This is a genomic window from Ottowia sp. oral taxon 894, from assembly GCF_001262075.1.
GTDB lineage: Bacteria > Pseudomonadota > Gammaproteobacteria > Burkholderiales > Burkholderiaceae_C > Ottowia > Ottowia massiliensis.
Genome location: NZ_CP012073.1, coordinates 395998 through 508982, shown reverse-complemented (window position 1 = coordinate 508982; position 112985 = coordinate 395998). Strand labels below are relative to the sequence as shown.

At 64.6% G+C, this 112985-nt stretch carries 101 protein-coding genes, 5 tRNA genes, 2 pseudogenes and 1 riboswitch (2 of these 109 only partly in view); of the genes and pseudogenes, 47 read left to right on the top strand and 61 right to left on the bottom strand.

The features are described from left to right. Both acnB and ADJ79_RS02145 read left to right on the top strand, forming a co-directional pair. Positions 1 to 401, top strand: the final stretch of a protein-coding gene (gene acnB / locus ADJ79_RS02150) for a bifunctional aconitate hydratase 2/2-methylisocitrate dehydratase (protein ID WP_050714582.1). 2227 nt of this gene lie to the left of the window's left edge; 401 of the gene's 2628 nt are visible here — the last part of the coding sequence; its start codon lies beyond the left edge, outside the window; the stop codon is at positions 399 to 401. Positions 402 to 829: 428 nt separating this feature from the next. Next, the gene (locus ADJ79_RS02145; protein ID WP_253273850.1) at positions 830 to 2392 is read left to right on the top strand and encodes a GTPase/DUF3482 domain-containing protein; all 1563 of its coding nucleotides are present in this window, start codon (positions 830 to 832) and stop codon (positions 2390 to 2392) included. A 673-nt stretch (positions 2393 to 3065) separates the two neighbouring features. Here the strand turns inward: ADJ79_RS02145 and ADJ79_RS02140 are convergent. The 9 genes and pseudogenes from ADJ79_RS02140 to ADJ79_RS12925 all read right to left on the bottom strand — a co-directional run bounded on the left by ADJ79_RS02140 (position 3066) and on the right by ADJ79_RS12925 (position 9913). Then, positions 3066 to 3668, bottom strand: coding sequence for a UbiX family flavin prenyltransferase (locus tag ADJ79_RS02140; protein ID WP_082202815.1), 603 nt, complete (start codon positions 3666 to 3668; stop codon positions 3066 to 3068). 109 nt (positions 3669 to 3777) lie between these two features. Next, positions 3778 to 4152, bottom strand: a pseudogene (locus ADJ79_RS02135) (putative zinc-binding protein); the annotation flags it as partial. 18 nt (positions 4153 to 4170) lie between these two features. After that, positions 4171 to 4734 (bottom strand): SCP2 domain-containing protein, encoded by a 564-nt coding sequence (locus tag ADJ79_RS02130; protein ID WP_050714580.1) that lies wholly within the window; start codon positions 4732 to 4734, stop codon positions 4171 to 4173. 47 nt (positions 4735 to 4781) lie between these two features. Next, positions 4782 to 5591 carry an SDR family oxidoreductase gene (locus ADJ79_RS02125; protein WP_082202812.1) on the bottom strand — a complete coding sequence of 270 codons (810 nt, stop codon included), beginning with the start codon at positions 5589 to 5591 and terminating at the stop codon, positions 4782 to 4784. Between the two features lie 45 nt (positions 5592 to 5636). Further along, positions 5637 to 6425 carry an SDR family oxidoreductase gene (locus ADJ79_RS02120; RefSeq protein ID WP_050714579.1) on the bottom strand — a complete coding sequence of 263 codons (789 nt, stop codon included), beginning with the start codon at positions 6423 to 6425 and terminating at the stop codon, positions 5637 to 5639. Between the two features lie 268 nt (positions 6426 to 6693). Beyond that, entirely contained in the window at positions 6694 to 7587 is an 894-nt protein-coding gene (locus ADJ79_RS02115; RefSeq protein ID WP_050714578.1) for a U32 family peptidase, read from the bottom strand. A gap of 199 nt (positions 7588 to 7786) precedes the next feature. Further along, positions 7787 to 8257, bottom strand: coding sequence for a VOC family protein (locus ADJ79_RS02110; RefSeq protein ID WP_371256892.1), 471 nt, complete (start codon positions 8255 to 8257; stop codon positions 7787 to 7789). Between the two features lie 16 nt (positions 8258 to 8273). Then, positions 8274 to 9362 carry a peptidase U32 family protein gene (locus ADJ79_RS02105; protein ID WP_172674009.1) on the bottom strand — a complete coding sequence of 363 codons (1089 nt, stop codon included), beginning with the start codon at positions 9360 to 9362 and terminating at the stop codon, positions 8274 to 8276. A gap of 137 nt (positions 9363 to 9499) precedes the next feature. Continuing rightward, entirely contained in the window at positions 9500 to 9913 is a 414-nt protein-coding gene (locus tag ADJ79_RS12925) for a hypothetical protein (protein ID WP_082202809.1), read from the bottom strand. On the opposite strand from ADJ79_RS12925, the gene ADJ79_RS02100 reads away from it, so the two are divergent. Further along, positions 9912 to 11006 (top strand): hypothetical protein, encoded by a 1095-nt coding sequence (locus tag ADJ79_RS02100; protein ID WP_050714577.1) that lies wholly within the window; start codon positions 9912 to 9914, stop codon positions 11004 to 11006. The genes ADJ79_RS12925 and ADJ79_RS02100 overlap by 2 nt on opposite strands. 483 nt (positions 11007 to 11489) lie before the next feature. Continuing rightward, positions 11490 to 12398: a hypothetical protein gene (locus ADJ79_RS02095; protein WP_156303970.1), complete on the top strand. Its 909-nt coding sequence runs from the start codon at positions 11490 to 11492 to the stop codon at positions 12396 to 12398. Between the two features lie 424 nt (positions 12399 to 12822). Here ADJ79_RS02095 and ADJ79_RS02090 read toward each other — a convergent pair whose 3' ends face one another. The 6 genes from ADJ79_RS02090 to ADJ79_RS02065 form a co-directional block, all read right to left on the bottom strand. Beyond that, positions 12823 to 13122 carry a DUF167 domain-containing protein gene (locus ADJ79_RS02090; RefSeq protein ID WP_050714575.1) on the bottom strand — a complete coding sequence of 100 codons (300 nt, stop codon included), beginning with the start codon at positions 13120 to 13122 and terminating at the stop codon, positions 12823 to 12825. 21 nt (positions 13123 to 13143) lie between these two features. Further along, positions 13144 to 13956: a hypothetical protein gene (locus ADJ79_RS02085; RefSeq protein ID WP_050714574.1), complete on the bottom strand. Its 813-nt coding sequence runs from the start codon at positions 13954 to 13956 to the stop codon at positions 13144 to 13146. Between the two features lie 14 nt (positions 13957 to 13970). Continuing rightward, the gene (locus tag ADJ79_RS02080; RefSeq protein WP_050714573.1) at positions 13971 to 14417 is read right to left on the bottom strand and encodes a hypothetical protein; all 447 of its coding nucleotides are present in this window, start codon (positions 14415 to 14417) and stop codon (positions 13971 to 13973) included. Next, complete coding sequence (locus tag ADJ79_RS02075; RefSeq protein WP_050714572.1) at positions 14398 to 14691, bottom strand: toxin-antitoxin system HicB family antitoxin; 294 nt, start codon at positions 14689 to 14691, stop codon at positions 14398 to 14400. Before ADJ79_RS02075 ends, ADJ79_RS02080 begins: the two co-directional genes overlap by 20 nt. Before the next feature lie 500 nt (positions 14692 to 15191). Beyond that, the gene (locus ADJ79_RS02070) at positions 15192 to 16034 is read right to left on the bottom strand and encodes a LytTR family DNA-binding domain-containing protein (RefSeq protein ID WP_082202807.1); all 843 of its coding nucleotides are present in this window, start codon (positions 16032 to 16034) and stop codon (positions 15192 to 15194) included. A gap of 23 nt (positions 16035 to 16057) precedes the next feature. Next, a complete protein-coding gene (locus ADJ79_RS02065; protein WP_050714571.1) occupies positions 16058 to 17167 on the bottom strand; it encodes a sensor histidine kinase in 1110 nt (369 codons plus the stop codon). Between the two features lie 179 nt (positions 17168 to 17346). Here ADJ79_RS02065 and argH point away from each other — a divergent pair, with 179 nt between their 5' ends. Together argH and rodA are read left to right on the top strand one after the other, a co-directional pair. Beyond that, positions 17347 to 18810, top strand: a complete 1464-nt coding sequence (gene argH, locus ADJ79_RS02060) for an argininosuccinate lyase (RefSeq protein WP_050714570.1) — start codon at positions 17347 to 17349, stop codon at positions 18808 to 18810. Between the two features lie 541 nt (positions 18811 to 19351). Further along, on the top strand, positions 19352 to 20536 hold the full coding sequence (gene rodA / locus ADJ79_RS02055; protein WP_050714569.1) for a rod shape-determining protein RodA: 1185 nt from the start codon (positions 19352 to 19354) through the stop codon (positions 20534 to 20536). Between the two features lie 95 nt (positions 20537 to 20631). Here the strand turns inward: rodA and icd are convergent, their stop codons facing one another. Further along, complete coding sequence (gene icd / locus ADJ79_RS02050) at positions 20632 to 21885, bottom strand: NADP-dependent isocitrate dehydrogenase (RefSeq protein WP_050714568.1); 1254 nt, start codon at positions 21883 to 21885, stop codon at positions 20632 to 20634. A gap of 149 nt (positions 21886 to 22034) precedes the next feature. Here icd and ADJ79_RS02045 point away from each other — a divergent pair, with 149 nt between their 5' ends. Continuing rightward, positions 22035 to 22484, top strand: a complete 450-nt coding sequence (locus tag ADJ79_RS02045) for a DUF192 domain-containing protein (protein ID WP_050714567.1) — start codon at positions 22035 to 22037, stop codon at positions 22482 to 22484. A gap of 319 nt (positions 22485 to 22803) precedes the next feature. Here the strand turns inward: ADJ79_RS02045 and ADJ79_RS02040 are convergent, their stop codons facing one another. The 4 genes from ADJ79_RS02040 to ADJ79_RS02025 form a co-directional block, all read right to left on the bottom strand. After that, complete coding sequence (locus ADJ79_RS02040) at positions 22804 to 23940, bottom strand: FAD-dependent oxidoreductase (RefSeq protein WP_050714566.1); 1137 nt, start codon at positions 23938 to 23940, stop codon at positions 22804 to 22806. Positions 23941 to 24171: 231 nt separating this feature from the next. Beyond that, positions 24172 to 25194 carry an adenosylcobinamide-phosphate synthase CbiB gene (cbiB, locus tag ADJ79_RS02035; protein ID WP_371256940.1) on the bottom strand — a complete coding sequence of 341 codons (1023 nt, stop codon included), beginning with the start codon at positions 25192 to 25194 and terminating at the stop codon, positions 24172 to 24174. Positions 25195 to 25547: 353 nt separating this feature from the next. Further along, complete coding sequence (locus tag ADJ79_RS02030; protein ID WP_050714565.1) at positions 25548 to 25913, bottom strand: cell division protein ZapA; 366 nt, start codon at positions 25911 to 25913, stop codon at positions 25548 to 25550. After that, on the bottom strand, positions 25910 to 26125 hold the full coding sequence (locus ADJ79_RS02025; RefSeq protein ID WP_050714564.1) for a hypothetical protein: 216 nt from the start codon (positions 26123 to 26125) through the stop codon (positions 25910 to 25912). The genes ADJ79_RS02030 and ADJ79_RS02025 overlap by 4 nt, the downstream gene beginning before the upstream one ends. 395 nt (positions 26126 to 26520) lie before the next feature. Between ADJ79_RS02025 and ADJ79_RS02020 the strand changes: the two genes are divergently transcribed. Beyond that, positions 26521 to 27270, top strand: a complete 750-nt coding sequence (locus ADJ79_RS02020) for an electron transfer flavoprotein subunit beta/FixA family protein (protein WP_050714563.1) — start codon at positions 26521 to 26523, stop codon at positions 27268 to 27270. Positions 27271 to 27289: 19 nt separating this feature from the next. Then, positions 27290 to 28222: an electron transfer flavoprotein subunit alpha/FixB family protein gene (locus tag ADJ79_RS02015; RefSeq protein ID WP_050714562.1), complete on the top strand. Its 933-nt coding sequence runs from the start codon at positions 27290 to 27292 to the stop codon at positions 28220 to 28222. A gap of 294 nt (positions 28223 to 28516) precedes the next feature. On the opposite strand, the gene ADJ79_RS14925 is transcribed toward ADJ79_RS02015, so the two are convergent. Next, positions 28517 to 28786 carry a hypothetical protein gene (locus ADJ79_RS14925; protein WP_172673982.1) on the bottom strand — a complete coding sequence of 90 codons (270 nt, stop codon included), beginning with the start codon at positions 28784 to 28786 and terminating at the stop codon, positions 28517 to 28519. Between the two features lie 15 nt (positions 28787 to 28801). Here ADJ79_RS14925 and ADJ79_RS15360 point away from each other — a divergent pair, with 15 nt between their 5' ends. From ADJ79_RS15360 to ADJ79_RS02005, 3 genes are all read left to right on the top strand, one after another. Then, positions 28802 to 29035, top strand: coding sequence for a hypothetical protein (locus ADJ79_RS15360; protein ID WP_253273849.1), 234 nt, complete (start codon positions 28802 to 28804; stop codon positions 29033 to 29035). Then, positions 29019 to 31049, top strand: a complete 2031-nt coding sequence (locus ADJ79_RS02010; RefSeq protein ID WP_253273848.1) for a TonB-dependent siderophore receptor — start codon at positions 29019 to 29021, stop codon at positions 31047 to 31049. Before ADJ79_RS15360 ends, ADJ79_RS02010 begins: the two co-directional genes overlap by 17 nt. A gap of 257 nt (positions 31050 to 31306) precedes the next feature. After that, complete coding sequence (locus tag ADJ79_RS02005) at positions 31307 to 32050, top strand: hypothetical protein (RefSeq protein WP_050714561.1); 744 nt, start codon at positions 31307 to 31309, stop codon at positions 32048 to 32050. Positions 32051 to 32825: 775 nt separating this feature from the next. On the opposite strand, the gene ADJ79_RS02000 is transcribed toward ADJ79_RS02005, so the two are convergent. Both ADJ79_RS02000 and ADJ79_RS13825 read right to left on the bottom strand, forming a co-directional pair. After that, a complete protein-coding gene (locus ADJ79_RS02000; RefSeq protein ID WP_050714560.1) occupies positions 32826 to 35129 on the bottom strand; it encodes a TonB-dependent siderophore receptor in 2304 nt (767 codons plus the stop codon). Positions 35130 to 35180: 51 nt separating this feature from the next. Continuing rightward, on the bottom strand, positions 35181 to 35342 hold the full coding sequence (locus ADJ79_RS13825; protein ID WP_156303967.1) for a hypothetical protein: 162 nt from the start codon (positions 35340 to 35342) through the stop codon (positions 35181 to 35183). A gap of 57 nt (positions 35343 to 35399) precedes the next feature. Between ADJ79_RS13825 and ADJ79_RS01995 the strand changes: the two genes are divergently transcribed. After that, positions 35400 to 36710, top strand: a complete 1311-nt coding sequence (locus ADJ79_RS01995) for a hypothetical protein (RefSeq protein WP_050714559.1) — start codon at positions 35400 to 35402, stop codon at positions 36708 to 36710. Beyond that, positions 36687 to 36813, top strand: a riboswitch (ZMP/ZTP riboswitch). Its footprint overlaps the gene before it by 24 nt. 41 nt (positions 36814 to 36854) lie before the next feature. Then, positions 36855 to 38102: a serine hydroxymethyltransferase gene (glyA, locus tag ADJ79_RS01990; protein ID WP_050714558.1), complete on the top strand. Its 1248-nt coding sequence runs from the start codon at positions 36855 to 36857 to the stop codon at positions 38100 to 38102. Positions 38103 to 38513: 411 nt separating this feature from the next. Here the strand turns inward: glyA and ADJ79_RS01985 are convergent, their stop codons facing one another. The 11 genes from ADJ79_RS01985 to ADJ79_RS01935 all read right to left on the bottom strand — a co-directional run bounded on the left by ADJ79_RS01985 (position 38514) and on the right by ADJ79_RS01935 (position 46666). Continuing rightward, positions 38514 to 38990 (bottom strand): hypothetical protein, encoded by a 477-nt coding sequence (locus ADJ79_RS01985; protein WP_050714557.1) that lies wholly within the window; start codon positions 38988 to 38990, stop codon positions 38514 to 38516. A 15-nt stretch (positions 38991 to 39005) separates the two neighbouring features. Continuing rightward, entirely contained in the window at positions 39006 to 39989 is a 984-nt protein-coding gene (locus ADJ79_RS01980) for a PhoH family protein (protein WP_050716341.1), read from the bottom strand. Positions 39990 to 40139: 150 nt separating this feature from the next. Further along, a complete protein-coding gene (locus tag ADJ79_RS01975) occupies positions 40140 to 41627 on the bottom strand; it encodes a hypothetical protein (protein WP_156303966.1) in 1488 nt (495 codons plus the stop codon). A 239-nt stretch (positions 41628 to 41866) separates the two neighbouring features. Continuing rightward, positions 41867 to 41940, bottom strand: a tRNA-Cys gene (locus tag ADJ79_RS01970). Between the two features lie 54 nt (positions 41941 to 41994). Continuing rightward, positions 41995 to 42070: transfer RNA gene (locus ADJ79_RS01965), tRNA-Gly, on the bottom strand. A 52-nt stretch (positions 42071 to 42122) separates the two neighbouring features. After that, positions 42123 to 42198: transfer RNA gene (locus ADJ79_RS01960), tRNA-Gly, on the bottom strand. A gap of 49 nt (positions 42199 to 42247) precedes the next feature. Then, entirely contained in the window at positions 42248 to 43483 is a 1236-nt protein-coding gene (gene fabB, locus ADJ79_RS01955; RefSeq protein WP_050714555.1) for a beta-ketoacyl-ACP synthase I, read from the bottom strand. A gap of 5 nt (positions 43484 to 43488) precedes the next feature. Further along, positions 43489 to 44007: a 3-hydroxyacyl-[acyl-carrier-protein] dehydratase FabA gene (gene fabA, locus ADJ79_RS01950; protein ID WP_050714554.1), complete on the bottom strand. Its 519-nt coding sequence runs from the start codon at positions 44005 to 44007 to the stop codon at positions 43489 to 43491. 458 nt (positions 44008 to 44465) lie between these two features. Continuing rightward, a complete protein-coding gene (locus tag ADJ79_RS01945; protein ID WP_050714553.1) occupies positions 44466 to 45221 on the bottom strand; it encodes a HesA/MoeB/ThiF family protein in 756 nt (251 codons plus the stop codon). Between the two features lie 16 nt (positions 45222 to 45237). Further along, positions 45238 to 46041, bottom strand: coding sequence for an SAM-dependent methyltransferase (locus ADJ79_RS01940; RefSeq protein WP_050714552.1), 804 nt, complete (start codon positions 46039 to 46041; stop codon positions 45238 to 45240). 19 nt (positions 46042 to 46060) lie between these two features. After that, complete coding sequence (locus ADJ79_RS01935) at positions 46061 to 46666, bottom strand: nucleoside triphosphate pyrophosphatase (RefSeq protein ID WP_050714551.1); 606 nt, start codon at positions 46664 to 46666, stop codon at positions 46061 to 46063. Between ADJ79_RS01935 and ADJ79_RS13820 the strand changes: the two genes are divergently transcribed. After that, entirely contained in the window at positions 46665 to 46820 is a 156-nt protein-coding gene (locus tag ADJ79_RS13820) for a hypothetical protein (RefSeq protein ID WP_156303965.1), read from the top strand. The two genes, ADJ79_RS01935 and ADJ79_RS13820, sit on opposite strands and share 2 nt — an antisense overlap. Before the next feature lie 694 nt (positions 46821 to 47514). Here the strand turns inward: ADJ79_RS13820 and gorA are convergent. The 3 genes from gorA to ADJ79_RS01920 all read right to left on the bottom strand — a co-directional run bounded on the left by gorA (position 47515) and on the right by ADJ79_RS01920 (position 51326). Then, the gene (gene gorA, locus ADJ79_RS01930) at positions 47515 to 48942 is read right to left on the bottom strand and encodes a glutathione-disulfide reductase (protein WP_050714550.1); all 1428 of its coding nucleotides are present in this window, start codon (positions 48940 to 48942) and stop codon (positions 47515 to 47517) included. Positions 48943 to 49566: 624 nt separating this feature from the next. Further along, positions 49567 to 50109 (bottom strand): TIGR01841 family phasin, encoded by a 543-nt coding sequence (gene phaP / locus ADJ79_RS01925; RefSeq protein ID WP_050716340.1) that lies wholly within the window; start codon positions 50107 to 50109, stop codon positions 49567 to 49569. Positions 50110 to 50771: 662 nt separating this feature from the next. After that, on the bottom strand, positions 50772 to 51326 hold the full coding sequence (locus tag ADJ79_RS01920; protein WP_050714549.1) for a DUF2062 domain-containing protein: 555 nt from the start codon (positions 51324 to 51326) through the stop codon (positions 50772 to 50774). Between the two features lie 136 nt (positions 51327 to 51462). Here ADJ79_RS01920 and ADJ79_RS01915 point away from each other — a divergent pair, with 136 nt between their 5' ends. Beyond that, a complete protein-coding gene (locus tag ADJ79_RS01915; RefSeq protein ID WP_146006969.1) occupies positions 51463 to 52335 on the top strand; it encodes a polysaccharide deacetylase family protein in 873 nt (290 codons plus the stop codon). Next, positions 52332 to 53156 carry a molybdopterin-binding protein gene (locus ADJ79_RS01910; protein ID WP_050714547.1) on the top strand — a complete coding sequence of 275 codons (825 nt, stop codon included), beginning with the start codon at positions 52332 to 52334 and terminating at the stop codon, positions 53154 to 53156. The genes ADJ79_RS01915 and ADJ79_RS01910 overlap by 4 nt, the downstream gene beginning before the upstream one ends. A 216-nt stretch (positions 53157 to 53372) precedes the next feature. Here ADJ79_RS01910 and ADJ79_RS01905 read toward each other — a convergent pair whose 3' ends face one another. Together ADJ79_RS01905 and ADJ79_RS01900 are read right to left on the bottom strand one after the other, a co-directional pair. Further along, positions 53373 to 55277 (bottom strand): GDYXXLXY domain-containing protein, encoded by a 1905-nt coding sequence (locus tag ADJ79_RS01905; RefSeq protein ID WP_172674008.1) that lies wholly within the window; start codon positions 55275 to 55277, stop codon positions 53373 to 53375. Between the two features lie 30 nt (positions 55278 to 55307). Continuing rightward, positions 55308 to 56309 (bottom strand): DUF2157 domain-containing protein, encoded by a 1002-nt coding sequence (locus tag ADJ79_RS01900; RefSeq protein ID WP_050714545.1) that lies wholly within the window; start codon positions 56307 to 56309, stop codon positions 55308 to 55310. Positions 56310 to 56585: 276 nt separating this feature from the next. On the opposite strand from ADJ79_RS01900, the gene ADJ79_RS01895 reads away from it, so the two are divergent. Continuing rightward, positions 56586 to 57065 (top strand): isoprenylcysteine carboxylmethyltransferase family protein, encoded by a 480-nt coding sequence (locus tag ADJ79_RS01895; protein ID WP_050714544.1) that lies wholly within the window; start codon positions 56586 to 56588, stop codon positions 57063 to 57065. On the opposite strand, the gene ADJ79_RS01890 is transcribed toward ADJ79_RS01895, so the two are convergent. From ADJ79_RS01890 to ADJ79_RS01875, 4 genes are all read right to left on the bottom strand, one after another. Continuing rightward, positions 57035 to 57388: a hypothetical protein gene (locus tag ADJ79_RS01890; protein ID WP_156303964.1), complete on the bottom strand. Its 354-nt coding sequence runs from the start codon at positions 57386 to 57388 to the stop codon at positions 57035 to 57037. The genes ADJ79_RS01895 and ADJ79_RS01890 overlap by 31 nt on opposite strands. Positions 57389 to 57510: 122 nt before the next feature. Next, positions 57511 to 58026, bottom strand: a complete 516-nt coding sequence (locus ADJ79_RS01885; RefSeq protein ID WP_156303963.1) for a DUF4124 domain-containing protein — start codon at positions 58024 to 58026, stop codon at positions 57511 to 57513. 26 nt (positions 58027 to 58052) lie between these two features. After that, entirely contained in the window at positions 58053 to 58724 is a 672-nt protein-coding gene (locus tag ADJ79_RS01880) for a TIGR02281 family clan AA aspartic protease (protein ID WP_050714541.1), read from the bottom strand. A 13-nt stretch (positions 58725 to 58737) separates the two neighbouring features. Continuing rightward, the gene (locus ADJ79_RS01875; RefSeq protein WP_050714540.1) at positions 58738 to 59223 is read right to left on the bottom strand and encodes a YajQ family cyclic di-GMP-binding protein; all 486 of its coding nucleotides are present in this window, start codon (positions 59221 to 59223) and stop codon (positions 58738 to 58740) included. A gap of 41 nt (positions 59224 to 59264) precedes the next feature. On the opposite strand from ADJ79_RS01875, the gene murB reads away from it, so the two are divergent. After that, positions 59265 to 60320: a UDP-N-acetylmuramate dehydrogenase gene (gene murB / locus ADJ79_RS01870; protein WP_050714539.1), complete on the top strand. Its 1056-nt coding sequence runs from the start codon at positions 59265 to 59267 to the stop codon at positions 60318 to 60320. A gap of 58 nt (positions 60321 to 60378) precedes the next feature. Here murB and ADJ79_RS01865 read toward each other — a convergent pair whose 3' ends face one another. The 4 genes from ADJ79_RS01865 to ADJ79_RS01845 all read right to left on the bottom strand — a co-directional run bounded on the left by ADJ79_RS01865 (position 60379) and on the right by ADJ79_RS01845 (position 64372). After that, on the bottom strand, positions 60379 to 61353 hold the full coding sequence (locus ADJ79_RS01865) for an acetyl-CoA carboxylase carboxyltransferase subunit alpha (RefSeq protein ID WP_050714538.1): 975 nt from the start codon (positions 61351 to 61353) through the stop codon (positions 60379 to 60381). A gap of 232 nt (positions 61354 to 61585) precedes the next feature. After that, positions 61586 to 63103 (bottom strand): DUF2868 domain-containing protein, encoded by a 1518-nt coding sequence (locus ADJ79_RS01860; protein WP_050714537.1) that lies wholly within the window; start codon positions 63101 to 63103, stop codon positions 61586 to 61588. A 228-nt stretch (positions 63104 to 63331) separates the two neighbouring features. Continuing rightward, the gene (gene ppa / locus ADJ79_RS01855; RefSeq protein WP_050714536.1) at positions 63332 to 63859 is read right to left on the bottom strand and encodes an inorganic diphosphatase; all 528 of its coding nucleotides are present in this window, start codon (positions 63857 to 63859) and stop codon (positions 63332 to 63334) included. A gap of 439 nt (positions 63860 to 64298) precedes the next feature. Beyond that, positions 64299 to 64372 (bottom strand) — tRNA-Gly (locus ADJ79_RS01845). 115 nt (positions 64373 to 64487) lie between these two features. On the opposite strand from ADJ79_RS01845, the gene ilvD reads away from it, so the two are divergent. Beyond that, positions 64488 to 66212, top strand: a complete 1725-nt coding sequence (gene ilvD / locus ADJ79_RS01840) for a dihydroxy-acid dehydratase (protein ID WP_050714534.1) — start codon at positions 64488 to 64490, stop codon at positions 66210 to 66212. 328 nt (positions 66213 to 66540) lie between these two features. Here the strand turns inward: ilvD and ADJ79_RS01835 are convergent, their stop codons facing one another. Together ADJ79_RS01835 and ADJ79_RS01830 are read right to left on the bottom strand one after the other, a co-directional pair. After that, positions 66541 to 67134, bottom strand: coding sequence for a hypothetical protein (locus ADJ79_RS01835; RefSeq protein WP_156303962.1), 594 nt, complete (start codon positions 67132 to 67134; stop codon positions 66541 to 66543). 9 nt (positions 67135 to 67143) lie between these two features. After that, positions 67144 to 68511, bottom strand: a complete 1368-nt coding sequence (locus ADJ79_RS01830; RefSeq protein ID WP_156303961.1) for a hypothetical protein — start codon at positions 68509 to 68511, stop codon at positions 67144 to 67146. Positions 68512 to 69133: 622 nt separating this feature from the next. Between ADJ79_RS01830 and ADJ79_RS13815 the strand changes: the two genes are divergently transcribed. The 8 genes and pseudogenes from ADJ79_RS13815 (at position 69134) to ADJ79_RS01790 (ending at position 75293) form a co-directional block, all read left to right on the top strand. Continuing rightward, positions 69134 to 69625, top strand: a complete 492-nt coding sequence (locus ADJ79_RS13815; RefSeq protein WP_172674007.1) for an NERD domain-containing protein — start codon at positions 69134 to 69136, stop codon at positions 69623 to 69625. A 203-nt stretch (positions 69626 to 69828) separates the two neighbouring features. Beyond that, entirely contained in the window at positions 69829 to 70338 is a 510-nt protein-coding gene (locus ADJ79_RS01825) for an ABC transporter permease (RefSeq protein ID WP_253273847.1), read from the top strand. Beyond that, entirely contained in the window at positions 70335 to 70565 is a 231-nt protein-coding gene (locus ADJ79_RS13810; protein ID WP_156303959.1) for a hypothetical protein, read from the top strand. Before ADJ79_RS01825 ends, ADJ79_RS13810 begins: the two co-directional genes overlap by 4 nt. Positions 70566 to 71377: 812 nt before the next feature. Next, a pseudogene (locus ADJ79_RS15355) lies at positions 71378 to 71996 on the top strand (SDR family NAD(P)-dependent oxidoreductase); the annotation flags it as partial. 1326 nt (positions 71997 to 73322) lie between these two features. Beyond that, positions 73323 to 74135 (top strand): ThiF family adenylyltransferase, encoded by an 813-nt coding sequence (locus ADJ79_RS01805; RefSeq protein ID WP_050714528.1) that lies wholly within the window; start codon positions 73323 to 73325, stop codon positions 74133 to 74135. 54 nt (positions 74136 to 74189) lie between these two features. Continuing rightward, positions 74190 to 74265: transfer RNA gene (locus ADJ79_RS01800), tRNA-Lys, on the top strand. A 71-nt stretch (positions 74266 to 74336) separates the two neighbouring features. Further along, complete coding sequence (gene thiS / locus ADJ79_RS01795) at positions 74337 to 74555, top strand: sulfur carrier protein ThiS (protein WP_050716339.1); 219 nt, start codon at positions 74337 to 74339, stop codon at positions 74553 to 74555. Positions 74556 to 74963: 408 nt separating this feature from the next. Continuing rightward, entirely contained in the window at positions 74964 to 75293 is a 330-nt protein-coding gene (locus tag ADJ79_RS01790) for a hypothetical protein (protein WP_050714527.1), read from the top strand. A gap of 110 nt (positions 75294 to 75403) precedes the next feature. On the opposite strand, the gene ADJ79_RS01785 is transcribed toward ADJ79_RS01790, so the two are convergent. Beyond that, positions 75404 to 75967, bottom strand: a complete 564-nt coding sequence (locus tag ADJ79_RS01785; RefSeq protein WP_050714526.1) for an FKBP-type peptidyl-prolyl cis-trans isomerase — start codon at positions 75965 to 75967, stop codon at positions 75404 to 75406. Positions 75968 to 76007: 40 nt separating this feature from the next. Between ADJ79_RS01785 and ADJ79_RS01780 the strand changes: the two genes are divergently transcribed. Beyond that, complete coding sequence (locus tag ADJ79_RS01780) at positions 76008 to 76526, top strand: hypothetical protein (RefSeq protein ID WP_050716338.1); 519 nt, start codon at positions 76008 to 76010, stop codon at positions 76524 to 76526. Positions 76527 to 76869: 343 nt separating this feature from the next. Then, positions 76870 to 77373 carry a hypothetical protein gene (locus tag ADJ79_RS01775; RefSeq protein ID WP_156303957.1) on the top strand — a complete coding sequence of 168 codons (504 nt, stop codon included), beginning with the start codon at positions 76870 to 76872 and terminating at the stop codon, positions 77371 to 77373. Positions 77374 to 77469: 96 nt separating this feature from the next. Here ADJ79_RS01775 and ADJ79_RS13805 read toward each other — a convergent pair whose 3' ends face one another. Beyond that, positions 77470 to 77652 carry a hypothetical protein gene (locus ADJ79_RS13805; RefSeq protein WP_156303956.1) on the bottom strand — a complete coding sequence of 61 codons (183 nt, stop codon included), beginning with the start codon at positions 77650 to 77652 and terminating at the stop codon, positions 77470 to 77472. Between ADJ79_RS13805 and ADJ79_RS01770 the strand changes: the two genes are divergently transcribed. Next, on the top strand, positions 77651 to 80023 hold the full coding sequence (locus ADJ79_RS01770) for a Tex family protein (protein WP_050716337.1): 2373 nt from the start codon (positions 77651 to 77653) through the stop codon (positions 80021 to 80023). The two genes, ADJ79_RS13805 and ADJ79_RS01770, sit on opposite strands and share 2 nt — an antisense overlap. Positions 80024 to 80237: 214 nt before the next feature. Here ADJ79_RS01770 and ADJ79_RS01765 read toward each other — a convergent pair whose 3' ends face one another. Further along, positions 80238 to 80744, bottom strand: coding sequence for a CreA family protein (locus ADJ79_RS01765; RefSeq protein ID WP_050714524.1), 507 nt, complete (start codon positions 80742 to 80744; stop codon positions 80238 to 80240). A 149-nt stretch (positions 80745 to 80893) separates the two neighbouring features. On the opposite strand from ADJ79_RS01765, the gene asd reads away from it, so the two are divergent. Together asd and ADJ79_RS13800 are read left to right on the top strand one after the other, a co-directional pair. Further along, positions 80894 to 82024 (top strand): aspartate-semialdehyde dehydrogenase, encoded by a 1131-nt coding sequence (gene asd / locus ADJ79_RS01760; protein ID WP_156304255.1) that lies wholly within the window; start codon positions 80894 to 80896, stop codon positions 82022 to 82024. A gap of 258 nt (positions 82025 to 82282) precedes the next feature. Then, entirely contained in the window at positions 82283 to 83704 is a 1422-nt protein-coding gene (locus tag ADJ79_RS13800) for a FimV family protein (RefSeq protein WP_172674006.1), read from the top strand. 72 nt (positions 83705 to 83776) lie between these two features. Here the strand turns inward: ADJ79_RS13800 and ADJ79_RS14920 are convergent, their stop codons facing one another. Continuing rightward, positions 83777 to 83929 carry a hypothetical protein gene (locus ADJ79_RS14920; protein ID WP_172674005.1) on the bottom strand — a complete coding sequence of 51 codons (153 nt, stop codon included), beginning with the start codon at positions 83927 to 83929 and terminating at the stop codon, positions 83777 to 83779. On the opposite strand from ADJ79_RS14920, the gene ADJ79_RS14915 reads away from it, so the two are divergent. The 8 genes from ADJ79_RS14915 to accD all read left to right on the top strand — a co-directional run bounded on the left by ADJ79_RS14915 (position 83910) and on the right by accD (position 94459). Continuing rightward, positions 83910 to 84797, top strand: coding sequence for a FimV/HubP family polar landmark protein (locus tag ADJ79_RS14915; RefSeq protein WP_172674004.1), 888 nt, complete (start codon positions 83910 to 83912; stop codon positions 84795 to 84797). The genes ADJ79_RS14920 and ADJ79_RS14915 overlap by 20 nt on opposite strands. A 717-nt stretch (positions 84798 to 85514) precedes the next feature. Next, entirely contained in the window at positions 85515 to 86315 is an 801-nt protein-coding gene (gene truA / locus ADJ79_RS01745; RefSeq protein WP_050714520.1) for a tRNA pseudouridine(38-40) synthase TruA, read from the top strand. Between the two features lie 62 nt (positions 86316 to 86377). Further along, complete coding sequence (locus tag ADJ79_RS01740) at positions 86378 to 87211, top strand: phospholipase D family protein (RefSeq protein ID WP_253273846.1); 834 nt, start codon at positions 86378 to 86380, stop codon at positions 87209 to 87211. A 394-nt stretch (positions 87212 to 87605) separates the two neighbouring features. Further along, the gene (locus tag ADJ79_RS01735; protein WP_256381511.1) at positions 87606 to 88364 is read left to right on the top strand and encodes a phosphoribosylanthranilate isomerase; all 759 of its coding nucleotides are present in this window, start codon (positions 87606 to 87608) and stop codon (positions 88362 to 88364) included. Positions 88365 to 88519: 155 nt separating this feature from the next. Next, the gene (gene trpB, locus ADJ79_RS01730) at positions 88520 to 89797 is read left to right on the top strand and encodes a tryptophan synthase subunit beta (protein WP_050714519.1); all 1278 of its coding nucleotides are present in this window, start codon (positions 88520 to 88522) and stop codon (positions 89795 to 89797) included. 4 nt (positions 89798 to 89801) lie between these two features. Next, positions 89802 to 92678 carry a DNA methyltransferase gene (locus ADJ79_RS01725; RefSeq protein WP_050714518.1) on the top strand — a complete coding sequence of 959 codons (2877 nt, stop codon included), beginning with the start codon at positions 89802 to 89804 and terminating at the stop codon, positions 92676 to 92678. Positions 92679 to 92746: 68 nt separating this feature from the next. After that, positions 92747 to 93583 (top strand): tryptophan synthase subunit alpha, encoded by an 837-nt coding sequence (gene trpA, locus ADJ79_RS01720; protein ID WP_050714517.1) that lies wholly within the window; start codon positions 92747 to 92749, stop codon positions 93581 to 93583. Positions 93584 to 93586: 3 nt separating this feature from the next. After that, positions 93587 to 94459 carry an acetyl-CoA carboxylase, carboxyltransferase subunit beta gene (accD, locus tag ADJ79_RS01715; protein ID WP_050714516.1) on the top strand — a complete coding sequence of 291 codons (873 nt, stop codon included), beginning with the start codon at positions 93587 to 93589 and terminating at the stop codon, positions 94457 to 94459. A gap of 705 nt (positions 94460 to 95164) precedes the next feature. Here accD and ADJ79_RS01710 read toward each other — a convergent pair. The 7 genes from ADJ79_RS01710 to aceE form a co-directional block, all read right to left on the bottom strand. Beyond that, complete coding sequence (locus ADJ79_RS01710; protein WP_050714515.1) at positions 95165 to 95671, bottom strand: glycine zipper 2TM domain-containing protein; 507 nt, start codon at positions 95669 to 95671, stop codon at positions 95165 to 95167. Between the two features lie 103 nt (positions 95672 to 95774). Continuing rightward, positions 95775 to 96221: a dUTP diphosphatase gene (dut, locus tag ADJ79_RS01705; protein ID WP_050714514.1), complete on the bottom strand. Its 447-nt coding sequence runs from the start codon at positions 96219 to 96221 to the stop codon at positions 95775 to 95777. Positions 96222 to 96390: 169 nt separating this feature from the next. Continuing rightward, positions 96391 to 98214 carry a dihydrolipoyl dehydrogenase gene (lpdA, locus tag ADJ79_RS01700; RefSeq protein ID WP_050714513.1) on the bottom strand — a complete coding sequence of 608 codons (1824 nt, stop codon included), beginning with the start codon at positions 98212 to 98214 and terminating at the stop codon, positions 96391 to 96393. After that, a complete protein-coding gene (locus ADJ79_RS01695; RefSeq protein WP_050714512.1) occupies positions 98201 to 99208 on the bottom strand; it encodes a glutamate racemase in 1008 nt (335 codons plus the stop codon). The genes lpdA and ADJ79_RS01695 overlap by 14 nt, the downstream gene beginning before the upstream one ends. A 58-nt stretch (positions 99209 to 99266) precedes the next feature. Beyond that, positions 99267 to 99980, bottom strand: a complete 714-nt coding sequence (locus ADJ79_RS01690; protein ID WP_050714511.1) for a DUF4253 domain-containing protein — start codon at positions 99978 to 99980, stop codon at positions 99267 to 99269. Positions 99981 to 100076: 96 nt separating this feature from the next. Then, complete coding sequence (gene aceF / locus ADJ79_RS01685) at positions 100077 to 101441, bottom strand: dihydrolipoyllysine-residue acetyltransferase (protein WP_253273881.1); 1365 nt, start codon at positions 101439 to 101441, stop codon at positions 100077 to 100079. After that, entirely contained in the window at positions 101438 to 104161 is a 2724-nt protein-coding gene (gene aceE, locus ADJ79_RS01680; protein ID WP_050714510.1) for a pyruvate dehydrogenase (acetyl-transferring), homodimeric type, read from the bottom strand. Before aceE ends, aceF begins: the two co-directional genes overlap by 4 nt. 269 nt (positions 104162 to 104430) lie before the next feature. Between aceE and rpoH the strand changes: the two genes are divergently transcribed. From rpoH to purN, 3 genes are all read left to right on the top strand, one after another. Then, positions 104431 to 105375 carry an RNA polymerase sigma factor RpoH gene (rpoH, locus tag ADJ79_RS01675; protein WP_050714509.1) on the top strand — a complete coding sequence of 315 codons (945 nt, stop codon included), beginning with the start codon at positions 104431 to 104433 and terminating at the stop codon, positions 105373 to 105375. A 272-nt stretch (positions 105376 to 105647) separates the two neighbouring features. Beyond that, entirely contained in the window at positions 105648 to 106109 is a 462-nt protein-coding gene (locus tag ADJ79_RS01670) for a tRNA (cytidine(34)-2'-O)-methyltransferase (protein ID WP_050714508.1), read from the top strand. Positions 106110 to 106403: 294 nt separating this feature from the next. After that, on the top strand, positions 106404 to 107015 hold the full coding sequence (gene purN, locus ADJ79_RS01665) for a phosphoribosylglycinamide formyltransferase (RefSeq protein ID WP_050714507.1): 612 nt from the start codon (positions 106404 to 106406) through the stop codon (positions 107013 to 107015). Positions 107016 to 107048: 33 nt separating this feature from the next. On the opposite strand, the gene ADJ79_RS01660 is transcribed toward purN, so the two are convergent. Continuing rightward, positions 107049 to 108761, bottom strand: a complete 1713-nt coding sequence (locus tag ADJ79_RS01660) for a SulP family inorganic anion transporter (protein ID WP_050714506.1) — start codon at positions 108759 to 108761, stop codon at positions 107049 to 107051. A 254-nt stretch (positions 108762 to 109015) separates the two neighbouring features. On the opposite strand from ADJ79_RS01660, the gene ADJ79_RS01655 reads away from it, so the two are divergent. The 3 genes from ADJ79_RS01655 to rpsB all read left to right on the top strand — a co-directional run. Further along, positions 109016 to 110932, top strand: a complete 1917-nt coding sequence (locus ADJ79_RS01655) for a 3'-5' exonuclease (protein WP_050714505.1) — start codon at positions 109016 to 109018, stop codon at positions 110930 to 110932. 319 nt (positions 110933 to 111251) lie between these two features. Then, entirely contained in the window at positions 111252 to 112457 is a 1206-nt protein-coding gene (locus ADJ79_RS01650) for an AI-2E family transporter (protein ID WP_050716334.1), read from the top strand. Positions 112458 to 112643: 186 nt separating this feature from the next. After that, positions 112644 to 112985, top strand: the beginning of a protein-coding gene (gene rpsB, locus ADJ79_RS01645) for a 30S ribosomal protein S2 (RefSeq protein WP_050714504.1). 411 nt of this gene lie beyond the right edge of the window; only the first 342 of its 753 coding nucleotides appear in the window; it begins with the start codon at positions 112644 to 112646; its stop codon lies beyond the right edge, outside the window.

The following is a 112985-nucleotide window of genomic DNA, read 5'->3' as shown; positions in this document are numbered from 1 at the left end:
TGTGGATCGCCCCGCCCACCAAGATGGACCAGAACGAACTCATCAAGGAAGGCCATTACGCCGCCTTCGGCGCCTCCGGCGCGCGCACCGAAATGCCCGGCTGCTCGCTGTGCATGGGCAACCAGGCGCAAGTGCGCGCGGGCGCCACCGTCATCTCCACCAGTACCCGCAACTTCCCCAACCGCCTGGGCAAGAACACCAACGTCTTTCTCGGCTCGGCGGAACTCACGGCCATCGCCTCGCGCCTGGGCAAACTGCCCACCCGCGAGGAATACCTCAAGGAAATGGGCATTGTGGATTCCGACAAGGCCGGCATCTACCGCTACATGAACTTCGACCAGATTCCCGAATACGCGGAAGTGGCCGAAGGCCTGGGCAACGCGCTGGAGCAGCACCCCTGAAGCGCGCCTGCTGACCACGGCGCAGACGCCAAAGCGCCCGCGCCGTGGGAGGCATCAAAAAGAGGAGCGAATTCAGAGGGGGTGAAACACCCTCTCGCGCAATTTCCACTAGGACCTCATGCTATGGATCAAGGAGCGAAATCAAGGGGTGAAATGGCGCGCTTCATCCGCGCCGCTGCGCATGCCGTCGGCATCCGCCCGTCTCCATCCTGCTCTTGCCGCGCTCACGGGCCGGCATGAGCAGGGCGCTGAAGCAGGGCACTGATTCCCCTGGCGATCCAGACCCCGGCAGCCGCTTTGGGCTGCCGGGGTTTTTTCATGTCCGCTTTCATGCCTGCGGCTGCGCCCGGGGCGGGCCTTCGCCCCTGCCTGGCGCCGCCTGCTGATTTCTGCGCCCGGCGCTGCCGCCCCGGCGACAATTCGCGCCCATGACCGCGCCTGCCTCCATGAGCACCCCGCCCGAAGCCCCCGCGCAGGCGTCTGCGTCCGGCTCATCCGCCGCCCCGTCTGCCTTGCGGATTGCCGTGGTGGGCCACACGAACGCGGGCAAAACCTCGCTTTTGCGCACGCTCACGCGGCGGGCGGCGTTTGGCGAAGTCTCTGACCGGCCCGGCGTCACGCGGCACGTCGAGCGCATCGACCTGCTGCTGCAAGGCGAAGTGGCCGTGCGCTTTTTCGACACGCCGGGCCTGGAAGACGCCGTGGCGCTGCTCGACTACCTGCAAGAGCTGCCCGCCCAAAGCCTGCCCGCGCACCCCAGCCGCACCGACCGCGTGCGCGCCTTTTTGAGCGGCCCCGAAGCGCATGCCAGCTTCGAGCAGGAAGCCAAAGTGCTGCGCGCCCTGCTTGAACACGCAGACGCGGCCATGCTCGTCATCGACACGCGCGCACCCGTGCTGCCCAAATACCGCGCCGAAATGGAAGCGCTGGCCTGGTGTGCGCGCCCCATCATGCCCGTGCTCAATTTCGTGCGCGCCGCTGGCAGCCGCCAGGACGGCTGGCGCGCCGCCCTGCGCGATGCGGGCCTGCACGCCTGCGCGGCGTTTGACGCCGTTGCTCCCTTCAACGGGGCCGAAACCGCGCTGTACCGCGACCTGGCCGCGCTGCTGCCCGAGCGCCGCCGCCAGCTTGAAGACATCGCCCGCCAGCTTGAGCAGCAGGCGCAAGACCGCCAGCGCGCCGCGCGCCTGGCCATCGCCAGCGCCCTTGTCAGCGTGGCCGCCATGCGCCGGTCCATCGCCGCAGGCGAATACGCCGATCCGGCGCGGCGCGACGCCTTCATCCACGCCTTCCAGCAAGACTGCGCGGCCCATGCCCGCCGGGCCGCGCAGGCGCTGCTGCGCGCGCACGCCTTCGGGCCGGAAGACGCCGAAGCCGCCAGCCTGCCGCAACTGGCCCAGCGCTGGGAGGACGACCTGTTCAACCCCGCCTTGCTCAAAGAAGCTGGCCGCCGCCTGGGCCTGGGCGCGGCCATTGGCGCGGGCATCGGCGCGGTGGCCGACGTGGCATTGGCGGGCCTGTCGCTGGGCGCCGCCGCCACGCTGGGCGGCGCCATTGGCAGCGCCCTGAGCGGCGGCTGGCAGCCCCTGGCGGGCAAGCTGCGCGGCCGCCTCACCGGCACGCAGGAACTTACGGCGCAAGACGCCGTGCTGGCCCTGCTGGCCGCGCGCCTTCTGGCGCTCAACCAGGCCCTCACGCAGCGCGGGCACGCCGCCCAGCACAAGCTGCGCGCGGCCGAATGGGAAGAGGGCAGCCAGCAAACCGCCCAGGCCCGCCAGCTGACAGCCACGCTGGCGGACGCCCTGCGCCCGGCCCGCGCCCACCCGGACTGGGAAGAGCGCCCCGGCGCGCCGCCCGTTTTTGACCCCGGGCGTGACGCCCTGACGCAGCGCGTGGCCCGCCTGCTGCCCACGGCGGAGCCGGAAACGCCCGCCGCCAGCCCCGGCGCTGCAAGGCAGCCTGAAGCGCCAGCGGCCTGGCCCAGGGAGTGACGCCACTTCGGCCCCAGCCCAACCTTCCCGCCGCCCTAAGCGGCCCCGATCAGCTTCAAGCCAGCCCCAAGCCAGCCGATAGCGCTTTCATGACGCGCGGAAATCCGCTCCTTGATCCATAGCATGAGGTCCTGGCGGAACGTGCGCAAACGGCCTTTTTGCCCGCCGGTATTCGCTCCTCTTTTTGATATGGCCGGATGCTTTTCGCCAGGCTGCCGCGCGCAAGGCGGGCGGTGGAGAAAGGGCAGAGGAAAGACGGCTTGCGCTGATCGGCGCAGGGCGGCCCTTCGCTTTGCGCCAAGAGTCTGTTCAGAGCCTGGCTGTGAGGGGCGAAAGGGGCGAAAGGGGCGGAATCAGGCTGCAAGGCGATAACCGCAAATGGGCCTTCTTGCGGCTGGCGATGCATTTGCAGCGCCCGAGAGTGCCCAAGAGCGCCCGAGGCCGCGCTGTTTGCGCCCGCAGGCAGATTGCGGACAGGCGCTCAGGCGGTGGATCGCCAGCGGGGGCTGCATCAGAAACAGGAGCGAATCCAAAGGGGGGTCAAAAAGGCTTTCGCGCCCGTTCCACTAGGACATAACGCTATGGATTCGGGAGCGAAAAATAACCGCTTCCGCTGGGCCTGCGCCCGGCCTGCCCGAACCGTTCTTTTGGGGGCCGGGCGGCGCACAGGCGCTCAGAAGCCTTCCCACTCGCCGGCCAGGCCCTGGGGCAGGCCCAGCAGGTCGAGCGCGCGGGCCACGCTGTGGTCCACCATTTCGTCGATGCTGGCAGGGCGCTGGTAGAGGGCGGGGATGGGCGGGCAGATGATGGCGCCCGCTTCGGTGGCGGCGGTCATGTTGCGCAGGTGAACGAGGCTCAGGGGCGATTCGCGCGTCATGAGCACGAGGCGGCGGCGCTCTTTGAGCGTGACGTCGGCGGCGCGGGTGAGCAGGTTGTCGCCCAGGCCGTGGGCGATGGCGGCCAGGGTGCGCATGGAGCAGGGGGCGACGATCATGCCCATCGTCTGAAACGAGCCGCTGGCGATGCTGGCGGCCAGGTTGGTGCTGGCGTGCAGGGTGTGGGCCAGTTGCAGCGCCTGGGTGTCGGTGACGCCGGTTTCGTGGCGCAAATTGAGCCAGCCGGCGGGGGTGATGACCAGGTGCACTTGCAGGTCGGTTTCCTTGAGGGCTTGCAGCAGCCGCAGGCCGTAGGTGGCGCCGCTGCTGCCGGAGATGCCCACGATGAGGCGGCGGGCGCAGGCGCGCTCAGGCGGCTGCGGCTTCATGGCGTTCGGCATGCGGCGCGCGGGATGGCTCGGGCGTGCTGGCGGCGCGGGGGGCGGGGCAAGGGCGCGCCGGGCCGCCGCTTTCGGCCTGGGCGGGCGGCGCGGCTTTTTCTTGCGGCGGGCGCAGGGGCTGCGCGGCCAGATCGGCCTCAACCTGGGCGAGCACCTGGGCGGCCTGTTCGGGGTCGTAGTCTTCGTGGGTGCGTTTTTTGACGCCGTATTGCTGGAGCTGGTAGTGGCGGTCGGGCGCGATGCCGTGGCGCGCGAGGCTGCTTTTCACGCACACGAGCGCGCAGCCGTCGAGCGCGACGATGGGGCGGCCCGATTTGGCGATTTTCACGAGGTAGGGCACGTCGCCGCCCACGCCGGCGATGCACGACATTTCAGCCACGCCGCGCCGGTCAAGCTTGACGGCGACGTGGTTGGCAAGCTGCGCGGCGCTGGAGCAGCCGGAGCAGGAATAGACCAGGGGCAGGGATGGGTCGTGGGCGGGCATGGCGCTTGGGTTTTCGTTTCAGGGCTTGCGGATGAAGGGCGGCAGCGGCGGCAGCGGCAGCTTGGGCAGGCGCTGCACGAGGTCTTGCAGGGGCTGCGGCGCGTGGCGGGTGAAGACGGCCTGGGGCGTCCAGTACAGCGGGTCGAGCACGGGCAGCTCCAGCGCGTCGAGCGCGTTTTTCACCACCAGGCCCAGTTCGGTGTCGCCTTCCATGATGAGGCGGCGGTTGAAAAAGAGCGTGTCGGGGTCTTGCTTGCGCTGGGCCAGGAGCACGAAGTCTTGCGCGTTGGCGCTGATGGCCAGGTCTGGCTCGGCGTGCCGCGCGCAGGGGGCGAATTTGCCGCCTTGCCAGGTGAAGTCAAAGTCCAGCCGCGCGTCGCGCACGCGAATGGCCAGGCGCTTGCCTTCGAGCAGGGCCGTGACGTCTTCGGGCAGATGCCTGGCCAGGGCCAGGTTGATGGCGGCCACCAGCAGCATGGAGCCTGGGTAGGCAGGCAGCAGCGACAGGGCCGCGCCCACGGGCGCGGGCAGGGTGTAGGCGGCCGGCGGCGTGGCGGCGGAAGCGGAGATGGCCTGTTGCATGGCGGTTTCCTTGGAAAGTGAAGGGATGGAAAGAAATGGGATAGGGCTTAGCCGCGCGCCACGGAAAGCGGCGCGAAGCTTTGCGCCACGGGCATGACTTCAATGCGGTTCACGTTCACATGCGGGGGCTGCTGCACCAGCCAGAGCACGATGCGGGCGATGTCTTCGGGGCTGATGGCCTGCACGCCCGCATACACGCTGGCGGCGCGTTCATCGTCGCCCTTGAAGCGCACATTGGAAAACTCGGTGCCGCCGCACAGGCCCGGCTCCACGTTGCTGACGCGGATGGCCGTGCCCGCCAGATCGGCGCGCAGGTTCTGGCTGAACTGTTTGACAAACGCCTTGGTGGCCCCATAGACGTTGCCGCCCGGATAGGGCCAGTCGCCCGCGATGGAACCGATGTTGATGACGTAGCCCCGGTTGCGCCGCACCATTTGCGGCAGCAGCAGGCGGGTGAGGGTGGCCAGGCCCCGGATGTTGGTGTCAATCATGCGGTCCCAGTCGTCCAGGCTGGCCTGGTCGGCGCGCTCCAGGCCCAGCGCCAGGCCCGCGTTGTTCACGAGCAGGTCCACGTCTTGCCAGGTGGCGGGCAGGCTGGCCAGGGCGCCCTGGGCGGCGGCGCGGTCGGCCACGTCAAACGCCAGGGGCAAAAAGGCTTCGGGCCACTGCGCCCGCAAGGCTGCAAGCCTGTCTGCGCGGCGGCCCGTGCCAATGACGCGCCAGCCCGCTTGCAGCAGTGCGCGGCTGATGGCCTGGCCGAACCCGGCCGTGGCGCCGGTGACCAGGGCGATGGAAGCGGTCGGCGGGGCGGCAGGGCAGGGCGGGGTGGCGGCGGAAGCGGAGATGGCCTGTTGCATGGCGGTTTCCTTGGAAAGTGAAGGGATGAAGAAATGGGATAGGGCTTAGCCGCGCGCCACGGAAAGCGGCGCGAAGCTTTGCGCCACGGGCATGACTTCAATGCGGTTCACGTTCACATGCGGGGGCTGCTGCACCAGCCAGAGCACGATGCGGGCGATGTCTTCGGGGCTGATGGCCTGCACGCCGGCATACACGCTGGTGGCGCGTTCATCGTCGCCCTTGAAGCGCACATTGGAAAACTCGGTGCCGCCGCACAGGCCCGGCTCCACGTTGCTGACGCGGATGGCCGTGCCCGCCAGATCGGCGCGCAGGTTCTGGCTGAACTGTTTGACAAACGCCTTGGTGGCCCCATAGACGTTGCCGCCCGGATAGGGCCAGTCGCCCGCGATGGAGCCGATGTTGATGACGTAGCCCCGGTTGCGCCGCACCATTTGCGGCAGCAGCAGGCGGGTGAGGGTGGCCAGGCCCCGGATGTTGGTGTCAATCATGCGGTCCCAGTCGTCCAGGCTGGCCTGGTCGGCGCGCTCCAGGCCCAGCGCCAGGCCCGCGTTGTTCACGAGCAGGTCCACGTCTTGCCAGGCGGCGGGCAGGCTGGCCAGGGCGCCCTGGGCGGCGGCGCGGCCGGCCACGTCAAACGCCAGGGGCAAAAAGGCTTCGGGCCACTGCGCCCGCAAGGCTTCAAGCCTGTCTGCGCGGCGGCCCGTGCCAATGACGCGCCAGCCCGCTTGCAGCAGTGCGCGGCTGATGGCCTGGCCGAACCCGGCCGTGGCGCCGGTGACCAGGGCGATGGAAGCGGCCGGCGGAGCGGCAGGGCAGGGCGGTGTGGCGGTCATGGCTTAAATGAAAAGGCGGGCAAGGCAGCGATTGTCTCGCCGCATGGCGGCCTGAAAACCGGCAATGGGCGCTGGCGGGCGTGGTCAGGCATGGTTTGCATCAAAAGAAGGAGCAAATTCAGGCCGTGAAAAAGGGCGTTTGCGCAATCTGCACTAGGACGTATTGCTATGAATGAAGGAGCGAAATGAAGGAGCGAAGTGCGAGCCGGAATTCAAGGGCGGGATTCGCCAGCCTTTGCATCATCACCTGCCGCAGGCTTGCCGCGCTTTACGCTGTCAGCACCAGGTCCATGCCCGGCTTGCCGTGCCAGTAGCCGTTGCAGGGGGCGGCGGGCAGCAGCGGGCGCAGGGCGTCCAGCGCGCCGGGGGCCGCGCGGCCTTCGCGGCGGGCGTGGTCGAAGGCGGCCACCACCTGATCCATGTGCTGCGACTGGGGCGAAAGGCGCAGCACATCCACCCCCAGGGCCAGCAGATCGGGCATGTCGGTCAGCAGGCTGTGGATGCGGGCGGACTGGGTCTGGATGCCGTTGATGGTGAGAAAGGCCTCGCCCTCGCGCGTGTTCAGCGGCAGGCCGTCCGGGTGTTCAATGCAGCGAAAGCCGCAGTCATCCTTGGGCAGGTTGTAGTGCCGCGCCGTGAAGCACCGCGCCGAAAAGGCCAGCGGCAGGCGGCCAAAGGCGAACACCTCGGTTTGCAGCCCCCCGGGCTTGCCTTGCAGCACGGTGGCCAGCTGCTCGCGCGTCATCTCCAGCGGCATCACCCAGCGGGTGGCGCCCAGGCTGGCCATCCACTCCAGCGCGTCGGCGTTGAACAGGTTCAGGTGCGGCCCGGCCACGAAAGGCTGCTTGCCCGCCACGCCGCGCACGGCGCCCATGTCGCTGGCCTCCACCATGAATTCGCCGTTGTTCACCAGCTTTTGCATGTTGCCCACATCCGCCGTGGATTCGAGCAGCACCATGGTGGAGAGGATGGGCGTTTTGCCCGCGTCGCGCAGCATGCGGGCAATGTCCAGCCAGTCAGACAGGCGCAGCTCGTGGCGGCGCGAGCAGACGGACTCGCCCAGATAGACGATGTCCACGGGCCATTCGGCGGCGGCCTGGTAGAAGTCAAACACCGTCAGGCGCGGCCAGTAGTAAAGCAGGGGGCCAAGGGCGAGTTGCATGGTTTTTTCGTGGGGAGGGTTGCGGAAAATTCCTGCGGGGCGCGGCGCGGCTTGATGGACAAGCGGACAGGCGGCGCATCCGGAAACAGCAAAAAAAGAGCAAATTCAGGGCATCAAAAAACGGCATCCCCGCCCAATTGGCGGGGAGATCGTGCGATTGATCGAGGAGCGAAAAATGGCCCGGAACAAGGCCGCGAAATCACGCGGCGGGCAGCCAGGCCATGGCTTCAATCTTGTGCCCGTCCAGATCGCGCACGAAGCAGCCCCAGTACTGCGGGCCGTAGTGCGGGCGCGGGCCGGGCGCGCCGTCATCCGTGCCGCCTGCGGCCAGGGCGGCGGCGTGAAAAGCCTGCACCTGCTGCGGCGAAGCGGCCAGAAAAGCCACGTGCACGCCATTGGCCGCCTGCGCGCGCTGCCCGTCGCAAGGGGCCTGCACCCAGAATTCGGGGAAGGCGCGGCCATAGGCCACGGCGCGCTGCGCGCTCAAGTCCATCACGCGGCCCACGCCCAGCGTGGCCAGCACGCGGTCGTAGAAGGCCACGGCCTCCTCAAAGCGGTTGGTGCCCAGCGAAACGTGAGAGAGGATGGAGGGCGGCGGCGCATCGCTGCTGCCATTGCCGCCACCGTTGCCGCCGCCTGCGGGGGGAAAGTTCGCTGCTTCAGTGCTCATGCCGTTTCCTTTCGCTTCATTTCCATGAACGGTGATAGGCCCCCAGCGTGTGCTGCTGGCCTTCGGCCACCTGATCCAGCGCGGTCAGCCAGATGGTCTTGGGCGTGTACAAATGCCTTTGCGCCATGCAGTGGTCAATGGCCTGCCGCCACACGCGCGTGACCTGCGCCGAATAAGCCGGGCTGCGCTGGCGGCCTTCAATCTTGATGGCGCGCACGCCCATTTGCACCAGCTGGGGCAGCAAATCCAGCGTGTTCAGGCTGGTGGGTTCCTCCAGCGCGTAGTAGCCGTGCTCATCGGCCACGTCAAAGCGGCCCTTGCACAGCGTGGGGTAGCCCGCGTTCTCATTGGGGCCGTAGCGGTCAATCAGCACGCCATTGAGGCGCGACTCCAGCCCCTTGGGCGTCTGCGCCCAGCGCACCGCCTTGGCGGGCGAACACACGCCGTGCGTGTTGGGCGACTCGCCCGTGGCGTAAGACGACAGCGCGCAGCGCCCCTCCACCATCACGCACAGGCTGCCAAAGCCGAACACCTCGATTTCCACCGGCGTGCGCTGCGTCACCTGCCGCACCTGCTCCAGCGACAGCACGCGCGGCAGCACCGCGCGGCGAATGTTGAACTGATCGCGGTAGAGATTGATGGCCTCGTGATTCGTGGCCGAGCTTTGCACCGACAAATGCAGCCGCAAATCAGGATGGCGCTGCACGGCATAGCGCATCAGCCCCGGGTCGGCCAGGATCACCGCGTCTATCCCCCAGGCCGCTGCCTTGTCCAGCGCCGCCTTCCAGGGCGCGGGGTTGCTCGCCTGCGGGTAAGTGTTCAGCGCCATCAGCACCTTGCGCCCGCGCTCGTGCGCGTAAGCCAGGCCCGTGAGAATGGCCTTTTCGTCAAAGTTCAGCCCCGCGAAATTGCGCGCATTGGTCGCATCGCGCAGGCCCAGATAAACGCAATCGGCCCCCTCGTCAATCGCCCCTTTGAGCGCCGGCAGGCTGCCGGCAGGGCACACCAGCTCCGGCGCCTTCAGCTCTGGCACGGCATCGGCATTTTTTGCGGCAGCGTTTTTTGCGGCTTCGGCCTGCGGGCGCGCGGCTTCGGCTGTCTCCATCGTGGTCATCCTCCATCAAGGCTGAAATGAGGGCATACCTTATGGGCGGAGCAATACCCATTTCTTGATTTCAATCAAAGCATTGAAGCTGCGGTTTTGACTTTATTTTGACTTGGGTCAAGTCAAAGACGGCGAATTTAATATTTGTCAATATGAATGAAGCCTCCGGGAACAAGCCTTTGCATATCAATAATGCCGTCGCAGAATCGCGTGCGCATGTTAGAAACGAGATGTTGCAAGCGGCAATGACTTTGCTCCATGCCTGAAACGGCCAATTTGGCGTCCCGGTTTTTGGTTTTTTTTACTCTGATTCGGAGGTGAAAGTTGATGACTGCAAAAACATGGCATTCCGGCAGCGCCCTGATGGCGGCTGTGCTGGCCGCCTGCCTGGCGGCGGGCTGCGGCGGCAGCGATTCAGGGCCTGAAACACCCACGCCAACCCCCACACCAACTCCTACGCCAACTCCGAGTCCTGCGCCGACACCAACTCCGACGCCCACGCCACAGCCAAATGCCCAGCTCAAATTCGAGCTGCTGACAGGCACGGCCATGGCTGATTTGAATCATTGCCAGTCCACAGACGGCCTGGCCAGCGAAGCGCGGTTTTCCTATCTGGAGCGCATCGTTGTTTACAAGGATGCGATTTATCTGGTCGAAACGGGCAATGGCTGCCTGAAAGATGATTTTTCCACGCCCCCTGCGCAGCAGGCGCAGAAAATGCCGCCAAAAATCAGGAAACTGAGCGGTGGAAAAGTGGAAACAGCGCTCTCGCTTTTCAGCCCGGAAGTATTGGAGCGGCAGGGCGCCATGGCAAGGTTTCCCGGCGGTTTTTACCGTGACGAGAAAAGCGGCGCATTCTACGTGGCGGGCTATGCCGCCGCGAGATTCAAATACAACCACATGATGGGCAAAGAAAGGATGGACTGGTATGACAGGGCCGGTGCATGGAATTATTTCGTTCCGGGCATTTTCAAATATGAAGGAAATGCGGCGGGCGAAAACAACTTGCTGGCAGGCATGCCGGGCAAAAGGCCCGAGTTCCTTTTGGATGATCGCGGCTTTGTGGATGGGCGCGGCAAAATGGCGCAGTTTCAGGCGCCGCATGATCTGGAAGTTGATGCTTCCGGCCTGCTTTACGTGATTGACGGCGGCGATTACACGCACATTCGCACCATCAACAGCAGCGGCGAAGTCAAAACGCTGGATGGCTACCGGCAGTGGTATATCCGGGCGCTGGATGCCGACCGCCAGGGCCATATTCATGCGCTGGCGGAAACAAGCTCCAAATCATTTGCATGGCACCGGCTTTCGGATGGCTCGAAAACCGATATCGATTTAAGGCCAGATGAGAGAGCCGAGTTCACTCCCAGGCCGCGAAAGGTAATCGCCTTTACGGTGCTTGACAATGAGATTGTGCTGGCGGATCGATGGGTTGAGCGCGGCGCCAGCGTTTTGTATCGCGTATCCAGCCAGGGGGTGATCAAAAAATTGACGGGAACCCGCACGCCAGCCTCGCTGGACGATTTTGTCAAACACCCTGACCAGTTTGCTTTGCCGCCCGTACAGCACCTGAAATACGGCGTGGACGGCAATCTCTACATCGTGCTGGAACAGGGCGTTTTGATCGCCCGCGATTTCCGCTGATCCAGCAGCCCGGCATTCTTTGCGTGCAATACGCCTTGAATTCCGGGCATTTGTTTTTTCATATTTTTGTGGAGGTTGAAATTTATGGCTACTAAAACATTGCATTCTGTCAGCGCCCTGATGGCGGCTGTGCTGGCCGCCTGCCTGGCGGCGGGCTGCGGCGGCAGCGATTCGGGGCCTGAAACACCCACGCCGACGCCAACTCCTACGCCTACTCCTACGCCTACTCCGACACCCACGCCTACGCCACAGCCAAATGCCCAATTCAAATTCGAGCTGCTGGCGGGCGTGGCGCAGGCTGATTTGAAGCATTGCCAGTCCACAGACGGCCCGGCCAGCGAAGCGCGGTTTTCCTATCTGGAGCGCGTTGTTGTTTACAAGGACGCGATTTACCTGACGGAAACAGGCGGCGCCTGCCCAGAGAGGCGCTATTTCTCCACGCCTGTGCCAGCCGCCATGACGCCCGATCAGGAAGCGCGGCAGGTGGCGCCGAAAATCAGGAAACTGAGCAAGGGAAAGGTGGAAACGGCGCTTTCTTTGTATAACCCGGATTCACCAGCCCGGCAGCGCGCCATGGCAAGGTATCCCGGCGGTTTCCATCGCGATGAAAAAAGCGGCGCGTTTTACGTGGCAGGCTATGCGGCCACACGAATCATCTATAACTATGGGCCAAATAGCGAAATATCAGACTGGTATGACAAGGCCGGTGCATGGAATTATTTCGTTCCGGGCATTTTCAAATATGAAGAAAATGCAGCGGGCGAAAACAACCTGCTGGCAGGCATGCCGGGCAAGAGGCCCGATTCCTTTGTGGATGGGCGCGGCAAAATGGCGCAGTTTCAGGCGCCGCATGATTTGGAAGCGGATGCTTCCGGCCTGCTTTACGTGATTGACGGCGGCGATGACACGCGCATTCGCACCATCAGCAGCAACGGCGAAGTCAAAACGCTGGACGGCTACAGGAAAAATATCCGGGCGCTGGATGCCGACCGCCAGGGCCATATTCATGCGCTGGAGGAAATAGTCAGTGGCTCAAGTTATGTATGGCACCGGCTTTCGGATGGTTCGAAAATTGATTTCAGACTGAGGCCGAATGAAGTGGGCGAGCTTTCTCCCAGACTGCGAACAGTGGATGCCTTTACGGTGGTTGGCGATGGCATTGTGCTGGCGACCCACACGGTGACAGGCGGCCCCAGCACTCTGTATCGCGTCTCCAGCCAGGGCGTGGCCACTCAATTGACGGGTGAGCAGGCTCCTGCCACGCCGCAGGATTTTCTGGAGCATCCGGAAAAATTCCGTCTGCCGCCCGTGCAGCACCTGAAATACGGCGTGGACGGCAATCTCTACATCGTGCTGGAGCAAGGCGTTTTGATCGCCCGCGATTTCCGCTGATTCGCCGGGGTGCGCGCCTGCTCCTCCAACCGCCCGCTCCGGCGCAAGCGGCTGGAGGGGCCGCAAGGCCATCTGTGCCAGAGGCCGCGCTTGGGCGGAATCAGCGTTGCCGTTTGGTTTTGACCGACGGGCAAAGCGGGGCAGGGCGCGGGCAGTGAAGGGACAAGAGCGGCGCAAAAGCGGGCGGGCCAGCCGTGACAAGCGCGTTGATTTGCTTCTAAATCAATAGCATGATGTCCTAGTGGAATCTGCGCGGGATGGCATTTTTGGCCCCTTGAATCTGCTTCTGTTTTTGAGGCTCCCCAAGTCATGCGTTCAGGCCATGCGATCTGGCGGCTGGAAGGCGGGCTGGCATTTCATCCAGCGCGCAGGCTGAGGGCCGGCGCTTTGGGTTTTGCCTGCGGGAAGGTGGGGCGGCAGGCTTTCAGGCGTCTGGCTTCATCCAGGCCGCTACCAGCGCCTGCGCGGCTTGCAGGGCTTTTTCGTCTGCCAGGGTGATGCCCAGGGTTTTTTGCCGGCCCGCCGCGCCGTGCAGCAGTTGCACGCTGGCCTTGGGTACGCCGAAGGCGCGGGCAGCCCAGTCGATGAGCGCGGCGTTGGCCTTGCCGTCCACGGGCGGGGCGGCCAGGCGCACGCGCAGGGCCGCGCCGTGGGCGCCTGCCGCCTCGGTGCGCCGGGCGCCGGGGGTGGCGTGGATGGGCAGTTTGAAAAGCATGGCGCTCATGGCGGGCAGGCCGGGCGCGTTTTATGCGGATGGCGCCGAATGCCTGCCCAGAAAGCGGTGGGCGGCGGCGGCGGCGGCTTGCAGTGAGACGGTGTCGCGCCCCCAGCGGCGATGCGTGGGCAGCGCGCGCAGCCAGGCCAGGCGCTGGCAGGCGTGGGTGAAGCGGGCGCGCGTGGCGGCGGGCGCAGCCTGCATCCAGGCGTCCAGGCAGGCGTCCGCCTCGGCCTGGGGCAGGGGGGCCAGCCACAGGGTGCTGTGCAGGTAGTCCAGCCAGTTGCGCGCTTGCGCGTCGGCCAGGGGCATGACTTGCAGGGGGTCGTCTTCGAAGTCGATCATTCCGGCCAGCGCGCCTGTTTCGCTCACGATCATGTTGCGGGCAAAAGCCTGGCTGAGGCATTGGCCCGCGCAGTGAATGCGTGTGAGCGCTTCGCCGCCTTCGCGCCACAGCGCGGCCGCTTGCGGGTGGCGCTGGCGCAAGGCGGCGGCCAGGTCGCCCGGGCCTAGCCATTGCATGACGAAGTGGTCTGGCGCCACGTGCAGCACCTGCGGCACGCGCACGCCTGCGGCATGCAGGGCGCGCAGGCGGCGCACTTCCAGCGCCTGCCCGGCCGCGCCGCCCAGCAGCGGCGCGGTTTTGAGGTAGGGCGCGCCCAGCAGCCCGGCCAGCGCGCCCAGCAGCCGGTAGCGGGCCGGATGCCGTGGCGCGCGCATGCTTTTGACGACCACGCGGCCCGCATGGGGCGTTTGCACCACCGCCACATTGCCGTCGCGCCACTGGGGGGCGGCGCTGGCGATGGCTTGCAGGTCTTGCGGCGACAGGGCAGGGGCAGTCATGCCGGCGGCAGGCCTCAGAGAATTTCAAACTGCCGCCCGTCCGGCAGGCGGTAGCGGGCGAAGTCAAGGCCGTCCAGCGTCATGATGCGGGTCACGCCCGTTTCCACGGCCAGGCGGTAGAGCGAGGCTTCGGCCAGGTCCATTTCGCTTTCTCCGCCTTTTTGGCCCGCTTCGTCTTTCGGGGGATGGGTGTGGCGCATCATCAGCGCAGAGAAGTCCAGCAGGGCCGTCTGCTCAAAGGGGAAGATGAAGATGGCTTCCTTGCCCAGCCAGTTCAGAAGGGCGAAGCGGCCGGGCGGCGCAATGAGGGCGCAGGCTTTGGCAACGCAGGGCCATGTGGTGGCCAGCGCCCAGTGTTCCAGCGAAGCCAGCGCCAGCAGCTCGTCGTACTTCTGTGTCTGGATCGGGTTGCGCCCGAACAGCGCCGCCAGGGCGCTGGCGTCAATCAGTGCCGAGGCCATGTTTGGCCCTCAGCTTGGCAATCAGGGCGGCGCGGGTGCGGCCTGTGTCGTAAGGGGAGGCCGCCGTGGCGCCGTGGGCTTCGTTCATGGCCTCGCCTTGCAGGGCCTGGTTCATTTCGGCGCGCACTTGCAGCAGCAGCTGATAGGGGTCTTTGCGCCCCAGCGCGTGCTCCACGGCGTCAATGATGAATTGCGATTTGGTAATGCCCTTGCTCTGGGCGGCGAGTTCAAGCTCTTTCTCGAGCTCCGGATTCATGCGTACGGAGACGGCCATTTGATACTGCCTGTGACCTGGGTTGAGAGGAAGTCGAAAACCGCTGGGCCGCTGCATTCAGCCAGAAGCGCTACTTCCGGATGCAGCGCGGCCCAGAGGAGTGAATCCTACTATTGCAAGAGATGCATGACCAGAGGGTAAACGCGGTGCTCCATCGCCCGCATGCAGTCTGCCCCAGCCTGCTGACGGGCTGCCAAAGACGCCGGAAAGCATTGAAAACAGGAGCAAATTCAAGGGGGTTGAAATACCGTTCCGCGCAGTTTCTACTAGGACGTAATGCTATTAATAAAGGAGCTAAATTGACCTGTTTCTAGGAACCTGTTCAGAGCCTGAGCGCAAGGAGCAAAAGAACGGATCGGGCCGGGCTGCAAGGCGGCAGACCGCACGCGGGCCGCAGAGGCGGCCCGGCGTGGCGCTTGCAAGGCCCTGGAGCGCCCCAGTTCACGCTTTTCGCGCCCACGGGCAGGCACCGGGCAGGCTCTGATGCCTTCACCCGCCATTCACTCCTGCCCCAGCGCCTGGCGCACGGCGCTGACCTGGCGGCGGGAGATGGTCAGAAGCTCATCCACGCCAGCCAGGCGCACGGCCCAGCTTTCGCCGTCGATGAAGTCGCGCTGGCGCACGATGGCGCGCATGGCGGCGGGCAGCACGAGAGCGTTGCGGTTTATGCGCAGAAAGCGCCCCGGGTACTTGGCTTCAATCTGGTTGAGGCTGTCGTTCAGCACATAGCTGGCGGCGACGGTGCGGACGGTGACGTATTTCTGCTCCGCCTTGAAATAAAGCACTTCGGCCAGCGGTATGCGCTGGGCGCGGCCCCGCTCGGAAATGAGCACCCATTGCCCGTCCAGCGCGTCGCCCTGGGCGGCGCGCGCCAGGCGGGCGCGCACGGCCTTTTGCAAGGCAGCCTCCAGGCGATCGCAGCGCACGGGTTTGGTGAGGTAATCCACGGCGTCAAGCTCGAAGGCGTCAAGCGCGTGCTCGGCGTAGGCGGTGACGAAGATGAAGGGCGGCGGCGCGGGCAAGGCATTGAGCTGGCGGGCCAGCTGCATGCCGTTGGCGCCGGGCATGTGAATGTCGATCAGGGCCGCGTCAAAGCGCTGGCGCACCAGCAAATCCATCGCATCAGGCGTGTTGGCGGCTTCGGCGGCCAATTCGGCGCGGGGGTTGCGGCAGTCGCCCAGCAGGCTGCGCATGCGCGAGCGCGCCAAGGGTTCGTCATCCACAACGAGAACTTGCAGGGGCTTTTCGGACTGTCCGGTTTCTGGCTCGCCGTTTTCGGGCTTGCCAGCTTTTGGCTTGGCGGCTTCGGGCTTGCCGGCTTTGGGCTGGGCGGTTTTGTTCATGGCAGGTGTCGGCGGTGGCTTTTTCAGTGATGACGGGAAGAAGACGCGGCCTGTGCGGCGCGGATTTGCGCGGCGGTCATGGGCACTTCCAGACGGGCCTGGTAGAGATCGCCGATGAGGGCGGTTTTGAAGCTGCCCTCCATGTCGTGCAGCAGCTTGAGGCGGTCTCGCACATTGCCCAGGGCGATGCCGTGGCCCTTGCGGCCCTGGCCGGCAGGCACGGTGTTGGTGACCTTGATCACGGCGACCTGGCCGCGAAGGCGCGTGGAAACGCGCAGCTGCGCGCCGCTGGGGCTAGGCTCCACGCCGTGCTTGACGGCGTTTTCCACCAGCGGCTGCAAGATCAGCGGCGGCAGGCGTGCGGTCAGCGTGCGCGCATCCAGCGACCACTGCACACGCAGGCGCTCGCCAAAGCGGATCTGCTCAATGTCCAGATAGCGCCGCGCCAGCTCGATTTCCTGCGCCAGCGTGGCGCTGTCGCCCTGCTCGGCAAGAGCGTGGCGGAACAAGTCCGCCAAGTCTTCCAGCACGCGCTCGGCCTTTTCAGGCTCGCCGCGCACCAGGGCGATGGCGGTGTTGAGCGTGTTGAACAGAAAGTGCGGGCGAATGCGCGATTGCAGCTCCGCCAGCCGCGCCGTGGTGGCCGCAGGCGCGCGGCCGCGCACGCGCCACATCAGCGCCGCCGTCAGCACGGCCGCCAGCAGCGCCCCGGCCACGGCGCTGGCCAGCCAGGGCGGCGCGGCGCGCACATCGACCGTCAGCGCCATGAGAATGGCGCAGGCCGCCAGCCCTGCCAGCGCGCCCAGCGCCACGCCCGCCGCCATTTGCGCCTGCACGGGCAGGCGCGCCAGCGGTTTTTTCAAACTGCACCCGGCCACCAGCCACAGCAGCGTGGCCGGCAGCGTGCCGCCCGTGACAAAAGCCAGGCGCAGCAGCCACTCCAGCGCGCCGCCCGGCATGAACAGCAGCGCCGCCGCCTGCGCCGCCTGCACCCCCAGCACGGCGCGCAGCACCACGCCCGCGCGGCAAACGTCAAACACCAGCGGCGTCTCGGCGCGCGCCGCCGCAGCAGCCACGGCGCGCGCGCTGCGCTGGCGGCCTGTGAGGGTCGATAAAATTTGCGAATCTTTCACGGGCTTTGCAACACACAGGAAAGTGTGTCAATTATTTGTGATAACCACAACAAGCGCCAGCCCTGCAAACGCCGCCTTTTTCCGCTTTTGCCATTTTTTTTCGCCGTTTTTCCGGCTTGGGCGCGTTTGTTTTTCAAATCTCTTTTTCAGCCCTTCCCTGCTTTTTTCCCCGAAAGCCCATGAGCAACCAACTCGACAAGAAATCCCAAGCCTGGTCCGCCCTGTTTTCCGAACCCATGAGCGAGCTGGTGCAGCGCTACACCGCCAGCGTCTTTTTTGACAAGCGCCTGGCCGAAGCCGACATCACCGGCAGCCTGGCCCACGCCGGCATGCTGGCCGCGCAAGGCATCATCAGCGCCGCCGATCTGGCCGCCATCCAGCAAGGCATGGCGCAAATCCGCCGCGAAATCGAAACCGGCCAGTTCGAATGGAAGCTGGCGCTGGAAGACGTGCACCTGAACATCGAAGCGCGCCTGACCCAGCTCGTGGGCGACGCCGGCAAGCGCCTGCACACCGGCCGCAGCCGCAACGACCAGGTCGCCACCGACATCCGCCTGTGGCTGCGCGGCGAAATCGACCTCATCAGCCGCCTTCTGCGCGACTTGCAAGCCGCGCTCATCAGCGTGGCCGAGCGCAACGTGAACACCATCCTCCCCGGCTTTACCCACCTGCAAGTGGCCCAGCCCGTCAGCTTTGCCCACCACCTGCTGGCCTACGTCGAAATGTTCGCCCGCGACGAAGCCCGCATGCAAGACGTCAGAAAGCGCGTGAACCAGCTGCCCCTGGGCAGCGCCGCCCTGGCGGGCACAACCTACCCGCTCGACCGCGAAAGCGTCGCCCGCGCGCTGGGCATGGTCGATGAACAAGGCCGACCCTGCGTGTGCCAAAACAGCCTGGACGCCGTCAGCGACCGCGACTTCGCCATTGAATTTGCCGCCGCCGCCTCGCTCGTCATGGTGCACATCAGCCGCCTGAGCGAAGAACTCGTGCTCTGGATGAGCCAGAACTTCGCCTTCATCCGCATCGCCGACCGCTTCACCACCGGCTCATCCATCATGCCGCAGAAGAAAAACCCCGACGTGCCCGAACTCGCGCGCGGCAAAACCGGCCGCGTGGCCGGCCACCTCATGGGCCTCATCACCCTCATGAAAGGCCAGCCCCTGGCCTACAACAAAGACAACCAGGAAGACAAGGAACCCCTCTTCGACACCGTGGACACCGTGCGCGACACCCTGCGCATCTTCACCGACATGATCGGCGGCCAGCCCAACGCGCAAACCAGCGCGCGCGAAGGCGGCATCACCGTCCAGGCCGCCGCCATGCGCCAGGCCGCCAGCCGGGGCTATGCCACCGCCACCGACCTGGCCGACTACCTGGTGAAAAAAGGCCTGCCCTTCCGCGACGCCCACGAAACCGTGGCCCGCGCCGTCAAGGCCGCGCAGCAGCAAGGCGTGGACCTGGCCGAGCTGCCCCTGGAAACCCTGCAAGCCTTCGACCCCCGCATCGAAGCCGACGTCTACGACAAGGCCCTCACCCTCGAAGCCGCCCTGAATGCACGCAACACCCTGGGCGGCACGGCCCCCGCCCAGGTGCAGGCGCAAATCGCGCGCCACAAGGCCCGCCTGTCTGCGGGGCAAAGCTGAAAACCTGCTCACAAAGCCGCCCCGCCAGCCTGATTGCATTCAAAAAGAAGAGCAAATTTGAGGGGGCTGAAATGCCTGCCTGCGCAATCTCCACTAGGACGTCATGCTATGGATAGAGGAGCTAATCGCGGCAGCTTTCCTTCTTTGATCCTGCTTGCAGTCTGGCCATGGGGCGCAAAAGCGCAGGAATCGGGATGCGCTGCAAAACGCAAACGGGGGGTCTTGTAGCCTGCTGAGACTTGCAAGGCCAAGAGTGTTCGAGGCCATGTTTTCGTCTCCACAGACAAACTCCGAGCAGGCCCCCAGAACGGCTGGCGAAAGCCGCCTTGCTGGCGCAGCAACGGCCAGGCAGAACCTGCGCCCTGAAGAAAGCAGAAGAACTTCACTCAATAAAAGGAGCAAATTTGACGAGTGAAAAACGGCTTTCGCGCCATCTCACCAGGACTTTGCGCTATTGAATTAAGAGCGATTCCTGCCGCCTATTTCATAATCAGGCCGCCTGCCGCCGCCGTTTTTCTTTTGCGCTTTCGCTTTTTCATCCATGCAAGCCACTGCTTTTGACACGCCGCCCTGGTGGCAGCGCGTGCTGCCCATGTTCCGGGGGTTTGACGGGCCGCTGCTGGCCGCCGTGCTGCTGCTGGCGGGGCTGGGGCTGACCATCATGTATTCCTCCGGCTTTGACCACGGCACGCGCTTTGTCATGCACGGGCGCAACATGCTGCTGGCGGCGGCCATCATGTTCGTGGTGGCGCAAGCGCCGCCGCAGCGGCTGATGCGGCTGGCCGTGCCGGTTTACACGGCGGGCGTGCTGCTGCTGGTGGCGGTGGCGCTGTTTGGCATCACCAAAAAAGGCGCGCAGCGCTGGCTGAATGTGGGCGTGGTGATTCAGCCCAGCGAGATCATGAAGATTGCCGTGCCGCTCATGCTGGCCTGCTGGTTTCAGTGGCGGCAGGGGCAGGGGCGCAGCCGGGCGGTGGACTTTGCGGGCGCTTTTGCGCTGCTGGCCGTGCCGGTGGCGCTCATCATGAAGCAGCCTGATCTGGGCACGGCGCTGCTGGTCATGGCCAGCGGCCTGGCCGTGATTTTTTTCGCCGGGCTGCCCTGGCGCTGGGTGCTGCCGCCGGTGGCGCTGGCGCTGGCGGGCGTGGCGGGCATCGTGTTTTTTGGCGATGAGCTTTGTGCCGACGGGGTGGACTGGCACGTGCTGCGCGAGTACCAGCGCCAGCGCGTGTGCACGCTGCTGGACCCCATGCGCGACCCGCTGGGCAAGGGCTTTCACATCCTGCAAGCCATGATTGCCATCGGCTCGGGCGGGCTGCACGGCAAGGGCTTCATGCAGGGCACGCAGACGCATCTGGAGTTCATTCCCGAGCGCACCACCGATTTCATCTTTGCCGCCTTTTCCGAAGAATTCGGCCTGGCGGGCAACCTGCTGCTGATTTTTGGCTTCTGGTGCCTGGTGCTGCGCGCGCTGGCCCTTTCCGCTGTGGCGCCCACGCTGTTTTCGCGGCTGCTGGCGGCGGCGGTGAGCACCATCTTCTTTGCCTACGCCTTCGTGAACATCGGCATGGTCAGCGGCGTGCTGCCCGTGGTGGGCGTGCCGCTGCCTTTCATCAGCTACGGCGGCACGGCGATGGTGACGCTGGGCGTGGCGCTGGGCATTCTCATGTCCGTCAGCCGCGCGCGCTGGCTGGCCGAGCAGCAGCGCAAGGCGCTGTTGGCATAGGAAGTGTGAGCAGTTTCTGCCGCACGGCCGAATCAGAAAAGAAAAACCCCGGTCTCTATTCGAGAACGGGGTTTTCCTGGCAACCGGCTGAGTTGTTACATGTTTTCGATCATCACTTGACCAAAACCGGAGCAGCTCACTTGCGTGGCGCCTTCCATTAGGCGGGCGAAGTCGTAGGTGACCTTTTTGCTCAGAATGGATTTTTCCATGCTGCTGATGATGAGATCGGCCGCTTCCGTCCAGCCCATGTGGCGCAGCATCATTTCGGCGCTCAGGATTTCAGAGCCAGGGTTTACATAATCTTTGCCTGCGTATTTTGGAGCCGTGCCGTGCGTGGCCTCAAACATGGCGACTGTGTCTGACAGGTTGGCGCCGGGAGCAATGCCGATGCCGCCTACTTGCGCGGCCAGCGCGTCGGAGATGTAGTCGCCGTTGAGGTTGAGCGTGGCAATGACGCTGTATTCGGCAGGGCGCAGCAGGATTTGTTGCAGGAAGGCGTCGGCAATGCTGTCCTTGATGGTGATTTCCTTGCCTGTTTTTGGGTTGGCAAACTTGCACCACGGGCCGCCGTCAATTTCCACCGCTCCGAATTCACGCTTGGCCAGGGCGTAGCCCCAGTCGCGGAACCCGCCTTCGGTGAATTTCATGATGTTGCCTTTGTGCACCAGCGTCACGCTGGGCTTGTCGTTGTCAATGGCGTATTGAATGGCTTTGCGCACCAGGCGTTCGGTGCCTTCACGCGATACGGGCTTGATACCGATGCCTGATGTTTGAGGAAAGCGGATTTTGGTTACGCCAAAATCGTCCTGCAATATCTTGATGATTTTTTTCGCCTTTTCAGACCCGGCTTCAAATTCAATGCCGGCATAAATATCCTCGCTGTTTTCGCGGAATATCACCATATTGGTTTTCTCCGGCGCTTTCAGAGGCGAGGGGACACCCTTGAAATACTGGATGGGGCGCAGGCACACATACAGATCAAGCTGCTGGCGCAGGGCCACGTTCAGGCTGCGGATGCCGCCTCCCACGGGCGTGGTGAGCGGGCCTTTGATGGAAACTACGTAGTCACGCACGGCTTCAAGGGTTTCGTCAGGCAGCCATACGTCGGGGCCATAGACTTTGGTGGATTTCTCGCCTGCATAGACTTCCATCCAGTGAATCTTGCGCTTGCCGCCGTAGGCTTTGGCCACGGCCGCGTCCACTACTTTCAGCATGACGGGGGTAATGTCCACTCCAGTGCCATCGCCTTCGATATAGGGAATGATGGGCTGGTCCGGCACATTCAGTGACATGTCGGCATTGACCGTGATTTTTTCGCCCTGGGCTGGCACTTTGATGTGCTGGTACATTGAATCATCTCTCCGGTAAAAACAAGGAAAATGGCGCGGGCCTTTGCAATTTCCCGCCTGTTTGCGGCGCGTTTCGCGCCTGCAAGGCCACGCGCGATTTTAGCGGCCAGCTTTGCCTGGAGCCGCTTTGCTTTTTTCGAGTTTCACCCATGAAAACCCTGATTTCCGCCGCTTTGCTCTGCCCCGCTTTGGCCTGCGCCCAAGCCACGCCGCCTGCGCCGCAAATGGATTTGCCCCGCGCGACGCTCACTATCGGCATGCATCACATCGATGTTCAATTGGCGCAAACCGACTGGCAGCGCCAAGTGGGCCTGATGCACCGGCGCAGCATGCCTGAGCACGAAGGCATGTTGTTCGTGTTCGAGCGGCCTGGCGTGCAGTGCTTCTGGATGAAGGACACCCTCATTCCCCTGACTGCCGCCTTTGTGGCGGATGACGGCGTGATCGTCAATCTGGCTGACATGCAGCCGCTGGACGAGAACACGCACTGCTCCAGCCGCCCCGTGCGCTATGTGCTGGAAGTGAATCAAGGCTGGTTCAGCCAGCGCAAGCTACAGGCGGGCATGAAGCTCAAGGGTTTGCCCGTTTCACGCGATTGAGCCGGGCTGCTTGGCCGTGCCAAGCGGCTGCCGGGCGCAGAAGGTCTCTTGAAGCCAGCCCGTCGGGTGGTATCAAAAACAAGAGCGAATTTGATGGGGTCGAAATACCGCCTTGCGCAGTATTGACTAGGACGTATTGCTATGAATAGAGTAGCGAATACGCCGTGTATTTCACGTTGCCAGCATGGCGCGTTGCGCTCCTGGAGCTTATTCGGAGCCTGTCCGTGGGCGCGAAAAGCGCGGATCCGGGCGCTTTGCGGCGTTGCAACCCATCCCGGTCCGCGTTTTGGCCTCTCACGGCCAGGCTCTGAACAGGCTCTTATTTCAGCCAGCCTGTCAGTTGCATGGCCTGCTCGGTCAGCGCGGGGGCCAGCAGCCAGCCGTGGCGGAACAGGCCGTTGATGCGCAGGCAGCGGCCGCGCCATTCGGTGCAGGGGTTGTTGTCGGGCAGCGCGGGGCGCAGGTTCACATCCAGCCGCAGGATGCGCGCTTCGGCCAGGGCGGGCATGGCGCTGTGGGCGGCGGCCAGCAGCTCGACGGTGCTGCGCAGGCTGGCAGGGCTGCGGTCTTCGGTTTCCAGTTCGCTGGCGCCAATCAAGAGCAGATCGGGCGAGCGCGGCACGATGTAGACGCCGTGGCGCGGGTGCAGCAGGCGTGTCAGGCGCGTGAGGCCGTGGGCGGGCGCTTGCAGCCAGATGACTTCGCCGCGCACGCCGCGCACGTCAAAGACGGGCGATGCGCTGGCGCATGCGCCTTGCCGGCTGGCTTGCGCGCCCACGCCGCGCGTGTCGATCACGGCGTCAAACGCGGCCTGGCCGCCGTCTGCAAAGTGCAGCGTGCCGTTTTCTTCCACGCAGCGCACGGGGCGGCTCCAGTGCCATTGCGCGCCGGGGCTGTCGTCGTGCAGGGCCATCATCATGGCCACGGCGTCCAGCTGCCCTTCGCCCGGCAGCAGCCAGGCGTGCGCGGGGCCTTGCAAGGCAGGCTCCAGCTCGCGCAGCCGCGCCAGCTCCAGCGGCTGCACGCCTTCGGGGGGGCTGAGGTTTTGCCAGGCCTGGGTTTCGCAGGCCGTGCGCAGGCGCTCCAGCACGCGCTGCGCCGCGCCCAGGTCTTCGCGGTGGGCCAGCATCAGGCTGCCCTCACTGCGGAACATGGGGCGCTGCGGCAGCGCGGCGGCAATGTCGCGCCACAGGGCGATGGAGCGCCAGCCCAGCGCCGCCACGGCAGGCTCCACCGTATCCAGCTCCGCCAGCGGGCTGAGCATGCCCGCCGCCGTGAAACCTGCCGCCGTGGGCACATCAGAATCGTCCGCCTGGCTGCGGAATACGGGGCCGGGGCCACGGGCCACGTCAAACACGCTCACGCGGTGCCCCGCGCGCGACAGCTGCCACGCCAGCAAGCGCCCCAGCAGGCCCGCGCCCGCAATGCCGATGGAAAGAGATTGGGTTGATGACATGATGAAAGTCGCTCCTATCTTGTTGGGGATGATCCGGCTCTTTGATTCCAGCGCGCGGCGCATGCAAGGCTGATGGCCGCTTTGCGGCCCAGAGCCGGGCGCCGCTTTCGCGCTGCGTCAAAACCGGCGTCGGGCAAAGCCGGGCCGCCATTGTGGCGCTTGGATAACGGCGGTTTCGTCTGACCGGTTCGCCGCCGCCGATTCAAACTCTGAACAAATTTTCAGCCCCTGCTACGCCAGGATGAGCGCCATCAGAGCGAAGCTGCCCAGCAGCGCAGCGCCCAAAATGGCGCGCGAACCCAGGGCGCAGGCGCGCAGCAGATCAGCCGGCTCAGGCGCGCGGCCTGCGGGGTTGAGGGTGTAACTGCCCGGCTTTCCCAGGCGCACGCCCAGCAGCAGCGCCACGGCGGCCATGGGCCAGCCGCTATTGGGCGACGGGGTTTGGCGTGCCTGCTCTGGCAAGGCGGCCAGCGCCCGCCCGCGCCGCAAGGCCAGCCGCCCGGCCGCCAGCCATAGCAGCGCGGCCGTCAGGCGGGCGGGCAGCCAGGAAAGGGCGTCGTCTGCACGGGCGGCCCATTTGCCCGCCCATTCCCACTGGCGCGCCACGCCGCCCAGCTCGCGCGCGGCGCGGTAGCCCCACATGGCATCTGCCGTATTGGCAAAGCGATAGAGCGCCGCGCCTGGCAGGCCCAGCAGCACAAACCACAGCAGCGGGGCAATGACCGAGTCGTTCAGGTTTTCAGCCAGGCTCTCGATGGCGCTTTCACGCACTTCGCTGGATGTGAGCTGCGCCGTGTCGCGGCTCACCAGCCGGGCCAGGCGGGCGCGCCCCGCCGGCAGGCCGCCCTGCAGGGCGGCTTCAACCGCCAGCACCTCGTCATGCAGCATGGCCCAGGCCAGCAAGGTTTTCAGGCACAGCGCCAGCGCCAGCGTGGCCAGCCAGGCGGGCTGGGTGAGCAGCCAGGCTTGCAGCCCCCAGGCCGCCCCTGCAAACAGGCCCGCGCCTGCCAGCCAGGCCGCCGCGCCACGCCAGAAGGCAGGCCAATCCGCGCCTGAAGAAGCCGATGCGGCAGGCGGCGCAATGCGCACGCCCAGCCACAGCAGCGCATGCCCCATCCACGCCACGGGGTGCCAGCGCATGGGCGGCTCACCTGCCACACGGTCCAGGCAAATCGCCAAGGCCGGAATGCAAGCCAGCAGCAGCGGCCAGAAGGCCGCCAGCTCAGACACGGCCGCGCTCACGCGCAGCCACAGCGGCCAGGCGCTGGCCTGTTCAGCAGTGAGGGCGGATTGCCAAAAGCCAGAAGCCAGCACAGAAAAAATACAGAAACAAAACAAGATGACGCGCGATGCGGCCAGGCTCTTCAAGCGCGAAATTCAGGAAGCGTCAGGAAACGGCTGCGCCATCAAACGCAAAAAAACGGCCCTTCTGGCAAATGCGTCGAAACCCGTTCAAAGTCTGGCCCAGGGGAGCGAACCGCGAATGGGCTGGCCTATCAAGGCATTTGCAATGCCGCAAAGCGCCACCTCCGCCGCATCGCTCCTTCAGCCTTTCCGCCGCCCAGACAAATCTGCTTCAGGCAGCCAAAGCAGCGCGGGCCATGCGTTCATTCCTCTGCGCCATCGTCCGCCAGGGCTTCATCCAGCCGCTGCAACAAGGCTGCCAGCGCAGCCTCATCGCTGGCAGGCAGACCCTCGCCTGAAGCAGGCGCTTCAGGCGCAGCGGCAGGCCGCGCCGCCTTGGCTGGCGCAGCCGTATCGCGGTCAAACACCAGATTGAGGGCCGCCAGCACCGCAATACGCTCACGGGCGCGCAGCTTGCCGCTGCTGCGAATCTGGCACATGGCTTCATCCACGCGGGCCACGGCCTCAGCCAGGCGCCTTTCACTGCCCGCCGGGCAGGCCAGCACGTAGCTCTCCCCCATGATTTGCACTTCAGTCTGCGCGGCAGGCGCGGTCACCGGCTGCTTCATCGCGGCGCCTCCTGCCCCAGCCGGGCCAAGTGGCTCAGAAGCTCTTCATTGCGCGACCGCGCCGCTGTCAGGCGTGACTGAAGACTGTCACGCTCCTGCGTGAGCGCCTGCACTTGCAGCTTGAGCAAGGCATTGGCGCTGCGTAACTGGGCGTATCGCGCCAACAGGCGATCCACGCGCTCAACGATCCGGGGCAACAGGGAAGAACTCATGAGGCAATGCAGAGGCGGCAAAAGCGCGAATTCTAGTTTTCTCCCCTGCCGCGCAGCCCGCCATGCGGGCGGCCCTCGCGGGCGAAAGACATGCGAGACGGCATCAGAAAAAGGAGCGAATTTACGGCCTGGAAACAGCCTGATGTCCTAGTGGAAGCTCACGATGGCGCTATCAATCAAGGAGCTGAACCAGACACTGCCCACAGGCTCGCGTTTCGCCGTCTGGCGGCTGAAAACACCGCCTGAAGCCCGCCGCCGCGCAGCCCCGTTCGCAGGCATTCAAGCACCCTAGGGATAACCCTGAGCCTGCCGCTCATACGGTTAAAACGTAACACCTGCCGAATAAAATTGTTTGCATCACATCGTTCTCATCAGTCACCTAAGGAGAAAGCAGCATGAAAGCACTTGTCGCCGTCAAGCGCGTGGTGGACTACAACGTGAAGGTTCGCGTCAAAAGCGACCAAAGCGGGGTGGAAACCGCCAACGTCAAGATGAGCATGAACCCCTTTGACGAAATCGCCGTGGAGGAGGCGGTGCGTCTGAAGGAAAAAGGCGTGGTGACAGAAGTTGTCGCCGTCTCTTGCGGCGTGGCGCAAAACCAGGAAACCCTGCGCACCGCGCTGGCCATTGGCGCCGACCGCGCCATTTTGGTGCAGACCGACGCCGAATTGCAGCCGCTGGCCGTCGCCAAGCTGCTCAAGGCCGTGGTGGACAAGGAGCAGCCGCAAATCGTGCTGCTGGGCAAGCAGGCCATTGACGACGATGCCAACCAGACGGGCCAGATGCTGGCCGCCTTGGCCGACTGGCCGCAGGCCGCTTTTGCCAGCAAGCTGGAAGTGAAGGATCAGCAGCTGCAAGCCACGCGTGAAGTGGACGGCGGCCTGCAAACCATCTCGGTGGCGCTGCCCGCCGTCGTCACGGCCGACTTGCGCCTGAACGAGCCGCGCTACGTCACCTTGCCCAACATCATGAAGGCCAAGAAAAAGCCGCTGGAAACCATCACGCCGCAAGACCTGGGCGTGGACGTGGCCGCGCGCCTGAAAACCCTGAAGGTGGCCGAGCCGCCCGCCCGCAGCGCCGGCGTGAAAGTGGCCGATGTGGCCGAGCTGGTCAGCAAGCTCAAGAACGAAGCCAAAGTGATCTGACAAGGAGAAAGGAATCGTCATGACCGCCCTCGTTATCGCCGAACACGACAACGCCTCCCTCAAGCCCGCCACGCTGCACGCCGTCACGGCCGCCCGCCAATGCGGCGGCGATGTGCACGTGCTCGTCGCAGGCCACAACGCCGCCGCTGCCGCGCAAGCCGCCGCGCAAGTGGCCGGCGTCGCCAAAGTGCTGCATGCCGATGGCCCGGCCCTGGAGCATGGCCTGGCCGAAGACCTGGCCGCGCAAGTGCTGGCTATGGCTGGCGGCTACAGCCACATCCTCTTTCCCGCCACCGCCAGCGGCAAAAACACCGCGCCGCGCGTGGCCGCCAAGCTGGATGTTTCGCAAATCAGCGACATCACCAAGGTGGACGGCGCCGACACCTTCGAGCGCCCCATCTACGCGGGCAACGCCATTGCCACCGTGCAAAGCAGCGACGCGGTGAAAGTCATCACCGTGCGCACCACGGCTTTTGACGCCGCAGCCGCCACGGGCGGCAGCGCCGCCGTGGAAAGCGTGCCCGCCGTGGCCGCCAGCGGCAAGAGCCGCTTCGTCGGCCAGGAGCTGGCCAAGAGCGACCGGCCCGATCTGACCGCCGCCAAGGTCGTTGTCTCCGGCGGCCGCGCGCTGGGCAGCGCCGAGCAGTTCCAGTCCGTGCTCACCCCGCTGGCCGACAAGCTGGGCGCCGCCATCGGCGCCAGCCGCGCCGCCGTGGATGCAGGCTACGCCCCCAATGACCTGCAAGTGGGCCAGACGGGCAAGATCGTCGCCCCGCAGCTGTACGTGGCCGTGGGCATTTCCGGCGCCATCCAGCACGTGGCCGGCATGAGCGGCAGCCGCGTCATCGTGGCCATCAACAAAGACCCGGACGCCCCCATCTTCAGCGTGGCCGACTACGGCCTGGTAGCCGACCTCTTTGAAGCCGTGCCCGAACTGGTGAAAGCGCTGTAAACCCCGCAGCGCCGCCGTCAATGAAAAGCACCGCCTCCGCGCGGTGCTTTTTTTATGCCTGCCAGAACCAGAAAGCGAGCCAGATCAGCTCCTGAAACAATAGCATGAGGTCCTAGAAGAAACTGCGCAAATGCCGTTTCATGGCCTTTTTATTCGCTCCTGTTTTTTGACAACCCAAGCGCCTGCGCCAGACGAAAAGCAGACTGGCCGCGTGGGCGGAACGGGAGCAGACGGCGTCTGACGCCTGGCCAGCGCAAAAGCCAGGCAAAGAATGAGGGCGGAGCCGCTTCATCTTCATGCTGCGGGCATTGCTCTTGCGCTTTGAAAGTTCAAGAAAAAAGGCCGTCCTGAAAGCCTGTTCAGAAATTCAGCGCTGAGCGCACGAACACCGCTTTCAGATGAGCTTGACGTTTGCCTGCGCGGCAATGCCGCAGCTTGCATTTGTGTCATCTCATCGTGAATGGCAAAAAAAATGCAATGCGAATGAAAATAACCGCGCTTCATGCGCCGCTGCCCGCCGCCAGACCCTGCGCGGGCGGCGTTTTTCAATTTCATCGATTTCATTTCTTCGCATTCATCATGGCTTTATTCCATTCGCCTGGTTTCGCGTTGCGCGGCATTTGCGCGGCCATTGTTTTGCTGCCCGCGCTGGCTTGCGCGCAAACGGCTGCGGCTGCTTTTGATGCTTCCGCGCTTCAAAGTGACGGCGCGGACGAGGAGGTCACCGCTGGCGACGCAGCGGGCGGCGGCAGCGCCGGCACGCTGGGCGCTGTCACGGTGGTGGGGCGCCGCGCCTGTGCCGGTGGAGCATGAAAGCAGCTACCAGCCCGTGCCCGATGCGTCCACGCTGCGCTCGCTGGCCCCTGTGCTGGAAGTGCCGCAAGTGACCAACGCCGTCTCCGCCCAGGTGCTGCGCGACCAGCGCCCGCGCTACATGGACGATGCGCTGATGAACGTCAGCGGCATCACGCAAGGCAACACGCTGGCGGGCACGCAAGACACCATCCTCAAGCGCGGCTTTGGCGGCAACCGCGACGGCTCCATCATGCATAACGGCATGCCGCTGGTGCAGGGCCGTGGCATGAACGCCGCCGCCGAAAGCGTGGTGGTGCTCAAAGGGCCGTCTTCCATGTTCTACGGCATCATGGATCCGGGCGGGGTGGTGAACGTGGTGAGCAAAAAGCCCCAAATGCAGCCGCGCACGGCCCTGAGCGTGAGCGGCTCCAGCTACGGGCGCGGCCGCAACGGCGCGGGGCTGCTGCTGGATGCCACCGGCCCCGTGGCCGACAGCGGCCTGGCCTGGCGCCTGGTGGCCGACTACACGAATGAAGATTACTGGCGCAACTTCGGCAAGCGGCGCGACGTGCTGCTGGCCCCTTCGCTGGCCTGGTACGGGCGCGACACGCAAGCCGTGCTCTGGTACGAATTCCGTGACTACAACGTGCCGTTTGACCGTGGCACCGCGCTGGACCCGCGCACGAACAAGCCGCTGGACATTCCCGCCACGCGCCGCCTGGACGAGCCGTTCAACCAGATGAAGGGCAAGAGCCACCTGGCGCAGTTCTCGCTGGATCACCGCATCACGCCCGGCTGGTCGGGCCACGTGAGCCTGAGCTACAACCGCGAAACGTATGACGCCAACCAGCTGCGCCTGCTGGGCATCAACACCGCCACCGGCCTGCTGCGCCGCCGCGCCGACGGCACCCGGGGCGCGCTCAGCGCCGACAGCTACGGCACCGCCTACATCGACGGCAGCACCAGGCTGGGCGGCATGCAGCACGACATGCAATTCGGCATGGACGCCGAATACCGCAAGATTTACCGCGCCGACATGATTCGCGGCGGCGTGGACAACGCTTTCAGCTACCTCAACCCCGTGTATGGCCGCGTGCGGCCGGGCACAACCGTTGTGGCTGGCGACAGCGACCAGCGCGACCTGCTGCACAACCACTCGCTTTTCTTTCAGGACGCCATCCACCTGAACCGCCAGTGGATCGTCACCGCCGGCGCGCGCTACCTGCACTGGGCGCAGCGCGCGGGCCGGGGCCGCCCCTTCAAGCTCAACACCAACACCCGCGACGGCAAATGGCTGCCCCGCCTGGGCGTGGTCTACAAGCTCACGCCCGCCGTCTCGCTCTACGCCAGCTACAGCCAGTCGCTCAAACCCATCTCCACCATCGCCCCGCACTCCAGCGGGCTGATTGACTCCAGCGTCAAGCCCGAAAGCGGCAAGTCCTGGGAAGTGGGCGCCAAATACGAAAGCGCGGGCGGCCTGACCGGCACGCTGGCGCTTTTTGACATCCGCAAGAAAAGCGTGCTCGTCTCGCAGTTCAACCAGAACACGGGCTTGACCGAATGGCGCACCTCCGGCGCGGCCCGCTCGCGCGGCATCGAGCTGGACGTGGCCGGCGAAATCAACCCGCGCTGGAGCTTCATTGGCAGCCTGGCGCTGATTGACGCCAAAACCACCCGCGACCCCAAATTCCAGGGCAACCGTTTGTGGAACGCCGCCCGCGTCACCGCCTCGGCCAACGCCGTCTACAACGCCGGCCAGCTCTGGGGGCAAGGCCAGCTGCGCCTGGGCGCGGGCGTGCGCTACGCGGGCAAGCGCGCGGGCGACTCGGCCAACACCTTCTGGCTGCCTTCCTACACCGTGGCCAACCTGTTTGCCACGTATGAAACGCCCATTCAGGGCCGCAAAGTCAAGTTCCAGCTGAATGTGAAGAACCTGTTTGACCGCACCTACTACACCTCCAGCGTGAACGAATTCGGCCTGGCCCTGGGCGACGCGCGCCAGGTGTCGCTCACGGCAGGGTTCGAGTTCTGAAGCGGCTCAAAGCGGCTCGCAGGCGTGAAACGCGCAAGCCGGAACCGGCCCGGGCTGTGCGCGTTTCACTCCTTTTCCGAGAGCAAATTCAGTTCCCCAGAAAACGTCTCTTCCGCCCAATTTCACGGGACCTGGAGCTATCAAACCAATAGCGGATAACCAGCGGCTTCAGAACCCGTTCGCAGGCAGACTTTGAACCGCTCCCGCAAGCCTGCCCTTGCCCCCTCCATCGTCTTGCGCCTGGCGCTTTTCACATCATGACCACACGCCGACACCATCTGGCCGCCCTCGCTGCCCTGACCTTGCTGCCCGCCGCAAGCCGCGCCCGGCCAAGCGACGCATCCAATGCGGGCGACGCGCCCGCCGCCCGCCGCGCCCTGCTGCTGGGCCAGACGGGCGGCCCCCACGCCGCCGTGGACGAAGCCATCCGCCAGCATCTGACCCGGCGCGGCTGGGCCGTGACGCTGGCCGGGCAAGACGCCGCGCCGCAAGCCGCGCAAGGCATGGCGCTGGTCATCATCTCCTCCACCGTGGCGGCCAAAAACGTCCACCCCGGCTGGCGGCAGCTTGCTGTACCGCTGCTGACCTGGGAAAACGACTTGCTCGATGACCTAGCCATGACCGGCAAGCGCAGCGGCGCCGACTACGGCGAAGCCGAAAAAGAGCGCTACCTGTGGCTGGTCAATGCGCCGCACCCTCTGTCGGCAGGGCTGCCCGCCGGCGCGGCCAATGTGTATGTGAAACAGGCCCCCATGAGCTGGGGCAAGCCGGGCCTGGGCGCCGCCACCATCGCCACGCTCTACGGCCAGCCCGAAAAAGCGGCCCTCTTCGGCTACGAAAAAGGCGCGACGATGGACTACGAAACCCTGGCCCCGGCCCGGCGCGTCATGTTCTTTCTGGACAACGCCAGCTTCACCAACCTCTCCGAAGCCGGCCTGCGCCTGTTCGACGCGGCCGTGGACTGGGCAGCTGGAGAATGTGCAAATGATCAGACGCCATGAGCGGCACAGCATCAAGGCACCGCCCAAGCGCTGAATTGCTGAAAGGTCTTTGGCCTGGCTGAGCAAGGACGCTGCGCTTGGCGAGGCATCGGTTGATGCATTCGTCAAGATCACCAGCTTTCGACGCTTGGCTTGATTGGAGAACAGGCCCTGAGAAAGAACAGGAAATGGCTGCGGGCCGGGTCTGAAATACCTGACGCAAGTGGCGGGCGCTTCATGGAGACGCGAGTTTTATGCTCTTGAATCCATAGCGACAGGTCCTAGTGCAACGGGCGCGAAAGCCACTTTTCTACCCCTTGTATTCGCTCTTGTTTTTGATGCCTTCTGGCCTTCATCACCTGGCCGCAAGGGGCGGCAGGCATGCCGCCCCATCCAGTCAAGACGGCTTTGCCCGCGCGCGTCAGGCATTCGTTTTTTGACGCTGCCCGGTGCCCATGCAAAGCAGCCCGCACGGCTGTGGCGAAGCGGGAAACAAGCCTTGATTCGCTCCTTGATTCATAGCGTGATGTCCTAGTGGAATGGGCGCAGATGCTATTTTTCGTGCACTCGAATTCGCTCTTGTTTTTGATGTGATGCGGCGGCTGATCCGGTGAAACGCAGGCCATGCTGGCGTTCAGGAGGCAGAAGAAAGCTGCCGCTTCCTGCCAAGGGATGCGGCGGCTTGCCGGAAGGTTTTGTTCGAGAGGCTGGCGGTCTGTGGCCTTGCAAATTTTCGCGGGGTCACAGGCAAATCCGTCTGCGGTTTGCCCCTTGCGGCCAGGCTCCGGACTGGCTCTCAAAAGCGCGCCGACAGGCCCACGTAGAACGAGCGGCCCGGCTCGTTGTAGGTGGCCGCGCCTGCGCCGTAGATGGTGCGCGGGCGGTTCACGCCGATGGCGTTGCCCATGCGGTAGAGGCGCTTGTCAAACAGGTTGTTGATGCCGAACGAGAGGGCGATGCCGGGCGTGAAGGCGTATTGCCCGCCCACATTGACCAGGCCGTAGGGCTTGAGGCTGCGGGTTTCTTCGCCGGTGAGCGGCAGGCCCTGGTAGTCGTATTTGTTGGGCTTTTGGCGGCCGTAGAAGGTGACGGCGGCGAACACGTCCAGCGCGGGCAGGGCCTTGTAGTCCAGGCGCGAGTTGAGGGTGTATTTCGGGATGATGGACAGCTGCTCGTCGGTGAGCTTGTTCTTGCTTTGCAGCATCCAGGTGAAGTTGTTGCGCCAGGTCAGCGCGGGGCTGAAGCGGTAGCTGAAGGTGCCTTCCAGACCGGAGATGACGGCTTTGGGCGTGTTGCTCCAGCGGAAGATTTCGGAGTTGGCGTACGGGCCCGTGCCGCCGGTGGCGTTGCCCACGATGTCGTGGCCCGCTTCGATTTTGTTGCGGTAGTCGTTGTGGAACAGGGTGGCGCCGGCCTGGACGGTGTCGTCCGTGTATTCGATGCCCAGCTCTTTGTTGATGCTGGTTTCGGCCTTCAGGTCGGGGTTGCCTTGCAGGTAGCACGAGCCGTGGCCGCCCCAGCAGCCGATGCCCCGGCTGTAGAGCAGGTAGTTGGGGTTGAGCTGGTAGAGGTTGGGCGCTTTGTAGGCGCGCGCCACGCCGGCTTTGAGCGTGAGGCGGTCTGTGAAGTCGTGCGAGAGGTTGAGCGAGGGGCTGACGTTGCCGCCCGCCTTGCTGTGGTGGTCCAGCCGCAGGCCGGGGGTGATGAGGGTGGCGCGGGTGAGTTCGATGTTGTCTTCAACGAACACGGAGGCGATGCGCGCGCTGATTTCGCTGCTGCGCCCCCGGACGGCGATGCCGGGCACGCGCCCGCCTTCGGTGGCGGCTTGCGACATGGAGTTGGGGTCGCTGAATTTCTGGTGCGCCCATTCCGCGCCCACGGTCATCATGTGGGCCAGGCTGCCCCAGCGGCCGCGCACGCTGGCTTCGCCGTGGGCGGTGAGCGCTTCCAGTTTGGCGGTGCTGAAGTGGTTGCTGGAAAACAGCCCTTCGGTGCCGCCGGCCAGCCCTTCGTCCATGCGGGTGTTGCGCGTGCTTTCGTATTGCAGCCAGGCTTGCGAGCTGCCGAAGTCGTAGCGCCCTTTGTGCGTGAGGGCAAAAGCGCTGCGGTACATGCGGTTGGTTTCAGAGCCGATGGCGTCCAGCACGCGCTGCGAGGTGGCCACCAGGCGGCCGCGCGCGTCGGTGGTGAAGTTGTTGGTGTTTTGCGTGTCGCCCGTGTAGATGTTGCCCTGGCGGCTGAAAGAGGCGTCCAGGTCAATGGTGTGGCGCTCCGAGGGCTTGAGCGACAGGCGGCCGGCCACGTCGCGGTTGCGCACGCCTTCGCGCCCGGCGGGGAAGGTGCCCCGGTAGATGCCCGTGCGGGTGGAGGCGTGGCCCCGGTTGATGTCCCAGGCGTCCGCGCCGGTTTTGGCGATGTTGGCGTTCACGCGAAAGCCCAGCATGGGCGAGATGGGGCCGGCCAGGCTGACGCTGGCGCGCTTGGAGCCGCCATCGCGCGAGTCTTGCGGGTGCTGGTAGTACACGCTGGCGCTGCCGCCCAGCTTGTCAGGAATGGGTTTGGTGACGATGTTCACCACGCCGCCGGCTGCGCCGCTGCCGTAGCGGGCGGCGGCGGGGCCGCGCAGCACTTCGATTTTTTCCACGGCATCGGCGGGCACCCAGTTCATGTCGCCGCGCGTGTCGCGCTCGCCGCGCCAGCCGTAGCGCACCGAGTTGCGGCTGTGCACGGGCTTGCCGTCAATCAGGATGAGCGTGTTTTCAGGCCCCATGCCGCGCAAGTCAATCTGCCGGTTGTTGCCGCGCTGGCCGCTGGTGGAGTTGCCCGTGAGGTTCACGCCCGGCTGCTTGCGCACCACTTCGGCCAAGTCGCCCGCCGGGGGCGTTTGCAAGTCTTGCCGCGTGATGGTGGACACGCCCGGCGCCTGCTTCCAGGCCTGCTCGGCGGTATCGACCACTTTCACCTCTTGCAGGGTGGGCGTTTTGTCATCGGCTGCGTTTTGTGCCGTTTGCCCTGTGGGCGCCGCTTGCGCCAGCGCGCCTTGCGCCGCCAGCAGCGCGGCCGCGCCGGCTACGGCGCGCAAATGCCATGTCTTGCTCATGCTCTGTTTCCTTTTGTTCAAAAAGGTGCGATTTTCAGATGACAGGCGTTTTCATTTCAAGCCGCCGGGTATTTTTTGTGCGCGGGCCGCCCCGGCCGTTTTCATTTGCGCTACAAAAAGCGGATTGGTCTGGCAATGAAACGGCAGGAAAATGATGAATTTCGCTCCTTTGTTCATAGCGATACCTCCCCGCCAAACGGGCGCGATCGCCATTTAAGACCCATCAAATTTGCTCCTTTCTTTGATGTGCTTCCATGAAAGAACCGTTTCATGAACCGCGCCTGTTTTGAATGGCGCCGCCCGCCCGCGCCGCCGCCCAGCCGCCTGGATCAGCTGACTCTGGGGATGATGCGGCTGGTATATGTCATTTATGGCGCGCTGCTGGCGGGCATGGTGGCAATCGTCATCGTCATCGCGCACATGAGATGGCGCGAGGAGTGGTGGCTCGCACCGCTGCTGGCGCTGTTGCTGATATGGGGTTTGATGGTCTGGCGCTGCATGCGCCAATCCGCCGATGAGCGCCTGTGGCTGGATGAGCAAACCTTGCGGGTGGAAACGGGCCTGCCGCGCCAGGCCGCCTGGCTGGGGCTGAGCACGAGCTGGTCGGTCAGCCTGGACGATCTGCGCAGCGGCAAGGCGCAGTGGCGCTGGAATGAGGTCATCTCCTCCAGCGCCGCCGCGCCGCCCCTGGCCTTCCTGCGCGTGCGCACTCCATCAGGCTGGCAAAGGCTCACGCTAGAGGTGTGGCAGCCCGCAGGACGGCCCACGCCTGCGCTGCAAACCGGCTCGCCGTCCAATGGCCTGACGGACTGGAGCAGCCCCAACCGCCTGCGCCAGTGGCGGGCCCATCTGCAAGCCCTGCCGCTGACGCAGGCGCTGGCCGCGCGGGGCGTGGCCCTGCCGCCGCTGCAAGACTTGCTGCGCCACGCAGCGCCAGAGCAATTGCTGGATTCGCCTCGCACACGCTGTCTCGCGGCGGCTTCCGCGCTGCTGCTGGTCAGCGGCGCGCCACTGCTGACCGCAGCCCTGCCGTCGCACCCCCTAATCTGGCCGGCAGGCTCCTGGTCTGGCACTGCGCTGTTTGCTCTGGCTTTGGCGGTAACAGGGCCGCCCGCCTTCATCTGGCTGCTGTGCGAGCCGCAAAACTCTGACCGGGGGCCTTGGCTGTTCAGGCTGCGCTTTCGCGCCTGGCAATGCCTTATGGCATTGACCACGGGCGGCATGCTGGCCCTGTGCGGGTGGGCAGCGCTCATCTTGCTCACCAGCTGGCTGGCGGCGATGCAGCCTGTGACGGTCACCATCGCCGTGCAGCCCGCCAGTGGACTGCGCCAATTGCAGGCAGCCGTGCCTGGCGGGCCATTGAAGCTATGGGAAGAAAGCGCCAGCGCGCTGCCTTGCGCTGCCGGTCAGGCTTTTCTCCTGCCCATGCAGCGCGGCCCGGCGGGCCTGTGGTGGCAGTTCCGGCGGCAGGATCTGCGCCAGCGCATGCAAGCCCTGCCTTGCCGCGAGACGGCACCAGCCAGAGCGCCAGCCGCCGCATACCCAATCGCTACACTCGCCGCCGCGCGCGACTGGCGATGAAGCCGCCAAAAAGCCGGTTCACAGCCAGAACCGGTTTTGGAGGCCGACGTGGACACCACGGGGAAGCGCGCCGCCGTTTTCGCCGCTCGCCTGGGCGGCCCCGCCACGGGGCCTGAACGACCCGTCCAACCACCTTGCATTCCTATGTACGACCGCCGCAATCTCATCGCGCAAACCGATTCCGAAGTCTGGGCCGCCATTGAGGCCGAAAACCAGCGCCAGGAAGACCACATCGAGCTGATCGCCAGCGAAAACTACGCCTCGCCCGCCGTGCTGCAAGCCGCCGGCACGCAGCTGACCAACAAATACGCCGAGGGCTACCCCGGCCGGCGCTACTACGGCGGCTGCGAATTTGTGGACGTGGTGGAGCAGCTGGCCATCGACCGCGTGAAAAAACTCTTTGGCGCCGAAGCGGCCAACGTGCAGCCGCATTGCGGCGCCAGCGCCAATGAAGCCGTCTTTCTGGCCTTTCTCAAGCCTGGTGACACCATCATGGGCATGAGCCTGGCCGAAGGCGGGCACCTGACGCACGGCATGGCGCTGAACATGAGCGGCAAATGGTTCAACGTGATTTCCTACGGCCTGAATGAAAAGGAAGAAATCGACTACGACGCCATGGAGCGCAAAGCGCGCGAGCACAAGCCCAAACTCATCGTGGCCGGCGCCAGCGCCTACAGCCTGGAAATCGACTGGGCGCGCTTTGCCCGCGTGGCCAAGGAAGTGGGTGCCATCTTCATGGTGGACATGGCGCACTACGCGGGCCTGATCGCCGGCGGCCAATACCCCAACCCCGTGCCGCACGCCGATGTGGTGACCAGCACCACGCACAAAAGCCTGCGCGGCCCGCGCTCGGGCTTCATCCTCATGAAAGCCGAACATGAAAAGGCCATCAACAGCGCCGTCTTCCCCGGCCTGCAAGGCGGGCCGCTCATGCACGTGATCGCCGCCAAGGCCGTGGCCTTCAAGGAAGCGCTCTCGCCCGAATTCAGGCAGTACGCCGAACAGGTCAAGAAAAACGCGAAAGTGGTGGCCGAAACACTCACGCAGCGCGGCCTGCGCATCGTCAGCGGCGGCACGCAAAGCCACGTGATGCTGGTCGATTTGCGCGCCAAAGGCATCACCGGCAAAGAAGCCGAAGCCGTGCTGGGCGCCGCCCACATGACCATCAACAAAAACGCCATCCCCAACGACCCCGAAAAGCCCATGATCACCAGCGGCGTGCGCATCGGCACGCCCGCCATGACCACGCGCGGCTTCAAGGAAGAACAAGCGCGCGCCACCGCCCACCTGGTGGCCGACGTGCTCGACAACCCGCGCGACGAAGCCAACCTGGCCGCCGTGCGCGCCAAAGTGGCCGAGCTGACCCGCGCTTTTCCGGTGTACGGCGGCTAAAAACCATCCTCAAAGTTATGCCGGAAGCCTGGCCATGCGCCGAACCGTGCTGTCTCCTTTGTGACAGTCTTGACCGACTAGGGGTCAATTGATGGCCTTGCTGGGCTTGGACCACCTGTCCGCCTTGGCGCGCACCTGCTGGCGCAACAGCGCCAGCAGCACATCCCACACGCCGCGCTGACGCCAGCGGGCAAAGGTGTTGTAGACCTGTTTCCAGGGCGGGTAGACCTTGGGTGGTGCGCACTCTGGCAGCCTGTGGCTTGCAGATCCACGCGCCCGCCATTGACCAATACGCAGCTAATAAATGTAGGCGTAGGCGCGTTTGGAATAAAGAATGGATTTGAGCGAATCCGATCCGAAATCAGAAATCGAATGTGCAGGCATGAAAAACCAGCTGGAGGCGGGAATGGTTCAAATGATTTCGCGCATTTTCTCGCTGGCATGTGCGCAAGCCTGATTCGTTTGGGTGTCAGGGCGCGTTTTGCTTGTTTGGCGCCATTGCCAGACGCAGCGCGCGCCAGCAAGCAGCACGAATGTGAGCGGCACGAAAAATATCTGCTCCATGATCATTTGGAACAGAAAGACCATGGGCGAGCCTTGGCACGAGGCGCAGTCCATGCCGCCGTGCCGGAGTATGAAGGCGATGCGTCTGCTGGTGATGAGCCATAGCGGCAGCCATAACAGCGCAGCCAGCGCCAGCGATACGGTGAAGGCCCCGCGCCAGCGGCGCCAGACGGCCACGGTCACGCTCCAGAGCAGCAACAGACTGCCTGCCATGACGGCGATGCCGGTTGTTTGCTCACGCGTGATTTGCGAATGCAGCAAGAAGGCCAGCGGCAGCGATATCGCGAGCGCCGCTGCCGTCAGGACCCACTGATAAAGGCGCATGGGGGCGGCTCGCGGCTATGCCTGCTCCTGGGCGGCGGCTTGCGCCTTGGCAGGGGCGGCTTTGCTTTTGCGCTGCGCGTCATACGCATCGACGATGCGGGCCACGAGCGGGTGGCGCACCACGTCGGCCGAGGTAAAGCGCGTGAAGGCCAGGCCCTTGACGCGTTTGAGCACCCGTTCGGCGTCCACCAGCCCGCTGGACGCGCCTTTGGGCAGGTCTATCTGGCTGATGTCGCCCGTGATGACGGCGCGCGCGCCAAAGCCGATGCGGGTGAGGAACATCTTCATCTGCTCGGGCGTGGTGTTTTGCGCTTCGTCCAGGATGACGAAGGCGTCATTGAGCGTGCGTCCGCGCATGAAGGCCAGCGGGGCAATTTCAAGCTGGTTGCGCTCGAAGGCTTTTTGCACGCGGTCAAAGCCCATCAGGTCATAAAGCGCGTCGTAGAGCGGGCGCAAGTAGGGATCGACTTTTTGCGTGAGATCGCCCGGCAGAAAGCCCAGGCGCTCGCCCGCTTCCACGGCCGGGCGGGTGAGCACGATGCGCTGCACGGCGTGGCGCTCCAGCGCATCCACCGCGCAGGCCACGGCCAGAAAGGTTTTGCCCGTGCCAGCGGGGCCAATGCCAAAGGTGATGTCGTGGCTGGCGATGTTTTCCAGATACACGCTCTGGTTGGGCGTGCGCGCTTTCAGCCCCGCGCGGCGGGTGTTGAGCACGGGCGCGCCGTCTGCGTCTTGCGACAGCGGCATTTCTTCACCGGCCAGCATGAGCTGCACGGCGTCGGGCCGCAGGGGCTTGCCCGCCATTTCATACAGCGCTTGCAGCACGGCCAGCGCGCGTTCGGCGCTTTTTTTGGGGCCGTCAATCTTGAATTGCTCGTGGCGGTGGGCGATGCTCACTTGCAGCCCGGCTTCGATGGTGCGCAAGTGCTCGTCTGCCGGACCGCACAAATTGGCCAGGCGTGTGTTGTGGGCAGGGATAAAGGCGTGGCGCAGGATCATGGAAGCGAAATAGCGGAAAGAAAGTGAATGGAAAGCGGCCAGGCGGCCAGCGGGCGGAATTTTGCCCAAGGACAGGCAGCCAGCGGGCTGGGCGGCCTTGGGGCAAATCGGCCTTGAGTCTTAGTGCAGACTGGATTTGTTGCTATGTTTTTAAGAGTGGCGTCCGCCCCGCGCGGACATTTGTTTCCGGCGCATTTGCCAGGCGTCTCCAGCGGAAACCAGCCCCGGCATGAGCCACAGCCAGCATGACTGCCATATGAGGGCGCGGCTGACGGAGGCGCGCGCGCCCCAGTCCATCCACAACACCCAGACCAGTTGCAGGGAAAGGAGCAGCCATAGCGTGAAGAGAAACAGCGCGGCTCCACGCCGCCCCTGCTGGTATTGGGCCGCGCCAGGCACGAGCAGCGAGACAGCGATGGAGGACCAGGCTTGCGGGCTGCGCCGGGCGTCTGGCGGCGGATGGACGGCCATGGGGCGCTGCAAAGGCGCGCCGCCTTTGCTCACCGCTGGCAGAGGCGGAGGAAGCTTGCGGGCGGCCGCCTTCAGGCGTTCCGCTTGCCTGGATAGCAGCAGGCCGGCTGCCAGCAACAGGCCCGCCAAGCCCAGCGATGACAGATACAGCGTGTGCCAACGCTGGTGACTGGCGCTGATTTGCGCCAGCGCTGCCTGCGTGGCGGCATCACCCCAATCCGCCTGCTGGCGGCGGTAGCGGTCCCACACGCGCACGGCGCGGCTGACGCCATCCGTGACCAGCAGTTGGTCGCCCAGCCAGGCGGCGGCGCGAGGCGCCAGCTGTTCACCCAGCTTGGCGGCCAGCATATGGGGCGCGGCAGGCTGGGCGTAGTCAGCTTGCGAACCGTCTGCGAATACGTCGCTCATCCGTCCATATTTCATGCCATTGGACATGCGCGCAATGGTGGCCAGCGGCTGGCGGCCGTTGCGTGGCGCGCCATGCGAGGGCGCGGCGGCTTCAGCAAGATAAAGCCAGGCGGATTGGCGCTGGGTGAGCGGAATCCGGCTTTTTTCGCTCATCGTCTCGCCGTCCAGCCGCACGAGCGCCATGCGGTTGGTATCGGTCGTCCACCAAGCGCCATCGGCCCACCAAAGAGCGTTGGTGAAAACGTAAGTGTTGGCGGGCGTGCGGGCCAGCATGCGGCCGGCGGCATCGAACAAAACGACGGCATGGCCGCCGCCAGCGGCAATGGCAAAGCGGCCATCAGGCGCGAAAGCCAGGTGGATGGCCTCATCGGCATGGCTGCGCAAATCGGCAGGCCATTGCGGATTGATGCGGTGCCGCGCTTGCCCGCTGCGGGCATCCAGCACGTGCAGCGCCGTTTGCTGGCGCACCCAGGCCACGAGCTGGCCTGAAGGATGGACTGCCAGCACGCCCACGGCGCCGCCCAGAGACTGCCGGGTGTCGATGCTGGCTTCGCGCTTGCCGTGCGCGTTCAGCCGCCACAGTTGCTCATCGACCGAGAGCCAGACGATTTGCTCAGGCAAAACGGCCAGCGCCCAAGGCCCCCGTTGGGCGGAGAAGCGCTGGCTGGCATACAAGGCAACAGCAATAGCGGCCAAGGCCAGTGCAACCAGCAAAACAGCAACCTGTTGCAGGCGGCGCGAAGAGGCAGAGGAAGGCATGGCGGATGACGAAATGAAAATGAGCGTCCACCATTGTGCATAAATGTTTTCCGTCCTGGCATGAAGCCTTTCTGGATGGTGCGCAGGCCTGCGCGTGGCCGCGATTGGGTAAGCGCAGCGCTGGCAAAAGAGGCTCTGGCCTGGCGGCTGCGGCCTGAGCGCATTGGCCGCTTGCCAAAAGAAAAGCCGCCAATCCATGCGGACGAGCGGCTTGTGTTCCGGAAAAGAACCAATCAATTTGGAGGCGCGACCCGGAGTCGAACCGGGCTAGACGGATTTGCAATCCGTTGCATAACCGCTTTGCTATCGCGCCGAAGGGTTTTGCGTAAAAGAAAAAGGAAGCGCTGGCTTCCTTTTTCTTTTTATATGGAGCGGGAAACGAGGCTCGAACTCGCGACCTCAACCTTGGCAAGGTTGCGCTCTACCAACTGAGCTATTCCCGCAAAATTCATTTTTTTGCCGCTAAAACCGGTTTGGTTTTGCAGGCATATAACCTGGAGCGGGAAACGAGGCTCGAACTCGCGACCTCAACCTTGGCAAGGTTGCGCTCTACCAACTGAGCTATTCCCGCGTTTTGGTGAAGCGGCGAGTATAACGTGTTTTTGGCGTTTCTCTGGAATTCACTCAAACTGGCGCAAAACCAGCGTGGCATTGGTGCCGCCGAAGCCGAAGCTGTTGGACAGCACGGTGCGCAGGCTGGCCGGGCGCGAGGCCGTAACCAGCGGCAGCCCGTGTGCGGCAGGATCGGGGTTTTCCACGTTGATATTGCCGGCGATGAAGCCGTGCTTGAGCATGTAGAGGCAGTAGATGGCTTCCTGCACGCCCGTGGCGCCTTGCGAATGGCCGGTGAGCGATTTGGTGGATGAAAAAGGCGGCACGCCTGCGCCGCTGCCGTCGGGGCTGAACACGGCGCGCAGGGCGTGCAGCTCGGGCACATCGCCCACGGGGGTGGAAGTGCCGTGGGTGTTGATGTAGTCGATGGGGCCTTCCACGCTTTCAATGGCCTGCCGCATGCAGCGCATGGCGCCTTCACCGGAAGGCGCGACCATGTCCTGGCCATCCGAAGAAAGGCCAAAGCCCACGATCTCGGCCAGGATGTGCGCGCCGCGCGCCTTGGCGTGCGCCAGGCTCTCCAGCACCAGCGCGCCGCCGCCGCCAGCGATGACAAAGCCGTCGCGCGCCGCGTCGTAAGGGCGTGAGGCGCTTTCGGGCGTGGCGTTGAAGCTGTGCGACATCGCGCCCATGGCGTCAAACAGCGTGGCCAGGCCCCAGCCCAGCTCTTCGCCGCCGCCGGCAAACATCACGTCCTGCATGCCCCAGGCAATTTGCTGGGCGGCCGCGCCCACGCAGTGCGCCGAGGTGCTGCACGCGGAGGTGATGCTGTAGTTGATGCCCTTGATGCCGAAGGCCGTGGACAGGTTGGCCGAAACGGTGGAACCCATGCAGCGCGTGACCTGATACGGCCCCACGCGGCGGATGCCCTTGCTGCGCAGGATGTCGGCCGCCTCAATCTGGTGGGTGGGCGAGCCGCCGCCCGAACCCATGATGAGGCCCGTGCGCGGGTGCGAAATTTGCGCGGGCGTCAGCCCCGCCTGCGCGATGGCGTCTTGCAGCGAGACGTAGGCATAGGCGGCGGCATCGCCCATGAAGCGGCGCAATTTGCGGTCGATGCGCGCGTCCAGGTCAATGCGCGGCTGCCCGGCCACCTGGCTGCGCAGGCCCATTTCGGCAAACAGGGGCATGGCGCTGATGCCGCTGCGCCCTTCGCGCAGCGAAGCCACCACGCTGGCCTCGTCGTTGCCTATGCACGAGACGATGCCCGCGCCCGTGATGACGACCCGTTGCCTGGCGCTCATGTGTCTTACCCCTGTTCTGCGGCCTGACCGCGCTGGAACAGGCCCACGCGCAAATCGCTGGCCGTGTAAATCTCGTTGCCGTCGGCCAGCAGGCGCGCGTCGCCAATGGCCATGACCAGCTTGCGCTTGATCACGCGCTTGATGTCGATTTCATACACCACCTGCTTCACGCCGGGGCCGACTTCGCCGGTGAACTTGACTTCGCCCGCGCCCAGCGCGCGCCCGCGCCCCGGCAGTTTCAGCCAGGTCAGGTAAAAGCCGATGAGTTGCCACATGGCATCCAGCCCCAGGCAGCCGGGCATCACGGGGTCGCCCTGGAAGTGGCAGGCGAAAAACCACAAATCGGGTTTGATATCCAGCTCCGCGCGAATGCACCCCAGGCCGTGCGCGCCGCCGTCGTCGTCAATGTGCGTGATGCGGTCAAACATCAGCATGGGCGGCAGCGGCAAGCGGCCGCTTTCGGGCGTGAACAGCCGCCCTTCTCCAGAGGCGATCAGCTGCTCATAAGTAAAAGACTCAACCATGAATCCGGGCTTTCAAAACGCGTGGGGAAAGCGGGCGAGTATGCCAGCAGCCCCTGTTTTGGGCCGGACGGTCTGGCCAGGCGCTCCACGGGTTCACGCCTTGCCTGCCGGAAGCAGTGAACGGAGACAGACAGGGCGCTGGCGGCGAATGGCAGGGCCTGAATCCACGGCTTTTTTCGCTCCTTTATCAATAGCATGACGTCCTAGTGGAAACAGTGTAAAACGGGTTTTATGACCCCTCTTATTCGCTCCTTTTATTGATGGCGCGAGAAAGTCTGGAAGCGGCTGGAAAACCAAGGCGGCGGCGCAGCGATCCTGGCCAGTCTGCGCGAAGGAAGTCAAAAACAGAAGCAAATACAAGGGAGCCAATATTGGCGTCTGCGCTGATTCCACTAGGACATCATGCTATGAAACGAGGAGCAAAAAGCAGCGCTTCTGAAGCGGCTCGGAACAGCCTCTCATGCCGCTGCTGCGCCGCACACCTCGCAATGCGCGTGGCGCGGCAGGCTCAGCTCGGTAAAGCGCATGGCGCGGGCATCAACCATGAGCAGGCGGCCTGCCAGGCTCTGGCCAGCGCCGGTCAGCAGCTTGAGGGCTTCAGCCGCCTGAATGCTGCCGATGATGCCCACCAGCGGCGCGAACACGCCCGTGGTGGCGCAGCGGCGCTCGGGCACGGTCTGCGTGGGCGGGTACAGGCACGCATAGCAGGGCGCGCCGGGCTGGCTCAAATCGTGCACTGAAACCTGCCCATCAAAGCCAATGGCCGCGCCCGCCACCAGCGGCACGCGTTGTGCCACGCAGGCGCGGTTGAGGGCGTGGCGCGTGGCGAAGTTGTCGCTGCAATCCACGGCCACGCTGGCCTGCGCGGCCAGCTCGTGCAGCAGGGCCTCGTCGGCGCGGCGGGGCACGGCATGCACCTGCACTTCGGGGTTGAGCGCGGCCAGCGCGGCTTGGGCGGAGGCCACCTTGGGCTGGCCCACGCGCGCTTCGGTGTGCAGGATTTGACGCTGGAGGTTGCCCAGGTCCACCACATCGTCATCCACCAGCGTGATGCGGCCCACGCCCGCGCTGGCCAGATACAGCGCCACGGGCGAACCCAGGCCGCCCGCGCCCAGCACCAGCGCATGCGCGTCCAGCAGCTTTTGCTGGCCCTCGAAGCCGATTTCATCCAGCAGCAGATGGCGGGCGTAGCGCAGCAGTTGGCGGTCGTTCATGGCGCGCGGTTTTTTCTCAAAGGCCGATGGCGAAGATGGCCGGCTCGCGCCCTGGCGCAGCGTCTGCACCCAGCTGGCGCCAGGCGCTGGCGGGCAGCGTGCGGCAGCGGGCCGCAGGCAGCGTCAGCCCCTGGCTCACGCTCAGGCGCGTGGCGGGCTGCAAGGTGTGCGCCAGCGCGTGCAGCAAGGCGGCGTTGCGGTAGGGCGTTTCAATGAAAAGCTGGGTCTGCCCCGTTTTGAGCGCCAGCGCCTCCAGCTCGCGAATGCGCCGCGCGCGCGCTGCCGCTTCCTGTGGCAGGTAGCCGTTGAAGGCAAAGCTCTGCCCATTCAGCCCGCTGGCGGCCAGCGCCAGCAGCAGCGAGCTGGGGCCGGCCAGCGGCTGCACGGGCACGCCCGCCTCATGTGCGGCACGCACGACGGAGCTGCCAGGGTCGGCCACGGCGGGCAGGCCTGCTTCGCTGATCAGGGCCATGTCATGCCCGGCCAGCGCGGGGGCCAGCAGGGCGCGCGCGTCAAACCGCGCACCGCCGCCGCCTGCGTGATCGCCCTGCTTGTGGGCGGCGCGCGGCAGCTCGGCAATCTGCACGGCCTGCAAGGGCTGCGCCAGCGGCGCGATGGCGTTCACGCGCTTGAGAAAGGCGCGGGTGGAGCGGGCGTTTTCGCTCACCCAGAAAGCCAGGCGCGCGGCGGTCTCAATCGCCAGGCGCGGCAAGGCCGCTTCCAGCGGCGCGGGCGGCTCGCAGCCAAAGTCCAGCGGCGCGGGCATCAAAAACAGCGTGCCAGCGGGCAGGGCGCTGGCGGGCGGGGCGGAATGGCTCATGGCGCGTTGCTCTTGGGCTTTACGGCAGCGTCAGCCCGGCGGCGCGCAAAAGTTGCGCGGTGCGAATCAGCGGCAGGCCAATGAGCGCCGTGGGGTCGTCGCTTTCAATGGCTTGCAGCAGGGCAATGCCCAGCCCTTCGCTCTTGGCGCTGCCCGCGCAGTCGTAAGGCTGCTCGGCAAGCAAGTAGCGCTCGATCGTGGCGGCGTCCAGCGTGCGAAAGCGCACCGTGACAGTGGCCAGGCTGCTTTGCGCGAAGCCCCGGCTGGCCTGCACCACGGCCACGGCGGTGTGAAACAGCACGGTTTGCCCGCTCATGCGGGCCAGCTGCGCGGCGGCGCGCTCGTGCGTGCCGGGCTTGCCCAGCGGCTGGCCATGCAAATCAGCCACCTGGTCAGAGCCAATCACGATGGCCTGCGGCTTGCGATCTGCCATCGTTTGCGCCACCGCCTGCGCTTTCTCCAGCGCCAGCCGCAAGGCCAGCTCGCGCGGGGCTTCGCCCGCGCGCGGGGTTTCATCCACATCAGGCGCGGCCGTCTCAAACGGCAGCGCCAGCCGCGCCAGCAGCTCGCGCCGGTAGCGCGAAGTAGAGGCCAGCACAAGGGCAAAAGAAGCAGAGGCAGACATGGGCGGCGATTTTCCGGCATCAGCCGCATCCAAAGCCCAGGCCCGCCACTTTGAAACTGGTGAGCCTGGAAAGAAAGCAGAGCGGGCGGTATCACTACAAAAACAGAAGCTGATTCATACACATGAAAATCGGCGTCAGCGCCCGTTCCACTAAGACCTCATGCTATGAATCGAGGAGCGAAACCTTTTTGAAATGCCAAAACGGCATGCCCTGATGGCCGCTGGGGCGCAGGCCGGAAGACGAAAGAGGCCCCGGCAGGAGCGCCGGCTCCACAAATGCCAGCGCCAGGCGCTTTTTGAAAACCCTCGCGCCCGGGCGTGATGAGAGCCTGTTCAAAGCCGTGCGTGAACACGAAGCGCAAGCCGGACATGGCCCCGGACCCAACGCGTTTCCGTCTCCAGTTACAGGCCGCCGGCCAGACCTGAATGCCCCCTTGCCTGATGCTGCGGGAAGCGGGGTTCATCCTTCAATTGACTTGTCCTCTTCCAGAAGTTTTCTGGCCGCTCCAGGCCCTGCTGATGGCTTGCCATAAGGGACGGCAGGCCGGAGCCGGACCGCAAGGCGTTCTCCGTTGGCGGCACCTGGCCTACTGTGCATCTTCCCGGCCCGCCCGCTGGCCCGCTTTCCGGGAGAAGCCACGGAAAGCGGGAAGGCGGCAGGAAGCTGATAGGCAATGGGCCTGCCAGGTCAGGGCGCCGCGCCTTGAATCCGCTTTCTGATGAAACGGGAACGGCTCTTTGTTTGTTGAAGAACCCGCTGGGCAAACAAGCGGTGGCTGACTTTTTGGGCCGTCATCAGTCAATCAGCCGGCCTTTTGGCGTCTTTGCCATTCTTTCGCCTGCCTGGTTCAGTTGCGCGCCACTTGCCGCAGCGTCACGAACTCTTCGGCCAGCGTGGGGTGAATGCCGATGGTGGCGTCGAACTGCGCCTTGGTGGCGCCGCATTGCAGGGCCACGGCAAAGCCCTGGGTGATTTCGGGCGCGTCAGGCCCGGCCATGTGCAGGCCGATCACGCGGTCGCTGGCGTCATCGACGATGAGCTTGACCAGCGCGCGTTCGCCGCTGCCCGAGAGCGTGTGGCGCAGCGGCCTGAAATCGCTGCGGTACACGCGGATGGGGCGGCCCGCCGCGCGCGCTTGCTCTTCGGTCAGGCCCACCGTGCCGATGGGCGGGTGCGTGAACACCGCCGTGGGAATGTTGTGGTAGTTCATCTGGCGCGCAGGCTGCCCCGGCGCGGGGCCAAACAGGTGATCGGCCAGCGCCATGCCCTCTGCCAGCGCCACGGGGGTCAGCGCCATGCGGCCCACCACGTCGCCAATGGCGTAAATGCCCGGCGCGCGCGTGGCGAAGTGCTCATCCACTTCGATGTGGCCGCCCGCATCCACCGCCACGCCGGCGGCGGCCAGGTTCAGGCCGCGCGTGTTCGGCTCGCGGCCCGTGGCGTAGAGCACGGCGTCTGCGGTGATGATCTGCCCATCGGTCAGCTCCACTTGCCGCGCGCCATCCGCACCGGCGCTGATGCGCCGCACATCGCAGCGCGTGAGCACGCGCACGCCCGCCTGCTGCATTTGCCCGGCCACGAAGGCGCGCACTTCGTCGTCAAAGCCGCGCAGCACCTGCTCGCCCCGGTAAACCAGCGTGACATCAGCGCCCAGCCCGTGAAAGATGCTGGCCATTTCGCAGCCGATGTAGCCGCCGCCCACCACCAGCAGGCGGCGCGGGAAGGCGGGCAGGTCAAACATTTCGTCTGACGTGATGGCCAGCTCGCCGCCCGGCACGCTGGCGCGGCGCGGCATGCCGCCAGTGGCAATCAGCACGTGGCGGGCGGCATGGGCCGTCTGCCGCCCGTCAGCGGCCCTGACTTGCACGCCCTGCAAGCCGCCCGCTTGCGGCCCCAGCAGGCTGGCCTGGCCGCGCAGCACGGCAACGCCCGCCTGCGTCATCAAACCTTCATACACGCCGTTCAGGCGCGCAATTTCCTGCGCGCGGGCGCTTTTGAGCGCGGCCCAGTCCAGCTGCGGCGCGGCTGCTTGCGGCCAGCGCCAGCCAAAGCCGCGCGCCTCTTCAAACGCTTCGGCGTAGCCGGCGGCGTAGCTGTAGAGCTTTTTCGGAATGCAGCCCACATTCACGCAAGTGCCGCCCATGCGGCTGCCTTCGGCCAGCGCCACGCGCGCGCCGCGCTGCGCCGCCATGCGGGCCGCGCGCACGCCGCCGGAGCCGCCGCCGATGACGAACAGGTCAAAAGAAGAGTCAAGCAAAGAATCAGGCCGGGTCATGTGTTTTTCCTCTGAGGTAGTGCCACAAAAAGCTTCGCGCCACGCGCGGCGGAGCATTGTCCGCCGCCCGCGCACGCCTTGCTGCAAACCACCCCCCAGCCTGGCCGGGTGCGGAGAAAGCCGCCTGCAAAGGCCTGGGCGCAGGCGGCAGGCGCGCAAGCCTTTGCATACCTGCATTCCATGCCCGCATCCTGCCCTCTTATTTTGCTCCTTTATCCATAGCATAAGGTCCTAGTAGAACCTGCGCTGAATGGTATTTCTTGCCTATTGGATTTGCTACTGTTTTTGAATTTATGTGGCGTGCAGGAGTGCGCCGAAAGTGCCGCCTTATTCATCACATTCATCAGCCGTGTCTGACAGAGGCTGTCTTTTGCCTTTGCGCCCCAGGTCATTGCTGCAAGCAGGTTTCAAAGCAAGGCTGAATTGAAAGCGCCTGGTTGTGCGCCAGCGCGCATGAAAGGCACCGGGGCCTGATGGCTCTGGCGTGTTTTTTCACGCCAGATTTTTCTCTGTTCGCTGGCCTGAATGCGCAAGCGGCCCGCAGCCATAAAAAAGGCCACGCCTGAAAAAAGGCGTGGCCCGCAAGTGGCCTCCGCGAGGGAGGCTCCAAGGAGACAAACGGTATCAGCGCTTTTTGCTGCCGCTCTTGGCCAGATTGGCTGCGTTGGCGGTAACGGCGTTGAAGTTGGCTTCGGCCACGGTGGAAGCTTGCTTCACGGCTTTTTGCACCGATTCATAAGCATTGTTGGCGGCAGCCACGGCGCTTTTCATCATGGCCACGGCGGTTTCAGAGCCGGCTGGGGCGTTTTGCGCGGTGTTTTCCACTAGGTTGGACAGCTGCGTTTGCGACTCGGCCACCTTGGCTTCCACGGCCTTGCCGAATTCGGCGCTTGCGCCTGCGGCAATGTCATACAGATGGCGGCTGTAGGCGGCGGTTTTTTCTGCCAGAGGCTGGAACACGCTGGCTTGCAGGGCGAGCAGCTCCTGCATGTCCTTGGCGCCCAGCAGGGCCTGCGCGTGAGCGGCTGATTCGTCCAGCATGGCCTTGGTGGCCGTCATGTTCAGCTCAACCAGGCGCTCAACGCTTTCAAAAGCCTTGGTGGTCAGGTCGTGCAGGGCTTCCATATTGGCTTTCTGGGCGGCCAGCAGTTGTTCAGGGGTCAGCATGTAGATTCCTTCAAAAACATAAAAGGGGAAAAAACCGCTGCCATGCCACAAAAAGCTTGTTGCAGTGCAGCAAGGGGATTTTAGAAGCGTCGATGCGCATTGCAAGCATTTTTTGTGCGTTGCAACAAGACGCAGATCAAAAAAGTGTTGATCACGGGGGGCTTGAGGCCTGCTCGAATTCCGTTCGCAGGCGCAAAAAGCGCGGACCCGGACGTTCTTGGGCCTTGCAACTCATGCGGATCTGCGTTTTTGCCTCTCGCGGCCAGGCTCTGAACAGCTTCCAACAGGAAGGAGCGCGTTTGAAAAGGAGTTTGGAAGCCTGGCTCCCCCATCAGGCGGGCGGCCATGGAGCGCTTGGAGAGCGCAAAAAGACTGCAAAGCAGCCAAGCAGCTGCACGGCCTGATTCAAAGAATGCAGACGCGCTAGAAAAGGCTTTCGTATTACCCGTCAGAGCAAAGCTGTGAACCCGTCAGAAATCACTGAAATTGATGGGATCAATGAAAGAGGCGAAGGGAAAACGGCGGGTCTAGAAAAGAGAAAAGGCAAACGGAATTCCAGCTGGTTTTCAAATTGGCCCCCTTGGCATCGCTGCCTCATGCTGGCTCCGCCAGTGGGCCAGCTGGCTGGCCGCCGCTGCGACCGGCTCCCGGCCCTGGCGCAGCTAACGGGGCTGGCGTCGCCAGCGCTTGTATCGCACGTGCAGCCACCAGCCCAGCGAAACCAGCGCGTAGGTTGCCAAGCCGCCCGCGCAGGCGAAAACAGCCAGGCCCACGATGAGGGGCTTGCCCAGCGCCTGAATGCGCTGCCACAGGCCGGGCGGCGGCGCGCCGTGGGGGCCGGAAGCGGCGCTGACTGCTTCGGCTGCCGGAAAGCTGGCGGGAGCGGCGCCTTCATGGCCGGTGAGCCATGCGCCCGTGCGCCAAGCCAGGTAGTAGATGGGCGCGAAGGTAATGGGGTTGGTCACCAGCGTGCTGCCCATGGCGGCAGGCACGTTGGCGCGCAAGACAACGGCGGTGGCCGCCGAAAGCGGAATTTGCGCCACGGGCAGCAGAAAACCGAAAAAAATGCCAATGGCCATGCCCAGCGCCACGCTGCGGCGCGAGAAGTGCCAGAGCTTGCGCTGCCCCAGCCAAGGGGCCAGCCAGCGGGTTGCGCGGTGTTTGGCGAGTTGCTCGCGCGTGGGAATGAATCGCAGGAAATATGAGAAAAATTTCACGGTGGGGCCTGATTTCCGGAATCAGGAGAAACGGCTTATTTTCGTGACAACTGGAATATGGAAACTACAATAAGTTACTTCGTGCCGCTGGTTTTGTTCCGGCATTTGCCATTGGCGATATTTTTGAGGATTTTTCATGACCCGACAACTTGATTTGCTGCGCCGCCCGCTGATCAGAGCCGCAGGACTGGCTGCTTCAAGCGCCGTCTGCCTGGCAGCGGCGGCGCAAAGCGCGCCCGCGCCAGCCCCCGCAGCGCCCGTGGCGGCGCCCGGGGCCTGCCAGCCGCTTTATCTGGCGCTGGAAACAGGCCATCTGGAATCGGCTCCCATGCTGGTGGAAGCCCTGCACACGCAAGGCGTGACGGCCACATTCTTTTCGGCCAACGAAAAGCAGAAAAACGGCAAAACCTCGCTGGACCGCGCCTGGGGGCCGTGGTGGAAGGCGCGCGCCCGCGAAGGGCATGACACGGCCGCGCGCACCTGGGACCGTGTGGAATGGAATGGCGACCTGCCGGGGCGCGAGCCGCGCTTTCGCATGCGCATACACGACGGCGCTTTTGCCGGGCGCGAGTTCACCTGGAAAGGCAGCAAGTACTGCGAGAACCTGGACAAGTCCGCCGAGCGCCTGAACTACTACACCGGCAAGCCGCCGCTACAGCTTTTTCACGTGGAAGGGCGCGCCTCCCCCCGCCTGCTGGAAACAGCCCAGTCCTGCGGCTACAAGCACGTGAACTGGACGACCGCCTCCTTTCTGGCCAGCAAAGACTGGACCGAAGGCAAAAAGCCCTATGACGAGCTGACCCGCAACGCCCTCAAGGCGCTTCCGCCCCAGCCCGTGCTGCTGGTGGGCACCAGCATGTGGGAAGGGCACGACGGCTGGGTCACAGGCGGCATGCTCAAGCAGTTCATCGGCCACGCCAAAGCGCTGGGCTACTGCTTCAAGCCCCTGCGCGAGCACCCTGACTACCAAAGCTGGCTGCAAGAGCACCCGTATGAGGACAAGCCGTGAACGCCCCGGTGTTCGGCCTCATCATCATCGGCGATGAAATCCTCTCGGGCCGCCGCAGCGACAAACACCTGGCAAAGTGCATCGAAATCCTGGCCGCCCATGGCCAGGCGCTGGCTTGGGCCGAATACGTAGGCGACGAGCCGCCGCGCATCACCGCCACGCTGCGCCGCGCCTTCGCCTCGGGCGACGCGGTGTTCTGCACCGGCGGCATCGGCGCCACGCCGGACGACCACACGCGCCAGTGCGCTGCAGCCGCCCTGGGGGTGGCGCTCAAGCCGCACCCTGAAGCCAGGGCGCTGATTGATGCGCGCATGCAGGCTGTCGCGCGCGAGCAGGGCCAGCCCTGGCAGCCCGATCACCCTGACCACCAGCGCCGCCTGCAAATGGGCGTGCTGCCAGCGGGCGCGCGGCTCATACCCAACAGCTACAACCAGATTCCCGGCTTCAGTTGCAGCGGCCCCGGCGGCGGTGCCGTGCACTTCATGCCCGGCTTTCCCGTCATGGCCTGGCCCATGATCGAATGGGTGCTGACGCACGAATACGCCGGGCGGCTGGATGCAGGCGCGCGCCAGCTGGAGCGCTCGGTCATCATCTTCGGCTCCATCGAGGCGGCGCTCACTCCCGTTATGGAGCGCGTGGAAGCGGCGCACCCCCAGGTGAAAGTCTTCAGCCTGCCCAGCATGGATCACCCCGAATACGGCCGCCACATCGACCTGGGCGTGAAAGGCCCGCCGCCCGCCGTGCAAGCTGCCTACGCCGATTTGTGCGCCTGGCTGGCGCCGCTGAACTTGCGCTACGGCCCTGAAATCACCCGGCCTTGAGAATCTGTTCAGAGGCAGGCGGGGGCTGAATTTGGAGCATGTGCCGTCAGCCCCTTTTCGCTCTTCTATTAATAGCGTGATGTCCTAGTGGAATGTGCGCAAAGCGGTGTTTTCGGCCCTTTGATTAGCTCCTGTTTTTGATGTGATCAGGCGGGCAGGGGCCGTCCGGAACAGGCTCTTGCGGGCGCTGTTTCATTCATGTCAGCCGCGTTGGCTTCATTCTGTTTCCGCATCGCCGGTTGCGCGGCTGCCTTCGCGGGTTTGTGTTTTGTTTTCCGTTTCGTCTTCCGTTTCGTCTTCCGCCTCTTTCCATGCCTGGCTGGCGGGCGCTGGCTCAATGGCCTGCAAATGCCCGTCTGCCAGGCCGGCGAGCAGGGCGCGGCCATCGGGCAGGGTGCGGAATTCGCCGTAGCGGGCCTGCTGGAAGGGGCGGCCACGGCCTTCGGGGAAGTGGTAGGCGTCGGTCACAAGCGTCCAGCGGCCGTTTTTGTGCAGCACGGGCAGCAGGCGCTCATCGGCGGCCAGCGTTTCGCCGGGGCGGGCCACGCGCAGCGGCTGGGCCACACCGCGTGCATCCAGCCGGGCCACGATGCGCGGCGCGGACGCCCAGGGCCGGTTTTCGCGCACGGCCAGTTCGCTGGCGATGTTGGCGGGCAGGTCAAAGCGCAGCGCCATGTAGTCGCCCTGCATGAGCGAGCGCGGGTCGGCCGGGGCCAGCGCCACGTAGATTTTTTCGCCGCGCGCGATGACGGCTTCCTTGCCGGCCACGTCGTGCCGCACCAGCGCCAGCGCGGCCAGCGTGCCCAGGGCGATCAGCGCCAGGCTGGCCCACGCGGCGGCGCTGGCGGGCACGGCAGGCGCCAGCAGGCTGGCGCTGCTCCATGCCTGCCGGGCGCGGCGGCTGGCTGTGCCCCAGCGCAGTGCAGCCAGCAGCGCGCCCAGCGCCGCGCCGGTGGCGGCCAGCACGGCGGCTTTTTGCACCAGCGGCCAGTGCAGGACGTAATAAAAGCCTGAAAGGCCGAGCAGCAGAACGAATAGCGCCAGCGCCAGCAGGCGGCGGCGGTGCGTGCCCAGCGCTACCGTGCCCACCAGCGTGACCACGCCAATCAGCGGGATGAAAAAGCACGCCAGCAGCAGCACGCCATAGGCCAGCGCGAACAGTCCCAGGCTGCGCGCGCCGGCTTGCCGCAAGCGCCAGTGCCGCATCAGCCAGCCAGCGGCGGCCAGCGTGAGGGCCAGTTGCAGCGCGGCCCCCAGGCCCAGATGCAGCAGCGGCACGGCTAGCGCACCGGCCTCTGCCGAGCCTGACGCCAGCTTGCGCAGCGTTACGGCTGCGAAAAAGTGGCTGGCATTGACTTGCGCCACGCACAGCACCAGCGCCACGCCCATGCCTTTCAGGGCCGGTGAGCAGCGCGCCTGCACGGCAGCCAGCCAGTGGCGGCCAGGCACGCGGCCTTCGCTGGCTACCAGCACGGCCCATGCCAGCGCCAGCACGGCGGCGTTGATGGCGTAAACGGGCATGCCCATGCTCCAGGACAGGAAACCGTCATGAAACAGCGTCCAGCGTCCGAACAGCCCCAGGGCCACCACCGTGGCCTGCGCGGCCAGCAGCGCCTGTGCCCAGGCAGGCCCGGCCAGCGCCGCGCTGGCCGTCAGCACGGTCAGAAAAATCAGTCCCAGCGTGTCTGGCAGAAGGCCGTCTTCAGGCCCCATGAAGCCGAACGTCATCAGGCTCAGATATAGCGCCACCAAACCGGCTTGCAGCACGGCAAAACCGATTTGCGCGTGCGCCATGCCCACTGGCGGGCGCAGCATGAAAGCGCCTGTTGCCAGCAGCGCGCCCGGAATCGCCAGCCGCACCAATGGCACGGACAGCATGTTCCAGAACAAAAAGCCCACCAGCGCCAGCAGCGGCCACACCAGCAGCTGCGAGCCGAAAAAGCCCATCACCGCAAAAATCCAGTGCGCCAGCCCTTCGCCGCGCGCCTTCTTTTCGCGCCACTGCGCGGTCCACTCGGCCGCTTGCGGCGGCAGCAGGCCCGCGTGAATGCCCAGCCCGGTCAGGCGCAGCTCAGGCGGCAGCGCGCCCGCGCGTTTTTGCGCTTCAGATGCGTGATGCATGTTCATGCTCCTTTGTGCCCACTGTTTTTTTTACCCGCAGCCTTCTTCAGCCAGCCACTGCCTTTGCAGCCGCAGCAGCAGCGCGGCGCTGCCGCCCAGGCACGCAGCCGAGACCACGGTGCCCACCAGCAGCATGCCCATCACGTTGGTATTGCTTTTCAGCAGGCCATAGCCCAGCCCTGCCAGCAGCAGCAAATCCAGTGCCAGCAGCGCCAGCCCCAGCGCCGCCACATCGCGCAGCCGCACCATCAGCCAGCCCGCCGCCGCAGTCAGCAGCAGACAGATGGCGTAAAGCGCGCCGCCCCCCCGTTCGATCAGCCCTATCAGCCCCATCAGCCCCATCGCCACCCAAACGGGCAGCACGGCCAGCGCCGCCACGCGCATCAGCAGCAGCGAAGGCGCGCGCCCGCCCGCCAGCCAGTGCGCATGGCGCGACGGCGCCAGCCCCAGCCAGGTCAGCAGCCAAGGCAGCGCCAGTAGCAGCGCCCAGCCCGCCAGCGCCAGCTGCAGGCGGGGATGCGCCAGCTCGTACCGGGCCAATTCCAGCGGCAGCCCCCACAGCGCCAGCGCCAGCGCCGCCAGCAGCAGCCAGGCCGCCCACAGCAAGGCGCGGCGCGCAGCCAGCACCCACGGCAGCGCCAGCGCGGCCCAGGCGGCGAAAAGCTGCCAGGGATCGGCCCCCGTTTGATACGTCTGCCCCACAAACGCCAGCAAAGCGCCCAGCGCCAGCGTGGCCAGCAGCAGGCAGGCCGTGCGCAGGCGCGGCAGGGCCAGCGCCGCCAGCGCGGGCAGCAGCACCGCCGCCTGCAAGGCATTGAATTTGAAAGCGCGCGTTTGCTCCGGCCAGTTGGCCGCCACCCAGAACACCAGCCCCGCGCCCAGCAGCAGCGCCGCCACGGCCGCCAGCGCCCCCTCCAGCCAGCCGCGCAAGGCGGGCGGCCGGGCGTGCAGTTGCGACATTTGCCACAGCTGCCGCGCCTGCGCCGCCTCCAGGTTGAAACGGCGCACCAGCTGATGAAGCAGCTCATGCATGGAAAACACTCCTTTTTGCTCTGTTTCTGATAGCTGCCCGCGCTTGATCTACGGGCGCAAACGGCTTATTGGGGTATGAGAACCTGTTCCGGGGGGCATGAAAGCCGGGCCGCCGGAATGCCGCGCCCGCGAGGCCGGCAGAGCATCTTGCGCTGCATCTGGCGTCACGCCCGCGCAAGCCTTGCGCGGCGCAAACGCGCCCGCTGGCCGCCGGATGCTACTGCCTGCTACGGCGGGTAAATAGGGCCGGTAAATAGGGCCGGTAAATTCCGCGCCATGCCTTCGCCCTGGTACGCCCACAAGATTCCTCCGCCCGTGATCGACGCAGCCTGCGCCGCCCTCATGTGGCAGCTGGCCCGCAGCGTGCCTGCCGGGCAGCTCTGGCCGCCGGGCGGCGGTGTGTGGGTCTGGGCGGCAGCCCTGGTGCTGGCGGCGGCGGGCGGCACGCTGGCGCTGGCGGGCGTGTGGGCCTTCGCGCGATCGCGCACCACCGTCAATCCGCTGGCGCCGCAGCGCGCCCGCGCGCTGGTCACGGGCGGCGTGTATCGCTACACGCGCAACCCCATGTACCTGGGCATGCTGCTGGCGCTGGCAGGCTGGGCCGTGTGGCTGGGCAATGCCGCTGCGCTGCTGGCGCTGCCGCTTTTTGTGGCGGTGCTCAACACCTTGCAAATCCGCCCCGAAGAAGCCGCGCTGCGCGCGCGCTTTGGCGCGGACTATGCCCGCTATGCGCAGCGCGTGCGGCGCTGGGCGTAGCCCTTCCGCGCGGGCCGGAAGCGCTGCGGGCCATTCATTCCGGCGCTGGCAGGCGGCTTTTGAAAATGCCAGCCTTCATCACATGAAAAAACCGCCCGGCAATGGCTTCGGGCGGTCATTTTCAGTTCATTCAAATCATGAATCCGGACATTCACGATGATTTCCGCCGCTGATTCAGCGTCTTGAATCAGGCGTTCATATTCCCGGGAAAACATGATTCGCCGGGTAATAAAACAAAACGCCAGATTGATTTTCTTTTTTTCATCAGCCGGATGGTTTTGGCGTGGCCGCTGTTTCAGGGAATGAATGGGCACAACGGGCAAGCCGCAAACATAGCGCCTTTTAGCTACTCTATCGATAGCGTGATGTCCTAGTGGAAACTGCGCGGAGCGCCTTTTTTGCCCCTTGAATTTGCTCCTGTTTTGGGTGTGTCTGATGCCAGGCGTCACGGCTTACTGCGGCGTTTTTCGCGGCTGGCAGGCGAGCTGGCGGCGCGCTGTTTGCGCAGCGGCCGGGCTTTGGGTTCCCTGGGCGGCTTGGCGCGCACTTCATGGCCGCAGGCGCGGGAAGCGGCCTGGCGTTCCTGCTCAAACTGCTCGGCATCCACGCGCTGCGGCTGGGTTTGCAGGCTGCGCAGGGCATTGCGGCAGGCCCAGCTGTTTGAGTGGTGGCTGCTGGCGCGGCCTGTGCGGCTGGCGGGCGGTGCAGCCTGCGCGGCTGCGGCGCGCTGGTCTTGCGCGCGGCCTTCGCTGCCGTCCATGCTGTTGGGGCGCAGGGTGATGGGGCCTCCGGCTTGTGCGTTGGCGCAAGGCTGGTCAGAGTAGGTGACAGGGCCGCCAGGCGTCTGGCATTTGTGGGCCTGCGCCCAGGCCGGTTCGGCCAGAAAGAGGGCCAGGGCGGCCAGGGCGGCAGAAGCGGCGTGGACGGACTGACGGCGCATGAGGGGTGGAGGCGAGGACAAGGGTGGGGCGAAGGGGCCTGAGCCGCTCAGCTGCGCTTTTCCAGCGTCATCTGGCTGCCTTCGCGGCGCATGTTGAAGCGGTTGAGAAAGCTGTTGCCCAGTAGCACGGCGGGCATGGGCAGGGGGGTGACGACGGTTTCCACGTCATGCACGGTCACGTCGCCCACGCGCACTTTGCCAGCGCGAATCAGCCAGCCGCGCACGACGCCATTGGCCGTGTGCATGCCCACGGGCTGGCCGCCCTTGTAGTCCAGCCCGATGCGCTCGGCTTCGGCCTGGCCGATGGCAAGAGTGGTAGCGCCGGTGTCCACCATGAACTGCACGGCCCGGTCGTTGATGCTGCCGTTGGTGACGAAGTGGCCGCGCGTGTCTGCCGAGAGCACGACGCGGCGGCCGCTGCCAGGGCTGCTGGCGCCGCCCAGGTCCACGGGCGTGGCGCCCACGCGCAAGGTCAGCTGCTTGCCGTCAGCCATGACGACGGCTTGCTCTCCGCCAGCGGAGATGACTTTGACGCCCTGCGCGCTTTCGCCCGGCGCCAGTGCGCGCGGGCGGCCGCCGTTGATGACAAGCAGCGCCTTGCCGCCCATCATGCCTTGCAGGGAAACGTTCTGCGCCGCCGCCGGAGGGGCGGCAAGCAGGGCGGCAAACAAGGCGGCAGGCAGCGTGGCGGCGAGCCGGGCAGCGGCGGGCGGGCGCATGGGCGGCCTTTTCTCAGTCGCGGAAGTTGTTGAACGACAGCGGCAACGCGCTCATTTCCTTGCGCAGCAGGGCCATGACGGCTTGCAAATCGTCTTTCTTGGCGCCCGTCACGCGCACGGCTTCGCCCTGGATGGCGGCCTGCACTTTCAGCTTGCTGTCTTTGATGAGTTTCTGAATCTTCTTGCCGTCTTCCGTGGCGATGCCGCTGCGCACTTTCACCACCTGCCTGACTTTGTCGCCGCCAGCTTTTTGCACTTCGCCCTTGTCCAGAAAGCGCACGTCCACGCCGCGCTTGGCGAGCTTGGCGCGCAGGATGTCTTCCACCTGCTGGAGCTGGAAGTCGGCATCGCCCAGCAGGGTGATTTCTTTGTCCTTGAGTTCAATGGCGGCGCTGGTGCCCTTGAAGTCAAAGCGCGTGCCGATTTCCTTGGCGGCGTTGTCCACCGCGTTGCGCACTTCCACCATGTCGGGGTCGCACACCGTGTCGAATGAAGGCATCTGTATCTCCTGCAACAAAAAGGCAATGCCACAATTGTCACATGCTTGTCTCCCGCCAGGCCCCCTTGCAGAGCTTCAACACCTTTGGCATCGCCGCGCGCGCTGCCGCGCTGGTGCGCGTGCGCAGCGAGCAAGACTTGCGGCAGGCGCTGGCCGCCCCGGAGCTGGCGGGCCTGCCGCGCCTGGTGCTGGGCGGCGGCAGCAACATCGTGCTGGCCACGGGCGAAGTGCGCGCCGCCGTGCTCAAGATGGAAGTGCCGGGGCTGCGCGTGCTGGAGCAGACGGCGCGCCACACCATCGTGGAAGCGGGCGCGGGCGAAAGCTGGCACGGCTTTGTGCAATGGACGCTGGCGCAGGGCTTGCCGGGGCTGGAAAACCTGGCGCTCATTCCCGGCACGGTGGGCGCAGCGCCCGTGCAGAACATTGGCGCTTACGGCGTGGAGCAGCAAGACCGCTTTCATTCGCTGGATGCCATTGACTTGCGCACGGGCCGCCCCTTCACGCTGGACGCGGCGCAATGCGCCTTCGGCTACCGCGATTCCATCTTCAAGCACGCCCCCGCCGAGCCGGGCGGGCTGGGCCTGGCTGGGTGCGCCGCCATCTTGCGCGTGCGCTACGCCCTGCCGCGCCAGTGGCGGCCCGAGCTGGGCTACCTGGATTTGCAGCGCCGCATGGCGGAAGAAGGCGTGGCCGCGCCCACGCCCAGCCAGATTCGCGACTGGGTGGTGGCCATTCGCCGCGCCAAGCTGCCCGATCCCGCCGTGCTGGGCAACGCGGGCAGCTTTTTCAAAAACCCCACCGTCACGGCCGAGCAGTGCCGCGACATCATCGCCCGCGAGCCGCAGGTGGTGCATTACCCGCTGCCCGATGGCCGCGTCAAGCTCGCCGCCGGCTGGCTGATCGACGCCTGCGGCTGGCGCGGCAAGCGCATGGGCAACGCGGGCGTCTACGAAAAACAGGCCCTCGTGCTGGTGAACCTGGGCGCGGCCGACCACCCGGCCACGGGCGGCGAAGTGATGACGCTGGCCAAGGCCATTCAGACCAGCGTTTACGAGCGCTTCGGCATTCGCCTGGAGCCGGAGCCGGTGGTGGTTTGAGCGCCGCTTCGCCCGGCGCTGCGCTTTCGCCCCTCGCGGCCAGGCGCTGAGCAGGCCCTCAGGCGGGGGCCGCTTCAAAGCGGCCGTAGCTTTGCAGGCGCTGGTAGCGGCGTTCCAGCAGCTCTTCAGGCTCCAGGGCGCTGAGTTGGCGCCAGGCTTCGCCCAGGGCGCGCTTGAGCAGGGTGCACATGTGCTGCGGGTCGCGGTGCGCGCCGCCTGTCGGCTCGCTGACTACTTTGTCGATCAGGCCCAGGCTTTTCAGGCGCGGGGCCGTGATGCCCAGCGCCTCGGCGGCTTCGGCGGCTTTCTCGCCGGTTTTCCAGAGGATGGAGGCGCAGCCTTCGGGGCTGATGACGGAATAGATGGCGTATTGCAGCATCAGCGTCTGGTCTGATACGGCAATGGCCAGCGCGCCGCCGGAGCCGCCTTCGCCAATGATGGTGGTGATGATGGGCGTGCGCAGCTGCGCCATTTCATAGATGTTGCGGCCGATGGCTTCAGACTGGCCGCGCTCTTCGGCGTCGATGCCCGGAAAAGCGCCGGGCGTGTCCACGAAGGTGAAGACGGGCAGGCCGAATTTCTCGGCCGTTTTCATCAGCCGCAGCGCCTTGCGGTAGCCCTCGGGGCGCGTCATGCCGAAGTTGCGCAGGGTGCGCTCCTTGGTGTCGCGCCCTTTTTGGTGGCCGATCACCACGCAGGCATGGCCGCCAAAGCGCGCCAGGCCGCCGATGATGCTCTGGTCGTCGGCAAAGTGGCGGTCGCCGTGCAGCTCAATGAAGCCGGTGAACAGGCCCTTGACGTAGTCCAGCGTGTAGGGGCGGTCGGGGTGGCGGGCGATTTTGGTGATTTGCCAGGGCGTGAGGCTGCGGTAGATGTCCTGGGTGAGCTTGAGGCTTTTCTGGCTGAGGCGGTCGATTTCTTCGGTGATGTCCACCGCCGCCTCATTGCCCGATTGCATGTTGCGCAGCTCTTCAATCTTGTTTTCGAGTTCGGCGATGGGCTGCTCGAAGTCGAGAAAGGTGCGTTTGGCCAAGGGCCTACTCCTGTGTGTGCGGACAAGCGGGCAATGTTAGCGGATGTGTCTCGCGGGCATGGCCGCAGGCCGCGCTGTTTTCAGGGGGCTGGCGGGCGGCGGAATCAAGGGGGCTTATTTCGCTCCTTGATTCATAGCATGAGGTCCTAGTGCAATTTGCGCCGATGCCGTTTTTGGCTGCCCTGAATTTGCTCTTTTTTCTGAACTGGATGCGTGGCTTGCGGCAATGCCGTCATGGCTTTTGCAGCCAGGCGAGGGCGCTGGCTTTGCTGGCGAGCAGGGCGGCGCCCGGCTTTTCGGCGCGGAGCCAGTTTTGCCAGCGCGCGGTGTGCCCGGCCTGGGCCGCTTCGTCTGCGGGCACGAGCCAGAGCGCGGTGCGCGGCGCGTGGCGGGCGGCTTCGCGCAGGAAGCGGGCGGCGCCCCGGTCAGGGCTGGCGCTGGCGTGGCAGGCCAGCAGCAAGGCGGCGGGCGGGCGCGCGGCCAGCTCGGCCAGGGCGGCCTGGCGCTGGGCGCTGCTGCCATCCACATTCAGGATGCGAAGCGCGGGGCTGGCCGGCAGGGCAGGGGGCCAGGGCAGCTCCGGCGGCAGTTCAAAGCCGATGAGCGCGGGCGCTGCGCTGGCGGCGTGGGCGCTGGCGGCGCTTTCGCTGCAAGGGGCGGGGCGCTCGGCGTCCATGACGACGGCGGGCGCGAGGGCATCCAGGCGGGCGAAGACTTGCCGCACGTGCAGCAAGGCTTCGGGCGAGTCTGCGGGCAGGGCGGCATCGGGCTGCGCAAGGCGGCCCAGGCCCTGCCGCCAGCGCCACAGGCAAAAGGCGGCCAGCAGGGCGCGCGGCAGCAGGCCGTAGGTGAATACGCAGCCCATGAGCCACCAGGCCCAGGCGCTTTGATTCGCGGCGGCGGCGCTGGATGCGAGAGTGGCGGAGGCCGGAGCCGATGCCGCCAGGGCCTGCTGCACGGCGGCGGCGTCGGGCACGGCAAAGCCCAGCCGCGCGGGCAGCCAGCCGCTGGCTTGCACGAAGGCGGCGAAGGCGTGGCTGCTGAGGATGGTGGTCTCCCAGGTCAGGCGGTAGGCGCGAAAGGCGAAGTCAAACAGCAGCAGCGCCAGCGCCAGCGCGAAGGCCAGCGCCCAGATGCCGTGGCTGATGCCGCCCAGAAGCCAGGGCCAAAGCCGCAGGCGCTGCAAGACGGTGGCGCTGGCATCGAGCAGCCGGGCCGCATTCGCGCCGGAGCGCGCCAGGCGGCGGCTGGCGCGCGAGGCGACCCGCTGTGCCATGCGTTGGGCCAGCCGCCAGGCCATCCGCCCCAGCAGCGCGCCGCCGCTGGCTTGAGGCAGTTGTCCGGACAGCTGTCCGGGCAGCTGTTTGGGCAGCATGAGCGCGGCCAGCCAGACGGCCAGCGCCAGCAGGTGCGGCCCCAGCAGGGCGGCCAGGGCCGCAGCGGCGTTGATGGTGCGCTCCGCGCCCAGCGCGGCGCGCTCCAGCCCCAGCGCGGCCAGGGCCACGGCCAGCGCCAGCGCGATGAGGGCCAGCCCCAGCGCGGCGCGCGCCTGCTCCAGCGCCTGCGTCAGCCCCAGGCGCTCGCCCAGCAGCCAGGCGCGGCGCAGGTATTGGGCCGGGCGCTCGCCCGGCTTTTCGCGCGCGGCCTGGCGCAGCGCGCCGGCGTCGTCCAGCCAGCCCGTGCTTTCCAGGCCCTGCACGGCCTGCGCGATGACGGCCTGGGCCAGCGGGGTGTCAGCAGGGGCATTCATGCGATGGGCGCGCGAAGAAAAAAGCGCGTGAAGAGGGGGCGGGGGCAGCGAAGAGGTCGCTTTGCTGATTCAAAAACAGGAGCTGATTCAGGGGCATGAAAATCAGGCCTTGCGCAGGCTGCACTAAGACCTCATGCTATGAATCAAGGAGCTAAATCAAAGCAAAACGGGAGCAAGGAGCGAAGGTGAAGAAGCAGAGGCGGCGGCCCCGCCTCGCTTTGCGCGGGCTTACTTTTTGGCGGCGGCGATGCCGTCGGCAATTTCCTTTTTCGCGGCTTCGGGGCCGTCCCAGCCCAGCACCTTGACCCATTTGCCTGCTTCCAGGTCTTTGTAGTGCTCGAAAAAGTGCGTGATGGCGCGCGTGAGGCTTTGCGGCGCGTCGTCAGGCGTTTTCCAGCCGTCATACAGCGGCAGCTTTTTGGAAACGGGCACGGCCAGCACCTTGGCGTCGTTGCCCGCTTCGTCTTGCATGTTCAGGATGCCGATGGCGCGGCAGGTGACAACCACGCCGGGCGGCAGCGGCACGGGAGTGACGACCAGCACGTCCACCGGATCGCCGTCGCCGGCCAGCGTCTGCGGCACGTAGCCGTAGTTGGCGGGGTAGTACATGGCGGCGCTCATGAAGCGGTCCACGAAGAGGGCGCCGCTTTGCTTGTCCACTTCATATTTGATGGGGTCGCCGTGCATGGGAATTTCAATGACGACGTTGAAGGCTTCGGGCGCTTTGTCGCCGGGGGTGACGTTTTTCAGGGACATGTGAGCATTCCTTTCGGCAAAGAGGATTCAAAAGGGGCGGATTCTAGGAATTCGCCAGCCTGACGCTGCGGCTGGCCGCAGCAGGGCGAAAGAATGGAAGCGGGGGACTGGAGGCGCCTTCGCGCGGCAAGCGGTTGCGCCCGGGCGCGGCGGGCGTTCAGGCAGGGTCATCGCAAAGCGCGCCGGAAAGCGGGCCGGGCGCCAGGCTGACTCTTTGGCCTTGGGGCGGGCTTGCGGCCGTCATGCGGCAAGGGCGTTTGCGCCTGGATTCGCGCTTTGCCTGGGCCGCTTTGATGCTTGCCGAAACCAGCGCCAGCGGATTGGGGCCGGGCGTTGCCGGATCGGAATTTCTGGAAGGGCCGCGACGGCGGGCCAGGCGGGCTGAAGCCCTACATGGGCCTTTGCGGCGCGCCATGAAAGGCTGAAATAAAAGCTGGAGTGGAGCGGGCGATGGGAATCGAACCCACGTCTTGAGCTTGGGAAGCTCAGGTCCTGCCATTGAACGACGCCCGCAGGGCAAAGACTTGCAAAGCGCGCGATTCTATATCGCAGGCTTGTGCCGCAGGCGCAGACCTAGAATGCACGGCTTTTCCTCTTGCCATTTCATTCACCCCACGAGGTTTTCCCCATGAACGACTGCAATTGCGACTGCGACAGCGGCGGCAGCCAGCGCCTGGCCATCAACCGCCGCAGCGCCAACATCACCCAGGGCAAGGCGCGCGCGCCCAACCGCAGCATGTACTACGCCATGGGCTACGAGGAAAGCGATTTCCAGAAACCCATGATCGGCGTGGCCAATGGCTACAGCACCATCACGCCGTGCAACAGCGGCCTGCAAAAGCTCGCGGACGCGGCCATTGCCGGCATCCGCGAAGCGGGCGGCAACGCCCAGGTGTTTGGCACGCCCACCATTTCAGACGGCATGGCCATGGGCACCGAAGGCATGAAATACAGCCTGGTCAGCCGCGAAGTCATTTCCGACTGCGTGGAAACCTGCGTGCAGGGCCAGTGGATGGACGGCGTGGTCGTCATTGGCGGCTGCGACAAGAACATGCCCGGCGGCATGATGGGCCTGCTGCGCGCCAACGTGCCGGGCATTTACGTGTATGGCGGCACCATCCTGCCGGGCAAGCTGCACGGGCAAGACCTGAACATCGTCAGCGTGTTTGAAGCCGTGGGCGAAAACGCCGCCGGCAAGATCAGCGACCAAGAGCTGAAAGACGTGGAGCAGCACGCCATTCCCGGCACCGGCTCCTGCGGCGGCATGTACACGGCCAACACCATGTCGGCCGCCTTCGAGGCCATGGGCATGAGCCTGCCGTACTCCAGCACCATGGCCAATCCGCACGACGAAAAACAGAACTCCGCGCGCGAATCGGCCAAAGCCGTCATCGAAGCCGTCAAAAAAGACCTCAAGCCGCGCGACATCGTCACCCGCCAATCCATCGAAAACGCCGTGGCCGTCGTCATGGCCACGGGCGGCTCCACCAACGCCGTGCTGCACTTTCTGGCCATCGCCCACGCGGCGGGCGTGGACTGGAGCATCGACGACTTCGAGCGCATGCGCAAGAAAGTGCCCGTCTTTTGCGACCTCAAGCCCAGCGGCAAATACCTCGCCGTCGATCTGCACCGCGCCGGCGGCGTGCCGCAAGTGATGAAGATGCTGCTGAACGCGGGCCTGCTGCATGGCGACTGCATCACCATCACCGGCAAAACCGTGGCCGAAAACCTCAAGGACGTGCCCGATGAGCCGCCCGCCGGGCAAGACGTGATCCGCCCCTTTGACGCCCCGCTCTACAAACAAGGCCACCTAGCCATCCTCAAAGGCAACCTCTCGCCCGAAGGCGCCGTGGCCAAAATCACCGGCCTGAAAAACCCCGTCATCACCGGCCCCGCCCGCGTGTTCAACGACGAGCAAAGCGCCCTCAAGGCCATTCTGGATGGCCGCATCAAGGCGGGCGACGTCATGGTGCTGCGCTACCTCGGCCCCAAAGGCGGCCCCGGCATGCCCGAAATGCTCGCCCCCACCGGCGCGCTCATCGGCGCGGGCCTGGGCGAAAGCGTGGGCCTGATCACCGACGGGCGCTTTTCCGGCGGCACCTGGGGCATGGTCGTCGGCCACGTGGCCCCTGAAGCCGCAGCAGGCGGCGCCATCGCCCTGGTGGAAGAAGGCGACAGCATCACCATCGACGCCACCCGGCTGCTGCTGCAACTGAACGTGCCCGAAGCCGAAATCGCCCGCCGCCGCGCCCAGTGGCAAGCCCCCCCGCCGCGCTACACGCGCGGCGTGCTCGCCAAATTCGCCTTCAATGCCTCCAGCGCCAGCAAGGGGGCGGTGCTCGACAACTTCTGACGGCTCCCGCCAGCCTTGCAAAAACGCGCCTTCAAGGCGCGTTTTTTATGAGCGCCCCAAATCCCCAAGTGCAACACCGCCAAGAAATTGAGAGGCCCTGAGAGGCCCTGAACCAACGAGCCTGCATACCAATCAGCGAGAAAGGCACTGGGCGGCCGCACGCCGCTCTGTATGCCCAGTGCTTGCAGCAGCTGAGCGTGCAGGGGGCAGTGCATTGAGGCGGTATGCGGTTGGGGTTTGGGCTGCCCCCGTCTTCCGGCCGAAAGCCGCTATGCTTTTAAAAGCGCCAGCAGACTCGCCAGCCATGAAAACCGTGCTGTGCGAAGCCTCAGCGCGGCGTGCCTGGCTCGCAGCGGCTGTCAAAGCGGCGTTGGTTGTATTTCATGCCCACAATGTTTTCGCCGCTCATGAAATTGCGCCATGGCAGGCCGCGCCGGGCCAGCTCAGCCGTGAAAGCGGCGCGGTCGCTTTCATAGCGCTTGAATTCATTGCTGCGGCAATCGAAGAGGAAATAGGCCAGTTGATAAGTCTGGACTGCGGAAGCGGCCGACCGGGGCGCTGCTGCGGCCTGCTCTGATGCCAGGGTGCCATAGGCATAGCCGCGCTCGATGTACCAGCTGTCCAGCTGGCTGACCCAGCCCACGGTTTTCCTGCCGACTTGCAGGCGGTAAGGTGCCCGCGCGCCAGAAAACAACGGCTGACTGACGCGCAGATCGCCTAACACCGCGCCCGAGTAGCCCACCGTTTGCTTGAGCAGGTACGCACCGGCCAGAAATACCAGCGCAAGCGCCGCCAGCACGCCCCAGCCCAGCGCCCCGCCCGCTGACAGGCGGGGCGGACGGCAGCCGCAGCGCAGCCCCCGGCTGGCGCTGCCAAGAGGTTGGACACCGGGAGGCCGAGCGGGCAGCTGCGCTCGCGTCATGCACGCACCTTATTGGGAATACACGCCATCAATGGGCACGGTCCAGCGCTCTTCAACGTCATAAGGCGTGCCAAAGGGGTCCCACGAGCCGGAAACCCAGTTGAAGGTGTCATAGGGGTCTTCAAACCTGTCGGTGTAGTGGTATTCGATGTGGCCTGTGATCTTGTAGGCGCCGTCGTATTGTTTGACTACCGTGCCCTTGAACTCGCCCTCGAGCATGCCGCTGCCCATGGCCCAGACCATCTCATCGCCCCATTTGTACGCGTTCTTGAAGCGGGTATCGTCTTGATCTTGAATCACTTGCTGGATGAAGCGACCCTGGATGCTGCCTTCTTTGCCGAAGGCGCCGTCCTGGTTCACCAACTGCTTCAGGTCGACGCTCAGGCCCATTTCTGTCAGTGTCATGGATTTTCCGCTGTTGTCAGCGTAGTGCTTGTACATACGCATGTTGCCCCACGGGTTGAGCTGGTTCAGCCATTCTTGCGTACTGGCGTTGATGCCTTTGGCGGCGTTGAGCTGCCCGGTGATGCCGCTCGCATCGGTTTGCATCAGCCGTGTCAGCTTGCCCTGCAATGACTGGGCCACCTTATCGGCGCCAACGCTGACCACAGGAAAGCCCGTGTCTGTGCGCACCTGGCCCAATCCCTCAGATGCTGCGGCAAACACACTGGCCTTGACAGCTGGGTCGGCACTGCCTTTGGCCACTTCCAGCAGTTTTTCCAGCTGCTGCGGGTCGTAGCTGACGCTGGTAGTGACGGCGCCCGGGTCGCTAACGGTGGTGGTGGTCTTGTTCAGCCCGGCGTCCACTACGGCCTGCAGGGTCTTGTCGTCCATCTTCTGGATGGCCTGGTTGAACGATGCGGCATCGCCGCCCAGGCTGTTGAGCACATCCAAAATGGCCTCGGCCTCTTTGTCGCCCGTCTCAGTGCTGACGGTGCCCAGGGAGGCCTGCGTGTGAGAGTCGCCATTTGCCGTGCGCGGCGCCATTTCTTCGATAAAGGCCAGCTTGGTTTCGGCATCGGCGTGCCGGGCCACGGCCTGTCCTATGGCTATGACGTCTTGTCGGCTGTCAAAGGCCTGTGCCATGCGGCCCAACTGCTGGCCGTCTAGCCCTTGCGCCAGGGTGTTGAACAGATCGCGCCGTTCATCAGCAGACAGGCCCGATGCACCGCACAGGCCGCTGGCGTTGACATCGTCGGCCAGCGCCCTGAGGTCTGCATCCGAAATTTGCCCGATGGCCGCATTGCGTTCATCCTTTGACAAATCTTTCAGCTCGCGCACGGTTTGTTTGAGATTGTCATTGCGGCCCAAACCTAAAAACCCGTCGTTATGAACGCGCTGGCTGACGTTTCGCGCCACTTCGGCAGTAGTTGCCATTTCTTTTCCCTCCAAATAAATGGAAAACATGCCCGCTATACCAGGAGACTGTGCAAGCACGGCGGCATGATGTGCAAAGCCTTTCAGGCGCGTGTATCCACTTGCCACAGGCCGCGCCTGCCCTGACGTGCCACAGCCATTGGGCAGCGCAAGGTCGCAGAAGTCCCAGAACAGCCCAGGCAAAAACCGCCCGCATCGCCTCACTGGCGGGTGGCAGGCACTTTCTTTTTTGCAGCAATCCCAACGTGGGTCGCAGCGGCAAACAGACAGCTTTGGCACGGGCGTGGCCCTCTTCTGGCTCCAACCAGCCCAGCCCTTGCCCAGAGCTGTGCGCTCGCGGCAGCGCATCCATCGGGCCAAGGCATCGGTTACTCATCTTTTCATAGCTGAATGCGCTTGTCCAGCGGGCGGAAATGGCCTTTTTGAAATAGCCTTTTTGATTTGACAATCCTGCTGCACTTTCCGCGCGCATGCGCAGCGCCAAGCGGCGCGGCGCGCCCAAGGCAATAACCTGCTGCACGCCAGATACGCATCAGCAAACGCTGCAACGAGGAAGAAAAATGGCCGTTTTCCACAAGGTCTGGCCAAGGTTGACCGGCGCTGCGACACCGGCGAGCGCCGGGTGCTGGTGCTGCACCAGCTCAAGCGCCTGCTGTCTGACGACTGCCTGGTCTGGCACGACATACCCGTAGGAACCCAGGCCAGACAGCCTGACTTCTTCATCTTCAGCCCGCGCCAGAGGGCCTGCTGGCGCTGGAGGTCAAGGAGACGCGACGCCCTGGTTGGTGGCAACAAAGACAGCGTGCAGCTGCGCACCCCGCATAGTCTGGTAACCAGCGCCAACCCGCTGCGCCGGGCGCGCGACGATTCGATGGAGCTGGTCAACCTCATGGCGGTAGCTCCGCCCTGGCGCATGAGCAGGAACATTTCAGGGGGCAAGCTGCTGTTTTCCCTATGGCTGGGGCGTGGTTTTTTCCGGGTTGAACGAAAAGGAGCTGGACGGCGCCGATTTCTTCGATCTGTTTCCACGCCACAAACCGCTGCTGCGAAACGGCCTGAAACCCGCGACCTGAAATCCGAATTGGACAAGGCGCATTTTCAGCAGGCGCTGTAAGGCATGTTCACCGTCCACTAACCGCACGCGCTGCCCCTGTCGCATCGCGACTGCGTGTAGTGGCGCCCGTTTCCGGAAGTGCGCATTACGCAAGGCGAACTGTTAAGCGCGCCAGGCGACGGCAAGCAAGCCAATAGCAAGCAGACCGCCCCCTGCCTGCGGCGCTGGCTTTTTTGCAGGTGATGAACCTGACGCAAGAGTAAATGGCCCGCCCTTGGATCACGGTGCTGCTGGGCACGCCGCCCATCGCCTGGCTGGTGCTGGCCATGCTCTGGTTCGGCACGGGCGACGGCACGCCCGTTTTCACCGTCTTCATCGCCAGCTTTCCCGTTGTTTTCGCGGGCGGCATGCAGGGCGCGCGCACGCTGGAGCAGCGCTGGCGCGATCTCTCGCAAGTTTTCGCCTTGCCCTGGCACATGCGCGTGACCGACATCTATCTGCCCCACGTCATCTCCTACCTCTTTCCGGCCTGGATCGTGGCGCTGGGCAGCTCCTGGCGCGTGGTCGTCATGGCCGAGCTGCTGGCTTCATCCGACGGCGTGGGCGCGGCCCTGGCCTCCAGCCGCGCCCAGCTCGACATGCCCGCCACCCTGGCCTGGATCGGCGCCGTCGTGCTGTTGCTGCTGGCGCTGGAATATTTGCTGCTGGAGCCTGTCAAGCGCGAAATCGAGCGCTGGCGCGAAGCGGGCGCGCGCCGGGAAGGGCTGGCATGACGGCCCCCGTGTCTACACCCGCACCCGCGCCTGAAGCCGCCCTCGCCGTCAGGCAACTGAACCACGCCTGGGCCACCCGCAGCGTGCTGGAAGACATCGGCTTTACCCTGCCCGCAGGCCGCGCCATCGCTCTTGTTGGCCCGTGCGGCCCATTGAAGATTCAAGATTCGCCAAGCCCCAAAGCGCCTGAAGCAGCGCTTTTTGCTCTGGCAAACAGACGGCTTTGAACAATCCTTTAAAGCACCGCCAACCTTGGCCCTCTGGGACTCGGGAAGCCGCCACCCCTGACAAAACCAGCGCTTTCGCTGTTACTTGCAGCGCCCAGCCGTCTCGCGCGCTTTGCCTGCTTTACCCCTTCCGCGTCAGCTCACCCATTTGCGTAGAAGCTGCGCGCAAATGAGCGCAAAAATCCCGGGCCAGACTGGCCGGGCGCAGGCAATCCAGCGCGCAAGAGACAAAGCGCGGCAAACACGGAGCGGCAGACAGGGCGGGCAGACTCGAATGTAGGGTGTTATTTTGCTCCTTTATTCGTAGCGCGATGCCCTAGATCAGCCTGCGCTGATCCCGCTTTTCGGTGCCTGGATTCGCTCTTGTTTTAGGTGACCCAGGCGCAGCCCGAAAGCGCGGCAGCATCCGCTCGCCACGCCCGCGCGGCCCAATTTCGACGTTTCCGCGCCTGTTTGGGCAGTGGCAAGTGATCAGAGGCATGGCGGATCGATTACTTGCAGCGTTTATCAAGCCGTATTTGCCAAACGCGTGTCGGGGCGCATCTGCCAGGTGACGTGGTTTGCATGCCGCTGCATCCCGGCCACGCCGTTGGGTCGGTTCGAACCCGGTGCTGACGTCGATTGCCTGATTGAGACGCCAGGCTGCGCCCAAGGTCGCAGCAACGCTCCGGTCGGCTCGCGTGCCAGACCTTCGCTTTCTGGGAACCCGTGCTGCGGGCGATGTCTGGATGCTGGGGCCGCTGTGGCGGGCGCTGAATCTGAAAGACCCGCAAACAGGCAATGGCTGGAAAGGAACAGGGAGCGCAAATGCGATGCTGGCGGGCAAATGGGCGCTCGTGTGCGGAGCCAACAAAGGGCTGGGTCTGGCCGGGCCTGGGTTGTGCGCAGGCGCTGGTGCGTGAAGGGTGAACGTAGTCGTGGCGGCCTTCGGCGGACGGGCGCGTGCCGCCTGTCGCGGCAGACATCACCATCGGGCAGAGGCATGCCGCCGTCTTTGCCGCGCGGCAGGACTTCGGCATCGCGGCACCTAATGCAGGCGGCCCGCCACCGGACGATTTCCGCCAGTTCGACACCGCTGCCTGGCAACAGGCGGTGCAGGCCAACATGCTCATTCCCATCGAGCTGATTCGTGCCAGCATCACCGACATGGCATAGCGCGGCTTTGGCCGCATCGTCAATGTCGCCTCCAGCGCAGTCAAAGCGTCCATCGACATCCTGGCCCCGTCCAACAGCGTGCGCTCGGGGCTGACGGGTTTTGTCGCCGCTCTGGCGTACAACCCCGAATTTGCCGCACGCGGCGTCACGCTAAACAGCCTGCTGCCGGGCAAATTCGATACCGACCGCTTGGCCGGCACCCTGGCCAGCGCAGCCCAGAAAACTGGCCAGTATGTGGACAAAATCCGCCAGGCTCAGCAAAACCAGGTCCCTGCCAGCGCACAAACAGAATGGCCAAATTGCCCGCAAGTCTCAGCGCCCCCAATCCCCAAGTGCAACACTGCCAAGGAACTGAGAGGCCCTGAGAGGCCCTGAACCACCGAGCCTGCATACCAATCAGCGAACCAGAACGCCATGCCCTGGCGCCGGGGCGCAAGCCCCAGTGCCATCAGCGGGGAAATCCAGCGCCACAGCGGCGGCTGCGGCTACGCCAACCACTTCGCTCACATGCGCCGCCTCAGGCGTTGCAAGTTCAGTTGCCCCCCAAGAAGCGGTGCCCACAGTTCGATCTGTTTGCCTGCGCGCGCCAGCACTTGCTTTGTGCTGCTCACTCCGGCAAGCGCTGCTTACCCCGGCAAATAGCCGATCACCTCTAGAGGCGGCGCCCCTCAGACAGGCACAAGCGCGTGTCACACGAAAGCATCTGCTCCTGCCGCTATGCACAGCCCGGCGGCGCTCTCAAAAAGGCCTTGCTGGCCTGCCTGCGCAACGGCCCACGCCCCACGGCCCGTGCCACGCGCTGGCCCCGCTCCAGGAGACAAGACAGGCGCGGGCAAATCAAGAGCCTGCTGAGCATCCATGTGCGCCCGCCCAAAGTCCATGAGCGCCAGCGGCCGGGCCACTGAAAAGGCGATCTGGAAGGCGATCGCATTGAAGGCGCCCGCAGCACCCGCGCCATCGGCGCTTGGGTCGGGCGCGCCACGCCTTGGGTCCTCTGCTGGTTAAGCTGCTGCGCCCCAACCCGGCCACAGCTGCGTGCTGCCAGCCTCCGGCGACAAGCGGCATGGCCGCTCCAATGAGAAAGAGCCTGAGCTGTGACAGGGGCCAGGAGATGGCTTGTCACGAGCCGCTGAGGCACGGGTATGAAGGCGTACTTTGGCGAGCCGCGCAGTCCTTGGCCAAGAGGCGGCAAGGAGAACGCCAGCGGGCTGCTGCATCAGCGCTTTCCCAGGGGGAACGGATTTGAGCGTCTACACGCAAGAGCAGCTCGATGCCGTGGCCGATGAGATCAATGCTCGTCAGAGAAAGGCGCTGGGTGGCCGCACGCCGCTCTGTATGCCCGGTGCTTGCAGCAGCTGAGCGTGCAGGGGCAGTGCATTGAGGCGGTGTACGGTTGGGGCTGCCTTGGCCCTCTACCATAATATAGCTATTGAAAACGTAGCATTAGGTCCTAGTGGATATTGCGCAAGACGGCATTTTGCCCCCCTTTATTCCGCTCCTGTTTTCAATGCAAATCAGCAAGCGGAGGCCGCTCCGTCCATTGCTGCTGCCTGCCATTTCTGCCCGCCGTCTGCCGCATGGAGCATGCGATCATCCTGCTCCATGACGCAGCAGCACTCCCCTGATCTGGAACGCCGCTTTGGCGGCCTGGCGCGGCTTTACGGCGCGGAAGGCGCAGCCCGCATTCGCGCGGCGCGCGTGGCCGTGGTAGGCATTGGCGGCGTTGGCTCATGGGCGGCGGAAGCGCTGGCGCGCAGCGGCGTGGGCGCCATCACGCTGGTTGATCTGGACAACGTGGCCGAGTCCAACGTCAACCGCCAGATTCACGCCCTCACCAGCACGCTGGGCCAGCCCAAAGTGGAGGCTATGCGCCAGCGCATCGCGCTCATACACCCCGGCTGCGAGGTGCATTGCGTGGAAGACTTTGCGGCCCCCGGCAACTGGCCGGCCTTGCTGCCCGCCGCCGTGGACGGCGTGATTGACGCCTGCGACCAGGTGCATGCCAAACAGGCGCTGGCGGCCTGGGCGCTGAAAACACGCGCGCTCTTCATCACTTGTGGCGCGGCTGGCGGCAAGCGCCAGGGCGAGCGCGTGGAAATTGCCGATCTGGCCGAAGTCACGCACGACCCGCTGATGGCCGCCCTGCGCGCCCGCCTGCGGCAAACGGGCAGCATGACCAAGGGCGGTAAAGACGGCAAAGACCGGCAGGCGCGCAGCGGCCTGCACGTGGTCTTCAGCCGCGAAGCAGTGACAAGGCCTGCGGCCTGCGGCCCGCAGCCAGGCCACGACCGCAATCTGAATTGCCACGGCTACGGCTCCGCCGTGACGGTGACCGCGACCTTCGGCCTGGTGGCCGCAGGCTGGATGCTGGAGCGGCTGGCGCAAGGCCGGGCGCTTCAGCATCCGCATACTTGAAAGGCCGTGCTAGAATCCGCCGCTTCGCTTTCCAGCAATGAAGCGGAAGCGGGCGGGTCGTTAGCTCAGCCGGTAGAGCAGCGGACTTTTAATCCGTTGGTCGCAGGTTCGAATCCTGCACGACCCACCACAGACATGAAGCGCCTGAAGCCCAAAAGCGTCAGGCGCTTTTTCTTTGCCTTGATCCGGCGCTGTTTTGCCATGTCCTCATCTGCCGAAATCACCCTTTTGCTTGATGGCCAGCCGCACCGCGTGCCTGCCGGCTCCACGCTGGCAGCCTTGGTACAGGCCCTGGGCCATGCACCCGAAGGCATTGCCACGGCCGTCAATGCGCAATTTGTGCCGCGCAGCGCACGCGCCAGCTTGCAGTTGCGCGAAGGCGATCAGGTCATGCTGTTTCAGCCCATTGTCGGCGGCTGAAGGCGCAAAGCGGCTCAGGCTTGTGCCGCTTGCCAGGGCCCGAATCATGCGATGCGGCGCGCGGGCAGCGCATCGCCTGGCAAACAGCGCCGCGTGAAAACGCCGCATGAATCAAGCGCGAAAAGCGCGCGGCTTCTGCAAAGCCTAACCAGGGTTGCCTTCTGGCAAGGCAAAGCAGCTTTTTCCGTGGCGTCACTGCGCCATCCAGCCCGGCTCAAAGCGTGAAGATTGAGGGAACGTTCACGTTTTTCGCTTTTTTTAGACATTTGGCTACGCTTTGATGTCATAGATACGTCACAATTCGTGACTTGAGGCTTTCTGCGCTTGAGGCGCGCCCAGAGCTTGTGAAGACGGGCGCGCTGTTTTTGGAAGCTCTCTTTTGCCAAAGCAGTTCCAACACATGAACACATGAGCTGGTTTTCAAAACATATCTTTTCGCGGCTGGGCTTTGGCGGCAATGATGCCGAGCGCGTGGTTGAGCAGCTCGAACGCATCCGCGCAGCCATGCTGGATACCCTGGGTGATGAGGGCGCACGCAAATATCCCCTTGTCGTGCGCCGCGTCTTTCATTCCAAAGACGCGCAAGCCCTGTGGTACGCCCGTGGCGAACTCATGGCCGCTCTGGCTGATCTGCATGGCGAGCGTGTGGCGCACCAGCGCATGTCCGAGCTGTCCCACATGTTCGATGGCCTGCTGCCCAAAAGCTTGTTGCCCCGCCGCACGCGGCTAAGGGGCTGAAGCCGGCCGAGTTTTGGCAGTTTCTTTTTTGCGCTGGCGTTCAGATTGCCCGCAAGTGCTGATGCGGTCTGTCCCGCAGCGTTTCATTCAGAAAAGCAGGCTGCCTGCTTTCAGTGCTGGTGGCTGCATCCGCAGCCGTTGGGCGAGTGGCTGTGGGCATGGCCGTGGTCAGGGCGGGGCGCTGGTTGCGCGCGGAAAAAGCTAGCGCCAGCACTGCCATGGCCCACTTCGTCTGCCGTGGCTTCGCGCACGTCGTGCACACGCAAATCCAGCCGCAGGCCTATGCCGGCCAAGGGGTGATTGCCGTCAAGCACCACGTGGTCGGGGTAGATGTCGGTTACGGTGTAGATGCGGTCAGCGGGCATGGCGGCGGCGCCTGGCGGCAGGGCGCTGGCTTCAACCAGCATGCCCTCTTCCAGCCCTTGCGGGAACAGCGCGCGCGGCTGCAAAAAGATGAGCCGTTCGTCAAAGTCGCCAAAAGCGTCTTGCGGCTCCAGGCTGAGTTGCAGGCGCGCGCCTTTGGCGTGGCCTTGCAGGGCTTGTTCGATGCGGGGCAGCAGATCCGTGCCGCCTACGAGAAATTCGACGGGGCTGTCCAGCTCATCCAGCACTTCGCCAAGGGTGTCTTTGAGCGTCCAGGTCAGCGCCACGACGCATTGAGGGGTAATGTCCATGTGAGAATTGTCTCATCACCCCTTACGAATGCCCCGCGCCATGCCAAGCGAAGCTGCCACCAGTCTGCCTGCACTGCCGCAAGGCTCCCTGCAAGGGCGCGAAGCCTTCCGGCAGGCAGTGCGAGATGCCATCGCCCATGCCGCCGCTGCGCCTGCGCAGTTCAGCCAGCTCATCTTCTGCGACCCCGACTTTGCCGACTGGCCCTTGGGCGAGCGCGCCGTGGCCGATGCCCTGCAAGCCTGGGCGCTGCGCGGTCACGGCCAGTTGCTGCTGCTGGCCAGCTGCTATGACGAAGTGCAGCGCCTGCACCCGCTTTTCGTGCAATGGCGGCGCTTGTGGAGCCACAAGATCGAAGCGCGCGCCTGCTGCGCCGCGCACGCGGCCGACCTGCCCGGCGTGCTCTGGACGCCCGCCTGGGCGCTGCGCCGCTTTTCTCCCCTGCATAGCGTGTGCGTGGCAGGCCACGAGGCCGATCGCCGCACCACGCTGCGCGCAGAACTGGACGAATGGCTGGGCCGCAGCATGCCTGCTTTTCCGGCATCCGTGCTGGGTTTGTAAGAGCCTGTTCACAATCCGTTCGTGGGCGCGAAAAACACGGGCTTGAACGCTCGTGGTTCTTGCAAATCTTCGCCAGGTCGCAACAGCTGCCTGTGGTTTACGCCTTGCAGCCCAACCCGATTTGCACTTTTGCCCTTCACGGCCGGAATGCGGACAGGCTTTAGCGGCACGCCCAAGTGACACATTTTGCTACCCCAAAAAGGCGCTGCAATCAAGGGCGTTCCTATAATTTTCTTCACTTGCCTGCGCGAATTTTGATTTGGCTCAGGCGGTCATGGCGCCAGAGGCACAGCCCGCCTTGGCCTCATGTTTTCAATATTCGTGACTCATGGAGGTTCACAAAATGAACAAGTCCTTCGATAAATCTCTCGTTCTGGCGGCCCTGGCCGCTGCCGCCATGCTGGCCGCCTGCGGCAAGAATGAAGCGCCTGCCACTGGTTCTGCCGCAGACGCTGTCAAGCAGGAACAAGCCAGCCAGGCGCCCAGCGTGGGCGAGGCTGCCAAGCAAATGGGCGATGCCGCCACCAACATGGGCAAGGCCGTAGGCGAAGCCGCCAAGGACGCCGCCAACGAAGCCGCCCAGGCCGCCAGCCAGGCCGCGCAAGATGCCAAGAACGCCGCCCAAGACGCCAAAGAAGCTGCCCATGACGCCATGAATGAAGCCAAGGAAATGGCTCATGACGCCGCCCAGGCCACTGGTCAAGCTGTGCAAGACGCCAAAAATGCCGCCAGCGAGGGCATGGATGCCGCCAAACAAGCCGCTGATGACGCAGCGCAAAAAGCCGCCGAGGCCGCAGGCGCTGCCAAGGAAGCCGCTCAAGGCGCTTTTGGCCCAGGCGGCAAGTAAGGTGAGCAAGGCGCGCTGAACGCCTTCTGCCACACTCCACGCCCCTCATGCCGCCTTCTGGCGCATGAGGGGTTTTCCGTTTCCGGCCCCACTGTTTCACTGCTTGCGTGCATGGAAGAGGGTTTGAGTCAAGCCTTTTTCAGCTCCTTGATTGATAGCAATATCTCCCCGCCAAATGGGCGGGAAACGCATTTTCAACGTATCTGAATTTGCTCCTTTTTTGAAGCGGCACACAAAGCCTTCGCCCATGCCACACGCTTTTTCTTCCCCGACTGCCATGCCCATTGCCCTTCAGATTGCCGCCGAACTCGGCGTACGCCCGCCGCAGGTGCAGACCGCCATTGACTTGCTGGATGGCGGCGCCACCGTGCCCTTCATCGCCCGCTACCGCAAGGAAGCCACGGGCGGGCTGGACGATGCCCAGCTGCGCGAGCTGCAAATGCGCCTGGGCTATTTGCGCGAGCTGCACGAGCGCCGCGCCGCCATCCTCAAAAGCATTGAGGAGCAAGGCAAGCTCACGCCCGGTTTGCGCGCCGCCATCGAAGCCGCGCCCACCAAGCAGGAGCTGGAAGATTTGTATCTGCCCTACAAGCCCAAAAGGCGCACCAAGGCGCAGATTGCGCGTGAATTCGGCATGGAGCCGCTGGCCGACCAGCTTTGGGCCGACCCTTCGCTGGACCCCGCGCAGGCCGCCCAGCCTTTTGTGAAGGCTGAAAAAGGCGAAGGCGGCGAAGACTTCACCACCGTGGCCGCCGTGCTCGATGGCGTGCGCGACATCCTGGCCGAGCGCTGGGCCGAAGACGCCGCCCTCGTGCAAAGCCTGCGCGAATGGCTCTGGCAAGAAGGCCAGTTGCAAAGCCAGCTGGCCGCCGGCAAGAACGAGGCCGACCCCGAAGTGGCCAAGTTCCGCGACTATTTCGACTACGCCGAACCCATGAGCCGCGTGCCCAGCCACCGCGCGCTGGCCGTCTTTCGCGGGCGGCAGCTTGAAATGCTGGAGGCCCGCCTCATCGCCCCTTTGGCCGAAGACGGCAAAACGAGCCTGGCCGAAGGCCGCATCGCCCTGCACCTGGGCTGGCGTCACCAGGGCCGCCCGGCGGATGATTTGCTGCGCAAATGCGTGGCCTGGGCCTGGCGCGTCAAGCTCAGCCTCTCTACCGAGCGCGACCTGTTCGCCCGCCTGCGCGAAGAAGCTGAAAAAGTCGCCATCAAGGTTTTTGCCGACAACCTGCGCGATCTGCTGCTGGCCGCCCCCGCCGGGGCCAGGGCCGTCATGGGGCTGGACCCCGGCATTCGCACCGGCGTGAAAGTGGCCGTGGTGGACGCCACCGGCAAGCTGCTGGAAACCGCCACCATCTACCCCCACGAGCCGCGCCGCGACTGGGACGGCAGCATCCACACCCTGGCGCGCCTGATTGCGCAGCACGGCGTGCAGCTCATTGCCATTGGCAACGGCACGGCCAGCCGCGAGACCGACAAACTGGCGGGCGACCTCATCCAATACATGCACAAAATGGCCGCCAGCCAGCCCGGCATCACCCTGCCCGCCATTGAAAAAGTCGTCATCAGCGAAGCGGGCGCATCCGTTTACTCCGCCAGCGAATACGCCAGCCAGGAGCTGCCCGATGTGGACGTGAGCCTGCGCGGCGCCGCCAGCATTGCCCGCCGCCTGCAAGACCCGCTGGCCGAACTCGTCAAGATTGACCCGAAAAGCATCGGCGTGGGCCAATACCAGCACGACGTGAACCAAAGCGAGCTGGCCCGCGCGCTCGATGCCGTGGTGGAAGACTGCGTGAACGGCGTGGGCGTGGACCTGAACACCGCCAGCGCGCCGCTGCTGGCGCGCGTCTCGGGCCTTTCAGGCGCCGTGGCCAAATCCATCGTGCGCTGGCGCGAGCAAAACGGCGCATTCGGCAACCGCCAGCAGCTGCTCAAAGTAACGGGCCTAGGCCCCAAAACCTTCGAGCAAAGCGCGGGCTTTTTGCGCATACGCGGCGGCGACAACCCGCTGGACATGACCGGCGTGCACCCCGAAACCTACCCCGTGGTAGAGCAAATCATCGCCCGCACCGGCAAGCCCATTGACCAGCTCATGGGCCGCGCCGAAGTGCTCAAAACACTCAAGCCCGAACAATTTGCCACGCCGCAATTTGGCCCTATCACCGTGCGCGACATCCTCGCCGAGCTGGAAAAACCCGGCCGCGACCCGCGCCCCGGCTTTCAGGTGGCGCGCTTCAACGAAGGCGTGAACGATATTGCCGACCTGAAAGAAGGCATGGTGCTCGAAGGCACCGTCAGCAACGTGGCCGCCTTTGGCGCTTTCGTCGATCTGGGCGTGCACCAGGACGGCCTCATCCACGTCAGCCAGCTGGCCAACCGCTTTGTGTCCGACGCGCGCGAAATCGTCAAAACCGGCCAGATCGTGAAAGTGAAAGTGCTGGAAGTGGATGTGCCGCGCAAGCGCATCAGCCTGAGCATGAAGCTGGACGCCGCCACCGGCAAAACGGGCAGGCACGGCAAAAGCGAACCGCGCGAAAACCGCTACGCCCCGCCGCCGCGCGGCAACAAGCCGGGCGGCCGCGCGCCGCAAGCGCCCAGCACCGCGATGGCTTCCGCCTTTGAAAAGCTCAAGGGTCTGCAAACCCGCTAGCCAGGCCCAGGCGCAAAGCAGCCGCCTTGCCATTCACGGTGCGCAAGCGGCCTTCGGCGCTTCTGGAATTGATGGCCTGCTCACGGCTTGCCAGATGACATCAATAACGGGAGCGAATTCAAGGGGGTCAAAATGCCGTTTCGCGCCCTTTCCACTAGGACATCGTGCAATTGGAAAAGGAGCGAAATAACAGAATGCCCAAGGCTTGCCTAGCTTATTGCCTGACGGGAATGGGCGTGCTGCGGTCTATGGGCACGGCGGCCACGCTGTTTTGCGGCGAGCCGTCAATCAGTTTGTCGGAATACGTGAGGTAGATGAGCACATTGCGCTGCACATCCACCATGCGCACCACGCGCAGGCGCTTGAAAAGAATGGACATGCGCTCGGAAAACACTTCATCCTGCGTTTCAAGCGGCTTTTTGAAAACAACCGGGCCAACCTGGCGGCAGGCAATGGAAGCCTCGGCGCGATCTTCCGCCACGCCCACGGCGCCTTTGAGGCCGCCCGTGCGGGCGCGCGCCACGTAGCAGGTCACGCCCTGCACGAGCGGGTCGTCATACGCTTCCACCACGATTTTGTGATTGGGGCCGATCAGCTTGAAGGCCGTGCTGACAGCGCCGATCTTCTCGCCGCTGGCCGCAGCAGGCAGCGCGGCGGCCAAAAGAGCGGACGCCAGGGCGGTTTTGAGAATTTTGGGAAAGCGGCTGGCAAGTAAAAACATGGCTGAAAAAAGAGTCAAAGCGTTGCAGGATAGCGCCCGCTGCCGCTAGGCGGCCAAATTGCACGCCCTAGAATCCGCCGCTTGGCCCGCGCCGCCATTGGCAAGGGCCGCTTGTTTCATCTGAAGGGAAAGGCGCAGCAAATATGAAAATCGGTAACGTTGTTGGCTTGGTCGGCTGGCGCGGCATGGTCGGCTCCGTGTTGATGGACCGCATGCAGGCGGAAGGCGATTTCAAGCTGATCGAGCCTGTTTTCTTCTCCACGAGCAACGCAGGCGGCACGGCTCCCGCCCAGGCAAAAAACGAGAAAACGCTGAAAGACGCGCGCGACATCGAGGCACTGAAGCAGTGCGACATCATCCTGACTTGCCAGGGCGGCGACTACACCAACGAAATCTTCCCCAAACTGCGCGGCGCGGGCTGGCAAGGCCACTGGATTGACGCCGCCAGCGCCTTGCGCATGAAAAGCGATGCCGTCATCGTGCTGGACCCGGTGAACATGCCCGTCATCCAGAGCGCCCTGGCCAAAGGCGGCAAAAACTGGATCGGCGGCAACTGCACCGTCAGCTGCATGCTGATGGGCGTGGGCGCGCTCTTCAAGGCCGGGCTGGTCGAATGGATGAATACGCAAACCTACCAGGCTGCCAGCGGCGGCGGCGCGCAGCACATGCGCGAGCTGCTGACGCAGTTTGGCGCGCTGCACGCCGAAGTGCGCGATTTGCTGGCCGACCCCAAGAGCGCCATCCTGGAAATCGACCGCATGGTCATCAGCAAACAGCGCAGCCTGAGCGAGAAGGAAACCGTCCACTTCGGCGTGCCGCTGGGCGGCAGCCTGATTCCATGGATCGACAAGGACCTGGGCGACGGCTACTCGCGCGAAGAGTGGAAGGGCATGGCCGAAACCAACAAGATCCTGGGGCAGGGCGAAGGCTTTGGCTCGCCCGCCGTGCCTGTGGACGGTTTTTGCGTGCGCGTGGGCGCCATGCGCTGCCACAGCCAGGCGCTGACCTTCAAGCTGAAAAAGGATGTGCCGCTGGCCGACGTTGAAGCCATGATCGCCGCCGATAACGAGTGGGTGAAAGTGGTGCCCAACACACGCGAAGCCACCCTGAAGGATCTGACGCCCGTGGCCGTGACCGGCACGCTGCAAATCCCCGTGGGCCGCATCCGCAAAATGAACATGGGGCCGCAGTACCTGGGCGCTTTCACCATTGGCGACCAGCTGCTGTGGGGCGCCGCCGAACCGCTGCGCCGCATGCTGCGCATCCTGCTGGAGCAATAAGCACCTTCACGCACCAGCCTGGCTGATGGCAGGCCGGGAAACGTTACGTTGCCAGACCACAACAAGAACATGTGCATTTTTGCGCATATGGTTTGTTAGATAACGTTACCGCGTGTCTCGCCTTGTCAGGCACAAATGATGATGCTATGGTTAATTCCCTTCGCGGTCCCGAAGGGTTGGGCACGCAAAAAACAGAACGACTGAAGCCGCGCGAGCGGAATTCCGACGACAAATTCCGACAACATGCACAAACTGAACATGACACCGTGGAAACAAAAAACACTGGCCGCAGCCGCCACGCTGGCGCTGGCAGGTCTGAGTCTTGATGTCAGCGCCTTCGCGCTGGGCGCCGTCACGGTGCACTCTCACTTGGGCGAGCCGCTGCGCGCCGAAATCGAAGTGCCCCAAATCTCGGAAGCCGAGGCCAAAACGCTGCAAGCCACGTTGGCCTCGCCCCAGGCCTTCCAGGCTGCTGGCGTGGAATACAACCCGGCTGTCGTGGGCGTGCGCGTCACCCTGCATCAACGCAAAAACGGCCAGTCTTACCTGCGCCTGGTTGGCACGCGCCCCGTGAACGAGCCGTTCCTGGGCATCGTCATTGAAAGCTCCTGGTCCAACGGCCGAGTGGTGCGCGACTACACCATGCTGATTGACCCGGCAGACCCCGGCAAGCGCCAGACGGCAGAAGCCAATCAGGCCCAGACGTCAGCCTCAAAAAATGGAGGGGCCAAGCCTGCTGTAGCTGAGCAGGTGACATCGGCCCGCCCTTCCAAAGCCAACCGCTCTTCCAGGACCGCCGCCGCTTCGGGTGACGGCGAGACCGTCACCGTCCGCCGTGGCGATACGGCTTATGGCCTGGTTGCCTCCATCACGCCCCAAGGCATCTCCCTTGATCAGATGCTGGTGGCTTTGCAGCGCGCCAATCCGCATGCTTTCATCCGGGGCAATGTCAATCTGCTCAAGGCGGGCGCTGTCGTCACGCTGCCTACTGAAGAGCAGGCCAGCGCCATCACCCGCAGCGCCGCGCGCCGCGCCGTGGTGGCCCAGAGCCGGGATTTCCATGCTTACCGCTCCGGCCTTGCCAGCCACGCGCCCCGCACGGCAACGGCGTCTGCTGGCCGCAGCGACAGCGGTGCCGTGCAAGCCCACGTGCAAGAGGCCCAGCCCCGCCAGTCCAGCGGCGACAACCTGATCCTGACACGTGGCAAGACGCGCGCCCAGGCTGAAGAACGCATCGCGCAGAACCGCCAGGCGCGCGAAAACAACGAGCGCGAAGCGGAGCTGAAACGCAATATCGACCAGCTCAAGCAACTGCAAACCGCTGCGGCAGGCACTGCGGCTGCGCCGGGCGGCGGCGAGCCAGCCGCGCCATCCGCCGCGCCTCAAATCAATGTGCCCGCCACTGCGCCTGTGGTTGAGTCAACGCCGCCTGCTGCGCCGCCGCCTGCTCCCGCCGCAGTTGAACCCCAGCAGCCGCCTGCCACGCCAGTTCCGCCTCCGCCTGTGGCCGCCACGCCAGAAGCGCCGCCCGCCTCGCCAGTGGCCGAACCGCCTGCGCCGCCAGCAGCGGAAACAACGCCTGCCGAGCCGCCTGCGCCCCCGCCCCCCCCCGCCAGAGCAGCCTCCGGCGCCGGTCACGCCGCCTGCGCCAGTTGTGGCCGAAGAGCCTTCCATGCTTGATTCGCTGCTTCAGGAACCTCTCATTCCGGGCATCGGCATCGGTCTGCTTGCCCTGCTGGCGGGCCTTGGCTTCTACAAAATCAGGCAGTCAAAAAAAAAGGCGGCGCCGCTCGATAGCGGGTTGAGCGAAAGCCGGCTGCAACCTGACTCCTTCTTCCACAGCAGCGGCAGCAGAACAGACAGCCGCAACAGCGACTCATCCGCCATGTCCGGCCAGACCTCCATGGCCTATTCGCCCAGCCAGCTTGACGCAGCGGGCGATGTAGATCCCGTGGCCGAGGCCGACGTCTATCTGGCCTATGGCCGCGACATGCAGGCCGAAGAAATCCTGAAAGAAGCCCTGCTGACACATCCCACCCGGGTTTCCGTGCATCGCAAGCTGGCTGAAATCTATGCCAAGCGGCGCGACGCCGCCGCGCTGGAAGACATTGCCACGCAAGCCTATCCGCTGACCAATGGGCGCGGCAGCGACTGGGACGCCATCTGCGTTCTGGGCAACGAAGTGGACCCCGGCAACGGCCTGTACAAGCCGGGCGGCAAGCCAGGCGCCAAATCCGCCGCTGCGCCTGCCGCCGCTGCCAGCAACTATGGCGCCGACACCGAGCCGCAGGTAACGGCGCAGGCCAGCCCGCAGCCCGCAGCTTCTGCGGCGCCGGCCCCAGCCGTCAGCTCCACGCAAGCCAAGAAAGAGGAGCTTTCCGCAGCCTTTGCCGCGCAAGGCCCTTCATCCGTAGCGCCCGCGCTGGACTCCACGATTGATTTCGACCTTGACGTGGACCTTGACAGCATCACCCCCCCGGCTCCCAAGGAGAAAGAAAAGCCTGCGGCTGCGGCCTCCTCGCCCAGCTCCGGCATGATCGAGTTCGACATCGACGCGCTCTCGCTCGACCCCGACTCGCGCGGTGCCGAGCTGAACACCGAGCAGCCTGAAGACGCAGACGACGACCCGCTGGCCACCAAGCTGGCGCTCGCCCAGGAGTTCCATTCCATTGGCGACACGGAAGGCGCGCGTCTCATGGCCAAGGAAGTTGTGGCCGAAGCCACCGGCGCGCTCAAGATTCGCGCGGAGCGCTTCCTGCACGAAATCAGCTAACCCTTCCGCCCTTTTCAGCTTCCGGGCTTTTCTCAGGCGTGCCGTTTTTCCCCAAATGGCACGCCGTTTTCATTTCCTCTTTCAGAACACCCGCAACGGCAGACCGGTTGCGAGCCGCAAAAATAAGAGCAAATTCAGACGCCCTGAAAACGGCTTCTCCGCCCAGTTGGCGGGGACATCATGCTATGAATCAAGGAGCAAGAATCTGCTCCGAAATGCCAAGCCATGTGCCTTGATGACGCGGCAGCTTCTGCCCGCCAGACAGATTCAAGGCATCCCAACGCAAGGCACGCATCCGCGCGGCAAAAGGCGGCCCATGCAGCATTGCACTCCAGCCTGCCTTGCGGCGGCAAACATGAGGGCGCCGGTCATCCATGCGCCAACGGCCCGCGCGGCCAGACAAGGGCGGACCAACCGGCAAGCCTGGCCTCAGAACCTGTTTGCAATCTGCGCGTGGGTGCAGAAGGCGCGGCGCTGGGCGCCCGTGGGCCTTGCAGATCCTCGCCGGGCCGCAAGGCCCGTCTGCGGTTTGCGCCTTGCAGTCCATCCCGATGCGCGAGCTTTCGCCTCTCACGGCCAGGTCATGAACAGGCGCTCAGCGCCGCGCCATCTTCTGCGCGCGCAAAGCCTCCTTTGCCCGCCTTCGCGCGCAGGCTTTGCAAGGTCTGCCCCTGACTGCCGCGCCTCGCATTTCCGCCTCCCGCACTTCCACACCCCATGAGACTGGCCCTGGGCATTTCCTACCTTGGCGCGGCCTATCAGGGCTGGCAAAGCCAGCCTTCGGGCCAGACCGTGCAAGACCGGCTGGAAGCCGCCCTCGCTGCTTTTGCCACCACGCCCATCGCCACCTTGTGCGCGGGCCGCACGGATGCGGGCGTGCACGGCCTCATGCAGGTCGTGCATTTCGACACGCCCTTGCGGCGCGAACTCTTTTCGTGGGTGCGCGGCGTCAATCGCTTTCTGCCGCCTGACATCGCCGTGCAATGGGCGCGCGAAGTGCCCGAAACCTTCCACGCCCGTGCCAGCGCCCTGGCGCGCCGCTACGCCTACATCCTGCTGGAATCGCCCGTGCGCCCCAGCCTGGAAGCGGGCCGCGCGGGCTGGAGCTTTCGCCCGCTGGATGGCGCGGCCATGCAGCAAGCGGCCAGCCATCTGCTGGGCGAGCACGATTTCACTTCCTTTCGCGCCGCCGCCTGCCAGGCGCTCAGCCCCGTCAAAACGCTCACCCGCGCCAGCGTGGCCCGCTGCGGCCCCTACTGGCGTTTTGACTTCGAGGCCAACGCCTTTTTGCACCACATGATTCGCAACATCATGGGCTGCCTGGTCGCCATCGGCCAGGGCCAGCGCCCGCCGCAGTGGATGCAGCAAGTCATCGCCGCCCGCAGCCGCGACGCCGCCGCGCCCACCTTCGCGCCAGACGGCCTTTACTTTCTCGGCCCGCGATACGCCCCCGAATGGCAATTGCCTGAAAAAACGGCGGCCTTTGAATGGCTGCCCCAAGCATTTTCACGCCACTGACAAGGAGAAATCATGGCTAAATTCCTCAGAACCTGTTCATGATCTGGCCGTGAGGGGCGAAAGTGTGGATCGGGATGGGCTGCAAGGCGCAAACCGCAGGCGGGCCTTGTGGCCCGGCGAGGATTTGCAACGCCGCAGAGCGCCCGATTCCGCGCTTTTCGCACCCACGGACAGATTGTGAACAGGTTCTCAATACTAGTGGAATTAATTACCACCTTGAAGAAATCATCAAGGGCGCGCGGGATCGCCTCATCATCATCAGCCCCTATCTGAAACTCAATGACCGGATTCGCGAACTGCTGGAAGACAAAGACAGGCTCAAAATCGACGTCCGCATCATTTACGGCAAAGCCGATTTGCACCCCGAAGAAGTCAAATGGCTGCGCAATCTCAAATACGTGCGCACCAGCTATTGCAATAATCTCCATGCCAAGTGCTACCTGAGCGAAAACGCCTGCATCATCGGCAGCCTCAATTTATACAGCTTCAGCCAGATTAACAACAATGAAATGGGCATATTCATTGAACGGCAGAATGATCACCAGCTTTATCAGGATGCCTATGAAGAAGCCCAACGCCTGATTCGCATCAGCGAAGAAGTGCGCATTTCCCTTGAAGTCGTGGAAAAAGACGCGCACCCCGCGCCCAAGGCCGCTGCCCATCATGAAGACGATGAAAAATCCGAAAACGCCAGCGGCCTGCTGACCACCTCCAAGCTGGCCCAGAAACACAAAATGAAAACAGAACCCATGCTCGAAAAACTGACCGCTGCGGGCTATCTGGAATGGCGCGACGACAAACACTTTTTGACCGAACAAGGCAAAAAAGCAGGCGGGCAATTCAAAACGGGCCGCTTTGGCGCCTATTTCCTGTGGCCGGAAGATCTCGTGCTTTGAAAACCTGCCCAAAGTTCGTCTGTGGGCGCAAAAAGCGTGGCTCCGGGTGCGGCGTGCGGCGAACCCTCGCCGGGCGGAGCAAGGCGGAGGAATAGGCAGATTTTCGCTCCTCTATTCATAGCAATAGGTCCTAGTGGAAAGAGCGCGAAGCGGGGTTTCGTCCTCTCAAATTCGCTCCTGTTTTTAATGTGCTCTGGCTGGCGGCACAAGGCCAGTCCCTGCGGGGCGGGCGCTGCCTCGCGCTGGCAGCTTCGTTTGAAACCGCAGGAAAATACCCGCGCATCACCGGTTTTTCTGAGGGGCATTGCGGCCCAGGCGCTTGCGATGCAGCGCAAGCGAAAGCCGGATGCCCGCCTTTGCGATATGGCCTGGGAGCGATTTTTTTCATTCCGGGCTGCTTAATCACTGCCAAACCGGAAAGAACCATGAAACCCGCCCTGAAAACATGAAACCACGCACCCGAATCAAAATCTGCGGCCTCACGCGCGAGCAAGATGTGGACGCCGCCGTGGCCGTTGGCGCGGATGCCATCGGCTTTGTGCTCTACCCCAAAAGCCCGCGCCACGTCACGCCTGCGCGGGCGGCGGCGCTGGCGCGGCGGCTGCCGCCATTGGTCACGCCCGTGCTGCTGTTCGTGAATGAAACCGCCGCCAGCGCGCAGGCCGCCAGCGCGCTCGTGCCCGGCGCCACGCTGCAATTTCATGGCGATGAAACGCCCGCCGAATGCGCCGCCATCGCCCAGGCGTGCGGGCGGCCTTACTGGCGCGCCGCGCGCATTCCCAATGACATTCCCGGCGATATTGCGGCGTGCGGGGCGGCTGGTTTCGACTTGTTAAAATTTGCCGCCGATTACGCATCGGCCCAAGCCCTTCTTCTTGATGCGCACGTCGCCGGTTATGGCGGCGGCGGAAAGTCATTCAATTGGTCACGCCTGCCAACAAACGTTGCCGCTCACCTCGTCTTGAGTGGTGGATTGACGCCTGCAAACGTGGGCGATGGCATTGCTGAACTGCGCCAGCGCGGGCTGTCTCTGGCCGTCGATGTGTCTTCCGGCGTGGAAGCCACGGGGCCAGAGGGGCAGCCCCTCAAGGGCATCAAAAGCGCAGAAAAAATGGCTGCTTTCGTGGCCGCCGTGCGCCAGGCTGATGCCTGATGCACCTTGGCCGACACGCCCCGCGCCTGACCCAACCTGGCAGCCAGATAAAACCCGTCTGGCTTTTTCATTCCCGGCCCTGCCTGCGCGCCAAACCAAAGCGCCCATCATTCGGGCAGGCCCTGAAAACATTTTCCAGAAAACATTTTCCTGCCATGATTTCAAATTCCCAACCCGATGCCAACGGCCATTTCGGCCCCTATGGCGGCTGCTTTATCAGCGAAACGCTGACTTATGCCATCAACGAGCTGAAAAACGCCTACGCCAAATACCAGAATGACCCGGATTTTCTGGCCGAATTCCAAAACGAACTGGCGCATTATGTGGGCCGGCCCTCGCCCGTTTATCACGCGGCGCGCACCAGCCGCGAACTGGGCGGCGCGCAGATTTACTTGAAGCGCGAAGATTTGAACCACACCGGCGCGCACAAAATCAACAACGTCATCGGCCAGGCCATGCTGGCGCGGCGCATGGGCAAGCCGCGCATCATTGCCGAAACCGGCGCAGGCCAGCACGGCGTGGCCACCGCCACCATCTGCGCGCGCTACGGCCTGCAATGCGTGGTGTACATGGGCGCGGAAGACGTCAAGCGCCAGTCGCCCAACGTTTACCGCATGAAACTGCTGGGCGCGACCGTCACGCCCGTGGAAAGCGGCAGCAAAACCCTGAAAGACGCGCTCAACGAAGCCATGCGCGACTGGGTGGCAAATGTGGACAACACCTTCTACATCATCGGCACCGTGGCCGGGCCGCACCCTTATCCGATGATGGTGCGCGATTTTCAAAGCGTGATTGGCAAAGAATGCCTGACGCAAATGCCCAAAATGCTGGGCGCTGAAAAACAGCCCGACGCCGTCATTGCCTGCGTGGGCGGCGGCAGCAACGCAATAGGCATATTCCACCCCTATATTCCTTTTGAAAAAACCCGTTTGATCGGCGTGGAAGCCGCCGGGCGCGGGCTGGACAGCGGCCAGCACGCCGCCAGCCTGGAGCGCGGCAGCCCCGGCGTGCTGCACGGCAACCGCACCTACGTGCTGCAAAATGACGACGGGCAGATTATTGAAACCCACAGCATCAGCGCCGGGCTGGATTATCCCGGCGTCGGCCCCGAACACGCCTGGCTGAAAGACACGGGCCGCGCCGAATATGTGGGCATTACGGATACTGAAGCGCTGGCCGCTTTTCACCACCTGTGCCGCACGGAAGGCATTATTCCCGCGCTGGAATCCAGCCATGCCTTTGCCCACGCCATGAAAATCGCGCCCGCCATGCGGCCCGACCAATCCATTCTGGTTTGCCTCTCGGGCCGTGGCGACAAAGACATAGGCACCGTGGCCGATCTCGACGGCGTTGATTTCTACGACCGCCCCTCCATGCGCGGGCATGTGGTGAAAGGGGCGGGCAACGGGACCCAAGGGCCGCAAGGTCAATAACACCATGCCGGCTCCTTTATCCTGGAACGAAATCAAATCCCGCGTGCTGAATTTCAGCCGCCGCTGGGCTGACGCCGCCAATGAAGATTCGGAAGCCAAGCCTTTCTGGATTGAGTTTTTCGACTGCTTTGGCATTACCAACAAGCGTGTTTTCACGTTTGAGTTGAATGTCAAAAAGCACGGCGGCGGCGCTGGCTTCGTTGATCTGTTCTGGCCCGGCATGCTGCTGGTGGAACAGAAATCGCGCGGCAAAGACCTGGACAAAGCCTATGCCCAGGCCACTGACTATCTGGCTGGCATTTCCGAGCGGGATTTGCCCCAGATCATCATCGTCAGCGACTTTGCCCGCTTTCGTGTCTACGACCTGACGGATTGCCAGCCCGGCCGCTACACCGAATTTGCCCTGGCCGATTTGCACAAGCACGTGCGCCTGTTTGGCTTTATTGCGGGCTACAAGCCCCAGCGAATCGAGCCGCAAAACCCGGTCAATATCAAAGCGGCCGAACGCATGGGCGAGCTGCATGACGCGCTCAAAAGCGCGGGCTACGCGGGCCACCCGCTGGAAGTGCTGCTCGTGCGCCTGCTGTTTTGCCTGTTTGCCGACGACACGGCCATCTTCCAGCCCGCGCAGGCTTTCCGCGCCTTTATTGAAGAGCGCACCTCCGAAGACGGCAGCGATCTCGGCCCCCGCCTGGCGCAACTGTTTCAGGTGCTTGACACGCCCGAAGGCCAGCGCAGCAAGAACCTGGACGAGCAACTGGCCGCTTTTCCCTATGTCAATGGCCGCCTGTTCGCTGAAAGCCTGCCCATTGCCGACTTTGATGCAGACACCCGCGCGGCGCTGCTCAAGGCTTGCGCGCTGGACTGGTCAGCCATCAGCCCCGCCATCTTTGGCAGCCTGTTTCAGTCCATCATGGACGAAAAGGCCCGCCGCCACCTGGGCGCGCACTACACATCGGAAGAAAACATCCTCAAGCTCATTCGACCGCTGTTTCTGGATGAATTGCGCGCCGAGTTTGAAAAAGTCAAACGCCAGCGCAACAAGCTGTTTGAGTTTCATAAAAAGCTGCGCACGCTGAGCTTTTTCGACCCCGCCTGCGGCTGCGGCAACTTTCTTGTCATCAGCTACCGCGAATTGCGCCTGCTGGAGCTGGATGTGCTGCGCGCCGCCGCCGCCTTGTCGGGCCATGCCGGCCAGCAAAGCGTGGACGTGCACCAGCTCATCGGCGTCAATGTGGACCAGTTCTACGGCATCGAAATTGAAGAATTTCCCGCCCAGATCGCCCAAGTGGCCATGTGGCTGATGGACCACCAGATGAACCTGCGCGCCAGCGAGGAATTCGGCCTGTACTTTGCCCGCATTCCGCTGGTGGCCAGCCCCCGCATCGTGCACGGCAACGCCCTCACGCTGAACTGGGATGACGTGCTGCCCGCCAGCCGGTGCAGCTACGTGCTGGGCAATCCGCCCTTTGTGGGCGCCAAGTTCATGAGTGACAGCCAGCGCTGCGACACGCGCGCCGTGTTTGCCGGCATCGACAACGCGGGCCTGCTGGACTTGGTGGCCGCCTGGTACGTCAAGGCCGCCCGCTACCTGAGCCAGCCGCAAGACCCCGCGCTCAGCGCTGCAATGCCGCCATCAGCGCTGCCGCCAGCGCCCGCGCGCTGCGCCTTCGTCTCGACCAACAGCATCACCCAGGGCGAGCAGGTAGGCGCTTTGTGGGGCTGGCTGCTGGCCCAGGGCGTGCACATTCACTTTGCCCACCGCACCTTCGCCTGGAGCAATGAAGCGCGCGGCAAAGCCGCCGTGCACTGCGTCATCATCGGTTTTGGCCTGCAAGACCGGCCGGGCAAAGTCATTTATGAATACGAAGACATCAAAGGCGAGCCGCACGCCCAGCCCTCCAGCAACATCAACCCCTACCTGGTAGACGCGCCCAACGTGGTTTTGCCCCGGCGCAGCAAGCCGATCGGGGATGTGCCGGAAATCGGCATTGGCAACAAACCCATCGACGACGGCAACTACCTTTTCAGCACCCAAGAGCGCGATGCTTTCATCGCCCTTGAACCGGCCAGCGCCAAGTGGTTTCGCCGCTGGCTGGGCGCAGACGAATTCCTGAATGGCTATGAGCGCTGGTGCCTGTGGCTGGGTGACACCCCGCCTGCCGAGCTGCGCGCCATGCCCGAAGCCATGAAGCGCGTGCAGGCTGTCAAGGCGTTTCGCCAGGCCAGCAAAAGTCCGCCTACTCAAAAACTGGCGGCCATACCCACACGGTTTCATGTGGAAAACATGCCAGGCACTGACTATTTGCTTTTCCCACGTGTGTCATCAGAGAGAAGGCACTTTGTTCCCATAGGGTTTATTGATCCAAAGACCTTAACAAGCGATTCAGCTCTCATATCAACGGGTGCCACCCTTTTCCACTTCGGCATCCTCTCCAGCACCATGCACAACGCTTGGGTGCGTGCGGTCTGTGGCCGTTTGAAAAGCGACTTTCGCTATTCCGCCGCCATCGTCTACAACAACTACCCTTGGCCCTTCACACCTGCCGCAGAACAGGCCAAGGCGTCTGACGCGCAAGTGCACAAAGCGCAAGCCGCCATCGAAGCAGCAGCGCAGGCCGTGCTGGACGCCCGCGCCGCCCATCCGGGCAGCAGCCTGGCCGATTTGTATGACCCTTTGACCATGCCCGCTGGCCTGCTCAAAGCCCATCAAAAGCTCGACGCGGCAGTGGACAAGGCCTACCAACTGGCTGGCGGCCCCAAAACCTATGCGGGCGATGCTGCCCGCGTGGCCTTTCTCTTTTCCCTCTACCAGCGGCAAACCGGCTTGCTGGCCGCTGCGCCAGCGCCTCGCCGCCGCCGTGGCGCGGCCTCATCCTGATCGCGCCGCTTTCTTCTGCCCCATTTTTTGCGCCGCATTCATTCCTTTGCCTTCTTTTTTCCCAAGCCATGAGCCGCATCCAATCCACTTTTGAACATCTCAAGCAACAAGGCCGCAAGGCGCTGATTCCCTATGTGATGGCGGGCTTTCCCGAAGCGGGCATCACGCCTGCGCTGATGCACGCGCTGGCTGATGCCGGGGCTGACGTGATCGAGCTGGGCGTGCCGTTTTCAGACCCCAACGCCGACGGCCCCGTGATTCAGCGCGCGGGCGAGCTGGCGCTGGCGGGCGGCACGGGGCTGGCGCAGGTGCTGGAGATGGTGAAAACCTTCCGCCAGCAGGGCGGCAAAACGCCCGTGGTGCTGATGGGCTATGCCAACCCCGTGGAGCGCTATGACCAGCGGCGCGGCGCGGGCGCGTTCATTCGCGATGCGGCGGCGGCGGGCGTGGATGGCCTGCTCATCGTCGATTACCCGCCCGAGGAATGCGCCGACTTTGCCGCCGCGCTCAAAAGCGCGGGGCTGGACCTCATCTTTTTGCTTGCGCCCACCAGCACAGACGAGCGCATGGCGCAAGTGGCGCGCCTGGCCAGCGGCTATGTGTATTACGTGTCGCTCAAGGGCGTGACGGGCGCGGCCAGCCTGGATGTCGCGCAGGTGCAGGCGGCCGTGCCGCGCATTCGCCGCCATGTGCATGTGCCCGTGGGCGTGGGCTTTGGCATACGTGATGCCGAAACGGCGCGCGCCATTGGCAGCGTGGCCGATGCGGTGGTGATTGGCTCGCGGCTGATTCAGCTGGTGGAAAGCGCCGCGCCCGACAATCGGCTCCAGGCCGCCGCCGGCTTCATGCGCGAAATCCGCGCGGCGCTCGATGGCATTGAACCTCAACCGACGCAAAGAGCTTGAAACATGTCCTGGCTTGAAAAAATACTGCCCCCCAAAATCCGCAAAACCGACACCGCCGCGCGCCATCAAATTCCTGAAGGGCTGTGGCTCAAATGCCCTTCGTGCAGCACGGTGCTCTACAAAACCGATCTGGAGCAAAACCAGTTCGTCTGCCCCCATTGCAGCCACCACAACCGCGTGGCTGCGCGCATCCGCCTGGGCCTGTTTCTGGATGAAGGCGAGCGCCATGAAATCGGCCAGGACATCACGCCCACCGACGCCCTGAAGTTCCGCGACAGCCGCAAATACCCCGAGCGCCTGAAAGAAGCCGCGCAAGCCACGGGCGAGAGCGACGCGCTCGTGGTCATGAGCGGCGCCGTGCTGGGCATGCCCGTGGTGGCCGCCGCGTTTGAATTCAACTTCATGGGCGGCAGCATGGGCAGCGTGGTGGGCGAGCGCTTCGTGCGCGGCGTGCAAGCGGCCATCGAGCGCAAAACCCCCTTCATCAGCTTTGCCGCCACCGGCGGCGCGCGCATGCAAGAAGGCCTGTTCAGCCTGATGCAAATGGCCAAAACCAATGCCGCCCTCACCCGCCTGGCGCAAGCGGGCCTGCCCTACATCAGCGTGCTCACCGACCCCACGATGGGCGGCGTCTCCGCCGGCTTTGCCTTCATGGGCGACGTGGTGATTGCCGAACCGAAGGCGCTTATCGGCTTTGCCGGCCCGCGCGTCATTGAAAACACCGTGCGCGTCAAGCTCCCCGAAGGCTTTCAGCGCGCCGAATTCCTGCAAGAAAAAGGCGCCGTCGATTTCATTTGCGACCGCCGCGAACTGCGCGAAAAAATTGCCCACATCCTCGCCATGCTCCAGCGCCAGCCCGCCGAAGCCGTGGGCTGACCGGGCCTGCGCCCCACGCCCAAACCAACGAAAAGCCGCCGGATGGGCGGCTTTTCATGCGTGTATGGCTGCGCTGCGCCTTCCGCACGCCCATCAAGCTGTCCGCCGCTTTTCAGGCCTACTCGCGGCTTGCAGCAGAAAAAGCGAGCCGGGCCGTGGCGGGCATAAGCGCCAGATGGGCGGCTGGCGGATAGGCCATTTCGCTCCTTGATTCATAGCATTGGGTCCTAGTAGAAACTGTGCAGAACGAAATTTCGACCCCATTGAATTTGCTCCTTCTTTTGATGCTTTCCGGCCCCTGTTCGTGGCCTGACTGTGAGAGGGCAGGGCAAGGCAAGGCGGAGTGGGGAAGAAGGCGCGCGCCTGTGTGAATCAGCCTGTTTATTCATTCCTGCCCCCGCCTTTTCAATGGGCGAAGCGTCCACACGAGACAGCGGGCGGCCTGCGTGGCCATGACGCAAGAGGGAATTGGCTGCAACTCGCTCCTGTATCAATAGCATGATGTCCTAGTGGAACCTGCGCGAGGCGGTATTTCATGCCCTTTATATTTGCTCCTGTTTCTGATGCAATCCGGCAGGGCAGGGCAGCGGGCAACCGCTTTTTGCGTGGCGCGCAATGGCGCTGAAAGCGGGCGGCTTCAAAAAATCAGGGCAAAAAAAACGGCGCCATGAAGCGCCGTTTTCGTGAGCTGGCGGCAAAGCGCCATCAGCGGTAGAGCTGGTTGCCTTCAACGCGCACGCGGTCGCCCACGCGCACGTTGGGCGGCTCGGCGTAGTCAAATGTGCGGGAGCCGCCGTTTTCCAGATGCACCGTCACGCGGTACACATCGCGGTCATAGCCGCCGCCGCTCAGGTTTTGCTCCAGCACGCGGCCAATCAGCGCGCCGCCCACGGCGCCCGCGACGGTGGCCGCCGTGCGGCCGCGCCCGCCGCCAATCTGGTGGCCCAGCGCGCCGCCCACAACGCCGCCAGCCACAGCGCCCACGGTCCCATCGCTGCCGCTGCTGCCACGGCGGATGAGGTCCACACCCGCCACGCGGCCAAACTGGGAGTAGGCCTGCTGCTGGTAACCCGGCTGCTGGTACTGGCCGTAGCCCGGCTGCGGATAGGGCTGCTGCGGGTAGTAGCCGTAGTTGGGGTTGCTTTGGCAGGCCGCGAGGGTGAGCGCGGCGGCCAGGCCCAGCGTCAGGGATGCGGTTTTTTTGATGTTCATGTGAACTCTCCTGGTGAAAAAACGAAGTGACGGCGAGACTAACGCCGGATGACTTCCTGGCGCTGACAGCGGCAGCGCGTGGCGCTGTAACAAGCAATGCAGCTTATTTCAGACCCGTGGAGCCATAGCCGCCTTCGCCGCGCTCGCTGGCGGCAAAAGCATCGACCACGTTGAACGTGGCCTGCACCACGGGGACGATGACCATTTGCGCGATGCGCTCCATGGGTTCGATGGTGAAAGGCGTGGCGCTGCGGTTCCAGGCGCTGACCATGAGCTGGCCCTGGTAGTCGCTGTCAATCAGGCCCACGAGGTTGCCCATGACGATGCCGTGCTTGTGCCCCAGCCCCGAGCGCGGCAGGATGAGCGCGGCGTAGCCCGGATCGGCCAGGTGCATGGCCATGCCGGTGGGCACCAGCTGCCAGGCGCCAGGCGCCAGGGTGAGCGGCGCGTCGATGCAGGCGCGCAAGTCCAGCCCGGCGCTGCCCGGCGTGGCGTAGGCGGGCATTTGCGCGCGCAGGCGCCCGTCAAGAATGCGGATGTCGATTTTCATTTTTCAGAGCCTGTTCATGATCTGACCGCACGGGGCGAGTGGGCAGATCAGGTTGGGCGGCCAGGCGCAAATCACAGATGGATCTTGTGACCCGGACGAGGCATTTGCAATGCAGCAGGAAGGTCCGGGTCCATGCTTTTCGCGCCATCAACAGATAGCGAACAGCCTCTTACTTGCGCTGCGGGGGCAGGTCGGTGCAGCTGCCGTGGGCCACTTCGGCGGCCATGCCCAGGCTTTCGCCCAGGGTGGGGTGGGGGTGGATGGTTTGGCCGATGTCGATGGCGTCGGCGCCCATTTCAATGGCCAGGGCGATTTCGCCAATCATGTCGCCCGCGTGGGTGCCGACGATGCCGCCGCCGACGATGCGGTGGCTGGCTTCGTCAAACAGGAGCTTGGTAAAGCCCTCGTCGCGGCCATTGGCGATGGCGCGGCCGGAGGCTGTCCAGGGGAAGAGGCCCTTTTTGACTTTGACGCCCTGCGCCTTGGCCTGCTCTTCGGTCAGGCCGACCCAGGCCACTTCGGGGTCGGTGTAGGCCACGCTGGGGATGACGCGGGCGGTGAAGGCGCTGCGGGCCAGGGCTTCGTCGCCCTTGAGTTCGCCTGCGATGACTTCGGCGGCCACGTGCGCTTCGTGCACGGCCTTGTGGGCGAGCATGGGCTGGCCGACGATGTCGCCAATGGCGAAGATGTGGGGCGCGTTGGTGCGCATCTGGGCATCGACTTCGATGAAGCCGCGTTCGGTGACGGCCACGCCGGCTTTGTCGGCGGCGATTTTCTTGCCGTTGGGCGTGCGGCCTACGGCCTGGAGCACGAGGTCATAGACGCCTTCGCTGCGGGCGCCGTCCAGCCCTTCAAACCGGACTTTGATGCCGTCGGGCGTGGCTTCGGCGCCCACGGTTTTGGTTTGCAGCAGGATGCGGTCAAAGCGCGGCTGGTTGAGCTTTTGCCAGACTTTGACGAGGTCGCGGTCGGCGCCTTGCATGAGGCCGTCTTGCATTTCCACCACGTCAAGCCGCGCGCCCAGGGTGCTGTAGACGGTGCCCATTTCGAGGCCGATGATGCCGCCGCCGACGATGAGCATGCGTTTGGGCACGCTTTTGAGCGCCAGTGCGCCGGTGGAGTCCACCACGCGGGGGTCGTCGGGCATGAAGGGCAGGTGCACGGCCTGGCTGCCGGCGGCGATGATGCAGCGCTTGAAGCGCACGGCTTTTGTGCCGCCAGCGGGCTGCTGGCCGCTGCCGCCGGTTTCCTGCACGTGCAGGGTGTAGGCGTCTGCAAACGCGCCGATGCCGCGCACGAGGGTGACTTTGCGCATTTTGGCCATGGCGGCCAGGCCGCCGGTGAGTTTGGCGACGACTTTTTCCTTGTGGGCGCGCAGCTGGTCCAGATTGACCTGGGGCGCGCCGAAGCGCACGCCAGCGGCTTCGAGATGGCGTGCTTCGTCGATGACGGCGGCCACGTGCAGCAGGGCTTTGGAGGGGATGCAGCCTACGTTCAGGCATACGCCGCCCAGGGTGGCGTAGCGCTCGACAAGAACGACGGACAGGCCCAGATCGGCCGCGCGGAAGGCAGCGCTGTAGCCGCCGGGGCCTGCGCCGAGCACGAGCACGTCGCATTCGATGTCAGCGGGCAGGCTGCTGGCAGGGGGCATGGCAGCGGACGCTGCAGCCGGGGCGGCGGAAGCCTTGGGCGGCGTGGGGGCGGCGGGCGCGGGCGAAGACGCCGCAGCCGGGGCAGCGGGCGTGGCGGCGGCCTCACTGGTTTCCAGCGTGAGCAGCACGGAGCCTTCGCTGACTTTGTCGCCCAGCTTCACGCGCATTTCTTTCACCACGCCGGCGTGGCTGGTGGGAATTTCCATGCTGGCCTTGTCGGATTCAACCGTGACCAGCGACTGCTCCTGGCGCACGGTGTCGCCGGGCTTGACGAGCACTTCGATGATGGCGACGTCTTTGAAGTCGCCAATGTCGGGAACCTTGATTTCAATGGTGGACACGGGGAGTCTCCTGTCTTGCGAAGGGATGAAAAGGGGAGGAAGGCTGGGCCGTGCGGCTGGCGGCGTCTGCCGCAGCAGCGGGCCACAGGGCCTGAAGGCCGGGCGGCACGGGCAGGGGCGAGGCAGTCAGGTGCGGCGTGAGCGCCACGCCCAGGCGCGCGAATGTCTCGGTCAGGCCCGCAAGCGGGCAGGCGGGCGATTCGGTCGCCATGCAGACAAGGCGGCCCGGGCGGCCATCGGCCGGGCGGTCTTGCGGCAGCAGCGCGGCCAGGCGCTCCACGACGGATTGCGCCGGGTCCAGAAACTGCACTTGCGGCGCGGCCTGCTCGAAAAAAGCGCGCAGCCAGGGCAGATGGGTGGAGGAAAGCGTGCACACATCCACGCCGGGGTGCTGCCGCAGCAGCGCCTGCATGAAGGCATGAACCTGGGTTTGCGTGCCGGCCGCATCGCTCAGGAACGCGCCGCTTTCCACCAAGGCCACCAGGGCCGAGGCATTGACAACGCGCACGGCGCGGCCCGCCGCTTCGCGCTGCACGTAGGCTGCAATTTGCGGACTGCTGACCAGCGAGGCCACGCCCATCAGCGCCACTTCGCCGCTGCGCGAGAGCGCCAGCGCCTGCCGCACTGGCGGATAGACGCCGAGCACGGGCACGGGGCTGAAGGCTTGCAACTCTTGCAGCACCATGACGGAAGGCGCGTTGGAAGCCAACACCACGGCGCGCGCCCCCCAGTCTGCCAGGCGGGCAATGGCCGCGCCCACCACGCGCCCCAGTTCGGCATGGGTTTTGCCGCCATAGGGGAAGCTGGCGCGATCGGCCAGGTAGATCACGTCCTGCCACGGGTAGCGCTGCTGGATGAGCCGGGCCACCGCGTAGCTGCCAATGCCCGCGTCGAACACGCCCACGGGCGCGCGCAGTTCCCGCCATTGCGCCAGAGCGTGCGAAGCGGCGCTTGGGTGATCTGTATCAGGGGGCCTGACAGTGGCGCGGGGCATGGGGCCTGGAATGAATGAAAAGAGAATTTAAAAAAGCGAATGGCGATTTACGCTGGAATCAATCCCACCAGAAATACCAGACGGGGGAATACAGCAGAGTTTTCGCCAGCGATTCAACATCGCCCACGCCCTGATCAACGATATCGTTGCAAAACAGATATTGCTGCTGCGCCAGCTCCAGGGCTTCTTCTTTGGTTTGGGGCGGGCGGGCCACTTGCATTTCCAGCACGTCAGCCGTGGCGCAGACGATTTGCGCGCCATGGCGCTCTTGCCAGAATTTGCAAATGGCGGCCATTTCGGCAGGCAGGGGGCATGCATTCCACCCGCCCAGTTTCAGGTAGCAGGGAATTTGCCAGTTTTCTTGCGCGGGTATGCAAGCCAGGGCGGCCGTGTCGAGAAAGCGGCCCGTCAGGATGTTGCGGTGGCTGCGAATTTCGCCGTGCGCTTCTTCGGGCGATGCGGGCCATTCGGGCGGTTCTGCGCCATGCGGGGCGCTGATGCTGGCGGCGCCCACGTCCAGCCATTCTTCGGCGTCAGCATCCATATCGGCCTGCTGGCTGGCAAACCATTCCAGCGCATCGATTTCAAGGGCTTGCGCAATCAGCTCTTGCGGAGATTTTTTGCTGTGGAATTCAAAATTTTCCTGAATGCGTTCCAGGCTTTCATCGTCGCCCAAAATGACGGCAAAGCCACCATTTTCTTGCTGCAATTGCGCCCGTTTTTCCAGCGCCTGCGCGCCAGGAACATGATGAACCGGATAGGGAAATGTCATGCCGCCTCCTTGTCTGGCTGAACAAAATGCCCGGCGAGCGGCCGGGCATTCGGTTTTCAAATGGTTTCCGAAATGGCTTTTCCGGCCAGAAACGTATCAAAGCAGGATGCGGCGGTAATCCGCCAGCACCTGGCTGAGGTAGGCATTAAAACGCGCGGCCGCCGCGCCGTCGATGACGCGGTGGTCATAGCTGAGCGACAGCGGCAGCGTCAGGCGCGGCGCGAACTGCTTGCCGTCCCACACGGGCTTGAGGCTGCTGCGCGACAGGCCCAGGATGGCCACTTCAGGCGCGTTGATGATGGGCGTGAAGTGCGTGCCGCCAATGCCGCCCAGGCTGCTGATGGTGAAGCAGCCGCCTTGCATGTCGGCGCTGCCCAGCTTGCCTTCGCGCGCTTTTTGGGCCAGCTCGCCCATTTCCTGGCTGATTTGCAGGATGCCTTTCTGGTCGGCATTTTTGAGCACGGGCACGACCAGGCCGTTGGGCGTGTCGGCGGCAAAACCGATGTGGAAATACTGCTTGTAAACCAGCGCGTCGCCGTCAAGGCTGGCGTTGAAGTCAGGGTATTTCTTCAGCGCGGCTACCACGGCCTTGATGACGAAGGCGAGCATGGTGACTTTGATGCCGCTCTTTTCGTTTTCCTTGTTGGTGCGCACGCGGAAGGATTCCAGCTCGGTGATGTCGGCCTCGTCGTTGTTGGTGACGTGGGGAATCATCACCCAGTTGCGCGCCAGGTTCGCGCCGCTGATTTTCTTGATGCGCGAAAGCTCCTTGCGCTCGATAGGGCCGAACTTGGCGAAGTCCACCTTGGGCCAGGGCAGCAAATCAAGCCCTGCGCCGCCCATGCCGCCGCGCGCGGCCTGCGCCTGCGTTTGCAGGTTGCCGGACATGATGGCCTGGGTGAATTTCTGCACGTCTTCCTGCGTGATGCGGCCTTTGGGGCCGCTGCCCTGCACTTCGGCCAGCGGCACGCCCAGTTCGCGCGCAAATTTGCGCACGCTGGGGCTGGCGTGGGGCAGGCCCTGGGGCTGGTTGATGGCCGGGCGCGTGTTGTCCAGCGCGGCGGCTGCCGGGGCAGGAGCGGCTGGCGCTTCCGTTTTGATAGCGGCTGGCGCTTGGCTGGCGGGCGCTGGGGCCGTTTTTGGCTCTTCTTTCGGTGCGGCTGCGGCGGGCGCGGGAGCCGCTGCTTCTGCGGCGGCTTCCACAATGGCGATCACGCTGCCTTCGCTCACTTTGTCGCCCAGCTTCACTTTGAATTCCTTGAGCACGCCAGCATGGCTGGAAGGAATTTCCATTGAAGCCTTGTCGCTTTCCACGGTGATCAGGCTCTGGTCAGCCTGCACAGCGTCGCCGGGCTTGGCCAGCAGCTCGATCACGCCGACGTCCTTGAAGTCGCCAATGTCTGGAACCTTGATTTCAATTTGTGCCATTTGGGGTTGTCCTCTCTGGGTGCGTCGGGTCAGGCATGCAGGGGATTGACTTTGTCGGCCTTGATGCCGTACTTGGCAATGGCCTGGGCGACCTTGCTGGCGGGCAGCTTGCCTTCTTCCGACAGGGCCTTGAGGGCCGCCACGACGATGTAATGGCGGTCGATCTCGAAGTGCTCGCGCAGGCGGAAGCGGAAGTCGCTGCGGCCAAAACCATCGGTGCCCAGCACCTTGAAGCTGCGCGCCGAGCCATCGCCGTTTTTCGGGATGAAAGGACGGATGGGTTCGACGTAGCTGCGCACGTAGTCGGTGGAGGCGACCACCGGCCCTTCATGTCGGCCCAGCTGCTGCGCGACAAAGGGCACGCGCGGCGCTTCCGTGGGATGCAGCATGTTCCAGCGCTCGCAGTCCTGGCCGTCGCGGGCCAGCTCGGTAAAGCTGGGGCAGCTCCACACATCGGCAGCAATGCCCCAGTCTTGCGCCAGCAGGGCCTGGGCGGCCAGGCTTTCGCGCAGGATGGAGCCGCTGCCCAGCAGCTGCACGCGCTGCACGGGCGCTTGTGCGCCGGGGCTGCACAGGTACATGCCCTTGATGATTTGCTCTTCAGTGCCTGCCTTCAGGCCGGGCATGGCGTAGTTCTCGTTCAGCAGGGTGATGTAGTAGAAGACGTTGTCCTGCTTTTCCACCATGCGCTTGAGGCCGTGGTGCAGGATTACGCCCACTTCATGCGCGAAAGTGGGGTCGTAGCAAACGCAGTTGGGAATGAGCGCCGCCTGCACCTGGCTGTGGCCGTCTTCGTGCTGCAAGCCTTCGCCGTTGAGCGTGGTGCGGCCCGAAGTGCCGCCCAGCAAGAAGCCGCGCGCCTGCATGTCGCCCGCCGCCCAGGCCAAATCGCCAAAGCGCTGAAAGCCGAACATGGAGTAGTACACGTAGAACGGAATCATGATCCGGTTCGAGGTGCTGTAGCTCGTGGCGGCGGCAATCCAGCTGGCCATGCCGCCCGCTTCGTTGATGCCTTCCTGAAGAATCTGCCCGGCCTTGTCTTCCTTGTAGTACATGACCTGGTCGCGGTCCACCGGCGTGTAGAGCTGGCCCTTGGGGTTGTAGATGCCGATCTGGCGGAACAGCCCTTCCATGCCGAATGTGCGCGATTCATCCACCACGATGGGTACCACGCGCGGCCCCAGCGCCTGATCGCGCAGCAGCTGGGTCAGAAAGCGCACGTAGGCCTGCGTGGTGCTGATTTCGCGGCCTTCCGCCGTAGGCTCCAGCACGGCCTTGAACGTTTCCAGCGCAGGCACGGTGAACTGCTCGTCGGCCTTGGTGCGGCGGTGCGGCAGGTAGCCACCCAGGGCTTTGCGGCGCTCGTGCAAATAGCGCATTTCGGGCGTGTCGTCCGCTGGCTTGTAGTAGGGCAGCTTGGGCAGCTCGCTGTCGGGCACGGGGATGCTGAAGCGGTCGCGCATGTAGCGCACGCCTTCATCGTCAAGCTTCTTGGTTTGGTGGATGGTGTTCTTGCCTTCGCCGTACTTGCCCATGCCGTAGCCCTTGATGGTTTTCACCAGCAGCACGGTAGGCTGGCCTTTGTGGTGCTGCGCGGCATGGAAGGCGGCATACACCTTGCTCGGCTCGTGGCCGCCACGGCGCAGGCTCCAGATTTCCTCGTCGCTCATGTGCTCCACCAGCTTGGCGGTTTCGGGGTATTTGCCAAAGAAATGCTCGCGCACGTAAGCGCCGTCCTTGGCTTTGTAGACCTGGTATTCGCCGTCCAGCGTTTCCATCATCAGCTGGCGCAGCTTGCCGCTTTTATCGCGCGCCAGCAGATCGTCCCAGCCCTTGCCCCAGATGAGCTTGATGACATTCCAGCCCGCGCCCCGGAAGTCGCCCTCCAGCTCCTGGATGATCTTGCCGTTGCCGCGCACCGGGCCATCCAGCCGTTGCAGGTTGCAGTTGATGACGAAGATGAGGTTGTCCAGCCCCTCGCGCGCGGCCATGCCGATGGCGCCCAGGCTTTCCGGCTCGTCCATCTCGCCGTCGCCCAGAAAGGCCCAGACCTTGCGGTTTTCCGTATTGGCGATGCCGCGCGCGTGCAGATATTTCAGAAAGCGCGCTTCATAAATGGCCATCAGCGGCCCCAGCCCCATGCTCACGGTGGGAAATTGCCAGAACTCCGGCATCAGCTTGGGGTGCGGATAACTAGAAAGCCCTTTGCCGCCCGTTTCCTGGCGGAAGTTGTTCAGCTGCTCTTCGGTGATGCGCCCTTCCAGAAATGCGCGGGCGTAAATGCCGGGCGAGCTATGGCCCTGCAAATAAACCAGATCGCCGCCATGCCCTTCACTTTCGGCGTGCCAGAAATGGTTGAAACCCGCGCCCAGCATGGAAGCAAGCGAGGCAAAAGAGCCAATGTGGCCGCCCAAATCGCCCCCGTCAGCCGGATGCAGGCGATTGGCGCGCACCACCATCACCATTGCGTTCCAGCGCATGTAGGCGCGCAGGCGCTTTTCGATCTCGATATTGCCGGGGCAACGCGCTTCCTGATCCGGCTCAATGGTGTTCACGTAGCCCGTGGTGGCCGAAAACGGCAGATCAATGCTGTGCTGGCGCGCGTGTTCCAGCATTTCCTCAATCAAAAAATGCGCGCGTTCTGCGCCTTCGCGGTCAATCACGGCGGACAGCGCATCCAGCCACTCTTTTGTTTCCTGCTCATCCGTATCCACGATGGGGGCGCCGGAAAGGTTTTTCGGGTTTTCTGACATGAAGGCATCTCCTGCAAGGGTCGTAACAAACGATATGTGGCCTGCTGGCCTGCGAGGCATAGTGAGTAATCATCGCACAGCGAAATACCCCTGCCGCCATCAAACAAACGGGGCAAACGGAGATGAATCAAGAGCGGACCGCGCGTTTTACAAACCTTTGCACAACCAAGGTTGAACTTCCCTTTTGGCACTCTTCCAAAGGGAGTGCTAACATTTTTGCCAATATGACCGAGAAAACCACAGCATTGCCTGCTTCTGCCCCTGTTTCCATGCCGGCTTCCGCCCCTGCCGCCCAAGCATCCACCGCCGTTGCCGTGGCCAATCCGTGGGCCGTGGTGCCCTCGCTGGGCAATCTGGATGCCTACATCACCGCCGTCAATCGCCTGCCCCTGCTCACGCAAGAAGAAGAGCAGCAAGCCGCGCGCGAGCTGCGCAGCAGCGGCAGCCTGGAGGCGGCGGGCCGCCTGGTGCTTTCACACCTGCGGCTGGTGGTTTCCGTCTCGCGCCAGTATCTGGGCTACGGCCTGCCGCATGGCGATTTGATACAGGAAGGCAATGTGGGGCTGATGAAGGCCGTCAAGCGCTTCGACCCTGATCAGGGCGTGCGCCTGGTCAGCTACGCACTGCACTGGATCAAGGCCGAAATCCACGAATACATCCTCAAGAACTGGCGCGTCGTCAAGCTCGCCACCACCAAGGCGCAGCGCAAGCTCTTTTTCAACCTGCGCTCCATGAAGCACGAGCTGCGCGCCGAAGACGCCCAGTCCGACATCACCCCGCGCGACACGCTCACGCAGGCGCAGGTGCTCACCGTGGCCGAAGAACTCAAGGTCAAGCCCGAAGAAGTGCGCGAGATGGAAGCGCGCATGGCTGGCGGCGATGTGCTGCTGGACCCCGCGCCCGCCGATGACGGCGACCACGCCTTCGGCCCCATCTCCTGGCTGTCTGACGCCAGTCATGAGCCTGCCGCCATGATTGAAGCCGCCCAGCGCGACCGCCTGGCCACCGAAGGCATTGCCACCGCCTTGCAAAGCCTGGACGAGCGCAGCCGCCGCATCGTCAGCGAACGCTGGCTGAACGTGCGCGATGACGGCAGCGGCGGCATGACGCTGCATGAACTGGCCGCCGAATACGGCGTCAGCGCCGAGCGCATCCGCCAGATCGAAGTGGCCGCCATGAAAAAAATGCGCAAGGCGCTGGCCGAATACGCCTGAAGCCCATCCCCTATCCGCTGCCTGAAGAAAAGCCGCCCTCCCGGGCGGCTTTTTCATGGCTGGGCAGGGGCATTCAACTGCCCCGCGCCATCGTCGTAAGCCTCGAAAAGAGGAGCAGATTCAAGGGGTATGAAATGCCGTTTCGCGCAGTTTCTACTAGGACACCGTGCTATGGATTGAGGAGCGAATCATTCTTGATTGTCCAGCCCTGCGCGTTCAATCAGGTCTGCTGGCTGCTCTTGCGGACAGGCGGCGCGCGGACAATTCGCGCCATGTTTCACATCGTTTTGGTTGAACCCGAAATTCCGCCCAACACCGGCAACGTCATCCGCCTGGCGGCCAATACGGGCTGCACGCTGCATCTCATTGAGCCGCTGGGCTTTTCCATGAACGACCGCCTGCTGCGCCGCGCCGGGCTGGATTACCACGAGTGGGCCGACGTGCGCCGGCATGCGGATTGGCGCGCTTTTCTCGCCGCCCGCCAGCCTGATCCCGCGCGGTGCTTTGCACTGACCACGCGCGGCGAGCGCCTGGCGCACGACAACGCTTTTGCGCCGGGCGACTGTCTTGTTTTCGGCGCGGAAACGCGCGGCCTGCCGCCTGATCTGCTCGCCGCCTTCGCGCCGGCCCAGCGCTTGCGCCTGCCCATGCGTGCGGGCCAGCGCAGTCTCAATCTCTCCAACGCCGTGGCCGTTACGGTTTTTGAAGCCTGGCGGCAGTGCGGCTTTGCCTGAGAAGCTGCTCAAAGCGCCTGTTCAGGCCCTGCTCATGAGCAGGTTCCCGGGGCATGCTGGGTGAAAGGAGCGGAGGGCGCGAAGGGGCATGACGGCCTTGGTCTGGCGCGGCGTCATATCTTCAAAAGAAGGAGCGAATTGAAGAGGGTCGAAATCGGCGCCCGCTCTTATTCCACTAGGACATCATGCTATTGAATCAGGAGCTAAAGAAGCCTGCCGTCCGGCTCTGCATGGCGGCTCCGTGCTTTCCGCTGCTTTCTTTGCGCGCCAGGGGCAGTCCGGATAATTCCGCCCATGAAGAACATCGTCATTCTGATTTCGGGCACGGGCAGCAACATGGCGGCCATCGTGCAGGCGGCGCGGCAGCAGAAATGGAGCGAGCGGCTGGGCGCGCGCGTGGCCGCCGTCATCAGCAACCGGCCTGACGCCAAGGGCCTGCTGTTCGCGCGCGAGCAGGGCATTGCCACTGCCGTGGTCGATCACACGGCGCATGCCAGCCGCGAGGCCTTTGACGCCGCGCTGGCGCAGGCGGTGGACGCACACCAGCCCGCGCTGGTGGCGCTGGCTGGCTTCATGCGCGTTCTCACGCCCGGTTTCGTGGCCCGCTACGCGGGGCGGCTGCTCAACATTCACCCCAGCCTGCTGCCGGCATTTGCCGGGCTGCACACGCATCAGCGCGCGCTGGATGAGGGCTGCAAAGTGGCCGGGGCCACGGTGCACCAGGTTACGGCGCAGCTCGATCACGGCCAAATCCTGGCGCAGGCCGCCGTGCCTGTTTTGCCGGACGACACGGCTGAAACCCTGGCCGCCCGCGTGCTCACGCAAGAGCACTTGATTTACCCGCAAGCCATCGCCAGGCTGCTGGCCGCGCAGCAGGAGGCGGCGGAGCGCGATAGAACGCAATAGAGCGCGGACGGCAGGGGCCTGCGGCGCGGGGCCTCAAGCCTGCTGCGCCAGCTTGGCCAGCGCCTCATCCAGGGCGCGGCCCACATCCGGTTGCAGGCAGTCTTCGCCCTGCTGCTGAACCTGGGCCGCAAAGCCGGTGCGGCGGGCAATGTCCAGCGGCTGGTGCATCAGGCCGCTGACGATCAGGCGCACGCCGCGCCGCGAGCAGGCGCGGGCCAGGTGCACCAGCGCTTCGGCGCCGGTGGAGTCCACGTAGATGACGTTTTTGAGGTCCAGCACGAGCGCGCGCGCGGGCAGGCGGTCTTCCATGTTCTCCAGCACTTTGGTGGCGCCGAAAAACAGCGCGCCATACAGCCGCCAGACTTGCAGCTGCCCTTCATGCCCGGCCAGGCGCGGGGTGGTGGCGGCGTCCAGCTGTTCGGCGCGCGAGAGGCTGGAGATGCGGTAGATGAAGGTCAGGCACGCGGCGGCAATGCCGAATTCGACGGCCACCGTCAAATCAAACACCACGGTGAGCAAGAAGACGGTCAGCAGCGTCACGCGGTAGGGCATGCGGTAGCTGCGCAGGCGGGCGAATTCGCGCCACTCGCCCATGTTCCAGGCCACGAACATGAGAATGGCCGCCAGCGTGGCCAGCGGAATGGAAGAAGCCAGCGGCGCGGCCACGAGGATGACGGCCAGCAGCGCCAGCGCGTGCACCATGCCCGCCACGGGGCTGGTGGCGCCGCTTTTCACGTTGGTCACCGTGCGGGCGATGGTGCCGGTGGCGGGCATGCCGCCGAAAAAGGGCGTGACGAAGTTGGCGATGCCCTGCGCCATCAGCTCCTGATTGGGGTTGTGGCGGTCGTCAATCATGCCGTCGGCCACGCGCGCGCACAGCAGCGATTCGATGGAGCCGAGCAGCGCCAGCGTGATGGCGGGCATGAGCATGTAGCGCGCCGTGCCCCAGCTGAAATCAGGCAGCGCGAAGGCAGGCAGCGCCGCCGGTATGCCGCCAAAGCGGGTGCCGATGGTTTCCACCGGCAGATCAAAAGCGGCCACCGCCGCCGTAGCCAGCGTCAGCGCCACGATGGAGCCTGGCACGCTGGAGAGCTTGCTGCCAAAGGGCAGGATGGGGCCGATGACGGGCACGCGCGCCGTTTTGAGCCAGCCGCCGCCGTGCTGCCAAAGCACGATGACGGCCAGCGAAGCCGCCGCCACCGCCAGCGCCCAGCCGTTGAAAGTGTCCAGATGCGTCCACAGCGTGCTGACGATGCCGAAAAAGTCGCCCGGCATCTTGGCGATGCGCAGGCCCAGAAAGTCCTTGACTTGCGACAGCGCCACCAGCACCGCGATGCCGTTGGTAAAGCCGATGATGACGGCCACCGGGATGAAGCGCACCAGCGTGCCCAGCCGCAGCAGCCCCATCAGGAACAGAAAAACACCCGACATGGCCGTGGCGATGATGAGGTTGCCCACGCCGTAGCGCTCCACGATGCCATAGACGATGACGATGAACGCCCCCGCCGGCCCGCCAATTTGCACCCGGCTGCCGCCCAGCGCCGCCACGATGAAGCCGGCAATGATGGCCGTGAACAGCCCCGCTTCGGGCTTGAGCCCCGACGCAATGGCAAAGGCCATGGCCAGCGGCAGCGCTACCACGCCCACCGTCAGCCCCGCGCCCACGTCTTTTGAAAGGCGCGCGCGGTTGTAGCCCTTCAGGGCGTCAAGCAGGCGGGGGCGAAAGCGGGGCAGGGCAAAGCTCATGACGGCGGGTTGCGAAATGGCGAAACGGGCAATTGTCCGGCAGCGCCGGAGCGCGCCGCTTGACGCAGGGCAGGCGGGCGCTACGGAACACAAGAGGCCGCAAAAGGCAAAAAGATACACGCATTTGGTTGCAGAACGCTTTTATTTTGATAGCGGCCTGCGCTGATTTCACTAGGACCTGAGGCGGATTTAATGCGAAAAACGGAAGTCGATGACGTGTGCATCATGTAACTATCCATGTGTATCATTTACAGATGGCCGTTTTCCCCCAGACCTATTCCCGTATCCACGATGCCTGCGAGAACTCCGGCGAGCGCCTGGTGATGGAGCAGCTCAAGCGCTGCCTGCCCGATGAATGCGTGGTGTGGCACGACATTCCCGTGGGGCCGCTGCAAAGGCAGCCCGATTTCGTCATCTTCCACCCCGAACGCGGCCTGCTGGTGCTGGAAGTCAAGCACTGGAAGCCGGGCAGCATCCGCAAGGCCAATCTCTCACGCATTACCTTGCAAGACGGCAACAGCCCGCATCCCATGCAGCAAGCGCACGAGTGCGTTTTGCAGGCCATGAGTCCGATTCAGCGCGATGCGCAGCTGAAGCAGGCCAGCGGCCCTTACGCGGGCCATTGCGCCGTGCCCTTTGGCTGGGGCGCGGTGATGAGCCGGATGACAGAAGACGACGCGGCGGCGGCGAAGCTGCAAGACATCTTCCCCGCCAGCCACACGCTGTTTCGGCCCGATTTGGCCGACAGCGTGCCGCCCGCCGCCTTTTGCGAGCGCCTCTGGAGCCTGCTGGACAAAGGCTTTGCCGCGCGCCTGAGCGCCAGGCAGCAAGAGCGCGTGCGCTGGCTGATCTTTCCCGAAGTGCGCGTCACCAATTGGTCTGCCGCACAAAAGGCCGCCGTTGAAGCGGCGGGCCAGTTCGCCATTCCTGACCTGATGCAGGTGATGGACCTGAACCAGGAGCAAGCGGCCCGCTCGCTGGGCGAAGGCCACCGCGTGATTCACGGCGTGGCCGGATCGGGCAAGACCATGATCCTCATCTTTCGCGCGCAGCACCTGGCGCAGCGCAACACCACGGGCCGCCCCATCCTCGTGCTTTGCTACAACCGCCCGCTGGCCGGGCGCATTGAGCACCAGCTGGCCGCGCGCGGCATCACGCCCGAGCAAGTGCAAGTCAGCACATTTCACGGCTGGTGCAGCCGCATGCTCAATGACTGCCGCCTGCCGCGCCCCAAGCGGCAGGCCAACAAGGAAGCGGACCTGGCCGCCCTGGTTGATGCCGTGGAGCAGGGCATGCACAAAGGCCAGGTGCCCAAGGGCGCCTACGCCGCCGTGCTGATTGACGAAGCGCACGACTTTGAAGCCGCCTGGCTGCGCATGGCGGCCCAGCTGCCCGACGAAGCGCAGTCGCTGCTGGTGCTTTATGACGATGCGCAGGCCATCTACCGGCGCAGCGGCAAGCGCCTGCCCAGCTTTATCAAGATGGGCATCAAAGCCCAGGGCCGACGCACCAGCATCCTGCGGCTCAACTACCGCAACACGGCGGAAATATTGGCCCTGTCCATGCTCTGCGCGGACGACTTGCTGGATGAAGCCGACGAAAGCGACACGCGCATGCCCTGCATACACCCCGGCAGCGCCGGGCGGCGCGGCCCGCTGCCCCATCTGCTGCGCTTTGCCACGGGCCGTGAAGAAGCGCAAGGGCTGGCCGCGCGCATACACGAGCTGGTGCAAAGCGGCGTGCCCGCGCAAGACATCGCCGTGCTCTGCCGCGAAAAACGCAACTGGGAGCTGCTGAAAACGGCCCTGCGCCAGCGCGGCATCGAGGCCGAGGTCTATGTCAGCGGTTCTGTCAGTGGTTCGGCCAGCAGCCATGCCAGCGGCGGCGCGCAGAAGAAAAACCAGCTGGACTGGAACGCCTCCAGCGTGAAGCTGCTGACCATGCACGCCGCCAAAGGGCTGGAATTTCCGCACGTCTTTCTCATGCGGCTGGACCTGCTGCCCGCCCAGGCCGCCGCCGAAGAAGACGAGTGGCGCCTGCTGTATGTGGCCATGACCCGCGCCACCGAGCAGCTCACCCTCTCGTGCGCAGGCGATTCGCCCGCCGTCAGCCGCGTGCAGCAGGCGCTGGAGCGCCTGCCCGGCCTGCTGCCCGCGCGGCAGAGCGGGTGAGGAAAGGCCAGCCTGCCAGACGGCATCAGAATTTGTTCACGAAAACAGGAGCAAATTCAGGTGGGTAAAAATACCGTTCAGCGCAGTTTTCACTAGGACATCATGCTATGGATAGCGGAGCGAAAAAGCGGCTGAACGTTCAGCCTTGCCCATGCGCGGCCTGCGCCTGCGGACAGATGGCAAACAGGCGCTGAGATGGGCCAGGCTGGCTCCATGAGCCGCTCGCGCGCGGCGTTTTTTGCTGCCGCGCGCGGCGGGCGCTGGCCGGTTCACGGTTGGCTCCCTGGTTGGCTCTCTGGTTGGCTATAGTGCGCGCGCCATGAACACCCCACAACTGCAACGCACCGTTTTCCTGCTGCTGCTGGCGGCTGTTTCCATTGCCTTTTTGTGGGTGCTGGCGCCGCTGTGGGGCGCGGTGTTCTGGGCGGTGTTGATGGCCATTTTGTTTCACCCGCTGTTTGACGCGCTGTGCCGCCGCCTGAAAGGGCGGCGCAATGCGGCGGCGCTGCTGACGCTGCTGGCTTTCTTGCTGATCGTGGTGCTGCCTGCCACGCTGCTGATTGGCGCGCTGGTGAACGAAGCGGCGGCGCTGGTAGAGCGCATGCGCGACGGGCAGATTGATTTCCGCGCCTACGCGCAGCAGATCATGGCGGCGCTGCCCAAGTGGCTGACCGACGTGATGAAGCGGCTGGACCTGGTGGACGTGCAAAGCGTGATGGACCGCTTCTCTGACGGCTTCATCAAGGCCGGGCAGATGCTGACCGGGCGGGCGCTGGCGCTGGGGCAGAACGCGCTGATGCTGGCGGTGAACGTGGCCATCATGCTCTATCTGATGTTCTTTTTTCTGCGCGACGGGCGGCAGCTGGCGGCGCTGATCAGCGACACGGTGCCCATGTCGCGCGCGCAAACGCGCTATCTCATGCGCAAGTTCGCCACCGTGGGGCGCGCCACGGTCAAGGGCAACGTGGTGGTGGCCGTGGTGCAGGGCATGCTGGGCGGGCTGGCTTTCTGGGCGCTGGGCGTGCACGGAGCCGTGCTGTGGGGCGTGGTGATGGCGGTGCTCTCGCTGCTGCCCGCCGTGGGCGCCAGCCTGGTGTGGGGGCCGGTGGCCATCTATCTGCTGGCCACCGGGTCGGTGTGGCAGGGCGCGGGGCTGGCGGCTTGGGGCATGCTGGTGATCGGCATGATCGACAACGCGCTGCGCCCGGTGCTGGTGGGCAAGGACACCAAGCTGCCTGACTATCTGATTTTGCTGACGACGATTGGCGGCCTCTCGCTCTTTGGCCTGTCGGGTTTTGTGGCCGGGCCGGTGATTGCCGCCCTGTTCATGGCCGCCTGGGCGCTGTTCAGGCACGCCAATGGCCGCGTGCTTGCCGACCACGAGGAAGACTCTGGCGCAGATGCGGCGCAGGAGGACGAAGACCCGCAAGCCGCAGCGGACGGCGGCGCGCCGCAGGCTGAGGCACAGCCGCAAGAGGGCGAAAAGGAAGCGCCAGCGGATTCAGCGCCGGATTCGGCGGCCTGACCACGGCCTCTGAAGCGAGAAAAGGCGAAGGCCGCCATCCGGCGGAAAAGCTACAATCCGCAAGTTTTGCCCAGTCTGCCAAGGGCAAGACAAATTCCGACCCGGCCCGCCCAAGGTGCCGCGCATAACCCCAACAACGCGCGGCAAGGGGCCGGGGTTTCAAGACCCAACCTTCAGGAAAAACACATGTCCGTCACCATGCGTGAAATGCTGGAAGCCGGCGTCCACTTCGGACACCAGACGCGCTTCTGGAACCCCAAGATGGCCCCTTTCATCTTCGGCCATCGCAACAAGATTCACATCATCAACCTGGAAAAGTCGCTGCCGATGTTCCAGGAAGCGCAGAAATTCGCGCGCCAAATGGCCGCCAACCGGGGCACCATTTTGTTTGTCGGCACCAAGCGCCAGGCGCGCGACATCGTGGCTGAAGAAGCCCGCCGCGCCGGCATGCCCTACGTTGAACAGCGCTGGCTGGGCGGTATGCTGACCAACTTCAAAACCGTCAAAACGTCCATCAAGCGCCTCAAA

Coding starts and splice junctions, on each gene's coding strand:
- ADJ79_RS02145 (WP_253273850.1), top strand. CDS start 830: ATGACCGCGCCTGCCTCCATGAGCACCCCGCCCGAAGCCCCCGCGCAG.
- ADJ79_RS02140 (WP_082202815.1), bottom strand. CDS start 3,668: ATGCCGAACGCCATGAAGCCGCAGCCGCCTGAGCGCGCCTGCGCCCGC.
- ADJ79_RS02130 (WP_050714580.1), bottom strand. CDS start 4,734: ATGCAACAGGCCATCTCCGCTTCCGCCGCCACGCCGCCGGCCGCCTAC.
- ADJ79_RS02125 (WP_082202812.1), bottom strand. CDS start 5,591: ATGCAACAGGCCATCTCCGCTTCCGCCGCCACCCCGCCCTGCCCTGCC.
- ADJ79_RS02120 (WP_050714579.1), bottom strand. CDS start 6,425: ATGACCGCCACACCGCCCTGCCCTGCCGCTCCGCCGGCCGCTTCCATC.
- ADJ79_RS02115 (WP_050714578.1), bottom strand. CDS start 7,587: ATGCAACTCGCCCTTGGCCCCCTGCTTTACTACTGGCCGCGCCTGACG.
- ADJ79_RS02110 (WP_371256892.1), bottom strand. CDS start 8,257: ATGAGCACTGAAGCAGCGAACTTTCCCCCCGCAGGCGGCGGCAACGGT.
- ADJ79_RS02105 (WP_172674009.1), bottom strand. CDS start 9,362: ATGGAGACAGCCGAAGCCGCGCGCCCGCAGGCCGAAGCCGCAAAAAAC.
- ADJ79_RS02100 (WP_050714577.1), top strand. CDS start 9,912: ATGGCTGATTTGAATCATTGCCAGTCCACAGACGGCCTGGCCAGCGAA.
- ADJ79_RS12925 (WP_082202809.1), bottom strand. CDS start 9,913: ATGGCCGTGCCTGTCAGCAGCTCGAATTTGAGCTGGGCATTTGGCTGT.
- ADJ79_RS02090 (WP_050714575.1), bottom strand. CDS start 13,122: ATGAGCGCCATGCTTTTCAAACTGCCCATCCACGCCACCCCCGGCGCC.
- ADJ79_RS02085 (WP_050714574.1), bottom strand. CDS start 13,956: ATGACTGCCCCTGCCCTGTCGCCGCAAGACCTGCAAGCCATCGCCAGC.
- ADJ79_RS02080 (WP_050714573.1), bottom strand. CDS start 14,417: ATGGCCTCGGCACTGATTGACGCCAGCGCCCTGGCGGCGCTGTTCGGG.
- ADJ79_RS02075 (WP_050714572.1), bottom strand. CDS start 14,691: ATGGCCGTCTCCGTACGCATGAATCCGGAGCTCGAGAAAGAGCTTGAA.
- ADJ79_RS02070 (WP_082202807.1), bottom strand. CDS start 16,034: ATGAACAAAACCGCCCAGCCCAAAGCCGGCAAGCCCGAAGCCGCCAAG.
- argH (WP_050714570.1), top strand. CDS start 17,347: ATGAGCAACCAACTCGACAAGAAATCCCAAGCCTGGTCCGCCCTGTTT.
- rodA (WP_050714569.1), top strand. CDS start 19,352: ATGCAAGCCACTGCTTTTGACACGCCGCCCTGGTGGCAGCGCGTGCTG.
- icd (WP_050714568.1), bottom strand. CDS start 21,885: ATGTACCAGCACATCAAAGTGCCAGCCCAGGGCGAAAAAATCACGGTC.
- ADJ79_RS02045 (WP_050714567.1), top strand. CDS start 22,035: ATGAAAACCCTGATTTCCGCCGCTTTGCTCTGCCCCGCTTTGGCCTGC.
- ADJ79_RS02040 (WP_050714566.1), bottom strand. CDS start 23,940: ATGTCATCAACCCAATCTCTTTCCATCGGCATTGCGGGCGCGGGCCTG.
- ADJ79_RS02030 (WP_050714565.1), bottom strand. CDS start 25,913: ATGAAGCAGCCGGTGACCGCGCCTGCCGCGCAGACTGAAGTGCAAATC.
- ADJ79_RS02025 (WP_050714564.1), bottom strand. CDS start 26,125: ATGAGTTCTTCCCTGTTGCCCCGGATCGTTGAGCGCGTGGATCGCCTG.
- ADJ79_RS02020 (WP_050714563.1), top strand. CDS start 26,521: ATGAAAGCACTTGTCGCCGTCAAGCGCGTGGTGGACTACAACGTGAAG.
- ADJ79_RS02015 (WP_050714562.1), top strand. CDS start 27,290: ATGACCGCCCTCGTTATCGCCGAACACGACAACGCCTCCCTCAAGCCC.
- ADJ79_RS14925 (WP_172673982.1), bottom strand. CDS start 28,786: ATGAAATCGATGAAATTGAAAAACGCCGCCCGCGCAGGGTCTGGCGGC.
- ADJ79_RS15360 (WP_253273849.1), top strand. CDS start 28,802: ATGGCTTTATTCCATTCGCCTGGTTTCGCGTTGCGCGGCATTTGCGCG.
- ADJ79_RS02005 (WP_050714561.1), top strand. CDS start 31,307: ATGACCACACGCCGACACCATCTGGCCGCCCTCGCTGCCCTGACCTTG.
- ADJ79_RS02000 (WP_050714560.1), bottom strand. CDS start 35,129: ATGAGCAAGACATGGCATTTGCGCGCCGTAGCCGGCGCGGCCGCGCTG.
- ADJ79_RS13825 (WP_156303967.1), bottom strand. CDS start 35,342: ATGGCGATCGCGCCCGTTTGGCGGGGAGGTATCGCTATGAACAAAGGA.
- ADJ79_RS01995 (WP_050714559.1), top strand. CDS start 35,400: ATGAACCGCGCCTGTTTTGAATGGCGCCGCCCGCCCGCGCCGCCGCCC.
- glyA (WP_050714558.1), top strand. CDS start 36,855: ATGTACGACCGCCGCAATCTCATCGCGCAAACCGATTCCGAAGTCTGG.
- ADJ79_RS01985 (WP_050714557.1), bottom strand. CDS start 38,990: ATGCGCCTTTATCAGTGGGTCCTGACGGCAGCGGCGCTCGCGATATCG.
- ADJ79_RS01980 (WP_050716341.1), bottom strand. CDS start 39,989: ATGATCCTGCGCCACGCCTTTATCCCTGCCCACAACACACGCCTGGCC.
- ADJ79_RS01975 (WP_156303966.1), bottom strand. CDS start 41,627: ATGCCTTCCTCTGCCTCTTCGCGCCGCCTGCAACAGGTTGCTGTTTTG.
- fabB (WP_050714555.1), bottom strand. CDS start 43,483: ATGAGCGCCAGGCAACGGGTCGTCATCACGGGCGCGGGCATCGTCTCG.
- fabA (WP_050714554.1), bottom strand. CDS start 44,007: ATGGTTGAGTCTTTTACTTATGAGCAGCTGATCGCCTCTGGAGAAGGG.
- ADJ79_RS01945 (WP_050714553.1), bottom strand. CDS start 45,221: ATGAACGACCGCCAACTGCTGCGCTACGCCCGCCATCTGCTGCTGGAT.
- ADJ79_RS01940 (WP_050714552.1), bottom strand. CDS start 46,041: ATGAGCCATTCCGCCCCGCCCGCCAGCGCCCTGCCCGCTGGCACGCTG.
- ADJ79_RS13820 (WP_156303965.1), top strand. CDS start 46,665: ATGGGCGGCGATTTTCCGGCATCAGCCGCATCCAAAGCCCAGGCCCGC.
- ADJ79_RS01935 (WP_050714551.1), bottom strand. CDS start 46,666: ATGTCTGCCTCTGCTTCTTTTGCCCTTGTGCTGGCCTCTACTTCGCGC.
- gorA (WP_050714550.1), bottom strand. CDS start 48,942: ATGACCCGGCCTGATTCTTTGCTTGACTCTTCTTTTGACCTGTTCGTC.
- phaP (WP_050716340.1), bottom strand. CDS start 50,109: ATGCTGACCCCTGAACAACTGCTGGCCGCCCAGAAAGCCAATATGGAA.
- ADJ79_RS01915 (WP_146006969.1), top strand. CDS start 51,463: ATGACCCGACAACTTGATTTGCTGCGCCGCCCGCTGATCAGAGCCGCA.
- ADJ79_RS01905 (WP_172674008.1), bottom strand. CDS start 55,277: ATGCATCACGCATCTGAAGCGCAAAAACGCGCGGGCGCGCTGCCGCCT.
- ADJ79_RS01900 (WP_050714545.1), bottom strand. CDS start 56,309: ATGCATGAGCTGCTTCATCAGCTGGTGCGCCGTTTCAACCTGGAGGCG.
- ADJ79_RS01895 (WP_050714544.1), top strand. CDS start 56,586: ATGCCTTCGCCCTGGTACGCCCACAAGATTCCTCCGCCCGTGATCGAC.
- ADJ79_RS01880 (WP_050714541.1), bottom strand. CDS start 58,724: ATGCGCCCGCCCGCCGCTGCCCGGCTCGCCGCCACGCTGCCTGCCGCC.
- ADJ79_RS01875 (WP_050714540.1), bottom strand. CDS start 59,223: ATGCCTTCATTCGACACGGTGTGCGACCCCGACATGGTGGAAGTGCGC.
- murB (WP_050714539.1), top strand. CDS start 59,265: ATGCTTGTCTCCCGCCAGGCCCCCTTGCAGAGCTTCAACACCTTTGGC.
- ADJ79_RS01860 (WP_050714537.1), bottom strand. CDS start 63,103: ATGAATGCCCCTGCTGACACCCCGCTGGCCCAGGCCGTCATCGCGCAG.
- ppa (WP_050714536.1), bottom strand. CDS start 63,859: ATGTCCCTGAAAAACGTCACCCCCGGCGACAAAGCGCCCGAAGCCTTC.
- ilvD (WP_050714534.1), top strand. CDS start 64,488: ATGAACGACTGCAATTGCGACTGCGACAGCGGCGGCAGCCAGCGCCTG.
- ADJ79_RS01835 (WP_156303962.1), bottom strand. CDS start 67,134: ATGACGCGAGCGCAGCTGCCCGCTCGGCCTCCCGGTGTCCAACCTCTT.
- ADJ79_RS01830 (WP_156303961.1), bottom strand. CDS start 68,511: ATGGCAACTACTGCCGAAGTGGCGCGAAACGTCAGCCAGCGCGTTCAT.
- ADJ79_RS01825 (WP_253273847.1), top strand. CDS start 69,829: ATGGCCCGCCCTTGGATCACGGTGCTGCTGGGCACGCCGCCCATCGCC.
- ADJ79_RS13810 (WP_156303959.1), top strand. CDS start 70,335: ATGACGGCCCCCGTGTCTACACCCGCACCCGCGCCTGAAGCCGCCCTC.
- ADJ79_RS01805 (WP_050714528.1), top strand. CDS start 73,323: ATGACGCAGCAGCACTCCCCTGATCTGGAACGCCGCTTTGGCGGCCTG.
- thiS (WP_050716339.1), top strand. CDS start 74,337: ATGTCCTCATCTGCCGAAATCACCCTTTTGCTTGATGGCCAGCCGCAC.
- ADJ79_RS01790 (WP_050714527.1), top strand. CDS start 74,964: ATGAGCTGGTTTTCAAAACATATCTTTTCGCGGCTGGGCTTTGGCGGC.
- ADJ79_RS01785 (WP_050714526.1), bottom strand. CDS start 75,967: ATGGACATTACCCCTCAATGCGTCGTGGCGCTGACCTGGACGCTCAAA.
- ADJ79_RS01780 (WP_050716338.1), top strand. CDS start 76,008: ATGCCAAGCGAAGCTGCCACCAGTCTGCCTGCACTGCCGCAAGGCTCC.
- ADJ79_RS01775 (WP_156303957.1), top strand. CDS start 76,870: ATGAACAAGTCCTTCGATAAATCTCTCGTTCTGGCGGCCCTGGCCGCT.
- ADJ79_RS01770 (WP_050716337.1), top strand. CDS start 77,651: ATGCCCATTGCCCTTCAGATTGCCGCCGAACTCGGCGTACGCCCGCCG.
- ADJ79_RS13805 (WP_156303956.1), bottom strand. CDS start 77,652: ATGGCAGTCGGGGAAGAAAAAGCGTGTGGCATGGGCGAAGGCTTTGTG.
- ADJ79_RS01765 (WP_050714524.1), bottom strand. CDS start 80,744: ATGTTTTTACTTGCCAGCCGCTTTCCCAAAATTCTCAAAACCGCCCTG.
- ADJ79_RS13800 (WP_172674006.1), top strand. CDS start 82,283: ATGACACCGTGGAAACAAAAAACACTGGCCGCAGCCGCCACGCTGGCG.
- ADJ79_RS14915 (WP_172674004.1), top strand. CDS start 83,910: ATGTCCGGCCAGACCTCCATGGCCTATTCGCCCAGCCAGCTTGACGCA.
- ADJ79_RS14920 (WP_172674005.1), bottom strand. CDS start 83,929: ATGGAGGTCTGGCCGGACATGGCGGATGAGTCGCTGTTGCGGCTGTCT.
- truA (WP_050714520.1), top strand. CDS start 85,515: ATGAGACTGGCCCTGGGCATTTCCTACCTTGGCGCGGCCTATCAGGGC.
- trpB (WP_050714519.1), top strand. CDS start 88,520: ATGATTTCAAATTCCCAACCCGATGCCAACGGCCATTTCGGCCCCTAT.
- ADJ79_RS01725 (WP_050714518.1), top strand. CDS start 89,802: ATGCCGGCTCCTTTATCCTGGAACGAAATCAAATCCCGCGTGCTGAAT.
- trpA (WP_050714517.1), top strand. CDS start 92,747: ATGAGCCGCATCCAATCCACTTTTGAACATCTCAAGCAACAAGGCCGC.
- accD (WP_050714516.1), top strand. CDS start 93,587: ATGTCCTGGCTTGAAAAAATACTGCCCCCCAAAATCCGCAAAACCGAC.
- ADJ79_RS01710 (WP_050714515.1), bottom strand. CDS start 95,671: ATGAACATCAAAAAAACCGCATCCCTGACGCTGGGCCTGGCCGCCGCG.
- dut (WP_050714514.1), bottom strand. CDS start 96,221: ATGAAAATCGACATCCGCATTCTTGACGGGCGCCTGCGCGCGCAAATG.
- ADJ79_RS01695 (WP_050714512.1), bottom strand. CDS start 99,208: ATGCCCCGCGCCACTGTCAGGCCCCCTGATACAGATCACCCAAGCGCC.
- ADJ79_RS01690 (WP_050714511.1), bottom strand. CDS start 99,980: ATGACATTTCCCTATCCGGTTCATCATGTTCCTGGCGCGCAGGCGCTG.
- aceE (WP_050714510.1), bottom strand. CDS start 104,161: ATGTCAGAAAACCCGAAAAACCTTTCCGGCGCCCCCATCGTGGATACG.
- rpoH (WP_050714509.1), top strand. CDS start 104,431: ATGCCGGCTTCCGCCCCTGCCGCCCAAGCATCCACCGCCGTTGCCGTG.
- ADJ79_RS01670 (WP_050714508.1), top strand. CDS start 105,648: ATGTTTCACATCGTTTTGGTTGAACCCGAAATTCCGCCCAACACCGGC.
- purN (WP_050714507.1), top strand. CDS start 106,404: ATGAAGAACATCGTCATTCTGATTTCGGGCACGGGCAGCAACATGGCG.
- ADJ79_RS01660 (WP_050714506.1), bottom strand. CDS start 108,761: ATGAGCTTTGCCCTGCCCCGCTTTCGCCCCCGCCTGCTTGACGCCCTG.
- ADJ79_RS01655 (WP_050714505.1), top strand. CDS start 109,016: ATGGCCGTTTTCCCCCAGACCTATTCCCGTATCCACGATGCCTGCGAG.
- ADJ79_RS01650 (WP_050716334.1), top strand. CDS start 111,252: ATGAACACCCCACAACTGCAACGCACCGTTTTCCTGCTGCTGCTGGCG.